At 65.2% G+C, this 95,786-nt stretch carries 94 protein-coding genes, 1 tRNA gene and 2 pseudogenes; 56 read left to right on the top strand and 41 right to left on the bottom strand.

Annotation, left to right across the window (positions count from 1 at the left end; genetic code table 11):
• Positions 1 to 91 precede the first annotated feature (91 nt).
• Complete coding sequence (locus ABIB95_RS41500) at positions 92 to 964, bottom strand: alpha/beta fold hydrolase (protein ID WP_354248445.1); 873 nt, start codon at positions 962 to 964, stop codon at positions 92 to 94.
• 484 nt (positions 965 to 1,448) lie between these two features.
• On the opposite strand from ABIB95_RS41500, the gene ABIB95_RS41495 reads away from it, so the two are divergent.
• Positions 1,449 to 1,712, top strand: coding sequence for a hypothetical protein (locus ABIB95_RS41495; RefSeq protein ID WP_085402592.1), 264 nt, complete (start codon positions 1,449 to 1,451; stop codon positions 1,710 to 1,712).
• 64 nt (positions 1,713 to 1,776) lie between these two features.
• Here the strand turns inward: ABIB95_RS41495 and ABIB95_RS41490 are convergent, their stop codons facing one another.
• The 4 genes from ABIB95_RS41490 to ABIB95_RS41475 form a co-directional block, all read right to left on the bottom strand.
• Positions 1,777 to 2,409 (bottom strand): LysE family translocator, encoded by a 633-nt coding sequence (locus tag ABIB95_RS41490; RefSeq protein WP_354248442.1) that lies wholly within the window; start codon positions 2,407 to 2,409, stop codon positions 1,777 to 1,779.
• Positions 2,410 to 2,453: 44 nt separating this feature from the next.
• Entirely contained in the window at positions 2,454 to 3,716 is a 1,263-nt protein-coding gene (fabF, locus tag ABIB95_RS41485) for a beta-ketoacyl-ACP synthase II (RefSeq protein WP_354248440.1), read from the bottom strand.
• A gap of 1 nt (position 3,717) precedes the next feature.
• Positions 3,718 to 4,233 carry a winged helix-turn-helix transcriptional regulator gene (locus ABIB95_RS41480; RefSeq protein WP_354248438.1) on the bottom strand — a complete coding sequence of 172 codons (516 nt, stop codon included), beginning with the start codon at positions 4,231 to 4,233 and terminating at the stop codon, positions 3,718 to 3,720.
• Positions 4,234 to 4,790: 557 nt separating this feature from the next.
• Complete coding sequence (locus tag ABIB95_RS41475) at positions 4,791 to 5,798, bottom strand: polyprenyl synthetase family protein (RefSeq protein ID WP_063986627.1); 1,008 nt, start codon at positions 5,796 to 5,798, stop codon at positions 4,791 to 4,793.
• Between the two features lie 133 nt (positions 5,799 to 5,931).
• Between ABIB95_RS41475 and ABIB95_RS41470 the strand changes: the two genes are divergently transcribed.
• The 6 genes from ABIB95_RS41470 to glyS all read left to right on the top strand — a co-directional run bounded on the left by ABIB95_RS41470 (position 5,932) and on the right by glyS (position 11,608).
• Entirely contained in the window at positions 5,932 to 6,159 is a 228-nt protein-coding gene (locus ABIB95_RS41470; protein WP_014497336.1) for a putative signal transducing protein, read from the top strand.
• Positions 6,152 to 6,982, top strand: coding sequence for a tRNA1(Val) (adenine(37)-N6)-methyltransferase (locus ABIB95_RS41465; RefSeq protein ID WP_354248436.1), 831 nt, complete (start codon positions 6,152 to 6,154; stop codon positions 6,980 to 6,982). The genes ABIB95_RS41470 and ABIB95_RS41465 overlap by 8 nt, the downstream gene beginning before the upstream one ends.
• Before the next feature lie 151 nt (positions 6,983 to 7,133).
• Positions 7,134 to 8,042 (top strand): S49 family peptidase, encoded by a 909-nt coding sequence (locus tag ABIB95_RS41460; protein WP_354248434.1) that lies wholly within the window; start codon positions 7,134 to 7,136, stop codon positions 8,040 to 8,042.
• Positions 8,043 to 8,146: 104 nt separating this feature from the next.
• Complete coding sequence (locus ABIB95_RS41455; protein ID WP_071916131.1) at positions 8,147 to 8,338, top strand: hypothetical protein; 192 nt, start codon at positions 8,147 to 8,149, stop codon at positions 8,336 to 8,338.
• A gap of 223 nt (positions 8,339 to 8,561) precedes the next feature.
• Positions 8,562 to 9,509 carry a glycine--tRNA ligase subunit alpha gene (locus ABIB95_RS41450; RefSeq protein ID WP_028153882.1) on the top strand — a complete coding sequence of 316 codons (948 nt, stop codon included), beginning with the start codon at positions 8,562 to 8,564 and terminating at the stop codon, positions 9,507 to 9,509.
• Positions 9,509 to 11,608: a glycine--tRNA ligase subunit beta gene (gene glyS / locus ABIB95_RS41445; protein WP_354248432.1), complete on the top strand. Its 2,100-nt coding sequence runs from the start codon at positions 9,509 to 9,511 to the stop codon at positions 11,606 to 11,608. The genes ABIB95_RS41450 and glyS overlap by 1 nt, the downstream gene beginning before the upstream one ends.
• 312 nt (positions 11,609 to 11,920) lie before the next feature.
• On the opposite strand, the gene ABIB95_RS41440 is transcribed toward glyS, so the two are convergent.
• A complete protein-coding gene (locus tag ABIB95_RS41440) occupies positions 11,921 to 12,274 on the bottom strand; it encodes a DUF1236 domain-containing protein (RefSeq protein WP_014497330.1) in 354 nt (117 codons plus the stop codon).
• A gap of 223 nt (positions 12,275 to 12,497) precedes the next feature.
• Between ABIB95_RS41440 and ABIB95_RS41435 the strand changes: the two genes are divergently transcribed.
• From ABIB95_RS41435 to ABIB95_RS41425, 3 genes are all read left to right on the top strand, one after another.
• Positions 12,498 to 12,653, top strand: a complete 156-nt coding sequence (locus ABIB95_RS41435; RefSeq protein ID WP_014497329.1) for a DUF3096 domain-containing protein — start codon at positions 12,498 to 12,500, stop codon at positions 12,651 to 12,653.
• A gap of 96 nt (positions 12,654 to 12,749) precedes the next feature.
• Positions 12,750 to 15,713, top strand: a complete 2,964-nt coding sequence (gene ppdK, locus ABIB95_RS41430; RefSeq protein WP_354248429.1) for a pyruvate, phosphate dikinase — start codon at positions 12,750 to 12,752, stop codon at positions 15,711 to 15,713.
• A 503-nt stretch (positions 15,714 to 16,216) separates the two neighbouring features.
• Positions 16,217 to 17,671, top strand: a complete 1,455-nt coding sequence (locus ABIB95_RS41425) for a cell wall hydrolase (protein ID WP_354248427.1) — start codon at positions 16,217 to 16,219, stop codon at positions 17,669 to 17,671.
• 161 nt (positions 17,672 to 17,832) lie between these two features.
• Here ABIB95_RS41425 and nadC read toward each other — a convergent pair whose 3' ends face one another.
• The 3 genes from nadC to nadA are packed head-to-tail and all read right to left on the bottom strand — an operon-like array spanning position 17,833 to position 21,446.
• Complete coding sequence (gene nadC / locus ABIB95_RS41420) at positions 17,833 to 18,711, bottom strand: carboxylating nicotinate-nucleotide diphosphorylase (protein WP_354248425.1); 879 nt, start codon at positions 18,709 to 18,711, stop codon at positions 17,833 to 17,835.
• 11 nt (positions 18,712 to 18,722) lie between these two features.
• Positions 18,723 to 20,330: an L-aspartate oxidase gene (locus ABIB95_RS41415; RefSeq protein WP_354248423.1), complete on the bottom strand. Its 1,608-nt coding sequence runs from the start codon at positions 20,328 to 20,330 to the stop codon at positions 18,723 to 18,725.
• A 9-nt stretch (positions 20,331 to 20,339) separates the two neighbouring features.
• Positions 20,340 to 21,446: a quinolinate synthase NadA gene (gene nadA, locus ABIB95_RS41410; RefSeq protein WP_354248421.1), complete on the bottom strand. Its 1,107-nt coding sequence runs from the start codon at positions 21,444 to 21,446 to the stop codon at positions 20,340 to 20,342.
• A 336-nt stretch (positions 21,447 to 21,782) separates the two neighbouring features.
• On the opposite strand from nadA, the gene ABIB95_RS41405 reads away from it, so the two are divergent.
• From ABIB95_RS41405 to ABIB95_RS41370, 8 genes are all read left to right on the top strand, one after another.
• Entirely contained in the window at positions 21,783 to 23,036 is a 1,254-nt protein-coding gene (locus ABIB95_RS41405) for an MFS transporter (protein ID WP_354248419.1), read from the top strand.
• Between the two features lie 41 nt (positions 23,037 to 23,077).
• Positions 23,078 to 24,064, top strand: coding sequence for an acrylyl-CoA reductase (NADPH) (gene acuI, locus ABIB95_RS41400; RefSeq protein WP_354248417.1), 987 nt, complete (start codon positions 23,078 to 23,080; stop codon positions 24,062 to 24,064).
• 112 nt (positions 24,065 to 24,176) lie between these two features.
• Entirely contained in the window at positions 24,177 to 24,776 is a 600-nt protein-coding gene (locus tag ABIB95_RS41395; protein ID WP_063985095.1) for a hypothetical protein, read from the top strand.
• A 154-nt stretch (positions 24,777 to 24,930) separates the two neighbouring features.
• Positions 24,931 to 25,164: a DUF6894 family protein gene (locus ABIB95_RS41390; protein WP_028152150.1), complete on the top strand. Its 234-nt coding sequence runs from the start codon at positions 24,931 to 24,933 to the stop codon at positions 25,162 to 25,164.
• Between the two features lie 224 nt (positions 25,165 to 25,388).
• Positions 25,389 to 27,131, top strand: coding sequence for a methyl-accepting chemotaxis protein (locus tag ABIB95_RS41385; RefSeq protein WP_354179064.1), 1,743 nt, complete (start codon positions 25,389 to 25,391; stop codon positions 27,129 to 27,131).
• Positions 27,132 to 27,310: 179 nt separating this feature from the next.
• Entirely contained in the window at positions 27,311 to 29,017 is a 1,707-nt protein-coding gene (locus ABIB95_RS41380) for a methyl-accepting chemotaxis protein (protein ID WP_354248415.1), read from the top strand.
• Positions 29,018 to 29,222: 205 nt separating this feature from the next.
• Positions 29,223 to 31,193: a methyl-accepting chemotaxis protein gene (locus ABIB95_RS41375; protein ID WP_354248413.1), complete on the top strand. Its 1,971-nt coding sequence runs from the start codon at positions 29,223 to 29,225 to the stop codon at positions 31,191 to 31,193.
• A 284-nt stretch (positions 31,194 to 31,477) separates the two neighbouring features.
• The gene (locus ABIB95_RS41370; protein ID WP_354248411.1) at positions 31,478 to 33,166 is read left to right on the top strand and encodes a methyl-accepting chemotaxis protein; all 1,689 of its coding nucleotides are present in this window, start codon (positions 31,478 to 31,480) and stop codon (positions 33,164 to 33,166) included.
• A 3-nt stretch (positions 33,167 to 33,169) separates the two neighbouring features.
• Here the strand turns inward: ABIB95_RS41370 and ABIB95_RS41365 are convergent, their stop codons facing one another.
• From ABIB95_RS41365 to ygfZ, 6 genes are all read right to left on the bottom strand, one after another.
• Positions 33,170 to 35,911 (bottom strand): DUF2339 domain-containing protein, encoded by a 2,742-nt coding sequence (locus tag ABIB95_RS41365; RefSeq protein ID WP_354248409.1) that lies wholly within the window; start codon positions 35,909 to 35,911, stop codon positions 33,170 to 33,172.
• 51 nt (positions 35,912 to 35,962) lie between these two features.
• Positions 35,963 to 36,931, bottom strand: coding sequence for an NUDIX hydrolase (locus tag ABIB95_RS41360; RefSeq protein WP_085402571.1), 969 nt, complete (start codon positions 36,929 to 36,931; stop codon positions 35,963 to 35,965).
• Positions 36,932 to 36,950: 19 nt separating this feature from the next.
• Positions 36,951 to 37,457, bottom strand: coding sequence for a tyrosine phosphatase family protein (locus tag ABIB95_RS41355; RefSeq protein WP_028152156.1), 507 nt, complete (start codon positions 37,455 to 37,457; stop codon positions 36,951 to 36,953).
• A 144-nt stretch (positions 37,458 to 37,601) separates the two neighbouring features.
• Positions 37,602 to 38,216 carry a YfbR-like 5'-deoxynucleotidase gene (locus tag ABIB95_RS41350; protein ID WP_354248407.1) on the bottom strand — a complete coding sequence of 205 codons (615 nt, stop codon included), beginning with the start codon at positions 38,214 to 38,216 and terminating at the stop codon, positions 37,602 to 37,604.
• On the bottom strand, positions 38,213 to 38,839 hold the full coding sequence (locus tag ABIB95_RS41345) for a DNA-3-methyladenine glycosylase I (protein ID WP_028152158.1): 627 nt from the start codon (positions 38,837 to 38,839) through the stop codon (positions 38,213 to 38,215). Before ABIB95_RS41345 ends, ABIB95_RS41350 begins: the two co-directional genes overlap by 4 nt.
• Positions 38,836 to 39,711: a CAF17-like 4Fe-4S cluster assembly/insertion protein YgfZ gene (gene ygfZ, locus ABIB95_RS41340; RefSeq protein ID WP_354248404.1), complete on the bottom strand. Its 876-nt coding sequence runs from the start codon at positions 39,709 to 39,711 to the stop codon at positions 38,836 to 38,838. The genes ABIB95_RS41345 and ygfZ overlap by 4 nt, the downstream gene beginning before the upstream one ends.
• Positions 39,712 to 39,812: 101 nt before the next feature.
• Here ygfZ and ABIB95_RS41335 point away from each other — a divergent pair, with 101 nt between their 5' ends.
• The 5 genes from ABIB95_RS41335 to ABIB95_RS41315 all read left to right on the top strand — a co-directional run bounded on the left by ABIB95_RS41335 (position 39,813) and on the right by ABIB95_RS41315 (position 44,043).
• On the top strand, positions 39,813 to 41,147 hold the full coding sequence (locus ABIB95_RS41335; protein WP_354248402.1) for a dihydroorotase: 1,335 nt from the start codon (positions 39,813 to 39,815) through the stop codon (positions 41,145 to 41,147).
• A 155-nt stretch (positions 41,148 to 41,302) separates the two neighbouring features.
• A complete protein-coding gene (locus ABIB95_RS41330) occupies positions 41,303 to 42,166 on the top strand; it encodes a sulfurtransferase (RefSeq protein ID WP_354248400.1) in 864 nt (287 codons plus the stop codon).
• 234 nt (positions 42,167 to 42,400) lie between these two features.
• Positions 42,401 to 43,090, top strand: a complete 690-nt coding sequence (locus ABIB95_RS41325; protein WP_354248447.1) for an RNA polymerase sigma factor — start codon at positions 42,401 to 42,403, stop codon at positions 43,088 to 43,090.
• 88 nt (positions 43,091 to 43,178) lie between these two features.
• Positions 43,179 to 43,712, top strand: a complete 534-nt coding sequence (locus ABIB95_RS41320; RefSeq protein ID WP_247314219.1) for a DUF4142 domain-containing protein — start codon at positions 43,179 to 43,181, stop codon at positions 43,710 to 43,712.
• Positions 43,713 to 43,722: 10 nt separating this feature from the next.
• Complete coding sequence (locus ABIB95_RS41315; protein ID WP_354248398.1) at positions 43,723 to 44,043, top strand: cupredoxin domain-containing protein; 321 nt, start codon at positions 43,723 to 43,725, stop codon at positions 44,041 to 44,043.
• A gap of 196 nt (positions 44,044 to 44,239) precedes the next feature.
• Here ABIB95_RS41315 and ABIB95_RS41310 read toward each other — a convergent pair whose 3' ends face one another.
• The 4 genes from ABIB95_RS41310 to ABIB95_RS41295 form a co-directional block, all read right to left on the bottom strand.
• Positions 44,240 to 44,506: a hypothetical protein gene (locus ABIB95_RS41310; RefSeq protein WP_014497305.1), complete on the bottom strand. Its 267-nt coding sequence runs from the start codon at positions 44,504 to 44,506 to the stop codon at positions 44,240 to 44,242.
• Positions 44,507 to 44,828: 322 nt separating this feature from the next.
• Positions 44,829 to 45,206: a TIGR02301 family protein gene (locus tag ABIB95_RS41305; protein ID WP_011085347.1), complete on the bottom strand. Its 378-nt coding sequence runs from the start codon at positions 45,204 to 45,206 to the stop codon at positions 44,829 to 44,831.
• Positions 45,207 to 45,253: 47 nt separating this feature from the next.
• Positions 45,254 to 45,688, bottom strand: a complete 435-nt coding sequence (locus tag ABIB95_RS41300; protein WP_354248396.1) for an NUDIX hydrolase — start codon at positions 45,686 to 45,688, stop codon at positions 45,254 to 45,256.
• Between the two features lie 30 nt (positions 45,689 to 45,718).
• Positions 45,719 to 46,219 carry a hypothetical protein gene (locus ABIB95_RS41295; protein WP_028152167.1) on the bottom strand — a complete coding sequence of 167 codons (501 nt, stop codon included), beginning with the start codon at positions 46,217 to 46,219 and terminating at the stop codon, positions 45,719 to 45,721.
• A gap of 63 nt (positions 46,220 to 46,282) precedes the next feature.
• Between ABIB95_RS41295 and ABIB95_RS41290 the strand changes: the two genes are divergently transcribed.
• The gene (locus ABIB95_RS41290) at positions 46,283 to 47,047 is read left to right on the top strand and encodes an SOS response-associated peptidase (RefSeq protein WP_354248394.1); all 765 of its coding nucleotides are present in this window, start codon (positions 46,283 to 46,285) and stop codon (positions 47,045 to 47,047) included.
• A 108-nt stretch (positions 47,048 to 47,155) separates the two neighbouring features.
• On the opposite strand, the gene ABIB95_RS41285 is transcribed toward ABIB95_RS41290, so the two are convergent.
• The 6 genes from ABIB95_RS41285 to ABIB95_RS41260 form a co-directional block, all read right to left on the bottom strand.
• A complete protein-coding gene (locus tag ABIB95_RS41285; protein ID WP_354248392.1) occupies positions 47,156 to 48,349 on the bottom strand; it encodes a CaiB/BaiF CoA transferase family protein in 1,194 nt (397 codons plus the stop codon).
• Positions 48,350 to 48,385: 36 nt separating this feature from the next.
• A complete protein-coding gene (locus ABIB95_RS41280) occupies positions 48,386 to 49,315 on the bottom strand; it encodes a glycine reductase (RefSeq protein ID WP_354248390.1) in 930 nt (309 codons plus the stop codon).
• A gap of 280 nt (positions 49,316 to 49,595) precedes the next feature.
• Positions 49,596 to 50,177 carry an NUDIX hydrolase gene (locus tag ABIB95_RS41275; RefSeq protein ID WP_354248388.1) on the bottom strand — a complete coding sequence of 194 codons (582 nt, stop codon included), beginning with the start codon at positions 50,175 to 50,177 and terminating at the stop codon, positions 49,596 to 49,598.
• A gap of 13 nt (positions 50,178 to 50,190) precedes the next feature.
• Positions 50,191 to 50,631 carry a GNAT family acetyltransferase gene (locus ABIB95_RS41270; protein ID WP_354248386.1) on the bottom strand — a complete coding sequence of 147 codons (441 nt, stop codon included), beginning with the start codon at positions 50,629 to 50,631 and terminating at the stop codon, positions 50,191 to 50,193.
• Positions 50,628 to 52,055 carry an FAD-binding oxidoreductase gene (locus ABIB95_RS41265; protein ID WP_354248384.1) on the bottom strand — a complete coding sequence of 476 codons (1,428 nt, stop codon included), beginning with the start codon at positions 52,053 to 52,055 and terminating at the stop codon, positions 50,628 to 50,630. The genes ABIB95_RS41270 and ABIB95_RS41265 overlap by 4 nt, the downstream gene beginning before the upstream one ends.
• 76 nt (positions 52,056 to 52,131) lie before the next feature.
• Positions 52,132 to 53,121 (bottom strand): L-threonylcarbamoyladenylate synthase, encoded by a 990-nt coding sequence (locus ABIB95_RS41260; protein ID WP_354248382.1) that lies wholly within the window; start codon positions 53,119 to 53,121, stop codon positions 52,132 to 52,134.
• A gap of 68 nt (positions 53,122 to 53,189) precedes the next feature.
• Between ABIB95_RS41260 and ABIB95_RS41255 the strand changes: the two genes are divergently transcribed.
• A tRNA-Pro gene (locus tag ABIB95_RS41255) sits at positions 53,190 to 53,266 on the top strand.
• A 185-nt stretch (positions 53,267 to 53,451) separates the two neighbouring features.
• Here ABIB95_RS41255 and ABIB95_RS41250 read toward each other — a convergent pair.
• The 3 genes from ABIB95_RS41250 to ABIB95_RS41240 form a co-directional block, all read right to left on the bottom strand.
• Positions 53,452 to 53,778, bottom strand: coding sequence for a hypothetical protein (locus ABIB95_RS41250; protein ID WP_063984990.1), 327 nt, complete (start codon positions 53,776 to 53,778; stop codon positions 53,452 to 53,454).
• Between the two features lie 202 nt (positions 53,779 to 53,980).
• Entirely contained in the window at positions 53,981 to 54,205 is a 225-nt protein-coding gene (locus tag ABIB95_RS41245; protein ID WP_208073521.1) for a hypothetical protein, read from the bottom strand.
• A 211-nt stretch (positions 54,206 to 54,416) separates the two neighbouring features.
• Complete coding sequence (locus ABIB95_RS41240; protein ID WP_502917520.1) at positions 54,417 to 54,596, bottom strand: hypothetical protein; 180 nt, start codon at positions 54,594 to 54,596, stop codon at positions 54,417 to 54,419.
• A 1,425-nt stretch (positions 54,597 to 56,021) separates the two neighbouring features.
• Here ABIB95_RS41240 and ABIB95_RS41235 point away from each other — a divergent pair.
• The 4 genes from ABIB95_RS41235 (at position 56,022) to ABIB95_RS41220 (ending at position 58,787) form a co-directional block, all read left to right on the top strand.
• On the top strand, positions 56,022 to 56,642 hold the full coding sequence (locus ABIB95_RS41235) for a TetR/AcrR family transcriptional regulator (protein WP_502917925.1): 621 nt from the start codon (positions 56,022 to 56,024) through the stop codon (positions 56,640 to 56,642).
• A 51-nt stretch (positions 56,643 to 56,693) separates the two neighbouring features.
• The gene (locus ABIB95_RS41230) at positions 56,694 to 57,887 is read left to right on the top strand and encodes an MFS transporter (protein ID WP_354248377.1); all 1,194 of its coding nucleotides are present in this window, start codon (positions 56,694 to 56,696) and stop codon (positions 57,885 to 57,887) included.
• Between the two features lie 140 nt (positions 57,888 to 58,027).
• Positions 58,028 to 58,447 carry a hypothetical protein gene (locus tag ABIB95_RS41225; RefSeq protein ID WP_028148257.1) on the top strand — a complete coding sequence of 140 codons (420 nt, stop codon included), beginning with the start codon at positions 58,028 to 58,030 and terminating at the stop codon, positions 58,445 to 58,447.
• A gap of 139 nt (positions 58,448 to 58,586) precedes the next feature.
• Positions 58,587 to 58,787 carry a hypothetical protein gene (locus tag ABIB95_RS41220; RefSeq protein ID WP_014497279.1) on the top strand — a complete coding sequence of 67 codons (201 nt, stop codon included), beginning with the start codon at positions 58,587 to 58,589 and terminating at the stop codon, positions 58,785 to 58,787.
• 83 nt (positions 58,788 to 58,870) lie between these two features.
• On the opposite strand, the gene ABIB95_RS41215 is transcribed toward ABIB95_RS41220, so the two are convergent.
• Both ABIB95_RS41215 and ABIB95_RS41210 read right to left on the bottom strand, forming a co-directional pair.
• Positions 58,871 to 61,261: a TonB-dependent receptor gene (locus ABIB95_RS41215; RefSeq protein WP_354248374.1), complete on the bottom strand. Its 2,391-nt coding sequence runs from the start codon at positions 61,259 to 61,261 to the stop codon at positions 58,871 to 58,873.
• A 386-nt stretch (positions 61,262 to 61,647) separates the two neighbouring features.
• The gene (locus tag ABIB95_RS41210) at positions 61,648 to 62,625 is read right to left on the bottom strand and encodes a LysR family transcriptional regulator (RefSeq protein ID WP_354248372.1); all 978 of its coding nucleotides are present in this window, start codon (positions 62,623 to 62,625) and stop codon (positions 61,648 to 61,650) included.
• 119 nt (positions 62,626 to 62,744) lie between these two features.
• On the opposite strand from ABIB95_RS41210, the gene ABIB95_RS41205 reads away from it, so the two are divergent.
• The 9 genes from ABIB95_RS41205 (at position 62,745) to ABIB95_RS41165 (ending at position 72,091) form a co-directional block, all read left to right on the top strand.
• Positions 62,745 to 63,782: a class 1 fructose-bisphosphatase gene (locus ABIB95_RS41205; protein WP_247314189.1), complete on the top strand. Its 1,038-nt coding sequence runs from the start codon at positions 62,745 to 62,747 to the stop codon at positions 63,780 to 63,782.
• A 12-nt stretch (positions 63,783 to 63,794) separates the two neighbouring features.
• Positions 63,795 to 64,670: a phosphoribulokinase gene (locus tag ABIB95_RS41200; protein WP_354248370.1), complete on the top strand. Its 876-nt coding sequence runs from the start codon at positions 63,795 to 63,797 to the stop codon at positions 64,668 to 64,670.
• A 16-nt stretch (positions 64,671 to 64,686) separates the two neighbouring features.
• Positions 64,687 to 66,708, top strand: coding sequence for a transketolase (gene tkt, locus ABIB95_RS41195; protein WP_354248368.1), 2,022 nt, complete (start codon positions 64,687 to 64,689; stop codon positions 66,706 to 66,708).
• 14 nt (positions 66,709 to 66,722) lie between these two features.
• On the top strand, positions 66,723 to 67,808 hold the full coding sequence (gene fba / locus ABIB95_RS41190; RefSeq protein WP_354248366.1) for a class II fructose-bisphosphate aldolase: 1,086 nt from the start codon (positions 66,723 to 66,725) through the stop codon (positions 67,806 to 67,808).
• A gap of 31 nt (positions 67,809 to 67,839) precedes the next feature.
• Positions 67,840 to 69,300 (top strand): form I ribulose bisphosphate carboxylase large subunit, encoded by a 1,461-nt coding sequence (locus ABIB95_RS41185; RefSeq protein WP_063984962.1) that lies wholly within the window; start codon positions 67,840 to 67,842, stop codon positions 69,298 to 69,300.
• Positions 69,301 to 69,311: 11 nt separating this feature from the next.
• Positions 69,312 to 69,719 (top strand): ribulose bisphosphate carboxylase small subunit, encoded by a 408-nt coding sequence (locus ABIB95_RS41180; protein WP_063984961.1) that lies wholly within the window; start codon positions 69,312 to 69,314, stop codon positions 69,717 to 69,719.
• 98 nt (positions 69,720 to 69,817) lie between these two features.
• Positions 69,818 to 70,753: a CbbX protein gene (cbbX, locus tag ABIB95_RS41175; protein ID WP_063984960.1), complete on the top strand. Its 936-nt coding sequence runs from the start codon at positions 69,818 to 69,820 to the stop codon at positions 70,751 to 70,753.
• Entirely contained in the window at positions 70,750 to 71,487 is a 738-nt protein-coding gene (gene rpe, locus ABIB95_RS41170) for a ribulose-phosphate 3-epimerase (protein WP_354248364.1), read from the top strand. Before cbbX ends, rpe begins: the two co-directional genes overlap by 4 nt.
• Before the next feature lie 391 nt (positions 71,488 to 71,878).
• Positions 71,879 to 72,091 carry a hypothetical protein gene (locus ABIB95_RS41165; protein WP_028148245.1) on the top strand — a complete coding sequence of 71 codons (213 nt, stop codon included), beginning with the start codon at positions 71,879 to 71,881 and terminating at the stop codon, positions 72,089 to 72,091.
• 31 nt (positions 72,092 to 72,122) lie between these two features.
• Here ABIB95_RS41165 and ABIB95_RS41160 read toward each other — a convergent pair whose 3' ends face one another.
• Positions 72,123 to 72,959: a universal stress protein gene (locus ABIB95_RS41160; RefSeq protein ID WP_354248362.1), complete on the bottom strand. Its 837-nt coding sequence runs from the start codon at positions 72,957 to 72,959 to the stop codon at positions 72,123 to 72,125.
• Positions 72,960 to 73,153: 194 nt separating this feature from the next.
• On the opposite strand from ABIB95_RS41160, the gene ABIB95_RS41155 reads away from it, so the two are divergent.
• Positions 73,154 to 74,689: a Do family serine endopeptidase gene (locus tag ABIB95_RS41155; RefSeq protein ID WP_354248360.1), complete on the top strand. Its 1,536-nt coding sequence runs from the start codon at positions 73,154 to 73,156 to the stop codon at positions 74,687 to 74,689.
• Between the two features lie 271 nt (positions 74,690 to 74,960).
• Complete coding sequence (locus ABIB95_RS41150; RefSeq protein WP_028148242.1) at positions 74,961 to 75,323, top strand: hypothetical protein; 363 nt, start codon at positions 74,961 to 74,963, stop codon at positions 75,321 to 75,323.
• Positions 75,324 to 75,335: 12 nt separating this feature from the next.
• Here the strand turns inward: ABIB95_RS41150 and ABIB95_RS41145 are convergent, their stop codons facing one another.
• Both ABIB95_RS41145 and ABIB95_RS41140 read right to left on the bottom strand, forming a co-directional pair.
• Positions 75,336 to 75,635 carry a DUF6496 domain-containing protein gene (locus ABIB95_RS41145; protein WP_085401315.1) on the bottom strand — a complete coding sequence of 100 codons (300 nt, stop codon included), beginning with the start codon at positions 75,633 to 75,635 and terminating at the stop codon, positions 75,336 to 75,338.
• 71 nt (positions 75,636 to 75,706) lie between these two features.
• Complete coding sequence (locus tag ABIB95_RS41140) at positions 75,707 to 75,901, bottom strand: DUF3072 domain-containing protein (protein WP_028148240.1); 195 nt, start codon at positions 75,899 to 75,901, stop codon at positions 75,707 to 75,709.
• Between the two features lie 115 nt (positions 75,902 to 76,016).
• Here ABIB95_RS41140 and ABIB95_RS41135 point away from each other — a divergent pair, with 115 nt between their 5' ends.
• Both ABIB95_RS41135 and ABIB95_RS41130 read left to right on the top strand, forming a co-directional pair.
• Positions 76,017 to 76,238 carry a hypothetical protein gene (locus ABIB95_RS41135; protein WP_038958668.1) on the top strand — a complete coding sequence of 74 codons (222 nt, stop codon included), beginning with the start codon at positions 76,017 to 76,019 and terminating at the stop codon, positions 76,236 to 76,238.
• 18 nt (positions 76,239 to 76,256) lie between these two features.
• Positions 76,257 to 76,442: a hypothetical protein gene (locus ABIB95_RS41130; RefSeq protein WP_085401314.1), complete on the top strand. Its 186-nt coding sequence runs from the start codon at positions 76,257 to 76,259 to the stop codon at positions 76,440 to 76,442.
• A 98-nt stretch (positions 76,443 to 76,540) separates the two neighbouring features.
• Here ABIB95_RS41130 and ABIB95_RS41125 read toward each other — a convergent pair whose 3' ends face one another.
• Both ABIB95_RS41125 and ABIB95_RS41120 read right to left on the bottom strand, forming a co-directional pair.
• Positions 76,541 to 76,786: a hypothetical protein gene (locus ABIB95_RS41125; protein ID WP_063984953.1), complete on the bottom strand. Its 246-nt coding sequence runs from the start codon at positions 76,784 to 76,786 to the stop codon at positions 76,541 to 76,543.
• A gap of 96 nt (positions 76,787 to 76,882) precedes the next feature.
• Positions 76,883 to 77,140 (bottom strand): hypothetical protein, encoded by a 258-nt coding sequence (locus tag ABIB95_RS41120; protein ID WP_085401313.1) that lies wholly within the window; start codon positions 77,138 to 77,140, stop codon positions 76,883 to 76,885.
• A gap of 140 nt (positions 77,141 to 77,280) precedes the next feature.
• Here ABIB95_RS41120 and ABIB95_RS41115 point away from each other — a divergent pair, with 140 nt between their 5' ends.
• Positions 77,281 to 77,502, top strand: coding sequence for a hypothetical protein (locus ABIB95_RS41115; protein WP_354248356.1), 222 nt, complete (start codon positions 77,281 to 77,283; stop codon positions 77,500 to 77,502).
• Positions 77,503 to 77,590: 88 nt separating this feature from the next.
• On the opposite strand, the gene ABIB95_RS41110 is transcribed toward ABIB95_RS41115, so the two are convergent.
• From ABIB95_RS41110 to ABIB95_RS41100, 3 genes are all read right to left on the bottom strand, one after another.
• The gene (locus ABIB95_RS41110; protein ID WP_354248354.1) at positions 77,591 to 79,081 is read right to left on the bottom strand and encodes an HWE histidine kinase domain-containing protein; all 1,491 of its coding nucleotides are present in this window, start codon (positions 79,079 to 79,081) and stop codon (positions 77,591 to 77,593) included.
• A gap of 14 nt (positions 79,082 to 79,095) precedes the next feature.
• Positions 79,096 to 85,389: a HAMP domain-containing protein gene (locus ABIB95_RS41105; protein ID WP_166350483.1), complete on the bottom strand. Its 6,294-nt coding sequence runs from the start codon at positions 85,387 to 85,389 to the stop codon at positions 79,096 to 79,098.
• Between the two features lie 367 nt (positions 85,390 to 85,756).
• Positions 85,757 to 86,269 (bottom strand): DUF4142 domain-containing protein, encoded by a 513-nt coding sequence (locus ABIB95_RS41100; RefSeq protein ID WP_354248352.1) that lies wholly within the window; start codon positions 86,267 to 86,269, stop codon positions 85,757 to 85,759.
• 95 nt (positions 86,270 to 86,364) lie between these two features.
• Here ABIB95_RS41100 and ABIB95_RS41095 point away from each other — a divergent pair, with 95 nt between their 5' ends.
• From ABIB95_RS41095 to ABIB95_RS41085, 3 genes are all read left to right on the top strand, one after another.
• On the top strand, positions 86,365 to 86,559 hold the full coding sequence (locus ABIB95_RS41095; protein WP_063984949.1) for a hypothetical protein: 195 nt from the start codon (positions 86,365 to 86,367) through the stop codon (positions 86,557 to 86,559).
• A 117-nt stretch (positions 86,560 to 86,676) separates the two neighbouring features.
• Positions 86,677 to 86,808: a hypothetical protein gene (locus tag ABIB95_RS41090; protein ID WP_256376429.1), complete on the top strand. Its 132-nt coding sequence runs from the start codon at positions 86,677 to 86,679 to the stop codon at positions 86,806 to 86,808.
• Between the two features lie 81 nt (positions 86,809 to 86,889).
• Positions 86,890 to 87,096, top strand: coding sequence for a hypothetical protein (locus ABIB95_RS41085; RefSeq protein ID WP_063984948.1), 207 nt, complete (start codon positions 86,890 to 86,892; stop codon positions 87,094 to 87,096).
• Positions 87,097 to 87,229: 133 nt separating this feature from the next.
• Here ABIB95_RS41085 and ABIB95_RS41080 read toward each other — a convergent pair whose 3' ends face one another.
• On the bottom strand, positions 87,230 to 87,490 hold the full coding sequence (locus tag ABIB95_RS41080; protein WP_028148230.1) for a hypothetical protein: 261 nt from the start codon (positions 87,488 to 87,490) through the stop codon (positions 87,230 to 87,232).
• Positions 87,491 to 87,667: 177 nt separating this feature from the next.
• Here ABIB95_RS41080 and ABIB95_RS41075 point away from each other — a divergent pair, with 177 nt between their 5' ends.
• The 3 genes from ABIB95_RS41075 (at position 87,668) to ABIB95_RS41065 (ending at position 88,554) form a co-directional block, all read left to right on the top strand.
• The gene (locus ABIB95_RS41075) at positions 87,668 to 87,826 is read left to right on the top strand and encodes a hypothetical protein (protein ID WP_166087455.1); all 159 of its coding nucleotides are present in this window, start codon (positions 87,668 to 87,670) and stop codon (positions 87,824 to 87,826) included.
• On the top strand, positions 87,810 to 88,001 hold the full coding sequence (locus ABIB95_RS41070; protein WP_354248349.1) for a hypothetical protein: 192 nt from the start codon (positions 87,810 to 87,812) through the stop codon (positions 87,999 to 88,001). The genes ABIB95_RS41075 and ABIB95_RS41070 overlap by 17 nt, the downstream gene beginning before the upstream one ends.
• Positions 88,002 to 88,179: 178 nt before the next feature.
• Positions 88,180 to 88,554 (top strand): PRC-barrel domain-containing protein, encoded by a 375-nt coding sequence (locus ABIB95_RS41065; RefSeq protein WP_354248347.1) that lies wholly within the window; start codon positions 88,180 to 88,182, stop codon positions 88,552 to 88,554.
• A 94-nt stretch (positions 88,555 to 88,648) separates the two neighbouring features.
• Here the strand turns inward: ABIB95_RS41065 and ABIB95_RS41060 are convergent, their stop codons facing one another.
• Positions 88,649 to 89,113 carry a winged helix-turn-helix transcriptional regulator gene (locus tag ABIB95_RS41060; protein WP_166350493.1) on the bottom strand — a complete coding sequence of 155 codons (465 nt, stop codon included), beginning with the start codon at positions 89,111 to 89,113 and terminating at the stop codon, positions 88,649 to 88,651.
• Between the two features lie 165 nt (positions 89,114 to 89,278).
• Here ABIB95_RS41060 and ABIB95_RS41055 point away from each other — a divergent pair, with 165 nt between their 5' ends.
• The 7 genes and pseudogenes from ABIB95_RS41055 (at position 89,279) to ABIB95_RS41025 (ending at position 95,485) form a co-directional block, all read left to right on the top strand.
• A complete protein-coding gene (locus ABIB95_RS41055) occupies positions 89,279 to 90,016 on the top strand; it encodes an SDR family oxidoreductase (protein ID WP_354248345.1) in 738 nt (245 codons plus the stop codon).
• A gap of 62 nt (positions 90,017 to 90,078) precedes the next feature.
• Positions 90,079 to 91,080, top strand: coding sequence for an NAD(P)H-dependent flavin oxidoreductase (locus ABIB95_RS41050; protein WP_085401306.1), 1,002 nt, complete (start codon positions 90,079 to 90,081; stop codon positions 91,078 to 91,080).
• 109 nt (positions 91,081 to 91,189) lie between these two features.
• Positions 91,190 to 91,609 (top strand): hypothetical protein, encoded by a 420-nt coding sequence (locus ABIB95_RS41045; RefSeq protein WP_354248342.1) that lies wholly within the window; start codon positions 91,190 to 91,192, stop codon positions 91,607 to 91,609.
• A 118-nt stretch (positions 91,610 to 91,727) separates the two neighbouring features.
• Positions 91,728 to 93,302 (top strand): alkaline phosphatase D family protein, encoded by a 1,575-nt coding sequence (locus tag ABIB95_RS41040; protein WP_354248340.1) that lies wholly within the window; start codon positions 91,728 to 91,730, stop codon positions 93,300 to 93,302.
• Positions 93,303 to 93,607: 305 nt separating this feature from the next.
• On the top strand, positions 93,608 to 94,426 hold the full coding sequence (locus ABIB95_RS41035) for an aldo/keto reductase (RefSeq protein WP_354248338.1): 819 nt from the start codon (positions 93,608 to 93,610) through the stop codon (positions 94,424 to 94,426).
• A 100-nt stretch (positions 94,427 to 94,526) separates the two neighbouring features.
• A pseudogene (locus ABIB95_RS41030) lies at positions 94,527 to 95,285 on the top strand (IS5 family transposase); the annotation flags it as partial.
• The gene (locus ABIB95_RS41025) at positions 95,189 to 95,485 is read left to right on the top strand and encodes a transposase (RefSeq protein ID WP_354248336.1); all 297 of its coding nucleotides are present in this window, start codon (positions 95,189 to 95,191) and stop codon (positions 95,483 to 95,485) included. The pseudogene ABIB95_RS41030 and the gene ABIB95_RS41025, both read left to right, overlap by 97 nt.
• Before the next feature lie 166 nt (positions 95,486 to 95,651).
• Here the strand turns inward: ABIB95_RS41025 and ABIB95_RS41020 are convergent.
• Positions 95,652 to 95,786: pseudogene (locus ABIB95_RS41020) on the bottom strand (IS110 family transposase); the annotation flags it as partial.

Raw genomic sequence — 95,786 nt, 5'->3', positions numbered from 1 at the left:
GACCCAGGCGTCCAAACCAACCTCCCGTCCCCGCAAACTCGCTCCCCGCTCACAATCGGATCGCTACACGCCCGGCTGTGAGATATCCGGGCTAGCCGCCGTCTTCGGTCAGCCCAAGAAACCGCCGGATCTCACCCAGCACCTCTTGCGGCTTGTCATGCTGCAGCCAGTGCCCCGCGCCGGCGATGGTCTCGATGCGTGCCTGCGGGAAATAGCGCTCCAGGCCTGCGGCCCTGGCACCCGCCAGAAAGCTTTCTCCGGCATTCAGCAGCAGCGTCGGACTTGTGATGCGCGACCACAGCGCGACGTGATCGTCCGGCCAGAGCCGGTGCGGCGCAGAGGCGCGCTGGTAGGGATCGAACTTCCAGCTATAGGTGCCGTCCTCATTCCGCCGCGAGCCGTGCGTTGCAAGATGCAGCGCGAGGTCGCGGGCGAGGCGCTTGTTGTGAAGCACCATCTGCGCGGCCGCGTCTTCGAGGGTCGAATAGCGGCGCGGCGTGCGGTCGTGCAGCCTGTCGAGCTGGCTGACCCATTTGCTGATGCGCTCATGCGTCGGCGCTTTGGGGGTGTCCGGCAACATGGTGACGCCGTCGAGGACGACGAGCTTCGTGACCAGCTCGGGGAACGACCCTGAAAAGATCAGGCTCACCATGCCGCCCATGGAATGACCGATGAGAGTCACTTGAGGCGCTGCGATGCTTCGAATGAGCTGGGCGAGATCGTAGACATACTCGGTCAGCGCGTAGCTGCCGCCCTTGGTCCAGTCAGAATCGCCATGACCGCGCAGATCGGGCGCGAGCACGTGAAAATGCGGCTGAAGCGAGCGGGCGATGGCGTCCCAGCTCCGGCAATGATCGCGGCCGCCATGGACCAGGATGGCGACGGGCGCGCCGTCATTGCCCCAATCGGCATAGTGCAGCCGCAGGCCGTGTGACTCGTAAGTGCGACTTTGCGGGGCGAGCATCGGGCGCCGATCCTTCGAAAATGCCGGACGAGATTACAGCACGACTGGAGTAGCCTGCTGCCGGCCATTCCACAAGCAAGCCGCAGGTCACGGGCGCTTCGGCGGCGAGCTCGTGCCGGCTAGGCGGCGCATGGCGCGTCGGCGCTGCCGGGTCTTGCGCATCTTCGCGTCGTGACAGCGACGCGCGGTGCGCGACAACGACCTTGTCAGGAGGCGGTAACGCGACCAGGACATCATCCTCATCGAACTCTCCATCGCAACAACCATGGGTGAGTCGCGCGCGATGGGTCGTTCGAATTCCACGCGTTACATCTTGGTCATTACCGGTCGGAAAGTCTTTCGGGCCGATGGCGACAATGTCGCGCGCACGCCGTCATCGCGAGCGGATCGCCTCATCGAAATCGTTCATCGGTATTAAACCTGCGTAAGGCGCCGAACGCAGGACGCACTCGTCGCCTCCAACGGATGTTAGGAGGTGAACATCATGAAACTTGTATCTGCGTTTGTCGGCCTTGCCGCGCTTGGCGGGGTCACGCTGTCGAGCGGGGCTGCGTCAGCAGCACCGATCGAGGTGCCGACCGGCTATGTTTGCAATGAATGGGGCCATTGCTGGCAACGCCACTACCATGGAGGCTACTACCATCCGCACTACTGGGGTGGTTACGGCTGGCACCATCATTGGGGTGACGGCTGGCGCTGGCATCATTGGGCTCGCTGGCACCGCTGGCATCATTGGCACCACTGGTGAAATCTGAGAAAGGGGCTTCGGCCCCTTTCTTTTTTCGGTGGATGCCCGTCGGGAATGACGCGAGCTAGCTCTGCACCGGCCGCCGCGCCAGCGCCAGCGAGAGGCCAAGGCCGGCGATGAAGACGCCCGAGCCCTGCGTGAGCCGCCGCATCAGATGCGGCCTGCCAATCAGCTGCGTGCGCGTTGCAGTTGCCATCAGCACCACGACGACATCGGCGAGCGTGTTCAGGATCACCGAGATCGCGCCGAGCACGATGAATTGCAGCGTGGGGCTCGATCCCGCGGGATCGAGGAACTGCGGAATGAAGGCGAGGAAGAATGCGGCGGTCTTCGGGTTCAGCGCCTCGACCAGCACGCCGTCGCGGAACGCGCGCCTGTCGCCGACGGGCTCGCTCTCCAGCGAGAGCGCGCGGCCGGCGCTGCGGAAGGTCTTGATGCCGAGCCAAACCAGATAGAGCGCGCCGATGAATTTTACGACGGCAAACAGCTCCGCACTGGCAAGGATGATCGCGGAGATGCCGAGGCTGCCCGCGACGACATGAACCAGCCCGCCGAGCGCCGTGCCCGCAGTTGACGCAAAGCCGCTGGCGCGCCCCTCCGACAAGGTCCGCGCCGCGACGTAGAAGATGCCGGGGCCGGGAACGGCGGCAATGAGACACGCTGCGGCCAGGAACAGCCAGAAATTCGTTTCGATCATCCCGTTTTGGTAACGAAGCGGGCTGCGATTGCAAGGCCTCTTGTTCAGCCCATGCGGCGGAAGATCACGCTGGCATTCACCCCGCCGAAGCCAAATCCGTTGGAGATGGCGTTGAGCATCGGCATTGGCCGCGCGCTGCCTGCGACGATGTCGATGCCATCAGCGCCGGGATCTGCGTTTTCGAAATTGCGCGTCGGCGGCGCGACCTGGTCGCGCAAGGCGAGGACGGTGAAGATCGCCTCGAGGCCGCCGGCGGCGCCGAGCAGATGGCCGGTCGCCGATTTGGTCGCGCTGACCGCGATGCCGCGGTTGCGACCGAACAGCGCGGCGATCGCGCCGAGCTCGCTCTCGTCGCCGGCGGGCGTCGACGTCGCATGCGCGTTCAGATGCTGCAAATCCGCGGGCGCAAGCTTCGCCTGGCGCAGCGCGATCTCCATGGCACGGCGGGCGCCGTCGCCGTCGGGCGGGCCCGACGTCATGTGATAGGCGTCCGCCGTCGTGCCGTAGCCCACGATCTCCGCAATCGGGGAGGCGCCGCGCGCCAGTGCATGCTCCAGCTCCTCGATCACCAGGATGCCCGCGCCTTCGCCCATGACAAAGCCGTCGCGATCGCGATCGAACGGGCGCGAGGCGCGCGCGGGCTCGCCGTTGAATCCGCTCGACAGCGCGCGGGCCGCGGCAAAGCCACCGATGCTGACGATATCGATGCAGGCTTCCGCGCCGCCGCAGATCGCGACATCGGCTTCGCCTGCGCGGATCATGCGCGCGGCATCGCCGATCGCCTGGACGCCGGCGGCACAGGCCGTGACCGGTGTGCCCAGCGCTCCCTTGTAGCCGTATTTGATCGAGACGTGGCCGGCGGCGAGATTGGCGAGAAACGAGGGGATGGTGAAGGGCGAGAGCCGGCGCGCGCCGCGCTGCTCGGTGATGCGCACCGCCTCCGCCATTGCCGGGAAGCCGCCGACGCCGGAGGCGATGATCGTCGCGGTGCGTTCCTGTGCGCTCGCGTCCTGCGGCGCCCATTTGGCCTGCGCGACCGCCTCTGCGGTCGCGAGCAGCGCGAACAGGATGAAGCGGTCCATCTTGCGCTGGTCTTTTGGCGCGGCGGCTTGCGCGGGGTCGAAGCCGCCTTCGGCATCGTCGGCCTTGTCGGGCACGAGACCGGCAATGCGCGCGGGCAGTGCCTGCGACCATTCCGGCAGAGGGCGCAGCCCGCTCTGGCCGGCGAGCAGCCGGCGCCAGGAGAGTTCAACACCGCAGCCGAGCGGCGACACCGCCCCCATTCCCGTCACGACGATACGACGCATGTCAGTCTCCAGCCGGCGCAACGGCCGGGTTCATGGCTTTGAGCGAGCCGAGCCGCTTGCGCATCCCGCGGCTGGCGCGGGGACCCGGGACGACGACCGCATTGGCGAGGGTGATCGGACGCATGTCGGCGCCATCGACCACGATCGGATCGAACGGGCGAGCGTCACTCCGATTCGCCAGCACGATGGATTCGCCCTTGGGCGCGAGATGCCTGTTGCCCCAGGCCAGCAGCGCCACGACCACAGGGAAGAAATCCCGCGCCTTCTCCGTCAGCACATATTCGTACCGCGGCGGCCGTTCATGATAGCGGCGGCGGACGAACATGCCGCTCTCGGTGAGATGGGCCAGGCGCCGCGACAGGATGTTCGGCGCGATTCCGAGACTTTGCGAAAACTCGTCGAATTTCGTCGCGCCCTGGAAGGCATCCCGCAAGATCAGGATGCTCCACCATTCGCCGACCGTCTCAACGGCGCGGCCGACAGGGCATTCCAGGATGGAGGGGGATTTGGGCTGCATGGCGGGAACGTAGGAGAGTGGCTTGCAAAATGCAAGTTACTGGGCGGGCCGAAGCAGGTGTGGACGAGTGTTTGGCGAGAGCGCCGTGGTCGGGTTACTGGTGGGATGTGCGGCAGGGACCTGCGCAAATGCTCTCGTGCCCCGGACGCAGCGTAGCGCCTCTTGGTGGTGCGCTGCAGAGCCGGGGTCCAATTTGCTGATCGCTGCGTGTCGCGTGGGTCCCGGCTCTGCGCAGCAGCGTTTCACGCTGCAGCGCGTCCGGGACAAGAGAGGGAATGCGCCGCTGCCTGGCTCTCCGTCATTGCGAGCGCAGCGAAGCAATTCAGAGTCTTGCCGTGGTGACGGACTGGATTGCTTCGCTGCGCTCGCAATGACGATGTTGATGCAGCGTGCGCATATCGATCACCGTCACCCTGAGGCGCCGGAGCGTAGCGGAGGCCTCGAAGGGCGGCGGCCCGGCTGCATCCGGGCCGTTCATCCTTCGAGGCTCGCTACGCGAGCGCCTCAGGATGACGGGGGTAATAGCGGTGCGGAAGCGGAGCGCTAAGCCGTTTCGCTCAGTGCGACCGGGCCAGACAGAACGCGACCACCTGCTCCAGCGCGCTCTTCATCGGCGAGGACGGGAATAGCGCCAGCGCGTCGACGGCCATGGCGCCGTAGTGCTGGGCGCGGCTGAGCGTGTCCTCGAGCGCGCGATGCTTGTTCATCAGGCCCAGGGCGTGGTCGAGGTCGGTGTCGCCGATCTCGCCGCGCTCCAGCGCGCGGATCCAGAAGGCGCGCTCGGTGTCGTTGCCGCGGCGGAAGGCGAGCACGACCGGCAGCGTGATCTTGCCCTCGCGGAAATCGTCGCCGGTGTTCTTGCCGAGCTTGGCGCTCTTGCCGCCATAGTCGAGTACGTCGTCGACGAGCTGGAAGGCGATGCCGAGATTCATGCCGACCGAGCGGCACGCGGTCTGTTCCGCCTTCGGGCGGTTGGCAATGACGGGGCCGACCTCGCAGGCGGCGGCAAACAGCTCGGCGGTCTTGCCGCGGATCACGGCGAGATATTCGTCCTCGGTGGTCGCGGTGTTCTTGGCGGCGGCAAGCTGCATCACCTCGCCCTCGGCGATGGTGGCGGCGGCCGCGGAGAGGATGTCGAGCGCGCGGAGCGAGCCGACCTCGACCATCATGCGGAACGCCTGTCCCAGCAGGAAGTCGCCGACCAGCACGCTCGCCTCATTGCCCCAGAGCATGCGCGCCGACAGCTTGCCGCGGCGCATCTCGCTCTCGTCGACGACGTCGTCGTGAAGGAGCGTTGCGGTATGCATGAATTCGACGGAGGCAGCGAGCTTGATGTGGCCGTCGCCGGTGTAGCCGGCGAGGTTGGCCATGGCGAGCGTCAGCATCGGGCGCAGGCGCTTGCCGCCGGAGGAGATGAGGTGGTTGGCGACCTCCGGGATCATGGTGACCTCGGAGCCGGTCCGCGACAGGATCGTGGCGTTGACGCGCTCCATGTCACCAGCGACAAGGGCAACCAGCTGTTCGATCGACGCGCCGGGAGTTTCGAAAGGTACGATGACGGCCACGCCGGTCTCCAATATTTGCCCCGGAGGGGCTATTCTGATGCAAATACAATAGAAACTGGCAGCGGATGCGGCAAGTGCCGCGGAACCATTGACATTTGCCGCTTTAGCCCCTTTCAGGCAGGAGACCTGCGTTTTGCGTGAACTGGTTCGGACCAACGACATGGTGCTGGTGTCGGCGATCGGCGCGCTGCTCGACGGCGCCAACATCCATCATCTGGTGCTGGACCAGAACATGAGCATTATCGAGGGCTCGCTGGGTATCCTGCCACGGCGGATCCTGGTCCATGAGGATGACGCCCAGGAGGCCAGGGAGCTCCTCACCGAGGCCGGCCTCAGCCATGAACTTCGCGGCGATGATTGACGTCGTCACAGACTTCACCGAGGACGCCTTTCTCGGCGGGCAATTGCGCTTGAAGCAGAAGCGGTCCGGCCACCGCGCCGGGCATGACGCCATCCTGCTCGCGGCGGCGACGGAAGCGCGGGCGGGCGACCGCGTCGTCGATCTCGGTGCCGGCATCGGCACCGCCGGGCTGGCGCTTGGCCGGCGCGTCGCGGGAATCAGCCTCAGCCTGGTCGAGATCGATCCGGAACTGGCGGAACTCGCGCGCGCCAATGCGGCGGCGAATGCGATCGCCGCCGAGACGATCGTGCTCGACGTTACGGCCGACGCACAGGCGTTTGCGGCTAATGGCCTCGCGCCCGACAGCGTCGACGTGGTGCTGATGAACCCGCCCTTCAACGATCCCGCGCGCCATCGCGGTTCGCCCGATCAGGCGCGCCGCACCGCGCATGTTGCGAGGGAGGAGACGCTGAATGCATGGGTGCATGCGGCGCGGCGCATCCTCCGATCGGACGGCGCGCTGACCCTGATCTGGCGCGCCGATGGGATCGCGGAGGTCTTGACTGCGCTGTCACGCGGCTTCGGCAGCCTGTCGATCCTGCCGGTTCACGGCGAGGCGGGACGGCCCGCGATCCGCGTGCTGGTGCGCGCCGTCAAAGGTGGCCGGGCCCCGACGCGACTGCTGCCGGGCCTCATGCTCAACGACGAGTCAGGCGTGCCTAAAAATCAGGTGACGGAGATTCTGGAGGGGAGGGCGCTCTTGCCGCTGGCGGAGCCGCGACGACTTACTGCGGAAGCGATTCCGACTGCTGCTCTTGCGGGGTCGTCAGACGAATCGCCATGAACAGCGCACCGACCAGCAGCAACAGCAGATAGATTTTCATGGTGTTCTCCGCTGCCTCATTGCAGCTTCCCAACGGGGAATCTGCAAAACACGTTCCGGGCACTTCCAATGACAGTCGCGTGATAAGAAATGGTTAATCAGAGGTAACGGCATGGCCGAACAATTGAACGATCGTGAGGGTTCCGGCCTGGCCGACAAGCTCATGCAATATGTGCCGGCGCGCTTCCGTCCCGGCACGGCGGTGGTGCCGGTGGTGCGGCTGTCCGGTGTGATCGGTGCGGTGACGCCGCTGCGTCCGGGCATGACGCTTGCGGGCGTCGCGCGGGTGCTGGAGCGGGCGTTTTCGTACCGGAACGCCAAGGCGGTGGCGCTGGTGATCAATTCGCCCGGCGGCTCGCCGGTGCAGTCGCGCCAGATCTATCTGCGCATCAAGCAGCTCGCGGCGGAGAAGAAGCTGCCCGTGCTGGTGTTCGTCGAGGACGTCGCGGCGTCCGGCGGCTACATGATCGCCTGCGCCGGCGACGAGATCATCTGCGATCCGTCCTCCATCCTCGGCTCGATCGGCGTGGTCGGCGGCAGTTTCGGTTTCCAGGAGGCAATCAGGCGGCTCGGCATCGAGCGGCGGCTCTACACGGCCGGCGCGCACAAGGCGATGCTCGATCCGTTCCTCCCGGAAAACCCCGACGACGTGGCGCGGCTGAAGGCGCTCCAGCGCGAGATCCACCAGATCTTCATCGCGCTGGTGAAGGAGAGCCGCGGCGCGCGGCTGAAGGGCGCCGACGACACCCTGTTCACCGGCGAATACTGGGCCGGCGAGAGTTCGATCGCGCTGGGGCTTGCCGACGGCATCGGCGATCTCCGCTCAACTCTTCGTGCCCGCTATGGCGAGAAGGTTCTCACCCCTGTGATTGCGCAGCCGACCGGTCTGCTCTCGGGCCTTTTGGGGCGGAAATCGCCCGGTGCGGGCCAGCTTTCGGCCATGGAATCAATGGCCGGCCTGCCGGACGAGTTGATCTCGGCGGTCGAGACGCGGGCGATTTGGGCGAAATTCGGGTTCTAGGCGACACCCTCCCGCGCCATTTGGTCCGAGCCGAGCCAATTGCGGCGCGGCCCGGTCTGCGCAAGAATGTCTGTGGGGGCTGAGCACTAGACAAGGATCGACCGATGCCGCCGTTTGTCGCTTTCGCGGGCGTCCTGGGCGGGCTTGCCGTGGTCCGCTGGGCCTACAAGACCGCTGTCCGGATCAACCATGAGCTGGAGGAGATGCGCCTGTCGCGCGTCGCTGAAGCCGCCCATGCCGGGGATATTCAGAAGCTGAAACGTGACCCCGTGACCGGAGCGTATCGGCCCGGCTAGGCCGCGCTGCCGTAGGGTGGGCAAAGGCGCTCTTGCGCCGTGCCCACCATTCCTTTTGCAATTGTGGTGACGATGGTGGGCACGCTTCGCTTTGCCCACCCTACCGCACCGTCTCAGGACGAAGGCGATCGGCCCGAATCCGCCCCCTTTGCCTTGATTCCCATCCCCGCCGTCGATACGGTCCCGCGCGATTCAAAACCCCCCGCGAGAGCCTGATCTGACGATGGACGCCTCATTGCCCGCCCATATGCGCCCGGAACGCTCGTTCCAGGGCTTTATCCTCGCGCTCCAGCGGTTCTGGGCCGAGCAGGGCTGCGTGATCCTGCAGCCCTACGACATGGAGATGGGCGCGGGCACCTTCCATCCGGCGACCACGCTGCGCGCGCTTGGGCCAAAGCCCTGGAACGCCGCCTATGTGCAGCCCTCGCGTCGGCCCAAGGACGGCCGCTACGGTGAGAATCCGAACCGGATGCAGCACTACTACCAGTTCCAGGTGATCATGAAGCCGTCGCCGCCGAACCTTCAGGAGCTGTACCTGAAGTCGCTCGCCGCGATCGGCATCGATTCCGCCGTGCACGACATCCGCTTCGTTGAGGACGATTGGGAAAGCCCGACACTGGGCGCCTGGGGCCTCGGGTGGGAATGCTGGTGCGACGGCATGGAAGTCAGCCAGTTCACCTATTTCCAACAGGTCGCCGGCTTCGAATGCGCGCCTGTTGCCGGCGAGCTCACCTACGGGCTCGAGCGCCTCGCGATGTATGTGCAGGGCGTCGACCGCGTCTACGACCTCAACTTCAACGGCCGCGAGGGCGACGCCAAGGTGACCTATGGCGACGTGTTCCTGCAGGCCGAGCGTGAATATTCGAAGCACAATTTCGAAGTCGCCGACACCGCGATGCTGTTCGAGCAGTTCAAGATGGCGGAAGCCGCGTGCCGGAAGTACCTCGACGCCGGCTGGCAAAAAAACTCAGAGTCCGGCAAGCGCGAGGCGCACCTGATGGCGCTGCCGGCCTACGATCAGTGCATCAAGGCGAGCCACGTCTTCAACCTGCTCGATGCGCGCGGCGTGATCTCCGTGACCGAGCGGCAGAGCTACATTCTTCGCGTGCGCGAGCTGGCCAAGGCCTGCGGCGAGGCCTGGATCCATACTGAAGCGGGCGGAGCGGCCTGATGCCCGATCTTTTGCTTGAACTGTTCTCGGAAGAAATCCCCGCGCGCATGCAGGCCAAGGCGGCCGACGATCTGCGCCGCATGGTCACCGACAAGCTGGTCGCCGAGGGCCTCGTCTACGAGGGTGCGAAAGCGTTCGCGACGCCGCGTCGCCTTGCGCTCACCGTGCACGGCATCCCCGCGCGCCAGCCCGATCTGAAGACCGAACGCCGCGGTCCAAAAATGGGCGCGCCCGATGCGGCCGTGCAGGGTTTTCTGAAAGCGACAGGTCTAAACTCGCTCGACGAAGCCAAGATCCAGCGCGACCCGAAGGGCGACTTCTACATCGCGCTGATCGAGAAACCCGGCCGCGACGCGATCGACGTGCTCGCCGAGATTCTGCCTGTCATCATCCGCACCTTCCCTTGGCCGAAATCGATGCGCTGGGGCGCGCGCTCAGGCAAGCCCGGCTCGCTGAGCTGGGTGCGTCCGCTGCACGCGATCACAGCGACCTTCGGGCCCGAGACGGAAGAGCCCGATGTCGTCAAATTCTCAGTCGACGGCATAGAGACCGGCCAGACCACCTACGGCCATCGCTTCATGGCGCCGGCGGCGATCAACGTGCGCCGCTTCGAGGATTATGAGGCGAAGCTGAAGGCTGCAAAAGTCATCCTCGATCCGCAGGCGCGGAAGGACATCATCTTCGCCGACGCCAAGGAGCTGACGTTCGCGCAAGGGTTTGAGCTGGTCGAGGATCAGGTGCTGCTGGACGAGGTGTCGGGCCTCGTCGAATGGCCCGTCGTCATGATGGGATCGTTCGAGCCGGAATATCTCGCGATCCCGGAAGAGGTGATCCGTGCCACCATCCGCAACAACCAGAAGTGCTTCGTCGTCAGGGATTCCAAGACGGGCAAGCTGACCAACAAGTTCGTCCTCACCGCCAATATCGAGGCGGCCGACGGCGGCAAGACTATCGTATCAGGCAACGAGCGCGTGATCCGCCCGCGCCTGTCGGATGCGAAGTTCTTCTATGAGACCGATCTCAAGACGAAGCTTGAAGACCGCCTGCCGAAGTTCGAGCAGATCGTGTTCCACGAGAAGCTCGGAACTCAGGCCGCGCGGATCAAGCGCATCGAACGTCTCGCCGCCGAAATCGCGCCTTTGGTCGGTGCCGATGTCGCCAAGGCCAAGCGCGCCGCGCATCTCGCCAAGGCCGATTTGCTGACCGAAGTCGTCGGCGAATTCCCGGAGGTGCAGGGTCTGATGGGCAAGTACTACGCGCTGGCGCAGGGCGAGGATACCTCGGTCGCCGCCGCGTGCGAGGAGCACTACAAGCCGCAAGGCCCGACCGATCGCGTGCCGACCGATCCGGTCAGCGTCGCGGTCGCGCTCGCCGACAAGCTCGATACGCTCGTCGGCTTCTGGGCGATCGACGAGAAGCCGACCGGCAGCAAGGACCCGTATGCGCTGCGGCGTGCGGCGCTCGGTGTGATCAGGCTGATCGCTGAGAACAACCTGCGTCTGTCGCTCATGAAGGTGGCGGCATCTGCACTCGCGGGCCTGTCGGTGAAGTCGGCCGACGCGGAGAAGCTTCCAAGCGATCTCCTCGCCTTCTTCGCCGACCGCCTGAAGGTCCAGCTGCGCGAGCAGGGCGCGCGTCACGATCTCGTCGACGCCGTGTTTGCGCTCGGCGGCCAGGACGATCTCCTGATGATCGTCCGCCGCGTCGAGGCGCTCGGAAAGTTCCTCGAGAGCGATGACGGCAAGAACCTGCTCGCCGGCATCAAACGCGCCAGCAACATCCTCGGCATCGAGGAGAAGAAGGACAAGCGCGCGTTCGACGGTGCACCCGATGCTGCGCTCTATGGCCTCGCTGAGGAGAAGGCGCTGGCGAAGGCGATCGGCGAGGTGCAGGCGGAAGCAAGCGCCGCCGTCGCCAGGGAAGACTTTGCCGCCGCGATGAGCGCGATGGCAAAGCTGCGTCCGCCGGTCGATGCGTTCTTCGAGAAGGTGCGCGTCAACGACGACGATCCGAAGGTGCGTGAGAACAGGCTGAAGCTGCTCAACGAGATCCGCAGCGCCACGCGTGCGGTCGCGGATTTCTCGAAGATCCAGGATTGAGGCTCTCGTGCCCCGGACGCAGCGCAGCGCTTCTTCAGCGGTGCGCTGCAGAGCCGGGGCCCATGTTAGCCTCACAAAGATTCTGGGTCCCGGCTCTGCGCCGCATCGCTGCGCGCTGCGTCGCGTCTGGGACACGAGAGCACACAAAAAAGCCCCGCCCGGCGGGGGGAGAACCGGGCGGGGCCTGATGTCCGTACTACGCGATGCGCGCCAGCCTGATTGAAGTGACACGCCGGACATCGAGTTGATCGGAAGCGTTTTCAAGCGAAGTGGATACCGGTTCGCGTGAAGAAAACGCGTTCAGACGAGAATCTAATCCATCACCTCGACGATGCGCCGCGAGCGCGGCTCGACCAGCACGGTTGCGCCGTTCACGACGGTGTAGCGGTAGGTGGTGGCGCCGAAACGTTGCGGCACGTCATAATAAGTGACGCCGCTTTCAGGTAAGGTGGCGCCGACCACCACGCGATCCGGGACACGGAAGGCCGGCACACGTTGCTCGACGACATATTCGCGGAATGCCGGCCTCTGTTCGACCGCAATCGTCGGGCCGCTGTCGACGACGACAGGCGCGCGGCCAACGGTGAGACCGGATTGCGCAGACGCTGCGATCGGCGAGCCGAGCGCGGCGCCAAGCGCAGCGAGGGCGAGAATCCTGTTCCGCATGGGCAACTCCTTCGAACTGATTTCAGCCGGCGCTACTGGCGCGACCGGTTGCCAATGCATGTCCCCTTCGCAATGTTCCGGGAAAAGCCCTGCCGCATCAGCGGCAATTTCGGGCAGTTTTCGCGAAGCCGGGAACCTGTTCGCGCCTTGTGCGTCTCTACCCGCGGAACCCGGTCCGGTATGATCCAGCCGCGATTCGCCTCACGTCACGGAAAGACAATTCATGCACATCACCGTCGCCCACATCTCGCCGCTTCTGTCGCTGCTTGCGGGCGTGCTCATCCTGATCATGCCGCGCCTTCTCAACCTGATCGTCGCGATCTTTCTCATCATAAATGGTGCGATCGGGCTCGGATTGTTGAAGTGGCTCCATCTCTAGGCCTTCATTTTCCGGAACTCTTCGACTTGCGCGGGCCTGCCCAAAGTGGTGTAAGGCGCGCGATTTCCCTTTCCTCTCGCAGGTTGTGTGCAAGCTATGGCCAAAGCCGCCTCGAAGCCCAATAAAACTCCAGCGAAAACGCCAGCGAAATCAAAGTCCTCCGCCACGGCGAAAGCCGCGCCGGCGGCTCGCAAGGCGCTCGCCAAGAGCACCTTGAAGAGCGCCCCGAAGCCGGTCGCCAAGACGGTTGCCAAGGCGGCTGTAAAGCCGGCTGCGAAGCCCGCGGCTAAGGCTGCGACCAAGGCGGCTGCGCCGAAGGTTGCCGTGAGGCCCGCCCCCAAGAAGGCCGCGCCCGCTAAGGCGGCGCCAGCCGCGGCCAAGGCCGGCAAATGGGTGTTCACGTTCGGCGACGGCAAGGCCGAGGGCCGGACGGAGATGCGCGACCTGCTTGGCGGCAAGGGCGCCAACCTCGCCGAGATGGCCAATCTCGGCCTTCCCGTGCCTCCCGGCTTCACCCTCCCGACCTCGGTCTGCACCTACTTCTACGCACACGACAAATCCTATCCGAAGGAATTGCAGTCGCAGGTTGAGAAGGCGCTCGACCATGTCGGCAAGTTGACCGGCAAGGTGTTCGGCGACGTCAAAAACCCGCTGCTCGTCTCCGTGCGCTCCGGCGCGCGTGCCTCGATGCCGGGCATGATGGACACCGTGCTCAACCTCGGCCTCAACGACGAGACCGTGGAAGCGCTGTCGGAACTGTCGGGCGACCGTCGCTTCGCCTATGACAGCTATCGCCGCTTCATCACCATGTATTCGGACGTGGTGCTCGGCTTCGAGCATCATCACTTCGAGGAAATCCTCGACACCTTCAAGGACAGCCAGGGCTATACGCTCGACACGGACCTCAGCGCCGAGGACTGGGTCGGACTGGTCGGCAAGTACAAGGACGCGGTCGCGCGCGAGACCGGCAAGGATTTCCCGCAGGATCCGCACGACCAGCTCTGGGGCGCGATCGGCGCGGTGTTCTCATCCTGGATGAACGCGCGCGCGGTGACCTATCGCAGGCTGCACGACATTCCGGAATCCTGGGGCACCGCGGTCAACGTGCAGGCCATGGTGTTCGGCAACATGGGCGAGACGTCGGCGACCGGCGTCGCCTTCACCCGCAACCCCTCGACCGGCGAGAGCAAGCTTTACGGCGAGTTCCTGATCAACGCGCAAGGCGAGGACGTGGTGGCGGGCATCCGCACGCCACAGGACATCACCGAGGAAGCGCGCAAGGAATCCGGTTCCGACAAGGCGTCTATGGAAGCGGCGATGCCGGAAGCCTTCAAGGAGCTGACGCGGATCTACACGCTGCTCGAGAAGCACTACCGCGACATGCAGGACATGGAGTTCACGGTCGAGCAGGGCAAGCTGTGGATGCTCCAGACCCGCGGCGGCAAGCGCACCGCCAAGGCGGCGTTGCGCATCGCGGTCGAGCTCGCCAATGAAGGGCTGATCTCGAAGAAGGAAGCGGTGACGCGGATCGATCCCGCCTCGCTCGACCAGCTGCTGCATCCGACCATCGATCCCGACGCCAAGCGCGACGTGATCGCGACCGGCCTGCCGGCCTCGCCCGGTGCGGCCTCCGGCGAGATCGTGTTCTCCTCGGACGAGGCGGCCAAGCTCCAGGCCGACGGGCGCAAGGTGATCCTGGTCCGCATCGAGACCAGCCCGGAAGACATCCACGGCATGCACGCCGCCGAAGGCATCCTGACCACCCGCGGCGGCATGACCTCGCACGCGGCGGTGGTCGCGCGCGGCATGGGCAAGCCCTGCGTCTCCGGCTGCGGCACCATCCGCGTCGATTACGGCCGCGGCACCATGAGCATCGGCTCCCGCACCTTCAAGACCGGCGACGTCATCACCATCGACGGCTCGCTCGGCCAGGTGCTCGCCGGCCGCATGCCGATGATCGAGCCGGAGCTGTCCGGCGAGTTCGGCACGCTGATGAAATGGGCCGACCAGGTCCGCAAGATCGGCGTGCGCGTCAACGGTGACACGCCGGAGGACGCGCGCACCGCGATCAAGTTCGGCGCGGAAGGCATCGGCCTCTGCCGCACCGAGCACATGTTCTTCGAGGAGACGCGCATCCGCACGGTTCGCGAGATGATTCTCTCCGAGGACGAGCAGTCGCGCCGCGCCGCGCTGGCCAAGCTGCTGCCGATGCAGCGCGCCGACTTCGTCGAGCTGTTCGAGATCATGAAGGGCCTGCCCGTCACGATCCGACTTCTTGATCCTCCCCTCCATGAATTCCTGCCGCACACCCATGCCGAGGTCGAGGAAGTGGCGCGCGCCATGAACACCGACCCGCGGCGCCTGGCCGACCGTGCGCGCGAGCTCTCGGAGTTCAATCCGATGCTCGGTTTCCGCGGCTGCCGCATCGCGATCGCCTATCCGGAGATCGCCGAGATGCAGGCGCGTGCGATCTTCGAGGCCGCAGTCGAGGCCGAGAAGCGCACCGGCAAGGCCGTCGGCCTCGAGGTGATGGTGCCGCTGATTGCCACCAAGGCGGAGCTCGACCTCGTCAAGGCGCGCATCGATGCCACCGCGAAAGCCGTGATGCGCGACACCAACACCAAGATCGGCTACCAGGTCGGCACCATGATCGAGCTGCCGCGCGCCTGCCTGCTCGCGGCCGAGATCGCGGAGAGCGCGGAGTTCTTCTCGTTCGGCACCAACGACCTCACGCAGACCACCTACGGCATCAGCCGCGACGATGCCGCGAGCTTCCTCGGGACCTACGTGTCCAAGGGCATCCTCCCGGTCGATCCCTTCGTCGCGCTCGACCAGGAAGGCGTCGGTGAGCTCGTCAAGATCGGCGTCGCGCGCGGCCGCAAGACGCGCCCGCAGCTCAAGGTCGGCATCTGCGGCGAGCACGGCGGCGATCCCGCCTCCGTCGCCTTCTGCCACGATATCGGCCTCGACTACGTCTCCTGCTCGCCCTACCGCGTGCCAATCGCCCGCCTCGCGGCGGCGCAAGCCGCGCTCGGCAAGGCGGTCGCGAGCCAGGCGTAAGCGCGGCGTTGAAGTGTTGAATGCGAAGAGGCGGGGCTAGGCCCCGCCTCTTTCATTTGAGGCGACACTCCACCCACACTTCATTGCGAGCGCCCCACACTCACTGGATCGCTTGACCGGGCGATCCAGTATTCCGAGACAACAGTGATTGAATCGAGAAGCCGCGGCGTACTGGATGCCCCGGTCAAGCCGGGGCATGACAGCGGTGTTTGCGGGACGTGGTTCCCGTAAGCGATGGAACCGCACCCGCGTCCCGTAATGAGACGCACGCGCAAGAGTTCCTTCACCATTCGCGTTGACCGAATGTTTACCGCTTTACGAGAGGCGGCGTTTACCAACGTGCATCATTGCCCGTGAAAACACCTGCAATCGCTTGAGTGTGCCGCACGCGCAACGCCGATTAACGCCCCGGCAACCTAAATTGGATACTGACGATAAAGATCGAATTGTACGGACGTACTGCGGTTCGATTTTTTTGGCGTAAGCGTAGCGTGAGCGTGTCGATGTCAGTGTTGCGTAACCATCCGAAGGGCGCGCGGTTCGCGTCCTTCGGAATCGGTCTCTGCATCTTCGCATTGATGCCGAGAGAGACCGGTTATCAGGATATCGCGTCGTTGCTGGCGCGTCAGCCCGGCGTCGCCGAGCGCTGGCAGAAGCAGGTATTTTCCGCCGCGTCCTCGATCCAGCTCGCCACCTACAGCTTCTCCCGTCCGATCGGCACTTCGCTTCCGCAGAGCGCGATGGTTCGCCTCGCGAGTCTCGATGGTCGCGACGTCACCGGCGCGATCAGCCGCAATCCGGCGCTTCAGGCGCCACCGCGCTACCAGGCCGCCGATTTTCCCAAGGTCGATCGCTCCATGAAGGGGGATCGCCTCGCAAGCGTCACACCCACGCAGGCTCCCGAGACGACCGCACCATCGGCAACGCCGGCACAGCAAGATCCCGCGACGTCGAACAGCTCGGTGTTCGGCGCCAAGACCGTCGCGTTGCCGCAAATCATGTCGCCGGAGTCCGCCGCGGCGCTCGATCCCGAGCTTCAGGAAGCGCTGCGCGCGCCGCCGCTGCCGCAATATGCCAATCCGCCACAGGCCAGTGACGCAGCGCGCGCGTTCGCGGTCCAGCCGCTCGAGGCGTTGAAGCAGGCGACCCTTCCGGACGCAGCGCCGCGCGATCCCTTCCGCGTCAAGACCTCGAACCTGTTTTTCGGCAGCTCCTCGCTCGGCGGCAATCTCGAGAGCATCGAGAGCTGGCAACCCGGCGCCGAGCCGCTAATCGTGATGCCCGATCCTGATATGAAGGTGACGGCCGCGCTGTCGCCGCCGTCGGCCGAGATCGCCAGGGACATCGAAAGCGGCGAGAGCGTCGCGCCGAAGGGCGAGGTCAACGCCGACAACCAGCGCGCCAGATCGCCGGCGGAGCGGCTCGCGCTCGACGACAAGTCGCGCGCAAAGGCCGAGAAGTGTCTCGCCGAGGCCGTCTATTTCGAATCGCGCGGCGAGGCCGTGCGCGGCCAGATGGCGGTTGCGCAAGTCGTGATGAACCGCGTCTTCTCCGGCAAATATCCGGACACCGTGTGCGGCGCGGTCTATCAGAACAAGCACCGCCATTTGGCGTGCCAGTTCACCTTCGCCTGCGACAACAATGCCGACGTCATCCGCGAGCCCGAGATGTGGGAGCGCGCGAAAAAGATCTCGAAGGCGATGCTCGACGGCCAGATATGGCTGCCCGAAGTGGGCAAGTCCACGCACTACCACGCCTACTGGGTGCGTCCGTCCTGGGTCGCCGAGATGAAGAAGATGTACAAGACCGGCGTCCACACCTTCTATCGCCCGCGCGCCTGGGGCGACGGCAGCGAAGAACCGAGCTGGGGCACCCCGGCCCAGACCGCCGCGCTCTCTGCCGAGCTCGCCCAGGAAGCCAAGAGCTCCGCCGAGATGGGTGTGAGCGAGCGAAGGTAGTCTTTCTTAATTCTCGGTGCTTGCGGCCCATCCTTCGAGACGCCCGCCGTGGGCGGGCTCCTCAGGATGAGGTCTTGCTCCGCGGCGAAATCTTGGACCCTCATGGTGAGGAGCGCCGCTTGCGGCGCGTCTCGAACCACGAGGCCGAGATGGTTCGCCGCTCACGCCTCGATATCCAGCGCGCAGTCGAAGTTCGGCGCCGAATGCGTCAGCGCGCCGGATGAGACGTAGTCGACGCCGGTCGCCGCGATGGCCGCGATCGAGTCCAGCGTGACGCCGCCGGATGCCTCCAGCTGGAGACGCCCCTCGTTAAGCCGCACCGCCTCGCGCAGCGTCGCGAGGTCCATGTTGTCGAGCAGCACGGCATCGGCGAGCCCGGTGCCGAGCACCTCGCGCAATTGCGCGAGCGTATCGACCTCGATCTCGATCTTGACGAGATGACCGGCATGGGCGCGGGCGCGCTCCAGAACCGGGCGGATGCCACCGGCGACCGCGATGTGGTTGTCCTTGATCAGGATCGCATCGTCGAGCCCGAAGCGGTGGTTGAAGCCGCCGCCGCAGCGCACGGCGTATTTCTCCAGCGCGCGCAATCCCGGCGTGGTCTTGCGCGTGCAGCAGATGCGCATTGTCGTGCCTTCGGTCCGCGCGACGTAGTCGGCCGTGAGCGTCGCGACGCCCGACAGCCGGCCGACGAAATTCAGCGCGGTCCGCTCCGCCGTGAGGATGGCGCGCGCCGGGCCCGTGATCGTCAGCACGTGCTGGCCGCGGGCAACCCGTGCGGCATCGCGGACCTGCGCGCGCACCTCGATATCGGGCGAGAGCTTTTGCAGCGTCGCCAGCGCCAGCGGAAGGCCGGCGATCACGCCGGACTGCCGCGCGACCAGGATAGCCTGCGCCTTGGTCGCTTCCGGAATCGTTGCGAGCGAGGTGATGTCGCCGGCGCGGCCGAGATCCTCGTCGAGCGCGCGATGCACGGCCTCGTCGATTGCAAGCGGCGACAGGAAGGCGTCGGGATAGAGCAGTGACGTCGGGGTGATCATGGGGAACTCCATCAGGCGATCATCGGTCGGGCGGTGCGTGGCAGCGGACGCTCGCTCAGGCTCTCGGCGATCTCACGTGCCTCCGTGAGCGTCGTCATCGTTCTCCGTGCCAGCGTGGGGACATCCGCCGGATGGTCGGAGCGGAAATGCGCGCCGCGGCTCTCGCGCCGCCTCCAGGCTGACGCAGCGACGAGCAGGGCTGACGCCGCCATGTTGCGGAGAGCGATGCTTGCGGGGCCGCGTTCGACTGCGGCGAAGTTGCGCACGGCCTCCGCAAGCCCATCACTGTTGCGGATCACGCCGACATGCGCGGTCATCATCGTTCGCAACCGCTTCACGTCGGCAGCGTCCGGCATGCCGCCACGCGCCGTCACCAACGCATCGGGAAGGCGGGCAGGCGAGGGGATCGCGCGGCCGGCGATGTCGTCGGCGATGCGGGCGGCGTAGACCACCGCCTCCAGGAGCGAATTCGAGGCGAGCCGGTTGGCGCCATGCGCGCCGGTGGACGACACTTCGCCGCCGGCCCAAAGCCCGTCGATCGAGCTGCGGCCGCGCTCATCCACCGCGATGCCGCCCATGTGGTAATGCGCCGCCGGCGCGATCGGGATGGCCTGCGTGGCGGGATCGATGCCGGCCGCGATGCAGCTTGCATGAACGGTCGGAAATTTGTCGGCGAAGCGCGTGCCGAGCGCCTGCCGGGCATCGAGGAAGGCACCGCGCCCGGCCGCGATCTCGGCGAACACGCCGCGCGCCACGATGTCGCGCGGCGCGAGCTCTGCGAGCGGATGGAGCGCCGTCATGAAACGTTCGCCATCGCCGTTGATCAGCGTCGCCCCTTCGCCGCGCAGCGCTTCGGTTGCGAGCGGCGCCGGATCGCGGCCGACCATGATGGCGGTCGGATGGAACTGCACGAACTCGGGATCGGCGATCACGGCGCCGGCACGCGCGGCGATCGCAAGGCCCGAGCCGCTGGCTTCTAGCGGGTTGGTGGTGACGGCATAGAGGTGGCCGAGGCCACCGGTCGCCAGCACCACCGCGCGGGAGGCCAGCAGGAGCGGACGTGCAGCGGGATTGCCGGCCTCGCGCAATTGAAGACCGGCGACCGCGCCGTCCTCGGTCAACAGCGCTTCGGCGACGAGACCTTCGATCAGTCGGATCGATGGCGTGCGGCGTACAGCCTCGCTCAGCGCCGCGATGATCGCGGCTCCGGCCCCGTCGCCGCGCACATGCACGATGCGCCGCGCCGAATGCGCGGCCTCGCGGCCGACAGCGAGCTTGCCTTCGAGGTCGCGGTCGAACGGCACGCCATAGGCGAGTAGGTCATGAATGCGCGGTGCTGCCTCGCGCGCGATGCCGAGTGCGACTGCTTCATCGACAAGACCGCCGCCGACGGCGATGGTATCAGCGGCGTGCGCCTCCGGCGTATCGCCTTCGGCCACGGCCGCAGCGATGCCGCCCTGCGCCCATGCGGACGACGCGCCCTGTCCGAGCGGGGCGGCCGAGATCAGCGTTACCGGCCGCGGCGCGAGCTTCAGTGCGCAAAAGAGTCCGGCGAGGCCACCGCCGACGATGACGACGTCATCGGTGCTGCGGGTGAGGTTGTGAATGTTGTCTTGCATGCTTCACTCTCAATTCTTCAGATTGATCATCCGCTCGACCGAGCGCCGCGCGCGTTCCGCGAGCGCGGGATCGATCGTGACTTGCTCGCCAAGCGTGAGCAGGCTGTCCAGAATGTTGGCGAGCGTGATGCGCTTCATGTGCGGGCAGAGATTGCAGGGGCGGAGCATTTCGACATCAGGCAGCTCGGCGCGGACATTGTCGGCCATCGAGCATTCCGTGATCATGACGAGCCGCCGCGGCCGCCGCTCGCGCACCCAGTTGATCATGTGCGCGGTCGAGCCGGTGAAGTCGGCTTCCGCCAGCACATCAGGCGGACATTCGGGATGCGCGATGATCTGCACCGACGGGTCGGCCTCGCGATAGGCGCGCAGCTCCTCGCCGGTAAAGCGTTCGTGCACCTCGCAGGCACCCTTCCAGGCGATGATCTTCACGTCGGTCTTCGAGGCGACATACGTTGCAAGGTAGCGATCGGGCAGGAAGATCACGGTCGGTGCGTTCAGGCTCTCGACCACTTGCACCGCGTTCGACGAGGTGCAGCAGATGTCGACCTCCGCCTTCACCTCTGCGGAGGTGTTGACATAGGCGACGACCGGTACGCCCGGAAATTTTTCGCGGAGCAGGCGAACGTCCGCGCCCGTGATGCTGTCCGCGAGCGAGCAGCCGGCGCGGCTATCCGGGATCAGCACCGTCTTGTCCGGATTGAGCAGCTTCGACGTCTCCGCCATGAAGTGCACGCCGCATTGCACGATGATGTCGGCCTTCACCTTGGTCGCTTCGACCGCGAGCTGCAGCGAGTCGCCGCCGATGTCGGCGACGCAATGAAAGATCTCCGGCGCCTGATAGTTGTGCGCGAGGATGACCGCGCCGCAGGCCTGCTTCAGCTCGTTGATCGCCTTGATCGTCGGCGCCATCAGCGGCCACTCGATCGGGGGGATCACGTGCTTCACGCGCTCATAGAGCGGCGCAGTGGCCCGCTCGACGTCCGCAGTCCATTCCAGTGAGGGCTTCGGCAGCGCGGGGCCGGTTCGCGCTGGTATGGCGCGAGGAGGGGCGGGGACTTGGCCCTGCGGCCGGTTGGCAAAGTCGTCGGGGCCGTAAATTCCAGTGATGGGCATCGAAGCCTCCCGTGAATGCTAATTATGCTCCATGTGAGTATATATAGGGCCTGAGAAATCCGGCCGAGAGGCCGGTGGGGTTTCGCCAGAGCTTACATATACTCAATCTGAGTAAATCAAAGATAACACGCGCCCGAGCGGGCCGCTAGCCCCAGCCGCACACATTCCCGTCAAATCGCGCTGGGCGCGTCGGGGAAGGCGCGATGAAACGCAATGCTCCGGCGGCAGCCCTTCGTGGAACGCAATCACTTTTGACTTGGGATCTTCATGCATCTGCATTAAACGCGTGACTCGCGGTTGCCTATTCCGGATCCGCCAGCGACTGATGAGGAACCCATGTCCACTCAAGCGGGCGAGCTCGGTCCGGTCTCGCGTTCGTCCACCTGGCGTACCCCGGCCATCATCATTCTCTGCGGCTGCGCCATCGGCATGCTCGGCTTCGGCCCGCGCTCGGCGCTCGGCTTCTTCGTGCAGCCGATGAGCCACGAATTCGCCTGGGGCCGCGACGTGTTCGGCCTCGCGATCGCTTTCCAGAATTTGCTGTGGGGATTGGGCCAGCCCCTTGCCGGCGCCGTCGCCGATCGCTTCGGCCTGTTCCGGGTGATGTGCGTCGGCGCGCTGCTCTACGCCGGCGGCCTGCTGCTGATGCGCTATTCCTCGACGCCGCTGTCGCTGAATCTCGGCGCGGGCGTGATGGTGGGATTCGGTCTCGCCGGCTGCTCGTTCAACCTGGTGCTGTCGGCCTTCACCAAGCTGTTGCCGGCCGAGAAGCGCGGGCTCGCGCTCGGTGCCGGCACTGCGGCAGGCTCGTTCGGGCAATTCCTGTTCGCGCCCATTGGTGTGGCGCTGATCGACAATTTCGGCTGGCAGCAGGCGCTCACCGTGTTCGGCTTCCTGATGCTGCTGATCATCCCGCTGTCGCTGGCGCTCTCGACGCCGCCGGTCGCGACCACGGCCAATGCGGCGCCAGCGGATGAGCAGACCTTCACGAAAGCGCTGGCCGAAGCCTTCGGCCATCGCTCCTATGTGCTGCTGGTGCTCGGCTTCTTCACCTGCGGCTTCCAGCTCGCCTTCATTACCGTGCATCTGCCGGCGTTTCTGGTCGATCGCGGCATCTCGACGCAAACCGGCGGCTGGGTGATCGCGGCGATCGGCCTGTTCAACATCATGGGATCGCTGAGCGTCGGCTATCTCCAGAACTCGCTGCCGAAGCGCTACATCCTCTCCGCGATCTATTTCACGCGCGCGCTTGCGACGCTCGCCTTCATCTCGTTCCCGATCACGCCGTTCTCGGCGATCGCATTCGGTGCGGTCTCCGGTCTTACCTGGCTGTCGACGGTGCCGCCGACCTCGGCGCTGGTGGCGCTGATGTTCGGCACGCGCTGGCTCGCCACGCTCTATGGCTTCGCCTTTGTCAGTCATCAGGTCGGCGGCTTCCTCGGCGTCTGGCTCGGCGGCATCGTGTTCGAAAAGTTCGGTTCCTATACGCCGATCTGGTGGCTCTCGATCCTGTTCGGTGTGCTCTCCGCGCTGATCAATCTTCCGATCGTCGAGAAACCGGTTCAGCGAGCGGTTGCGCAGCCTGCCTGATCGGCTAAACATCCCCTGAAACAAGTCTAGGGAGTTCAGTCGTGGCCACATTCAAGGCGATCCGGATCGACAAGGCGGACAAGGGCACCACCGCCGCACTCACGCAGTTCGACGACGGCGAACTGATGGACGGTGATGTCACGGTCCGCGTGGAATGGTCGACGCTGAACTACAAGGACGGCCTCGCGCTCACCGGCAAGGCGCCGGTGGTGCGTCGCTTCCCGATGATCGCCGGCATCGATTTCGCCGGCACGGTTGAAACCTCCGCCCATCCGCAATGGAAGGCAGGCGACAAGGTCGTCTGCACCGGCTGGGGCATGGGCGAGACCCATCTCGGTGCCTATGCCGAGAAGGCGCGGGTCAAGGGCGACTGGCTGGTCGCCTTGCCGCAGGGCCTGTCGGCGCGTGACGCCATGGCGATCGGCACCGCCGGCTTCACCGCGATGCTGTCGGTGCTGGCGCTGGAGAAGCACGGCCTGTCGCCGAAGAGCGGCCCTGTGGTGGTGACGGGCGCGGCGGGCGGCGTCGGCTCGGTCGCCACCGCCGTGCTCTCGAAGCTCGGTTATCACGTCATCGCCTCGACCGGCCGCGCCTCGGAAGCCGACTATTTGAAAGAGATCGGTGCGGCCGAGATCATCGACCGCAATGAATTGTCGGCGGCGGCCAAGCCCCTCGCCAAGGAGCGCTGGGCGGGCGGCGTCGACAGCGTCGGCTCGACCACGCTCGCGAATCTCCTGTCGATGACCAAGTATGGCGGCGCGATCGCGGCGTGCGGTCTGGCGGCCGGCATGGACCTGCCGTCTTCTGTCGCACCCTTCATTTTGCGCGGGGTGTGCCTTCTCGGCATCGATTCCGTGATGTGCCCGATCGAGCCGCGGAAAGCCGCCTGGCAGCGTCTGGCCTCGGATCTGGATCGGACAAAACTATCTGAAATTACTCATGAAATTCCGCTCGAAGAAGTTTCGGAATGGGGCGCGAAAATCCTCGCCGGTCAGGTCCGCGGCCGCATCGTGGTAAAAATTGTCTAACGGCGTTCAGACTTTACCAACCAAGCTGCTTCAATGTTGCCTTGGTTAGTATGGTAAGCAGCGGGTAAAGAGATAAGGCATCGCCCGCGCTGGGGTTGGTTCGGAGTTGAGCATGCTTGCGCGTATTGTGTTGGGGGCTGTCACGGCGGCAGCGACGTTTGCGCCGGCCATTGCAGGAAGCATGAACGCCGACGAGGCGCGCCGCTTCGTTGCCGGTAAGGTGTTCGCCTTCACCTGTTTCGACGGTACCCGCGGCGCAGGCCGCATCCTGGACGACCTCGGCGCCGCCGGCGCGGTGCAGTTCTCGGGCGCAGGCCCGGTGAAGCATCTCCGCCTGCCCGGCAACACGCTCCAGATCCGCGGGCAGAACGTCTGCGCCTCGATCAAGGGCATTCCGTTCGAGCCCTGCTTCAACCTGGAAAAGACCGACGATCGCAGCTTCCGCGGCTCGGTGTCGGGCATGGGCTTCGCCTATTGCGACTTCCACCATCAGGGCGGCAATCAGATGCTGATGGCCCGCGCCGTAGCGCGTCCGCGTTCGCTGCGCTCTTCGGAGCGCACCGGTTCGGTCGCTGCGTCCAACACTGAAGTCGCCGCGCGCGTCGAGACGCCGCGTGTCGAGAGCAGCCGGCTCGAGCCGGTGAAGTCCGAAGCCAAATCGGAGCCCGCCAGGAACGACGCTCCGCTGGAATTGCGCCGCTCGACCCAGTGAGCCGGCTGCGCGGAGCCGCCCGCGCATTTTGTCGTTGAAAATATTCATCGGTCACCAAGCCGCCGCGCCGTAGTCATACGGACGGCGGCTTTCATGCCTTGGTAGCGACTCGCGTCCCAGTTTGCGCAGGGCCGGGGGGTGCAAGGGTTCTACGATGTCGCTGTATTTCTTTCGCATCAGCACCGGTCGTTATTCCGGCGCCGCCGACCAGCCGTACGAGTTCGAGGATCGCGCCGCCGCCTGGGCCGAGATGAGCGAGGTCTGCGCCAACCTGCTCGGCAGCATCGCGCGCAACCTGAAGCCGAATGCGAAGTGGAGCATGGAGCTGCTCGACGAGAACAAGAAGCCGGTCTTCCGCGTCAGCCTGGTCGGTGAGACCGTCTGCTGATGACCGCGAACGGGCAACCGTTAACGGACGCCAGCGCGTGCAAATCCGCGAGTTCCATTTCATTGCACGTGAAAAGTGCGCAACTGCAGTAGTTTAAGCACGATTTCAGTATTTCTACCCAGGCTGCCGCGGCCACCCTTAACGTTAATGAGTAACCTCGCGGTTAGCCTTCCCGGACTGTTCACGCGCGTCGGCGCGGCAATGCGTATCCGGGGATTATGTCGATGATGTTCATTCAGAACCTGCGAATTGGCACCAAGCTCGCTGTGACCTCGGCACTCACCATCGCGCTCGTCGCGCTGATGATCGTCCTCCAAATGAACGGCGACGCTGCGGTTCAGAAGCTCAGCAATGGGGCATCGGGGCAGCAGTCGATCGCGCAAAGCGCCGCGGAAGCCAAAGCGTCGGTCCGCGGGATGCAGATCGGCATTCGTGACATCCTGAGCTCCACGTCGCCGGCCGAGTTGCAGAAGGCCGTCACCTATTTCAACGATCGGCAGACCGCGGCCCTGAAATTCGCGGACGAGATGGCGAAGCTGTCGCGCTCGCCGGAGAATCACAAGCGGATCGACCGCCTGGTCGTGTTGGTCGGCAATTTCAGCAAGGGGCAACAGCAGATCGAAGCGATCCGCAAGCAGGAGCTCGCCCTGAGCGCGAAGAAGGACGGCGAGGCGGCAGCACCGCTCGCAAAGCTCGTGGCCGAGGTCGACCGCATCCGCAAGGAGATGCTGGCGCCGATCAACGAAGAGATATCGGAGCTGACCAACGAGATCATCAACTTTGCCAAGCAGAAGAGTTCCGAAGCCCGCGCCGAAGCCGAAGCTGAGGCCGCGTCCGTCGCGCGGACCTCGTTCGTCGCCGGCGTGCTGGTCGCGCTGGTTCTGATCGGGGCGTGCATCTTCTCCGTCTTCAGCATTGCGCGGCCCATGCGCGCATTGACGGCGGCGATGGAGAAGCTCGCCGGCGGCGATTTCTCCGTGGTGCTGCCGGGCCTCGGCCGCAAGGACGAGGTCGGCGAAGTCGCCGGTGCCGTCGAGAAATTCAAGATCGTGTCCGAACAGAAGGCGCGAGAGGACGCGGAAGCCAAGTCGCGGCAGGATCAGCTCGCGGCCGAGCAGCGCAAGTCCGAGATGCGCAGGCTCGCCGACAGCTTCGAAGGCGCCGTCGGCGAGATCGTCGGTACGGTGTCGTCGGCTTCCACGGAGCTTGAAGCATCCGCCACCACGCTCACCTCGACCGCGGAGCGCACGCAGCAGCTCACCACCGTGGTCGCGGCGGCCTCCGAAGAGGCCTCCACCAACGTGCAGTCGGTGGCGTCGGCAACGGAGGAGCTGTCGTCGTCGATCACCGAGATCAGCCGGCAAGTGCAGGAATCCGCGCGTGTAGCGAGCGAAGCCGTCGGCCAGGCCCGCACCACGACCGACCGTGTCAGCGAGCTGTCGAAGGCGGCGACGCGGATCGGCGACGTCGTGGAGCTGATCAACACCATTGCCGGCCAGACCAACCTGCTGGCGCTCAACGCCACGATCGAGGCCGCGCGCGCCGGCGAAGCGGGCCGCGGTTTTGCCGTGGTCGCCTCCGAAGTCAAGGCGCTCGCCGAGCAGACCGCGAAGGCGACCGGCGAGATCGGCCAGCAGATCGCCAGCATTCAGGCCGCGACCGAGCATTCGGTCGGCGCCATCAGGGACATCAGCGACACCATCGAGAAGCTGTCGGAGATCTCCTCGGCGATCGCCGCTGCGGTCGAAGAGCAGGGCGCCGCGACGCAGGAAATCTCCCGCAACGTGCAGCAGGCGGCGGAAGGCACCCATCAAGTGTCGTCCAACATCACCGACGTGCAGCGCGGCGCAAGCGAGACCGGCTCGGCGTCCTCGCAGGTGTTGGCGGCGGCGCAGTCGCTGTCCGGCGACAGCAATCGCCTCAAGCTCGAAGTCGGCAAGTTCCTGGGTACCGTTCGCGCGGCCTGACCAAAACCGCAGGGAGAGCCTTGCTCCCTGCGCAACTCTCGGAATGCAAGAGCGGCGTCGATCGCGGTGAAAGCTCCGTGTTTCTACGGCAAACGTGGTTAAGGGAAGCGGAATGGTTTTGGACGAAGTTCATGGGAATTCAGCCGCTTGAGCGGCAACGTCCATGAAGGGTTCCAGTCATGCATTTTCTCGGCCGCTTCCGCATCCTGAGCAAGATCCTCGGGATCGTCCTCCTGCTGTGCGGGATCGGTGCCGCGATCGCCTGGATTGGCGTCTCCGCCCTCAGCGATCTCAGCGAAAAGGCCGACGTGATGTCGACCGCGGCCAAGCGGGCCTTGCTCGCCGCGCGCGCCAACCAGAACGTCATCGCGCTGAACCGCGCTGAATTCCGCAGTGCGCTCGATCCGCGTGACGACAATCGCCTCGCCGCGCGTGATGTCATCAACGCCCAGCTCAAGCAGTATCAGGAGCGTTTCGACGAGGTCAGCCAGACCCCGGACGAGAAGGCCAAGACGCTGCTCCCGGGCGTGCGCGAGGCGTTCTCGGCCTACAAGAGCCAGATGGACACGACGCTCGCGGCCGTCGATGCCGAGAAGTCGGCGAAGCTCAGCGACAGCGCAGACAAGCTGCGCGACATCGCGATGAAGAGCAGGGCCGCTGCGGAGAACCTTCAAGGCAAGATCCGCGAACTCGCCGATCGGCTGAATATGCGCGTCGAGGAGAAGAGCAAGGAAGCGCGCGAGCAGTATGAATCGACGTCACGCTTCCTGATCATCCTCGCAGGCCTCGGTGTCATCATCGGCGGCGCGTTGGGCTTCATCATCGGTCAGTACGGCATCGCGCGGCCGATCCGCATGATCGTCGGTGTGCTCCAGGAGCTTGCCGCCGGCCGCTATCAGGTCGAGATCGCCGGCCTTGATCGCAAGGACGAGGTCGGCGAAGTCGCCAAGACCGCGGAAGTGTTCCGGGAGAACGGCCTTGCCAAGATCCGGATGGAAGCCGAGCAGAAGGAGATGGAGCAGCGCAGCGCGGCGCAGCGTCGCCAGGACATGCTCCGGCTTGCCGACCAGTTTGAAACCGCCGTCGGCGAGGTGATCGAGACCGTGAGCTCGGCCTCGACCGAGCTCGAGGCTTCCGCGACGACGCTGACCTCGACCGCGGAGCACGCGCAGCAGCTTGCGACCGTGGTCGCTTCGGCCTCTGAGGAAGCCTCCACCAACGTGCAGTCGGTGGCCTCGGCGACCGAGGAGCTGTCGTCCTCGATCACCGAGATCAGCCGCCAGGTGCAGGAATCCGCGCGCGTGGCGAGCGAAGCGGTCGGCCAGGCCCGCACCACGACCGAACGTGTCAGCGAACTGTCGAAGGCGGCAACGCGGATCGGCGACGTCGTCGAGCTGATCAACACCATCGCCGGCCAGACCAACCTGCTGGCGCTCAACGCCACGATCGAGGCTGCGCGTGCAGGTGAAGCTGGCCGTGGCTTCGCCGTCGTCGCTTCCGAAGTGAAGGCGCTTGCCGAGCAGACCGCGAAGGCGACCGGCGAGATCGGCCAGCAGATTTCCGGCATCCAGTCTGCTACCCAGGAGTCGGTCGGCGCCATCAAGGACATCAGCGACACCATCGAACGGCTGTCGGAGATCTCTTCGGCGATCGCGGCGGCGGTGGAGGAGCAGGGCGCGGCGACGCAGGAAATCTCCCGAAACGTGCAGCAGGCGGCGGAAGGCACCCATCAAGTGTCGTCCAACATCACCGACGTCCAGCGCGGCGCGAGCGAGACCGGCTCGGCGTCGTCGCAGGTGCTTTCGGCTGCGCAGTCGCTGTCCGGCGACAGCAACCGCCTCAAGCTCGAGGTCGGCAAGTTCCTCACCACCGTGCGCGCCGCCTGAGGGCGGCCGTCCTCACCCCATCATCCGCCGATTGCAACCGCCGCGCGAGGACGCGTGGCGGTTCGCATGCGTCCGCAGCCGATGCCGCGGTGAGAAGGTCTGCACGGTTAACCTTCCGGAAAACCGATGCAGTCATGATCTCGCAATATTCGGGTGCCGAGTCGCCCTCCCTGTATTGCGTATCGAACGTATCGGAGCACATTCAATGAGCGGCCTTTCCATTCGCCTCACCCACAAGGTCATGGCGATCGGACTCTTCGGCCTTGTCGGTCTCGTCGTCTTCGGCGCGATCTACGAGATCGGCAGCCTCTCTCAGGACGCCTCCCGCACCGTTGCCAACCGCGCCCGCGCGATCGCTGACCTCAACAAGCAGCTCACGATCGAGATGCTGGAGGCGCGCCGCAACGAGAAGAATTTTCAGCAGCGCCGCAACGAAAGCTACGCCAAGGCCCATGCCGAGCTGATGGGACCGATCAACCGCGATTTCGACGAGGTCGAGCGGTTGATGGCGGCCGGCGGCATGAGCGCGCTGTCCGACAAGACCAGGCAGGCACATGACGGCTTCAAACGCTATGCCGAGGATTTCAAGGCGCTCGTCGTGGCCGAGACCAGACTCGGGCTGAACGAGACGCTTGGCCTGTCCGGCTCGCTCCGCGCCGCCGTGCACGACATCGAGGTGAAGCTCAAGGAGATCGACGATCCCAGGACGACGAGCTGGATGCTGATGATGCGCCGGCACGAGAAGGACTTCATGCTGCGGCGCGACCCCAAATACATTGCCGAGGTGAAGAAGGCCGCGGTCGAATTCTCCAAGGCGATCGAGGTGGTCGCAGTCCCGACGGCGGTGATGAACGACATCACGGCCAAGCTCCAGAAGTACCAGTCCGAGTTCGCGGCCTGGGCCGAGACCGCGCAGCAGAGCGCTGCGCTGGACGCGAGCATGATGAAGACATTCCGCGAGCTCGAACCCTCCATGGTCGAGGTGCGAACCGCCGTCGACGCCATGTACAAGCAGGCGGACGCCGCGGAGGCCGCAACGCGCGATGCCGTGCGCATGTGGATGATGATCGCCTTCGCGCTCACCGTCGTCGTGCTCGCCGTGGTCGGCTTCGTCCTCGGGCGCTCGATCTCGAAGGCGCTGTCCGGCATGATCGGCGCGATGACACGGCTGGCGCGCGGCGAGCTCTCGATTGCCGTCCCCGGCGTCGGGCGCAAGGACGAGATCGGCGAGATGGCCGGCGCGGTCGAGGTGTTCAGGACCAACATGGCGGAGGCAGAGCGGCTGCGTGCGGAGCAGGCCGAGGCTGACGCGCGCGGGCGCGAACGGCGCAAGGCGGACATGCAGCGCCTCGCCGACGGGTTTGAAGGCGCAGTCGGCGAGATCATCGACACGGTGTCGTCGGCGGCAACCGAGCTCGAGGCGTCCTCCAACACGCTGACGCAGGCCGCCGAGCGAGGCAACGGGCTCGCCACGGCGGTGGCGGCGGCCTCGGAGGAGGCGTCCGCGAACGTGCAGTCGGTGTCGTCCGCGAGCGAGGAGATGACCACATCGATCTCGGAGATCAGCCGCCAGGTGCAGGAATCGGCCCGCGTCGCCGACGTCGCGGTGGAGCAGGCCCAGCGCACCAACGCGCGCGTCGCCGAGCTGACCAAGGCGGCAGGGCGCATCGGCGACGTGGTCGAGCTGATCAACACCATCGCCAGCCAGACCAATCTGCTGGCGCTGAATGCCACGATCGAGGCGGCACGTGCGGGCGAGGCCGGCAAGGGCTTCGCGGTGGTCGCGACCGAAGTGAAGGCGCTCGCTGAGCAGACCGCGAAGGCCACCGGCGAGATCAGCCAGCACATCGGCGCGATCCAGACCGCGACGCAGGATTCGGTCGGCGCGATCAAGGAGATCGGCGACACCATCGCGCGGATGTCGGAAATTTCCTCGGCCATCGCCGCAGCGGTGGAGGAGCAGGGCGCCGCGACGCAGGAGATCTCCCGCAACATCCAGCATGCCGCGCACGGCACCTCGGAAGTCTCCGCCAATATCGGCAACGTCCAGCGCGGCGCAGGCGAGACCGGGGCCGCCTCTGCGCAGGTTCATTCGGCAGCACAATCGCTGTCTCAGGAGAGCAACCGGCTGAAGAGCGAGGTCGCGCGCTTCCTGGAGTCGGTGCGGGCGGCGTGAGGTCGTCAGTTGCTCTGTTCGAGCCGTACATCGCGGTGCGCCGGTGTGGCGTCGCGCGATGTCTGCTGCACTGCAACCAATAATTGCGGAACATATAACGGCGGCGACAGCGAATTCCGTAGTTTCACGTAGGTTCCTGTTAACGCCTGTTTGCAACTATGAGCGCAATCTTACGGGATAAAAATCAGCCAGCATTGTTGAACTGACTTCCGCCCTGTCGTCCGTCGTGACGATGGCGGCGCAGGTGATTTGCGCGTTGCTAGGTCTCATCGGGATTTGCTGTGATGTCGAAGTTGTCGATCGTGTTCAAGCTTCTGACCGTTTTGTCGGTCCTCGTGCTGTCGCTCGCCGGCGTCGGCGTGATGGCGATCGGCACCATGCAGAGTATCAATTCCCACACCGTCGAGATCGCGGAGAGCTGGCTGCCGAGCGTGCGTGCGCTCGGCTCGCTTCGCGCCGACATCAATGAGTTGCGCGTCGCGCTGCGTCTGCACCTGATGCAGGACACCGCCGAGGGCAAGGAAGCCGCCGAGAAGCGCCTCGCCTCGCTGCAGGCGCGCATCGACCAGACCCGCAAGGTCTACGAGCCTCTGATCACCTCCGCCGAGGAGCGCTCGCTCTATGAGCAGTGGAGCAAGGCGTGGGCCGAGTACCTGAACGGGGTGCAGGACGTCATGGTGCTGTCGCGCAAGGGCGTCGGTCGCTTCCCGACCGATGCCAACGAGCTGTTGCAGACCAAGGTCGCGAAGATGGCCCAGGCCGCCGACCCGCTGCTCCAGAAGGGTATCGAGATGAACAACCGGGGCGCCGAGCTGGAGACGAAGCAGGCGGCCGACAGCTACGCCACGATCTTCCGCGTGCTGGTCGGCATCATCGTGTTCTCGGTCGTGATCGCGATCGGCGCCGCCTATTATCTCGTGCGTGACGTTTCTCGTGGGATTGCCTCGATCATCCATCCGATGCAGTCGCTTGGTGAAGGTGATCTCTCCGCCGAAGTGCCGCATCGCGGCGAGAAGACCGAGATCGGCTCGATGGCGGATGCGCTCCAGATCTTCAAGGAGGCGTTGATCGCCAAGAAGGCCGCCGACGAAGTCGCTGCTGCCGACGCCGAGGCCAAGATCGAACGCGGCCGCCGCGTCGACGCCATCACCCGCAAGTTCGAGGCCATGATCGGCGAGGTCGTCGGCACCGTGTCGTCGGCCTCGACCGAGCTCGAGGCCTCCGCGACCACGCTGAGCAGCACCGCGCAGCGCGGGCAGGAGCTTGCGACCGTGGTCGCCGCGGCGTCCGAGGAAGCCTCCACCAACGTCCAGGCGGTTGCGTCCGCATCGGAGGAGCTGTCGTCCTCCATCACCGAGATCAGCCGCCGCGTGCAGGATTCGGCGCGGATGGCCGCGGAGGCCGTCGAGCAGGCGACGCGGACCAACGACCGCGTCAACGCGCTGTCGCAGGCGGCATCGCGTATCGGCGACGTGGTCGAGCTCATCAACACCATCGCCGGTCAGACCAACCTGCTGGCGCTCAACGCCACCATCGAGGCTGCGCGTGCCGGTGAAGCCGGCCGCGGCTTCGCGGTCGTCGCCTCCGAGGTCAAGGCGCTGGCCGAGCAGACCGCGAAAGCGACCGGCGAGATCGGGGCGCAGGTCTCCGGGATCCAGTCCGCGACGCAGGAATCCGTCAGCGCCATCCAGGAGATCGGCGGCACCATCGAGCGGCTGTCCGAGGTGGCGGCGGCCATCGCAGCCGCCGTCGAGGAACAGGGCGCGGCCACGCAGGAGATCTCGCGCAACGTGCAGCAGGCTTCGGTCGGCACGCAGGAGGTCTCGATGAACATCACGGACGTTCAGCGCGGTGCGATCGAGACCGGCTCGGCGTCGACGGAGGTGCTGTCGGCGGCGAAATCGCTGGCGACCGACAGCACGCGGCTCAAAGTCGAGGTCGCGCAGTTCCTGGAGTCGGTCCGCGCGGCTTGATCCTCAAGTGCTCGCCTGCGGAGCCGGCGGCGGTGCTATCTGCCGCCGGAACAGGATGCGCTGGTAGAGCCAGCCGATCGCGACCAGCACGATGCCGAGGCACATGAACGACAGCGCGCGGTAGACGCCTGTCAGCGTCGACATGTCGATCACGAAGGCCTTCAGGATCGTCAGCGCGATCACCGCGGCCGACGCCAGCCGTGCCCGCTCGGAGTTGGCGAGAATGCCGACGCCGAGCAGCACCACGCCGAAGCCGAGCCAGCCGATCGAATAGGTGTATTGCTCCGCGCCCGTGGTGGCGCCGTAGAGCAGGACCGGGCCGTGATAGAAGCGGCGGATCTCCAGCGTCAAATAGGTGAGCGCGAACACCAGCGCAGCGCCGGCAATCGTGTTCGCATAGGCGACGGGGCGATGCCCTGCCACCGCATAGGACAGCAGCAGCATCAGTACCGCCGGGAGAGCGTAGCCGAGCAGCAGCAGGTTGAAGACGAGACCGCCGACATCGACGCTGGAGAGCAGCCACGGATTCTCCAGGATCAGCAGGCCGAATACGCTGATGAGCCCGGCGATCGCGGTGAGCGCGACCGCGCCGACATTGTGAACGATGCTGTGGCTCCTCAGCCGCAGCCGCTCCAGCCCGATCGCCATGGCGAGCGCGACGCAGACTTGCAGTCCAAATTCGAGCAGCGAGGGCGGCGACGTCATGCGGCCGCTAGTGGCAAGATGGCGGATCTCCATGAAGGCGAGCAGTGCGGTGAACAGGATCGCGGCGGCCTCCACGATGCGCAGCGGCGGATCGTCACCGCGGCGGCGCAGGAAGATGCTCGCGCCCCAGAACGAGGCCGCCGGCAGGCCGTAGCCCCACAACAGCCAGTTGAAGATCGGCGTGGTGCCGACGGCATCGCCGACGATGCGCGGATCATAGCCGATGCGCGCGGTCACGATCGCGGCAAAGATGGCGGCGAGCCGGCGCAGGACCGGGATCGGCCGCTGCAGCGAGATCCAGGCCGTGCCGAGCGACATCAGCGCCAGCGCGATGGTGAGCCAGCCCTTTTCGAGGGCGAAGGTCAGCGCCAGCGCCAGCGCGCCGAGCGTGCCGGTCGCGAACAGCGCGACGGAGGTCGCAGTGCCCGGCCGATCTTCGCGGCGCGCCAGTGCTTCGGTCGCAGCGCCAAAGGCGGCGGCGAGCAGCACCGCGAGGATCGCGAAGGGGATCGAGCGGTCGAGATGGGCGATGCGCGCGTAGAGCGCAACGAGGATCGCGATCGGCGTCGCAACGGCTGCCGCCGACCACACCACCGGAATGATCGTCGAGTTCGAGCGGCCCTGCGCGAGGAAGCCCGCGATGCCGAAGCCGGCAGCGAAGATGGCGGCCATCACCAGATGCAGCGTTACCGAGCTGTCGGTCGCGACCGGTCCAACGCCGGGCATCGGGCCGCCCGGCAGCACCAGCATGTCGGGATTGGCGCGCACCGCCCATTCGGCGAACACGATGAAGACGGTCGCTGCGGCCGCGCCCAGCGCGCCCGTTGCCGCCGGCGCGCGCCAGGCGACGAGCAGCGTCGCACCAACGAGCAGCGTGAAGACGATCAGTGCAAGGTCCGCATGCGCGCTCGACAGCACGATCAGCATCGCGCCGAACAGATAGGCACCGAGCGAGCTCGACGACACCGGCTCGATCTCCCCGTCCTCGATGGTCGGGCCGAACATGAAGCCGCAGACCACGAGAAGGGCGGCGAGCACGAAGCCCGCGATCGCATGGAAGGCGTGCGGCGCGACCTGCAGCTCGCTGGTATCGAGCCCCGGGAAGATCCAGAGCACGGCGAAGGCGATGGTGGTCACCGCGAGCCAGCGCCACAGCCGGATGCGCGCGAGGCCGAAGCTCGCGGCGGTGACGATCGCAAGATAAATATAGAGCGCCCAATAATCCGGCTTGCCGCTGGAGACGAGGATTGGCGTCACGAACGCGCCGACCACGCCGAGGCCCGCGAGTGCGGGCCCATGCAACAGTGCCGCGGCGAGCGTGCCCATCGCGACGATGCCGAGCAGCACGAAAGCGGTGGCGGGCACGAGGAAGCCATAGAGCGCATAGGCCGCGTAGATGGTCGCGAACGCCACGGCCGTTCCGGCCGCGGTGAGGATCGCGGGGATGTTGGCGATCGGCAGCGCCGCGATGTTGGAGATGCTCTCCTTGCGCCGCGACCATTCGCCGGCGCCCAGCAGCGCGGCTGCGAACAGTCCGCCGAGGAACACGCGCACGCCGGGGCCGACGAGACCTGCCTCGATCGAATAGCGCACCATGAAGAAGCCGCCGAGCGCGAGCGCGAGGCCGCCGATCCAGACCACCCAGCGCGTGCCGAGCCGTTCCTCGAAGCCGGGCGCCGGCGCGGGCAAAGGCGGCGGTGCGTAGGCCTCGGTGCTCGCCGCAAGCGGCGGCGGTGCATCGGCTTCGGTGCTCGCCGCGAGCGGCGGCGGTGAAACCTCTTCGGTGACCAGCGGAGGCGCTGCTGCCTCGGCTTCGGGCGCGAGCGGCGGCGGCTCGGCGGCCGTCGTGGCGGGCGCCTCGGCCTGCACCTGCGTGGGCATCAGCGGCGGCGGCTGCACCTGCCGCTGCGCGTAAAACATCTCTTCGAGCGAGGCCAGCCGGCGGCGCAGCTCGGCCGCCTGGCTGGAGGCCTTGATCGCGATCAGGACAGCGATGATTGCAATGATCAGCGCAAAGACGTCAAACGGGCCGTCGAACATGAAGCCTCCAGGCAACCGGCGGGCAGGGGCCGGTCACGCAAATCCTAGGATCTAGCGCCGGGAGCGTACGCGCAAGCCCGGCGCGGGTCGTTCCTGGAGCACGTCGCGGCGGAAGCGGTAGAGCGCCGCCGGCCGTCCGCCGGTCTGTGTCGACATCACCCCGGTCGGTTCGACCAGGGCTTCGGTTTCGACCAGGCGGCGGAAATTTTGCTTGTGCAGGTGCCGGCCGGAGATCGCCTCCACCGTGTACTGCAGTTCAGTGAGTGTGAACTCCGCGGTCAAAAGTTCAAACACCACAGGACGATACTTCAGTTTTGCACGCAGCCGCGCGATCGCTGTCGCGAGAATCCGGCGGTGATCGAATCGCATGGAGGTGCCGAGCGCGGGAAGCTCCTTGCGCGCCAATGCCGCAGGACGGCCGTCGCGCCGCGCCTCCTCGATCAGCCCGGCCTCGTACAAGAGCTCGTAGCGGTCGAGCACGCGCTCCTCGTCCCAGGGCGCGCCGTCGAGACCGAAATAGAACCGCACGCGATCCCGGCGCGGCAGCGCGCGTGTGGTCTCTGGCGTCTCCTCCTCGGCCCATAGCGTCAGCGCCGGGATGATGTCACGGGCGATGATCGCGGGCGGCTCCTCGCGCCAGTCTTCCCAGGGGAGGAAGCGATACCACGGTTCGAAGCTCGCGCCGGTCGCTGCGAGCTCGCCGCCCACCGCGCGCGTCAGCGCGAGATAGCCGATCGACACCATATGCGCACCGGTGTCGCCGGCCTCGGCGTGACGGCCACGATCGCCGAACGTGTAGAGCTGTTCGACATAGCCGAGCCGCAAGCCCGCCTGCGCCTCGACCCAGGCGCGCAGGCCGATCTCGAACGTGCGATGGCTCGGCGCATCGAACGGCCCGAACGGCAGGCCCGCCAGCCCATCACTGCTGTGCGCGGTGAGGATCAGCGGCTCATGATCCTCGATCGCGACGATCGCCGCGGTCAGGCCGATCTCGATCGGCGTCAGCTGCGTGTCGCTCATGCGGCTGATGTCGCAGTTGTCATTCGAGCTCGATCACGAAGGGGCGGCCTTCCACCATCATGGCGCCCGGGCCCATCTCGTCGAGCGCGCGCAGCATGCGGCCGTTGCGCCCAAGCGCGCGGTCGGCAAGGCCGACGATGCGGCGGTTCGGCGAGGCGATCGGCGAGGCCGCGCGGATCTTCTTGGCGATCTCGATCTCGTCGCGATCCGGATTGAGGGCGCAGACGGCCGCGAATGCGCTCGCGGTGGAGCGGCTGATGCCGGCATAGCAATGCACCACCAGCGGTGCGCTGCGGTCCCAGCCGCGCACGAAATTCAGCACCTGGTCGATATGAGCTTCGGATGGTGCGGTGAAGCCGTCCATCTCCTCGGTGATGTCGTCCATCGACACTTTGAGATGGTTGGCCGGCAGCACCGACACCGGACGTGCCACCTGCTCGACATTGGCCATGACGGTCAGCACATGGCTGGCCCTGGTGAGGCGGACGGTTTCGGGAAGGGCGGCGAGGGAACAGACGTGGATCATGGCGGACCTTTTTGCCGCTGATTATAGCGAGCGCTCGTAGGGTGGGCAAAGGCGCATCGCGCCGTGCCCACCGTTTCGCACCGCGCACACCGCGGCTAGTTTGGTGGGTACGCTTCGCTTTGCCCACCCTACGAAGGGATGATGCTACGCGAACACCGCGTTGAACCGCTCCAGAAACTGCTTCTCGGCCCGCGCCGCGGTCCAGGGCGTGAGGTAGTCGCGCCGGACGCTGTCGGAGAGGCCGGGGTCCCTGCCGAACAGGCGCTTCGCCTCGCTTTCGCTGAAGCCGGCAAGCTCGGTTGCCTCCAGATAGGCCGCACCGCGATCGGCGGCCTTGATGGCTTGCGTGATCTCCTCGGGCAGCGCCGGCGGCAGGCCGAAGCGGATGTGGATGGCGCCGAGCAGGCGCTTCTCGACCGCCTTGTAGTGGCCGTCGAGCACGGCCTTGAACGGCGAGATCATGTCGCCGATCACGTATTCGGGCGCATCGTGCAGCAGGGCGGCGAGCCGCATGCGCTCGTCGACGCGCGGCATCTCGTGCCGCATCACGGTCTCCACCAGAAGCGTGTGCTGCGCGACCGAGAAGATGTGCGCGCCGGTGGTCTGCCCGTTCCAGCGCGCCACGCGCGCCAGCCCATGCACGATGTCGGCGATCTCGACATCGAGCGGAGAGGGATCGAGCAGATCGAGCCGGCGGCCCGACAGCATGCGCTGCCAGGCGCGGGATGCCACGTCGCGTGCCGCTTTCTTCGCGGTCATTTGGCCTTGAGGCGCGGCTTGCGCTGCGTCTTGCCGCAGCTCGCGTGACAATGGCAGTCGACGAGATGGTCGTTGACCATGCCGGTCGCCTCCATGAAGGCGTAGACGATGGTCGGGCCGACGAATTTGAAACCGCGCGAGGACAGTTCCTTGGAGATCTGCATCGACAGCGGCGTCGAGGCCGGCACGCTCGCAGTGGTCTTGAAATTGTTGACCTTGGGCCGTCCGTCCATGAAGTCCCACAACAGCTTCGAGAAGCCCGGGCCCTTCTCCATGATGTCGAGATACGATTTCGCGCTCAGGATCGCGCCGTCGATCTTGGCGCGGTTGCGCACGATGCCGGCATCGTTCATCAGCGCGTGCACCTTCTTGTCGTTGTAGCGCGCGATCTTCTCCGGCTGAAAATCATCGAAGGCTTTGCGGAAATTGTCGCGCTTGCGCAGGATCGTGATCCAGGAGAGGCCGGCCTGGAAGCCGTCGAGGATCAGCTTTTCATACAGCGCACGGTCGTCATATTCCGGCACGCCCCATTCGGTGTCGTGATAGGCGACATAGAGCGGGTCTTCGCCGGGCCAGGGGCAGCGGGTCTTTCCGTCGGGATGCAGGCGGGGGGCTCGGCTCATGCGATGGGCTGCTTCAGGGGAATGCGGACGACGTCGGGTTCGGCGAGCCTCACGGCGAGGCCGCCGGCGGTGAGCGGCTGGCCGGCATCGAGCGCGTCCGCAACGCGGTCGATACGCACCAGCGCGATGCCTTTGCCTTGCGCGGACGAGCCCATCGTGCCGACCGGCTTGTCACCGGCCATAACACTGACGCCGGCCTCCGGCGAGAGGTCATCGAGCAGCACCTTGACGCTGCGGGTGCGCGCGGTGCCGCGATGCTGCATGCGCGAGACGACCTCCTGGCCGACATAGCAGCCCTTGTCGAAATCGACGCCGGCAAGGCGGTCCATGTTGGTCTCGTGCGGGAATGCATCGCTGTACATGAAATCGAGTCCGCCGCGCGGCACGCCGAGCGCGATACGATGCGCCTCGTATTCGGCGGCATCGACCAGCTCGGCGCCGATGAGGTCGGACAGCTTCTGCTTGAGGTCTTCGGGGATCAGGATGCGAGTGCCGAGCGCATCATTGCGCGGATCGGCGAATGCAAGGTCCGGCTGCGCCGCAGGCTGGCCGTCCCAGGCCGCGAGCACACCGAGATCGAGGTTTTCCACCGTGATCTTGGCGCGCAGCTTGTAGAATTTCAGCTTGGTGGCGAGGCCCCCGGCCAGCGCCTTCGGACAGTCGATCAGGAACCCGCCGCCATGGCCTGCGGGCACCTCGGTGATCAGGAAATCCACGATGATCTTGCCCTGCGGCGTCAGCAGCGCACCGAATCGCCCCAGGCCCGGCTTCAGCCTGTCGAGATCGGTCGTGATCAGGCCGTTGAGGAAGTTGCGCGCGTCCTCGCCCGCGACCTTGACCACGCTCCGGTCGGGAAGAAACGCTGATTTCATGTGAAAATCTCTTGCGACATGTTGCTCCGGAACGTAAGCCCGCAAGGCATAAACGACAAGACCTCAAGCCCCGCGCTTGGGGATGAGAGAGGCCTTCAGCCATGACCCAGCGCTTCGATGTGATCCTCAAAGGCGGCACCGTCGTCAACCAGGACGGCGAGGGTGTTCGCGATATCGGCATCACCAACGGCCGCATCGCGGAGCTGGGCCCGCTGTCGCAGGCCTCTGCCGCTGAAATGATCGACTGCAAGGGCCTCCACATCCTGCCCGGCGTGATGGACACCCAGGTGCATTTCCGCGAACCCGGGCTGGAGCAGAAGGAAGACCTCGAGACAGGGTCGCGCAGCGCCGTGATGGGCGGCGTCACCGCCGTGTTCGAGATGCCGAACACGGCGCCGTTGACCGTGACGGAGGCTACCTTCACCGACAAGGTGAAGCGTGCCCATCATCGCATGCACTGCGATTTCGCCTTCTTCATCGGCGGCACCCGCGAGAACGTGCAGGATCTGCCGGTGCTGGAGCGCGCGCCCGGCTGTGCGGGCGTCAAGGTGTTCATCGGCTCGTCGACTGGCGCGCTGCTGGTGGAGGACGACGAGAGCCTGCGCCGCATCTTCCAGGTGATCCGCCGCCGCGCCGCCTTCCACGCCGAAGACGAATACCGCCTCAACGACCGCAAGTCGCTGCGCATCGAGGGCGATCCGCGTTCGCATCCGGTCTGGCGCGACGAGACCGCGGCGCTGATGGCGACGCAGCGATTGGTCAAGCTCGCGCACGAGACCGGCAAGCGCATCCACGTGCTGCACATATCGACCAAGGAAGAGATCGAGTTCCTGCGCGACCACAAGGATGTCGCGTCCTGCGAGGCGACGCCGCATCATCTCACGCTGGTCGCACCCGAATGCTACGAGCGGCTCGGCACGCTGGCGCAGATGAACCCGCCGGTGCGCGGGGCCGATCATCGCGCCGGCATCTGGCGCGGCATCGAGCAGGGCATCATCGACGTGCTCGGCTCCGACCATGCCCCGCATACGCTGGAAGAGAAGTCGAAGACCTATCCAGCATCGCCCTCCGGCATGACCGGGGTGCAAACGCTGGTGCCGCTCATGCTCGACCACGTCAACGCCGGCCGCCTGTCGCTGGCGCGCTTCGTCGATCTCACCAGCGCCGGCCCCGCGCGTCTCTACAACATGGCCTGCAAGGGCCGCATTGCCGCAGGCTACGACGCCGACTTCACAGTCGTCGATCTCAAGCGCAGCGAAACCATCACCAACAAATGGGTGGCCTCGAAGGCCGGCTGGACCCCTTACGACGGCGTTCGCGTGACGGGCTGGCCCGTCGGCACCTTCATCCGCGGCCGCCGCGTGATGTGGCAGGGCGAGATCGTGACACCGTCGCAGGGCGAGCCGGTGCGGTTTCTGGAGACGCTGAAGCAGTAAGGTGATGTGTGGGGACGTACAGTGCCTCCCCACCCGTCATTGCGAGCGCAGCGAAGCAATCCAGAATCCTTCCGCGGGTGGCAGTCTGGATTGCTTCGCTGCGCTCGCAATGACGACGGGAGAGAGCTACAATCCCTCGACAGGGAGAGTAGTCCATGACCCAACCCCTCATCACCACCGAGCAACTCGCAGCCCACCTCGGCGATTCCAATCTTCGCCTCTACGACTGCACGACCTACAACGAGCCTGTCCCGCCCGGCAGCGACGTGCCTTATCGCGCAGTCCCCGGTGACAAGACTTTCGCCGCGGGCCACATCCCCGGCGCGGACTTTCTCGACCTGCAGGGCGAGTTCTCCGACAGCTCCGCACAACAGTTCTTCATGATGCCGGATGTGGCCCAGCTCGAGGCCGCGTTCGGCCGCCACGGCCTCGACGCATCCAAGACCATCGTGCTCTACAGCATCGGCACCATGATGTGGTCGACGCGATTCTGGTGGATGCTGCGCTCGCTCGGTGTCGATGCACAGGTGCTCGACGGCGGGTTTGACAAATGGAAGGACGAGGGGCGGCCGGTCGAGACGGGCGCGCCGAAGGACTATCCCGCCACCACCTTCAAGGCCGTGCCGCGCGCGGGCTTCTTCGTCGACAAGACCACCGTGAAGGCGCGGATCGGCGATCCCTCGACCGTGATCGTCAACGCGCTCGGGCCGCAATTTCATCAAGGCCTCGAGCCGAGCCGCTACGGCCGGCCCGGCCGCGTGCCCGGCAGCGTCAACGTGCCCGCGGCCACGCTCGCCCAGGCCGACAAGACACTGACGACGCTTGCCGATGCCGAAGCGAAATTCGCGGCCCAGGGCGTTACGCGCGACAGGAATGTGATCTGCTATTGCGGCGGCGGCATCTCGGCGACGATCGACCTGCTCATGCTGACACAGCTCGGCTACGACAAGCTGACGCTGTACGATGCCTCCATGGGCGAATGGGCGAGGGATCCGGCACTGCCGATCGAGACGGACTAGCTCTTACCCTCCCCTGGAGGGGGAGGGTCGCTTCGCATGGAGCGAAAGCGCAATGCGAAGCGGGGTGGGGTGATCCCTCCACTCGGGCACCGCCTCAAAGGTATAGACTGTCACCCCACCCCGCTCGCGCTGCGCGCGATCGACCCTCCCCCTCTAGGGGAGGGTAAGAAAGTCGGGAACCTTTATCGCAGGCCTGCATCCAATGTCCGGAACGAATGGAAACAGGTGACCACCATGCAGCGGACCGCAGCCGGCCTGTCCGCCGGCGCCAGAGCATCGGAAGCCGAACTGGTCGACCGCGCGCGGGGCCGTGACGAGGCCGCGCTGCGCGAGATCATGCAGGCCAACAACCGCAGGCTCTACCGTCTTGCGCGCGGTATCCTGCGCAGCGACAGCGAAGCCGAGGACGTGGTGCAGGAAACCTATGTCCGGGCCTTTACCCATCTGGACGACTTTCGCGGCGAGTCCGGGCTGTCGACCTGGCTGTCGCGCATCGCCATCAACGAGGCGCTTGGCCGGGCGCGAAGCCGCAAGCCGCATGTCGAGCTCAGCGCGCTGCCGGAAGAGGCGCTCGACGCGCAGATCATAAAATTTCCCTTTTCTCCCGCAGGCGATCCGGAAAGGACCATGGCCCAACGTGAAATCCAGCGCGTCGTCGAACGCGCAATCGACGAACTGCCGGATGTCTTCCGCATGGTCTTCGTTGCGCGCGTCATGGAGGGGATGAACATCGAGGAGACCGCCGATCTGCTCGGCGTCAAGCCCGAGACCGTGAAGACGCGGCTGCACCGTGCGCGCACCATGCTGCGCGAGAACGTCGAGAAAGAGATCGGTCCGGTTATGATGGATGCGTTCCCGTTCGCCGGGTGGCGCTGTGAGCGGCTGACCGTATCGGTGCTGAAGCGGCTCGGCAGCGGCGGCTGAAGTTTTTCGGGAACGTTTGCGCGAAAATCCCATCCAACGCCTGTGAAGCAACGCCGGCAAACCGTCCGGCAGCACAGGAGTTTCAGACATGTTCACCCGATGGAGCACGGCGATCGCCGCGGCAATTCTGTTGTCGAGCCCGGCGCTGCTGCAAGGCGCGAGCGCAGCCGACAAGCCCACCGATCCGCAGATCGCTCACATCGCCTACACCGCGGGCGTGATCGACATCAACGCGGCCAAGCAGGCGCAGAAAAAGGCCAAGAACAAGGACGTCAAGGCGTTTGCCGAGGACATGCTGCGCGACCACGAGGCGGTCAACAAGCAGGCGCTGGCGCTGGTCAAGAAGCTGAACGTTACGCCTGAAGACAACGATACCAGCAAGGCGCTGTCGAAGCAGGCGAGCGACAAGCTGGCGGAGCTCGACAAGCTGAGCGGCGCGGCCTTCGACAAGGCCTATGTCGCGAACGAGGTCGCCTACCACAAGGCGGTCAACGGCGCGCTGGAAACCCAGCTCATCCCGTCCGCCGGCAATGCCGAGCTCAAGAGCCTGTTGCAGACCGGCCTGAAGATTTTTCAGGGCCATCAGCAGCACGCCGAGCATGTCGCGGCCGAGCTGAAATAGGGGGTGTGGCATGAAGCCGGGACACCTCGCTTCGATCGCGCTTGCGGTCGTCTTGCTGTCGATCGTCGTCCCGGCGCGCGCCGCGACCATTCAGATCATAATGGACAATCTCGTGGTCTCACCGGCCGAAACGTCCGCGAAGGTCGGTGATACCATCGAATGGATCAACAAGGACGTGTTCGCGCACACCGCCACGGCGAAGAACGGCGATTTCGACGTGATGCTGCCACCGAAGAAGTCGGCAACGTTTGTTCTGAAGAAGGCGGGAACAGTCGATTATTACTGCCGCTATCATCCCAACATGAAAGCGACGCTCAAGGTCGCGCCGTGAGGGAGGAGGGAGTGCATTCCCGATCGTAGTGGGAATATCTCCCGGCCATCGCGAGACTAATGCTTGTCCGGGGGAGGCGGCTTCCGTGCGATAAACGCAGCAGACTTCGCGAACCTGTTCGCCAGATCCCGTTCGCCAAGTCATTCATCCGTAGACTGGCCCCGCCCGTGTGGCGGGGTCATTTTTCGCAAGCAGCTTACTGCCTTGCGAGAGTGACCGAGAATTCGCCGTTGCGGATGCGGCCCGGAAAGCCCTCGACGAATTTCGCCACCGCATCCTCGCCGTAGGTGCCGACGAGCTCGGCGAATGCCGCAAACAGGCTCGCCTGCGCCAGGCAGTCGCCGTCGACGCCATCATGGCGCGCTTCGGCCCAGGCCTCGTTGAGATAGCTCAGCGCGGCCTGTTTCTGCTCGTGATCGGGCAGCGGCGCGCGGGCGGGGGCGTAGGACACTGAATGGCTCATGAAACTCGATCAGGGCTGGGGCGCGATCCACGGCGATGCGCTGTACGAAAGGTGTAGCACGCGTATTAACGCCCGCTAGGCCACATCTTTAGGAACGGTTAACGGCTGTGAACAAAGTCGATGACAGGGTTCCAGATGCGCGTTCGACAGCCAAACCCTCATGGTGAGGAGGCGCGTTAGCGCCTGGCGGACGATGCTTCGCATCGCCGCGAGAACCATGCAGCGCCCCGCTGCGGCAGCCGGGCCTTTCATCCTTCGAGACGCCACTTTGGTGGGCTCCTCAGGATGAGGGATTTTCGGTTCGGGATGAGGCTGACAGGAATCAGTTCGCGTAACGCGCCGTGAGATCCCGCGAGATCTTCGAGCCTTCCTCGATATAGCGCCGGATCGCCACCGTCGCGGCCGGCGTGCAGCTCCGGTAGGTCTGCTGGAAGCCGTTATAGCCGCGGTTGAAGCCGGCGATCATGCGGGTGCGGCGCTCGCCCGAGGGGGTTTCGGCATCGATCAGCGCCTGCATCTCGCTGCGCCATTTGTTGCCCTCGTTGGACCCGCAGATGCCGCGCAGGTAATGCAGCCCGCCGAGGATCTCCGCCAGCCGCTGCAAATCGGCGTCAAACGGCGCCGCCACGTCCTGGGCCCTCGTGGGCACGGAGGCGCAGGCGAGAATCAGGGCAAAAATGGCCAGAAATCGCGTGGACATCGACGGGGTGTATGCCCCCTCGGGGCGGAGGACGCAAGACGGGGCAGTCAGGGCCCGATCAGCCGGGCGGCCGACAGGATGACCTCCTCCAGCCCCCCGGTCAGCTTGAGGTCGCCGAGGCTCGCCAGGGCGTCGGGGGCGATCCAGCGGTAATCGTCGAGCTCCTCGTTGAGAGCCGGCTCCTTGGCCACCCAGCGGGCGGCAAAGGACATGATCAGGTAGTGGCCGGCGCCGGGGGCGGCCGGCAGCACCTCGCGCCAGCCGGCGAGGCCGATGATCTCGATGGCGAGCCCGGTCTCCTCGTCGACCTCGCGCGCCAGCGCCTGGTGCAGCGATTCGCCGAACTCGACCCGGCCGCCGGGCAGCGAATAGAACCCCTTGGCGGGCGAGCGCGCGCGGCGGGTCAGAAGTACCTTGCCGTCGCGGAAGATGGCGGCGCTGACCGCGATCTGGGGGTGGGTGGGCTGGATGACCGCAGACATATCTTCAACAACCCTTCAACAGCCCTTGGCTCAATTCGCCATGATGGTGTCGACGTCGGCTTCCGCGCCGCCATTGATGATGCCGCCGCAGGCCGCGATCAGCGGCTTGACCCAGAGCGTGGCCTGCTCGGCGAGGCGGACGCGGGTCGTGTCCTTCTCGACCTCGCGCATGGCCGAGCCGACCGCTGTCAGGATCGAGGTCATGGTATCAGTGATGTGGTCGAACTGGGCGCGCACGTTCGGATCGGCCTTCTCATAGGCTTCGATGGCCAGATCCCGTGCCTTGAAATTCGACGCCGTGAAATGCTCGGCATAGGACAGCGGCGACCAGGTCAAAAAATCTTCGGCGCATTCCGGCATGTCCGGGACCATTTCCAGCAGCATCACGGCTTCATTGAAATGGTTGAGATAGTCGGTGGCAAGCCCGGTTCGCGGGTTGATGTTGGCCACGCGCAGCCGCTCGGCCCAGGCGGCGGCCTCGGGGCCCGTCTGTACATGCGTCCGCGCGGGTTGGGAGGCCTTTGAGCTCATCTGCCGCAGTGTTAGCGTTCGGGGTTAAAACGACCTGAACGGACCCTATATAGATAGCCAAGGATGTGTGGACGCTTCGTCATAACTTCGGCCCCCGCGGCTTTGCGGCAACTGTTCGGCTACATTGAGCAGCCGAATTTCCCGCCACGGTACAACGTCGCGCCGACACAACCGATTCCGGTCGTGCTGCTCGATAACGGCGCGCGCCATTTCCGCTTGATGCGCTGGGGATTGTTGCCGAGCTGGGTCAAGGATCCCAAGGGATTTACGCTCCTGATCAACGCGCGCTCCGAGACGGTGCTGGAAAAGCCCGCCTTCAAGAACGCGATTCGGAGGCGCCGTGGCCTGATCCCGGCCGATGGCTATTATGAATGGAAGACGGAGAGCGGCCGCAAGCAGCCCTTCTTCATCCACCGCGCCGATGGCGAGCCGCTCGGCTTTGCTGCGGTATTCGAGACCTGGGTCGGGCCGAACGGTGAGGAGCTCGACACCGTCGCGATCGTCACGGCGGCGGCGGGCGAGGATCTCGCCGCCCTGCACGACCGCGTGCCCGTCACCATCAGCCCGCGCGATTTCGAGCGCTGGCTCGACAGCCGCGGCGACGATGTCGACGCGGTGTTGCCGCTGATGTCCACCCCGCGCATCGGTGAATTCGCCTGGCACCCGGTCTCCACCCGCGTCAACCGCGTCGCCAATGACGACGATCAGCTCGTGTTGCCGATCAGCGCGGAGGAGATGGAGGCGGAAGCTGAGGCGGCGAAACCGAAGAAGGCGGCCCGGAAGGTTGCTGCTAGCTCGTCAGATGACGGGCAGGGGTCGTTGTTTTAGGCGGCGGTGCCGTAGGGTGGGCAAAGCGAAGCGTGCCCACCATCGTGTTTCAAGCAAGTGGATAGATGGTGGGCACGGCGCGTTGCGCTTTTGCCCACCCTACGCAATCTACACGATCTCTTTGGCTCTGAGCGCCGCGATCTCCGCCGCATCGAACCCCAGCTCGCCCAGCACCGCATCCGTATCCGCACCCAATTCCGGCGCCATCCGGTCCAGCCGGCCGCCGCCATGGCCGAGCTTGAAGCCGCTGCCGGCAAAGCGCAGGCGGCCGTAGGGCGTATCCAGCTCCTGGATCGCGCCGCGGGCCTTGATTTGCGGATGATCGATGACCTCCTCGACCTTCCAGATGCTGGCGCAGGGCGCGCCGGCATCTTCCAGGATTGTCTCCCACTCGCGCGCAGGCCTGGCCGCCAGCGCCGCCTCGATGATGGCGCGCAATGCGCTCTCGTTCTCGTTGCGCGCGAACCAGTCGGCGAAGCGCGGGTCTGACAGCGTATCCTCGCGGCCGAGCGCGCTCATCAGCGCGCGATACTGCTTCTCGTTGTTGACGGCGAGCAGGATGTGGCCGTCGCCGCATCTGAACAGGTTCGCCGTGGTCCTGCGGCTGACGGCTTGGTTGCCCGACAGCTGCTGGCGATGGCCGGCGACCGACCAGTCCGCGATCTGCCCCGAGAGAAACGCCATCGTCGCCTCCAGCATCGAGACATCAATGAGCTGTCCCTTGCCGGTGCGGTCGCGCTGATACAGCGCGCTCGACACGCCAAAGGCAGCCGTGGCGCCCGAGAGCACGTCGCACACCGCAAAGCCCGCGCGCGTCGGCCCCGTCTCGGGGTGGCCGGTGATTGCCATGATGCCCGACAGCGCCTGCATCTTGCCGTCATAGCCGGGCCGCAGGCGGTCCGGGCCGGTCTGGCCGAAGCCGGACACGGCGCAATAGATCAGTTTTGGATTGATCGCGGAGAGCGCCTCATAGCCAATCCCGAGCTTGTCCATCACGCCGGGGCGAAAGTTCTCCATGACGACGTCGACTTGCGTCACGAGCTTCTTCACGATCGCGATCGCATCGGGCTTTTGCAAATCGAGCGTCAGGCTGCGCTTGTTGCCGTTGATGGCCTGGAACGCCGGCGCGAGTCCGCGCTCGGCCCATTCGCGGCTGAGCGGCGTGCGGCGCATGTCCTCGCCCTCGCGCCGCTCGACCTTGATCACGTCTGCCCCCAGAAGCGCGAGCTGGTAGCTCGCATAGGGGCCGGCCAGCACCTGCGTGAAGTCCAGGATCTTCACGCCCTCGAACGGTCGCGTCACGTCGCTCTCCCCTTTGTTTGTTGTTGTCGGAGGACGTCAGGCGGCGCGGTTGCCGCGCGCGATCTCCTTCTGCTTGTCGAATTCGGCGCGGCGGCGCGCCAGCTCTTCAGGCGAGAGCTGTGCGACGTTGTTGTAGTCGAGCTTCCAGGAGGCGTCCTCGCTCCAGCGCAACGGCGACTGCATCGTGGTCTGCGGACCGCTCGCGCTTTCCAGCAGCGTTAGCGCGAGCTCCAGCGTCTGCGCCTGCGAGGCGACGTCGTGCGGCTTGCCGGCCGAATTGCCGAGCGGGAAGTCCGAGAACAAAAAGCGCGGCACGGCGGTATGCTCGATGATGTCCTTGGCACAGCCCATCACCACGGTCGGAATGCCGTTGGTCTCGAGATGCCGCGCCACCAGCGCCGTGGTCTGGTGGCAGACCGGGCAGTTCGGCACCAGCACGGCGACATCGACCTTGTCAGCGAGGCAGCGCGCCAGGATTTCCGGCGCGTCGGTGTCGAGCGTGACGCGATGGCTCCGATTGGTCGGCGCGCCGAAGAAACGCTGGCTCACCTCGCCGATGCGGCCTGCGGCAGAGGCCTTCAAAAGCTGCGGCAGCGGAAACCAGGTGCCGTTGTCGGTCGCCGTGGTGTGCTTGCGGTCGTAGCCGATGTGCGAGATGCGCAGATCGTGCTGCTTCGAGGTGTCGCCGTCATAGACCTGGTAGAATTTGGCGCCGCCATTGTACGCCGCGCCCGGCCCCTGATCGCCCTTGGTGGGATCGTAAGGTGCGGCCGTGGTGATGATCGTCACGCGCGATTGCGACAGCGGTTTCTTCAGCGGCTGGAACGGCGCCTGGGTGTAATGCGCCCAGCGATACGGCGTGGCGTAGCCGATCGCGGTGTAATAATCGCGCGTGCGCTGCATATAGGGGACGGGAGAGTCATAGTCGGGCGCAAAGCCGAATTCGTCGTCGCGCGAAGCGGACATGGGGCGCGTCTCCTGGTTCTTGGTTGGGACCAGACTAGAGATAGTTTTGGGGTAGCTCAACCGGGGCGGGGCGGCGCAGGGCAGAATTGCAGGCTTAGTGGAGCCGATTGCGCTGTCTTCCCCTCTCCCCTTGTGGGAGAGGGTGGCTCGCCGCGGAGCGGCGAGCCGGGTGAGGGGTATCTCTCCGCGAGTCCGCTCTTTCTGAATTTGCGGACGCGTACCCCTCATCCGGCGCTTCGCGCCACCTTCTCCCACAGGGGGAGAAGGAAGAAAGCGTAACTCACCTGAAAATATGCAGCGCCGCGTATTGCAGCAGCATGATCGCCTTGGCGTCGATGATGCGGCCGTCCGCGATCATCGCCAAGGCCTCGTCGATCGAGAGCTCCAGCACCTCGATGTCCTCGCCTTCGTGCTCAAGGCCGCCGCCGTCGCTGACCCGCATCTCCGGCTCGTACTCGGCGACGAAGAAATGCAGCTTCTCGGTGATGGCGCCGGGGCTCATGAACGCCTCGAATACCTTGTGGACGTGGTGCAGGCGATAGCCGGTCTCCTCCTCGGCCTCGGCGCGGATACGCACCTCGGGGGAGGCATCGTCCAGCACGCCGGCGGCCGCTTCGATCAGGAGATCGTCGTAGCCGCGGATAAAGGCCGGCAGGCGGAACTGGCGTACCAGGATCACCGTACGCCGTGCGCGATTATACGGAAGCACGGCGGCGGCGTTGTCGCGCTCATAGGTTTCCCGGTGCTGCGTCTGCCACTCGCCATTGGCGCGCCGGTACTCGAACGTCGTGGTCTTCAGCGTGGTCCAGCCGTCCGAGAGCACGCGGACGTCCTTGAGGCGGACGCGGTCGGAAATGGTCATTGCTGTTTTCCAGCTACGTTGTGGAAGCGCGGCCGTCGAGCCACTTCTGGAACATCACCGAGGTCGATTCCTCGAAACCCAGCGACTGGTAGAACGCATTGGCTTGCGCGTTCTCGCGGCGGACCAGCAGCTGCAGCTTCAAAATGCCGGCCTGGCGCAGCCAGTCCTCGGCCGCGGCCATGATGACGCGGCCATAGCCGCGTTTGCGGATGTCAGGATCGACCGCGACGTAATAGACCCAGCCGCGATGGCCGTCATGGCCGACCATGGCGGTGGCGACGATCGCGCCGCTGTCGCGGCCGATCAGCACCGTCGAATTGTCACGCCGCCGCGCCAGCGCGATGTCGGCATGCGGATCGTTCCAAGGGCGCGTCAGGCCGCAGCGCTGCCACAGCGCGACGACGGGCTCGACATCGGCGTCGGTGATCGCATCGATCGTAAGTGAGACGCTCACAGCACCTTCCCCGGATTCATGATGCCGAGCGGATCGAGCATCGCCTTGATCGACCGCATCAGCTCGATCGCGGTCTTGTCCTTCACCTCCGGCAGTTCGTCGCGCTTGAGCACGCCGATGCCGTGCTCGGCCGAGATCGAGCCGCCCATGCGCAGCACGATCTCGAACACGACCGCATTCATCTCGTGCCAGCGCGCCAGGTAATCCGCGGTGTTGGCGCCGATGGGCTCGCTGACGTTGTAGTGCAGATTGCCGTCGCCGAGATGGCCGAACGGCACCGGCCGTGCGCCGGGGATCAGTTTCACGACGGCGGCATTGGCTTCGTCGATGAAGGCGGGCACGGCGGCGACCGGCACGGAGATGTCATGCTTGATCGAGCCGCCCTCCGGCTTCTGCGCCGACGACATCTCCTCGCGCAGCTTCCAGAAGCCGTTGCGCTGGGTGAGGTTGGCCGCGATCACGGCGTCGTCGACGATCTCGTCTTCCATGGCGCGCGTCAGGATCGTCTCCAGCGGCGTGCGGGCATCGTCGCCGGGGGAGGACAATTCCATCAGCACGTACCAGGGATGTTTTGCTTCGAGCGGATCGCGCACGTCGATGCCGTGGCGGACCGAGAAGTCGACCGCCATCTCCGACAGCAGCTCGAAACTCGTCAGCGCATTCGCGGCTTCGCCTTGCGCGATGGTCAGCAGCTTCAGCGCCGCCGCCGGCGATTTCAGCCCGACGAACGCGGTCTCGATCGCCCGCGGCTTCGGAAACAGCTTGAGCGTAGCCGCGGTAATGATGCCAAGCGTGCCTTCCGCGCCGATGAAGAGGTTGTGCAGATTGTAGCCGGTGTTGTCCTTCTTCAGCTTCGACAACACGTTGAGCACGCGACCGTCGGCGAGCACCACCTCGAGCCCCAGCGCCATCTCGCGCGCGACGCCATAGGCGAGCGCGGCGGTGCCGCCGGCATTGGTCGAGAGATTGCCGCCGATGGTGCAGCTGCCTTCCGCGCCGAGCGAGAGCGGAAACAGCCGGCCCACGTCGGCCGCCTTCTGCTGCGCGACCTGGAGCACGACGCCGGCCTCGCAGGTCATGGTGTTGGACGCGGTGTCGACCTCGCGGATCTTGTCGAGCCGGCGCAGCGACACCACCACTTCGCCGTTGTGGGGCGTCTGGCCGCCGACGAGCCCGGTGTTGCCGCCCTGCGGGACCAGCGCGATTCTGTGCGCCGAGGCGAGCTTGCAGATGTCAGAGACTTCCGCCGTCGAGCCCGGGCGCAGCACCAGCGGCGAGCGGCCGTGAAACAGGTTGCGCTCCTCGGTGACGTAAGCCTCGATGTCGGCCGCGTCGGTGATGGCATGGCGGTCGCCGACGATCTTGCGGAATTGTTCGATCAGCTCGGGCGCAAGCGGCGGGGTGGCAGATTTATTGACGTTCATGCTCTTGTCTCTTCTTCGCTCTTATCTCTTGCGCATGATCTTATGAAAACCGCTGCACACTTTTCCGGATCATGCGCTATCGGGCGACCGCGGCCCGGCGCAGCCGGTCGTTGATGGCCTCGCCAAGTCCTTCTTCCGGCACCGCCATCACCGCGATCGCTCGCGGGCTCTTCGCATCGAGGGCGCGAAGATAGCCGAACAGATTGGTGGCGGCTTCATCGAGATCAGCCGCGGGCGACAAATTCATGACGGCGGCGGCGGCCTCGAGGCCCGGCAGGCGGGCAGGTCCGAACGCCAGCAGCGCTTCACCCGCTGCCACATCGCGCGCATTGAGCCGCACGCTGGCGCGTGGCGCGTAGTGCGAGGCCAGCATGCCCGGCGCCAGCGGCTGGCTGTCGTCGCTCTCGGCCTCGGCAGGCGGCCGCGCCAGCGGCGCGCCGAGCACGGCCTCGATCCGCTCGCGCGACAGCCCGCCGGGGCGGAGCAGCATCGGGGCGTCGAAACAGCCGACGATGGTCGATTCGACGCCGACCGCGACCGGTCCGCCGTCCACGATCAGGTCGATCCGCCCGGCAAGGTCGCTTTCGACATGGGCTGCCAGTGTCGGCGAGACATGGCCGGAGATGTTGGCCGACGGCGCCACCACGGCCCCGCCGAAGGCGTGCAGGATCGCCTCCGCCACCGGATGGGCGGGAATGCGGATTGCGACCGTGTCGAGCCCGGCGGTGGCCAACTCGGCCACCGGACAGTCGACCGTCTTCGGCACCACCAGCGTCAGCGGCCCCGGCCAGAACGCTTCCGCAAGCCTCAACGCACGCGCGTCGAAACGGCCGATCCGGCGCGCGGCGGCGAGATCGGCGACATGGGCGATCAGCGGATTGAAGGCCGGCCGCCCCTTGGCGGCGTAAAGATGGGCGATCGCGGTGGCATTGGCGGCGTCCGCACCGAGCCCGTAGACCGTCTCGGTCGGAAACGCGACCAGCCCGCCGGCGGCCAAAATCCGGGCGGCAGCTTCCGCGCCGGCCTGGCCGGCCGGTAAAATCAGCGTTTCAAGACCCGTTTTCACAGGGACAAAATTCCTCATGCCGGCCGCTTGCGGTGCGTCAAACCCGACGCTATAAGCCGCCTTCTTGTCGGAGTGTGGCTCAGCCCGGTAGAGCACTGCGTTCGGGACGCAGGGGTCGCAGGTTCGAATCCTGCCACTCCGACCATTCTTCCAAAAGTCGACGTTTTCCAGAGGCTTGGCGGACCGGCCGCCAGCGCCTCGGGAGCGCCTTTTTGCAACGATTTTCGGGGCGGGTCCACGGCCGATTTGGCCGGACAGGGGCGTCTGCCGCGGCGGCATGGCTCTACATTCGCCGGCCGATGGTCCGATGCTGGACAGTAGGTCAGTAGACTACCGCCGCGCCACCAGCACGCCCACCAGGAACGCCACCATCAGTGCCGGCAGTGGCGCCTCGCGCACCATGCCGCGAACGATGTCCGGCCAGTGCTGCTCCGGGACGAGGCTTGGAGACCTGACTTCAGCCATCGGTGTCATGCCCCAGTCCGAGGCAAGTTCGGCGATCTCGCTCGAGGCCAAACGCACGTCGTCGCGGACACGGAAGATGGCGGCGTCGGATCGCTCGCGCGGCGCCAGCGCCATCAGCGTCGCGACAGCAGTGCGCAACGTCATCTCACCAAAACCTTGCAGCCTCACCGACTCCTCGGGATCGGATGTCATGCAAAATCCCTCACAGCGCGAAGTGGTGCGCGATGGTGAATGCCGCCGTCGCGCACAGGACCAGCGTGGACACCGCGCCGGCCACCCCGCGCGCGAGATGGGCTCGCGTCAGGTGCCTGGTCATGATTTTGCTCCATGCTCTGCATGGCAATGGCGGCGAGGAAGGTTGGTTCCTCGCGCGTCGCTCGAATCGCCCGACGCTCTACTTCCGCAAGAGCTCGCTCAAGGCCGCCGTCGCCTCGGCGCAGCGGATGTCGTCGATCTCGCGCGACAGGCTGAGCGCGCCGGATCTCAGTTCTTCGAGCCTCCAGCTCTCCGGATGCTGGCTTTCGAGCTGACCGAGACGCTTGTTGAGGTCATCCAGTCTCGATTGGAGCTGCCCGATGCTGGCGGCCCCATTCACTTTCCAAACGCGCTGTGCACGCATCGTAGTTCCCCTGCTAGTCTCACGGCGTTGTGAGCGGGGTTCGTGGCTGGAATGGGAGTTTCTTTTGTCCGGCTTCAGACGGTGGGGAACCGTTGCAAAAGGGCAACGCGGGTTCCTGCGCGTTGACCGGCGCGGACAGGGCTATCGCCCATCGCCCGCGCCCTTCTGTAGATGCCGTCGCGTTGCCTGGTCGGGCCCGGCACGATCCGCGTCAGGCGGCGCTCGGCCACCCGGTTGATCGCTTTTCGATGCGGCTTTCCAGGATCGCGATGCTCACCTGGAGATTGTCGCGCCGGGCTCTCAGGTTCTGCGCGAGCATCGGGTAGGCGAGATTGTTTGGATCGGAGATTCCGGCCCTCCGCTCTTCCTCCTGAATGTCGGCGTCGAGCATTTGCGTGCGCCAACGCAGATCGGAGATCAGGACGTGGAGCTGTGTCGGGATGGTCGCTTCGAAACGGGACGTCGATTGCATAGGATCGCCTCACTATGAAACAGACCCACTGCGGGTCTGAGGGATTGGCGGACGAGCAGCAAGGAGAGTGCCAGCGCGCCGGCTGAGGGCGAAGGCCTGCCGGGCGGCCGAAGGGGTGACACTCTCCCCTTCGTCATTCCGAGGCGATGCGCAGCATTGAGCCCGGAATCCATCGGGCCGCAGTTGCGCTGCGACATGGAATCTCAGATGCGCAATTGCGCATCATAGCCCGCCGCTTCGCCGCGCTCCGGAATGACGGTGGCATGCCCGGGTGTTTCGCTTTGCTGTCAACCTACCCGTGCCAAAATATTCCACTTTACCGAAATTCGGAAATGGCGTATGTGTTGCCCATCCCGGCTCATCAAGAGGGGCGATCTTGTGTCGTCACGTGTCGCGAGCCGGGCTTGCGGTGGACGCGGCAGCGTCGGGCGCGAGAGGTTAAAGGCAGGGCGGATTGCTCTCCGTGAGCCCAGAACTTCGTGCCGGATGAGCGGCGCTGTCAGGTTCGTCTCGTCTGTAAGTTTCCGGCTCCGTCGACAGGGCTGGAAAAACTGCGGCGACATGGCGGGCCGTGCGTACGGCAAAACCGTGTGGTCCTGACCGTCGTCGCTACGGTCAAGTGCTTTGCGGATGCGGCAGTCGCGTCAACCGGCGCGGCGTCGGCGACTTTCGCAAGGACGAGGGAGGCCAGAAGGAACTCGGCTCCCGGGAGAGCACGGCATAAGCCGTCCGACCACTGCGCAGGGAAGGCCGAGTGATTGGCACCACCTGTATGCTGCTGTGCGGTTTCCTTGCGCACCATCTTCGCGCAGCGGACCCCGGGTGCGAGGTCAGCACCCGGCCTTCCCTGCGCCCTCTTGGCTTCGAGGGTGGAACGTCAAAGCAAAGCTCGGGCGAATTGGGCCGCGAGGATGCGAAGACGTGTCTGCGACCAGGCACTCGCTGTCGTCGCCCGGCTTGACCGGGCGATCCAGTATTCCAGAGACGGCTGTGATTGAGCCGAGAGGCCGCGGCGCACTGGATTCCCCCGCTTGCCGCCTACGCTAAAGCTTCGGCGGCCCTGGACCTCAGCCCCGGCGAACCCTTGGCGTAGCCGGGTCGCCGGGAATGACAGTGGTATTTGGAGGACGACGCCGATGCCCCCTTGCTCCGTCATTGCGAGCGCAGCGAAGCAATCCAGAGCCTTTCCGCGGAGGGATTCTGGATTGCTTCCGCCTTCGCTGAAGCTTCGGCGGACAAGTCGCTGCGCTCGCAATGACGATGGGGAGAGAGCGTGCCCTCCATCCACCCCCATTCACAGCTCCGTGCCTTGATTCGGGAACAATCATTCCCTATTATCCCGCAATGCAAAAAGCCGCGCGCCGTCCCCAGCCTGCTGCCCGTCCACCCGGACGCCCCCGGGAATTTGACATGGACACTGCGCTCGACCGCGCCGTACGCGTATTTTGCGAGCGGGGTTATCATGCCACCTCGATCGGCGACCTGACCGCCGCCATGCGGCTTGCCACCGGCAGCGTCTACAAGGCGTTTCGCGACAAGCAGGCCGTGTTCCTGGCCGCTTTCGAGCGCTATGCCACCGTGCGCCGGGAGCAGACCCGCAGCGCGGCCGCGCGCGGCGCCAACGGTCGCGAGCGACTGCGCCATATGTTGCTGTCCTATGTCGAGCACTCCCAGGGCATCGAGGGCCGTCGCGGCTGCATCGTGGTCGGCGGTGCGGTCGAGCTCGCCGCGCTCGATCCGGACGTCCGCGCCCGCGTCAACGCCCAGCTCGAGACCAACGAGACCTTCATCGCCGGCCTCATTCGCGAGGGCCAGGCCGATGGCTCGATTCCCGCCCATGTTGCGATCGACGACACCGCGCGGCTGATGATCTGCATCACGCAGGGAATGCGCGTCGTCGGCAAGGCGCGCCTGCCGCTCGACGGCGAGCGCCTGGTCGGCGTCGCGATGAAACTGCTCGACTGAATTTGTGCCCTATTAGGGAATGATCATTCCCGATATCTGGAGTCTGTTGGAATGACGATGAATGCCACGATCGAGACCGCACCCGGGCCGGATGCGGTGTCGCAACGACTGACCTTCGTGCTTGCCGCGGCCTGTGGCATGGTCGCCGCCAACATCTACTACGCCCAGCCGCTGATCGCCCCGATCAGCGCCGCGCTCGGCCTCTCGCATGCGGCGGCCGGGCTGATCGTCACCATGACGCAGATCGGCTACGGCGTGGGGCTTCTCTTCATCGTGCCGCTCGGCGACCTCGTCGAGAACCGCGCGCTGATCTGCTCCGTCATCACGCTCGGCGCGGCTTCGCTGCTGGCCGCCGCGTTCGCCACCCACGCGCTGCCGTTCCTGATCGCCGCGCTGTTCATCGGCCTCGGCTCGGTCGCCGTGCAGATCATCATTCCCTATGCGGCACACCTTGCGCCGGAAGCCATTCGCGGCCGCGTCGTCGGCAATGTCTCGACCGGATTGATGCTGGGCATCATGCTGGCGCGACCGGTGTCGAGCTTCGTCACGGCAGCGCTGTCATGGCACGCGGTGTTCTTCGTCTCCGCCGCGCTGATGATCGTGCTCGCGGCGGTACTGTGGACGACGCTGCCGAAGCGCAAGCCGGTCGCGCGCATGCATTACGGCACGCTGCTGCTGTCGATGCCGCATCTGGCCCGGACCACGCCGCTGCTCCGGCGCCGCGCGCTCTATCAGGCGAGCCTGTTCGGCGCCTTCACCCTGTTCTGGACGGTGGCGCCACTCCAGCTCGCCAGCGAATTCGGCTTCTCCCAGCGCGGCATCGCACTGTTCGCGCTCGCCGGCGTGGCCGGCGTGTTCGCCGCCCCGATCGCGGGGCGGCTCGCCGATCGCGGCCATAGCCGCATCGCGACGCTGGTCGCCACGCTGCTGGCGGCCGCCGGCTTCCTGGTGACCTATATCGGCGCGGCCGGCTCGATGCTGAATCTCGCCTGCCTGGTCGTGGCCGCGATCGCCATCGATATCGGTGTCCAGGGGAACGTCGTGCTCGGCTTCCGCGCCATCTTCGTGCTCGGGCATGAGCACCGCAGCCGCCTCAACGGCCTCTATATGGCGACGTTCTTCGCCGCCGGCGCTGCCGGCTCTGCGGTCGGCGCCTGGGCCTTCGCGCAAGGCGGCTGGGCGCTGGCGTCGGCCATTGGCCTTGCTCTGCCCGTCGCGGGCCTGCTCTATGCGGCGACAGAGTAGCGGTACGATCGTGCCCGCGGCCGTTTACCAAGCCCGGGATACGCAGCCCAGCACCGTGCGATTTCCGTCTCGCGGTTTCCCTGCGGCTGTAGTACTTTGGTCGCAAGCGAGCCCGGTTAACGGGCGGCAGGGGGAGGCTGATGAGGCGTGCGGGACTGGTTGGCGTACCGCGGGTACGGCCATGGTCGTGGCAGGCGTTTCTGCTCGGATTCATCGTCGTCGCCGTGTCGGCCGCGCTTCAAGGCGTCTGCGTCGCGCTCGGCGCGAAGCTCTATTTCGCGGCGTTCCTGCCCAGCCTGTTCGTGCTCGGGATCGTCGCGGGCGCGCCGGCGGCGGTGTTCGCCGCGCTGCTCACCGTTCCGCTGGTGTGGTGGGCGTTCATCCCGCCGTTCTTCCAGTTCATGCCGCTCTCCAGCGCGGGCGCGGATTCCATCAACCTGTTCTGCCTGCTCGCGGTGCTCTTGATCGGCCTTGCCGATCTCTGCCGCGAGACGATGGCAATGATCAGCCGCGGCGGGCTGAAGCCCTCGGGCGAGAGCACGGCAACGAATTCGCAATAAATGCGCTTCGCGCGGAAGCGGCGCGTTGCGCCGGCGCAACAGTCCGGCAACCATCCGCGAGCTTGGTGCGCGCCGCTAACTTTTCGAAAAAGATTTGGCCGCAATTTCTCCCCCGGGAATGACGAGGGAGTTTTTGAACATGAACGGTCACGCCATCTTTGAGAACGTGCGCCGCTATCGCGGCATCGCATCGCTCTATCGCCAGACCGCTGCATTCCGCCCGGGCCAGAGCTGGTCGCTTCTGGAGCAGGCGAGCGAGTGGGAAGCGCGGGCGCTGTCGGAGCTGGAAGCCTATTTCGCCGCGCGCGCGGATTACGCCGCCGTCCAGCGCGCTGCCTGATCGTTAACCATCACAGGTATTCGTATCGATGACGAACGGCGTGAACGACACGCGATGGGACGCAGACGTTCGCGCCATAGCCGTCAGAACCGGTAGCTCGCCTGAACCCTCACCGTGCGGCCCTGGCCGGGCGAGATGTTGTTGTTGCCGTCGGCGGACGCCCAATAGCCGCGGTTGAAGATATTCTCGACCGTGAGCTGCGCCCGCCAGTTGGCATCGATCGTGGCGTAGACGCCGGCATCGAAGCGCACGAAGCTCGGTAATCTCACCGTGTCATCCGACGATGCAAAGGAATCGCCGAAATAGATGATGCCGAGCGCGGCCGCCCACATCGGCGTGAACTGGTACTTGTTCCACCAGGCGAACTGATTGTACGGCACGAGCTGCACGCGATTGCCCGGCACCACGGTCGCCGATGTCGCGCTGGTGATCTTCGCATCGGTATAGGCGTAACCGAGCGTGGACTGCCATTGCTCGGTGACGTAGCCGACGAGGCTCGCCTCGAAGCCGCGCGTCAGCGTGCTGCCGGAGGGCAGGAAGAAGCCGGGATTGTTGCCGTCGGCGATCGGCTGGTTGGTGCGGTTAAGATTGTAGATCGCGGTCGAGAACAGCAGCCTCGGATTGATGTTCCACTTCATGCCGACTTCGGTGTTCTCGAACTTCTGCGGCTGGAGGATCAGCGTGCCGTCGTTGAGCGAGGAGAACTGGTCGCCGGAGGCTGGCAAATAGGAGATGCTGTAGGCGGTGTAGACCGACATCGTCTCCATAGGCTTGAGGAGCACGGCCGCTTGCGGCGAGACCAGATTGTCGGTGCGATTGCGGTTGAGGTTGGTGTTCATGTCCAGCGCCGACATCTCGAAGCGGTCGAACCGCGTGCCCACGATGAGCTGGAGCGCGCGCGAGAACTCGATGGTGTCGCGCAGGTAACCGGACTCGACGTTCAGCGCATATTTGCTGTTCGAATCCGGTGTCGTGACGCCATCGGTGTTGGTGCCGGTGAAGTGGTGGACGAAGTTGACCGGCCCGAAATAGGTCGGCGCGAACGGGTTCTGCACGATGGTATTGGTGCCGTTCGGGAAGACGCCGGTGTTGCGGATATCGACACCGGTCTGGCGGCCGAACTCGGTGCCGAAGCCCACCGTGTGCGCGATCGGGCCGGTCCAGCCCTTGTAGGTGAAGTCGGTCTGGTTGAAGACGTTGTCGCGGTTGGTCGTGTGCTGATAGGCGCCAAGGTTGACCGCGGTGTCGGCTGCGTTGACGGCACCGGCGAGCGGCCCGCCGGTGGGATAGACATTCTGGTAGAACTTCTGGTAGTCGGCCGCCATCGTGCCGTTGCGCACCGACAGTCCGTTCTGGAAGTCGTGCTCGATGATCGCCATGCCGGTCTGCACCGTGGCTTGCGCGGTATTGAGGCTGGGGCTGCCGAAGAACGTCTGGAGATTGCCGTTCGGCGCGAACGGCGTCGTCGGATTGAAGCGCGTGACGCCGCCGGGAAGGCCCTGCGAGGGATTGCCGCGATCGGCGGTGCGGCCGTCGTGGTAATATTCGTAGGACAGCTTGATCTTGGTGAAGTCGTCGGGCTTCAGCGTAACGGTCGGGTTGATGCCGTAGCGTTCGAGATGGTTGAAGTCGCGGAACGCATCGCTGCCCTCGTAGAACACGTTCAGCCGGGCTGCCACGTTGTCGTTGACGGCTTGGCCCGCGTCGAGCGTGACGCGCCGGTCGCCCCACGAGCCCGTCTGCCCCGTCGCCTGGTAGATGCGGGTGCCATCGGCCTCCTTGAGGGTGCGGTTGAGCACGCCGCCGCCGGCGCCGCGGCCGAAGGTCAGGGCGCTCGGGCCCTTCAGCACCTCGATGCTTTGCGCGTTGTACAGGTCGCGGAAATATTGCACGTCGTCACGAAAGCCGTTGACGAAGAAGTTGGCGCTGGAATCGACGCCGCGGATGACGAGCTCGTCGCGATTGCCTTCGCCCTGGTGGACGGCGACGCTCGGGACGTAGCGCGTGACATCGGTCAAGCCCTGATAACTCTGGTCGCGGATCTGCTGCTGGGTGATGACGGAAAGCGATTGCGGGATGTTGACGATCGGCGTGTTCGACTTGGTGGCGACGGAGGTGCTGTTGGCGAAATAGCCGACGGTGCCGGTGCGCGCGTCCTGCGATGGCATGAAGGGCTGTGGCGCGGCGGTCGTCTCCGGCCGCCGTGCCGTTTGCGTCCGGCGGCTCCGCGTGCCGCTCGACCGGCGTACGGCCGAAGCGGGATTGGTACGGCGCTGTGCTTCCGGCGCGGTCACGGTGACGGATGGAATCGTCACGCCTTGTGCGGGCGTGGATTGCGCAAAGGCCTGCGGACTTGCGAAGAACGCAGCTGACGTCATCAGCGCGGTCAACACGCCTCCGATACCCGAAAAATTGCGCTTGGACATGTAGCTTGCGGCAGACAAAAGCTCTCCCGCGGCGGCGATGTGGCTCATCGCGCCCTCCCTGACTCTTTCAAAACTCGCCCGGATTCCCCATTGCACGGCCGGATGCGGGGCAAGGAGCATCCGTGCACGCGAAGTCACTGTGTGCATGAACAAAGTGACCGTGCGGCCATTCCGCGCAGGATGATTTGAATCGTTCGAAACTTGTCGGGTTCCAGGCGGTCACATGTTTCGGCGCGCCGGCAGGATCCGTGGCGACTACGGAGTTATCTCGGCGCCCGCGTGTGCTAGCACCAGACCGATCGAGATCTCCTACGTCGGCCGGGACCAGCGATGACCACCTTCAACCGTGTCTTCACGACGGAGCGTCTGCTCCAGATCATCGTCATTCTGGCGGCAACAGTTGCGATGAAGCTGATGGGCTGAATATCGGTGGGCTATTGCCCGCCGAACTCGGGCACGTCGGGCAAATAGTTCGAGCCCTCGGAGCCCAGGAAATCGAACATCGCCTGCGCCGGTGGCAGCAGCACCTTGTCGCTGCGGCGGATCACGTACCATTGCCGGACGATCGGAAGGCCCGCGACATCGAGCACGATGAGGCGGCCTTCGGCGAGCTCATGCGCCACCGTGTGGGCCGAGATGAACGCGATGCCGAGCCCGGCGATGACGGCCTGCTTGATGGTCTCGTTGCTGCTCATCTCCATGCCGATGATCGGCTCGAGATCCGATCTCTGGAACATGCCTTCCATCAGCGTGCGGGTCCCTGACCCGAGCTCGCGGGTGAGGAAGGTCTCGTGCACGAGGTCGGTCAGGTTGAGGCCGGAATCCTTCCCAAGCCAGTGTCCCTTGCGCGCGACGATGATGTGCGGATTGCGCCCGAGCTGACGCACGTCGACGCTGACGTCGGCCGGAGGCCGACCCATCACGGCGAAATCGAGATCGTAGCCGTGCATGGCCTCGCGGATCTCCTCGCGATTGCCGATCGTGAGCTTGATCTCGATCTTCGGATGCCGCTTCGAGAACGCCGCGATCGCATGCGGCACGAAGTATTTCGCGGTCGAGACCGCGCCGAGATGCACCGTGCCGCCGGTCCGTCCAGCGAGCAGATCGAGCGCGCCCTGGCAGTCCATGATCGCGGCCTCGACGCGTTCGGCGAGCGCCAGCACCTCCTTGCCTGCCTCCGTCAGCAGCATGCCGTCGCCGGTCCGCTGCACCAGCGGCAGGCCGGCGAGGTCCTGAAGCTGCCGGAGCTGCTGGGTGACGGCTGGCTGGGTCAGGCCGAGCTGGCTCGAGGCCGCGGTGACGCTGCCCTTCGCCGAGAGCGCCGCAAGCGAGCGGAGCTGCCGGATCGTCAGATGCCGAAGCTGGGCCGCCGCGTGGCCGGGGCCATTATAAGAAAATTCTTTGGCGCTCATTATGAATAGAAATTTTCCTTATTAAGCCGCCCCTGTCAATCTCCTCGTGTTGGGACTGACCGCACCGACCTCCAGCGGGGAGGGAACTGGATGCGGCGCCCGCAAGGGGATGGACGCAGATGACCGGGCAACTCAGGTTGGACGACCACCTTCAACGGTATTCCGAGACGGCGCCGCATGCGCTGGCCGTGGCAGCCGCAGTCGACGCCATCGCGGCGGCGGCGATCGAGATCGCCGACCTCATCGCCACCGGCGATTTCGCGGACGCATCGGGCCTGACCACCGGCCGCAACAGCGACGGCGATCTCCAGCGCGATCTCGACCTCCAGGCCGATGCGATCCTGCGCCGCTGTCTCAGCAGGCTGCCAATCGCGGCGCTGGCGTCGGAGGAGATGCGCGAGCCGCAAATCGGCGACCGCGAGGCAAAAATCTGCGTCGCGATCGATCCGCTCGACGGCTCCTCCAACATCGACATCAACATGACCGTCGGCACGATCTTCTCGATTCTGCCCGCCCCGGATGACCTGGCTCTCGCCTTCCATCAGCGCGGCTCGGCGCAGCTTGCTGCGGGGTTCGTCACCTACGGGCCGCAGACCTCACTGGTGCTCACGCTCGGCGACGGCGTCGACATCTTCACGCTCGACCGCAGGGCGGGCTGCTTCCGCCTCGCGCGCAGCGCCGTGCAGATCTCCGAGACGTGCGAAGAATTCGCGATCAATGCGTCGAACCGCCGCCACTGGGATACGCCGGTCCGCGCCTTCGTCGACGAATGTCTTGCCGGCGTAGAAGGGCCTGCCAACCACAATTTCAACATGCGCTGGATCGGTTCGCTGGTTGCGGAGGCCTACCGAATACTCACCCGCGGCGGCGTGTTCCTCTATCCCTCGGACGCGCGCCCCGGCTATGGCGACGGCCGCCTGCGCCTCACCTACGAGGCGCACCCGATGGCCATGATCATCGAACAGGCCGGCGGCTCCGCCACGACCGGGCGCGAGCGCATCCTCGAGCTATCGGCGCAGAGCCTGCACCAGCGCGTGCCGCTGATCATGGGCTCGAGCAACGAGGTGCAGCGCGTCGAGGAACTGCATTGCGATCCGCTGCTGGTCGCCAGCATCTCCGCACCGCTGTTCGCGCGGCGCGGCTTCTTCCGGCTGTGAGCGAGGCGACCCATGTCCAGGAAGCATCCGATCATCTCCATCACCGGCTCCTCCGGCGCCGGCACCACCTCGGTCAAGAAGACGTTCGAACAGATCTTCTTCCGCGAGAAGGTCAACGCCGTCTACATCGAGGGCGACGCCTTCCATCGCTTTGATCGTGCCGAGATGCGCACGCAGATGGCGAAGGAGGCCGAACGCGGCAACAGGCATTTCAGCCATTTCAGCCCCGAGACCAACCTGTTCGAGGAGCTGGAGCGTGCCTTCCGCGACTATGGCGAGACCGGCACCGCGACGACGCGGCACTATGTCCATGATGCCGAGGAGTCCGCACTGCACGGTACGGCGCCCGGGACCTTTACCGAATGGGAGCGGCTGCCGGAAAACTCGGACCTGCTGTTCTACGAGGGCCTGCACGGCGCCGTCGTCACCGACAAGGTCAGTGTCGCGCGCTATGCCGATCTCAAGATCGGCGTCGTGCCGGTCATCAATCTCGAATGGATCCAGAAGCTGCACCGCGACCGCAGCGCCCGCGGCTATTCGACGGAGGCCGTCACCGACACCATCCTGCGGCGGATGCCCGACTACATCCACTACATCTGCCCGCAATTCACCGAGACCGACATCAACTTCCAGCGCGTGCCGACGGTGGACACCTCAAATCCGTTCATCGCTCGCTGGATCCCGACGCCGGACGAATCGATGGTCGTGATCCGCTTCAAGAATCCGCGCGGCATCGACTTCCCCTATCTGCTGTCGATGCTTCCCCACAGCTGGATGTCCCGCGCGAACTCCATCGTGTGTCCCGGCGCGAAGCTCGATCTGGCGATGCAGCTGATCCTGACGCCGCTGATCATGCAGCTGATCGAGCGCAAGCGAAATCTGAAGTGAACAGGGAGAGAATCCGATGAACATCTCCGTCCACGCCGAAGCCGACATCACGGCAGTCACACACGGCGATCTCGCCAACGCCGTCCGCTTCCTTGCGGTCGACGCGATCGAGACCTCGCAGTCCGGCCATCCCGGCCTGCCCATGGGCATGGCCGATGTCGCGACCGTGCTGTTCTCGCGGTTCCTCAAGTTCGACTCCGCACACCCCAACTGGCCGGATCGCGACCGCTTCGTGCTGTCGGCGGGGCACGGTTCGATGCTGCTCTATGCGCTGCTGCATCTCACCGGCGGCGACGTCAGCCTCGACGACATCAAGGCGTTCCGGCAGTGGGGCTCGAAGACGCCGGGCCATCCGGAATACGGCCACACGCCGGGTGTCGAGACCACGACCGGGCCGCTGGGGCAGGGGATCGCGACCGCGGTCGGCATGGCGCTCGCCGAGCGCATGGCCAATGCACGGCACGGCGACGGCCTGGTCGATCACTTCACCTATGTGATCGCGGGCGACGGCTGCCTGATGGAAGGCATCAGCCAGGAGGCGATCTCGCTCGCCGGTCATCTCCAGCTCAGCCGGCTGATCGTGCTGTTCGACGACAACGGCATCTCCATCGACGGGCCGACGTCGCTGGCGACTTCCGATGATCAGCTCGCGCGCTTCGCGGCGTCCGGCTGGTCGGTCCGCCGTGTCGACGGCCACGACCCCGAAGCGGTTGCGCAGGCGATTGCCGAAGAGCGTGAGAGCACAAAGCCGTCGCTGATCGCCTGCCGCACCATCATCGGCTATGGCGCGCCGGACCGTCAGGGCACCGAGAAGGCGCATGGCGCGCCGCTCGGCACCGAGCAGACGGCGGCGGCGCGGCGGACGCTCGGGTGGGACTATCAGCCTTTCGTGGTCCCGATCCCGATCCTCAAGGCATGGCGGATGATCGGACAGCGCGGGCAGGTCGAGCGTCTTGCCTGGCTCGACCGCTACGAATGCGCGACGGCTGCGCAGCGCGAGCTCTTCATCGAGGGCAAGGCCGTTGCCCTGCCGGAGGCCTATGCCCAGGCTTCGGCGAAATTGCGCGAGCGTTTTGCCAGCGAGCGCCCGAAGCTGGCGACGCGGCAAGCCTCCCAACAGGTGCTCGACGGCATCGCCGGGACAATTCCCGGATTGGTCGGCGGCTCGGCGGACCTGACGCATTCGAACCTCACTCATGCCAAAGCGCAGACTCCGGTGGCGCGTGGTGCGTTCGCCGGCGGCTACATCCACTACGGAATTCGCGAGCACGGCATGGCCGCCGCGATGAATGGCCTTGCGTTGCATGGCGGATTCATCCCCTATGGCGGCACCTTTCTCGCCTTCTCCGACTACAGCCGGCCGGCGATCCGTCTTGCGGCCCTGATGCGGCTGCGTGTCATCCATGTGATGACCCACGACTCCATCGGTCTTGGCGAGGACGGTCCCACGCATCAGCCCGTCGAGCATCTCGCGGCGCTGCGCGTCATCCCGAATCTTCTGGTGTTCCGCCCCGCCGACGCGGTCGAGACGCTGGAAGCCTGGGACTGCGCGCTCGAGGCGGAAGATCGCCCCTCCGTGCTGTGTCTGTCGCGTCAGGCGCTGCCGACATTCCGCAGCGACGTGCGCGGCAGGAACCGTGTCGCGCGCGGCGCCTACCTCATCGTCTCGCCGGACGGCGGTCGCGACGTCACGTTGATGGCGACCGGCTCCGAAGTCTCGATCGCGCTGGAAGCCGCCCGCCTGCTCGCGACGGAACATATCCGCGCCGCCGTGGTCTCCGCGCCCTGCTTCGCGCTGTTCGAGGAACAGCCGGAGGACTACCGCGCCTGTGTGCTCGGCACCGCCCCGCGCGTCGGCATCGAGGCCGCCGTAGTCGGCGATTGGCATCGCTGGATCGGCACTGACGGCGAGTTCGTCGGCATGCGGGGCTTCGGCGCCTCTGCGCCGGCGCCCGTGCTCTACCGCGAATTCGGCATCACGCCACAAAGCATTGCCGAAGCCGCCCGGCGGGCGATCACCCGCGCCGGCAAGCCATAACAGGAGGAATCTTCGTGGCCCGTATCACCCTTCGTCAGCTGCTCGATCACGCCGCCAACCACGGCTACGCGGTGCCGGCGTTCAACATCAACAACATGGAGCAGGGTATTGCGATCATGCAGGCCGCGGCCGAGGTCGATGCGCCCGTGATCATCCAGGCCTCGCGCGGCGCACGCAGCTATGCCGGCGATCTCATGCTCTCGCACATGATCGACGCGCTGGAGCGGACCTATCCGGACATTCCGCTCTGCATGCACCAGGACCACGGCAATGACGAGGCGACCTGCGCCTCCGCCATCGCCCACGGCTTCACCTCGGTCATGATGGACGGCTCGCTCAAGGCCGACGCCAAGACCGCCGCCGATTACGACTACAATGTCGACATCACCCGCCGCGTCGTCGATCTCGCGCATTGGGTGGGCGCCTCCGTCGAAGGCGAGCTCGGCGTGCTCGGCTCGCTCGAGCATGGCGGCGGCGAGCAGGAGGACGGCCACGGCGTCGAGGGCAAGGTCAGCCACGACCAGCTCCTCACCGATCCCGACCAAGCCGTCGACTTCGTCCGCGCCACCAAGGTCGATGCGCTCGCGATCGCGATGGGCACGTCCCACGGCGCCTACAAGTTCAGCCGCCAGCCTGATGGCGACATCCTGGCGATGCGGGTGGTCGAGGAGATTCACCGCCGCCTGCCGAATACGCATCTCGTGATGCACGGCTCCTCCTCGGTGCCGCAGCCGCTCCAGGACATGTTCAATCAGTTCGGCGGCGAGATGCCGCAGACCTGGGGCGTGCCGGTGGAGGAGATCGTCCGCGGCATCAAGAGCGGTGTGCGAAAGGTCAACATCGACACCGACTGTCGCCTCGCGATGACAGCGGTGTTCCGCAAGGTCGCCGCGCAAACGCGCTCCGAGTTCGATCCGCGCAAATTCCTCAAGCCTGCGATGGATGCGATGCGCGAGCTCTGCCGCGATCGCTTCGAGCAGTTCGGCACCGCGGGCCACGCCAGCAAGATCAAGGTTATTCCCTTGAGCGAGATGGCGCGGCGCTATCGCGCCGGCGAGCTCGACCCGCGCATCGGCGCCCGCGAACCGGTCGCCGCCTAATCATTCAGAGAGAGAAGAGCAGGAGAGAGCCATGAATGCACACGCAGGAACCGTCCGGGGCAAAGAGCGCTATCGATCGGGCACGATGGAATACGCGCGCATGGGCTATTGGGAGCCCGACTACACGCCGAAGGACACCGATGTCATCGCGCTGTTCCGCGTGACGCCGCAGGAGGGCGTGGACCCCATCGAGGCGTCAGCGGCGGTTGCCGGCGAATCCTCGACCGCGACCTGGACGGTGGTGTGGACCGATCGCCTGACCGCTGCGGAGAAGTATCGCGCAAAGTGCTACCGTGTCGATCCGGTGCCCGGCACGCCGGGCTCGTACTTCGCCTACATCGCCTATGACCTCGACCTGTTCGAGCCCGGCTCGATCGCCAACCTGTCGGCCTCGATCATCGGTAACGTGTTCGGCTTCAAGCCGCTGAAGGCGCTGCGCCTGGAGGACATGCGCTTCCCGGTCGCCTATGTGAAGACGTTCCAGGGGCCGGCGACCGGCATCGTGGTCGAGCGTGAGCGGCTCGACAAGTTCGGCCGGCCGCTGCTGGGCGCGACGGTGAAGCCCAAGCTCGGCTTGTCCGGGCGCAACTATGGCCGCGTGGTCTACGAGGCGCTCAAGGGCGGGCTCGACTTCACCAAGGACGACGAGAACATCAACTCGCAGCCCTTCATGCATTGGCGTGACCGCTTCCTCTATTGCATGGAGGCCGTGAATCGCGCGCAGGCGGCGTCCGGCGAGGTGAAGGGCACGTACCTAAACATCACCGCGGGGACGATGGAGGACATGTACGAGCGCGCAGAGTTCGCGAAAGAGCTCGGGTCGTGCATCGTCATGATCGATCTCGTGATCGGCTACACCGCGATCCAGTCGATGGCGAAATGGGCACGGCGCAACGACATGATCCTGCATCTGCATCGCGCCGGTCACTCGACCTATACGCGGCAGAAGAGCCACGGTGTGTCGTTCCGCGTCATCGCGAAGTGGATGCGGCTCGCCGGTGTCGACCACATCCACGCCGGCACGGTGGTCGGCAAGCTCGAGGGCGATCCCAATACCACGCGCGGCTATTACGACGTCTGCCGCGAAGACTTCAACCCGACAAAGCTTGAGCATGGCCTGTTCTTCGACCAGTCCTGGGCGAGCCTGAACAAGATGATGCCGGTTGCCTCCGGCGGCATCCATGCCGGCCAGATGCACCAGCTGCTCGATCTCCTTGGCGAGGACGTCGTGCTGCAATTCGGCGGCGGCACCATCGGCCATCCCATGGGCATTGCGGCTGGCGCGATCGCCAACCGCGTGGCGCTCGAAGCGATGATCCTCGCCCGCAACGAGGGGCGCGACTACGTCCATGAGGGGCCGGAGATCCTGGCCAGGGCGGCCGAGACCTGCACGCCGCTGAAGGCTGCGCTCGAGGTCTGGAAGGACGTCAGCTTCAACTATCAATCCACCGACACGCCGGACTTCGTGCCGACCGCGCTGGAAACCGTTTGAGGAGTTCTGACATGAAACTGACCCAAGGCTGCTTCTCGTTCCTGCCTGATCTGACCGACGACCAGATCACGAAGCAGGTGCAATATTGCCTCGCCAATGGCTGGGCGGTGAATATCGAGTTCACCGACGATCCGCATCCCCGCAACACCTATTGGGAGATGTGGGGCCTGCCGATGTTCGACCTCCAGGACGCCGCCGGCGTGATGATGGAGCTCGCCGAGTGCCGCAGGGTCTACGGCGACCGCTACATCCGCATCAGTGGATTCGACTCCAGCCATGGCTGGGAATCGGTGCGGATCTCGTTCCTCGTCAACCGCCCGCCGCAGGAAGCCGAGTTCGACCTGGTGCGGCAGGAGGTGGGCGGACGTGCGATCCGCTACACCACCGTGCGCCGGCCGGCCGCGCACGCGTCGACCTAGTTACTCCTCTCCGCGCGGAGCACTCCCTGCTCCGTTTCCTTGGCGGACCACTGCTTCGCCGCTCCCCCCGCGGCGAAGCTCTTTTCTTCGAGGTGCCGATGCTTGATGTCCCTCATGCGACGACCGCTGAAACCAGCGAGACCAGTTTCGATCTCCGCAAGGAGGCCGAGGCGGCCGGGATCACCGACACGCTGCAACAGCTCGAGCAGGAGCTGATCGGCCTCCGGCCGGTCAAGAACCGCGTGCGCCAGATCGCGTCACTGCTGCTGATCGAGCGCATCCGCCAGCGTGCGGGACTGGCATCGTCACCACCGACGCTGCACATGTCGTTCACCGGTAATCCAGGCACGGGCAAGACCACGGTGGCGCTGCGCATGGCAAAGATCCTGCACGGTCTCGGTTTCGTGCGGCGCGGGCAGGTGATCTCGGTGACGCGCGACGATCTCGTCGGCCAGTATATCGGCCATACCGCGCCGAAGACGAAGGAGATCTTGAAGAAGGCGATGGGCGGCGTGTTGTTCATCGACGAGGCCTATTATCTGCACCGGCCCGACAACGAGCGCGATTACGGCCAGGAGGCGATCGAGATCCTGCTCCAGGTGATGGAGAACCAGCGCGAGGACCTCGTCGTGATCCTCGCCGGCTATGGCGAGCGGATGACGAGCTTCTTCGCCTCCAACCCGGGCTTCCGTTCCCGCATCGCCCATCACATCGACTTCCCGGACTATGCGGAAGCCGAGCTTCTCGTCATCGCCGAGCTGATGCTGAAGGAGCGTGGATACCGCTTCTCGGCCGCCGCGCGCGGGGCCTTCGAAAAATACATCGCGCTGCGCCGGACCCAGCCCTTCTTCTCCAATGCGCGCTCGATCCGCAACGCGGTCGATCGCATTCGCCTGCGGCAGGCCGATCGCCTCGTGTCCGATCTCGACCGCATGCTCGATGTCGCCGATCTCGAGACGATCGATCCGACGGATGTCCTTGCGAGCCGCGTTTTCAGCGGTGGTGCGGACGCGCAGAGGAGTGCGAAGCCATGACGAGAGAAATCCTCATCGCGCCTTCGATCCTGGCCGCCGATTTCGCGCGCCTCGGCGAGGAGATCAGGGCTATTGATGCTGCCGGCGCCGACTGGATCCACTGCGACGTCATGGACGGACACTTCGTGCCGAACATCAGCTTTGGCGCCGACGTCATCAAGGCGATCCGGCCGGCGACGGCGAAGATCTTTGACGTGCATCTGATGATCGCACCGACTGATCCCTATCTGGAGGCGTTCGCAAAGGCAGGCGCCGACGTCATCACGGTCCATGCCGAAGCCGGCCCGCATCTGGACCGCTCGCTCCAGGCCATCCGCGCGCTCGGCAAGAAGGCTGGTGTCAGCCTGTGTCCGGCTACACCGGAAGCCGCGATCGAATACGTGCTTGATCGTCTCGACCTCGTGCTGGTGATGACGGTCAATCCCGGCTTCGGCGGCCAGTCCTTCCTCGACTCCCAGATCGAGAAGATCAGGCGCATTCGAAGCATGATCGGCGACCGGCCGATCCGGCTCGAGGTCGATGGCGGCATCACGCGCGACAATGCCGCCGCCGTGGCTGCCGCGGGCGCCGACACCCTCGTGGCAGGATCGGCCGTGTTCCGCGGCAAGAGCAGCGCCGATTATGCGGGCAACATCGCCGCCATCCGCCATGCTGCGGAAGCCGGCAGGGTTCCGAACCTGCAACATGGTTCGGCGCAGACGATCCGGGCCGGCGAGGCCGCGCTCACCCGGTAGAATACGGCATACAGGCGTGGCAGAGCCGGCGTCGCACTTGTTGTGCCATGGCGTGCCATTCCGTCCGAGGTTCTACAGGGCATGCCGCACAGCGCAGCGGGCCTTCCTCGCGCGAGAGTTCTGCGCAGAAATGCAGGGCAATCTCATCGGGTGGCCGGAATCGATCGAACGGTATCTTGATCTGATCGGCATCTCCGTCGCGCGCCAGCGCTACGCCTGGCCAATGAGTTCCACGTGGAGTCCTCCGATAGGAACCAATGGGGCCTGCGCGTTTCCCAGACGTTAACCCAGGTTGCGCAGGGCGCCTCGCACGCAGTAAATGTTTTGCATAACCGCCATCGGCCTGACGTAAATCAGGGCAATAAGCTCAGTGAATGCGAGGGAGGGTCTCATGGAGAACGTACGTCGCTACCGGGCGCTGGCGTCTCTCTGTCGTCAGCAGGCGGCCTATCGGCCGCTCCAGAACTGGCAACTCCTTGGCCAAGCCGAACATTTCGAATATCTCGCCGAGATTGCGCTGAAGGCGCACTTCGACGCGTGCAATGCGCAACCCGAGGACGACGCCATCGCCACCGCGCCATTTGAGACCCCCGCCGCGGCGTGAGCGCGTCGGTCCGTTGCGGATCATCTCTCGATCAATGCGACATCAGCGTCGGGACCGTCATGGCTTCCAGCATGGCGCGGGTGACGCCGCCGAGGAAACGTTCCTGCAATCGTGAGTGGCCGTAGCCGCCCATGACCAAGAGATCGAGGCTCTCGTCGGCGGCCAGCGACAGGATGGTCGGCTGGATGTCGGCGCGTGCCGCCGACAGGCTGACCGTGCGGGTCGATAATCCGCGCCGGCCGAGGTGTCTTGCCAGACGGCTTGCCGAGACCTCGTCGGGAACCGCGTCGGCTTCGTTGATCGTGATGATCACGATCTCCTCGGCGCGGGCCAGGAAGGGAGCGGCGTCGCGCATCGCGCGGGCGGAGAGGCGGCTGCCATCCCAGCAGATGCCGATCCGGTTCGCCCTGAATGACCCACGAAAGGTGTAGGGCAGGAACAGCACCGGTCCGCCCGCCTGGAACAGGATCTCGCCGGGCATATCATTGTCGAATGAGCCTTGCGCCGGATCGGGCTGCAGCACGATGCTGAGATCGTGGAGCCGCGCCATCTCGCCGAGCGAGCCGGCTGCGTCCGCCGGGATTGCGCCGAGCGGGTGACAGGTGCAGGAGATGCCGGCGTTCGTGGCTTCGCTCCGAAATATCGCCAACGCGGCCTCGGCACGCTCCACCGCGCGCTCGCGCTCCATCTCGAACACGGCCGCTACGGCGGCACCGCCATCCAGGACATAGGCAGTGCTGCTCGCGACGTACCCGACGGCGACCGCGTCGACGTGTGCGTTGAGTCTCGCCGCGAGCGAGATCGAGCCGTCGATCACCGCGCTCATCGGGCGCTCGGTCGGGATGTGGACAAGAATGTCTTTGTACATGGCGCGCCTCCGGTGGACATCATCCAGTGGCCGCAGTCTATCACGGCGCAGGTGGCCTGCGTTGAGCCGCATCAAATGTGCAGCCCTGATTTTCGCGGCACCTTTGCCAAGATTTAATCGGACGGACGGGACGCCGTAAGGTGACGATGTCCATGTTGGGTGCAAGGCGACTTACCCAACATGGACATTTTGACATGAACGATCGCGTCAATTCCGACACCACCACGTCCCGCAAGATCTTGAAGCCGCGCCGGCTTGCGCTGCTGGGCACCGTGGCCGCGCTTGGCGTGGCCGTGCTCGCTGCCTCTCCCGCCTCTTCGCAGTTCGGTCTGAATTCCTTCATCGGGCCGGCCCAGGCGGCGGAAGCCGCCGCGACGCCGCCGGGCTTCGGCGATCTCGTCAGCAAGGTCAAACCCGCCGTCATCTCGGTGCGGGTCAAGATCGACCAGGACAACGACAAGAGCGCGATGCTGCAACAGAACCGGATGGATTCGGACGAGGATTCGCCGTTCGACCAGTTTTCGCGGCAGTTCGGCTTCCGCGGCCCGGGTGGCATGAACGGCATGCCGCGCCAGCGCCACCAGATGATCACGGGCGAAGGTTCCGGCTTCTTCATCTCCGCCGACGGCTATGCCGTGACCAACAACCACGTCGTCGATCATGCCGAGTCGGTGCAGGTGACCATGGACGACGGCACGAGCTACACCGCGAAGGTGGTCGGCACCGATCCGAAGACCGATCTCGCGCTGATCAAGGTCGATGGCAAGAGGGACTTCCCGTTTGTTAAATTCTCCGACCAGAAGCCGCGGATCGGTGACTGGGTGGTCGCGGTCGGCAATCCCTTCGGCCTCGGCGGCACCGTGACCGCCGGCATCGTCTCGGCCAACGGTCGCGACATCGGCAACGGTCCCTATGACGACTTCATCCAGATCGACGCGCCGATCAACAAGGGCAATTCCGGCGGTCCGGCCTTCGACATGAACGGCAACGTGATCGGCGTGAACACCGCGATCTTCTCGCCCTCCGGCGGTTCGGTCGGTATCGGCTTCGACATTCCGGCTTCGACCGCGAAGCTCGTCGTCGCGCAGCTGAAGGACAAGGGCTCGGTCACCCGCGGCTGGCTCGGCGTGCAGGTGCAGCCGGTGAGCGCCGAGATCGCCGACAGCCTCGGCCTCAAGGAGGCGCGCGGCGCGATCGTGGACAATCCGCAGGACGGCAGCCCCGCGGCGAAGGCCGGCATCGAGGCGGGCGACGTCATTACCGCCGTCAACGGTACCGCGATCAAGGACTCCCGCGATCTCGCCCGCACCATTGCCACCCTGGCGCCGGGCACCTCCGTGAAGCTCGACGTCTTCCACAAAGGCGCGAGCAAGACGGTGACACTCGCCCTCGGCGAGTTGCCGAACGAGCGGCAGGCCAAGGCCGGCGAGGGCAGGGCGCAGCCGAACACCGGCACGCCGCGCCTCGGTCTCAGCCTGGCGCCGGCCGGCGACGTCCAGGGCGCGGGCCAAAAGGGCGTGGTCGTGACCGAGGTCGATCCGCAGGGACCCGCCGCGCAGCGCGGCATCCAGACCGGCGACGTCATTCTCAATGTCGGCGGCAAGGCCGTTGCCAATGTCGGTGACGTCCGCTCCGAGCTGGCGCAGGCCAAATCATCCGGCAAGAACAGCGTGCTGTTGCAGGTGAAGAGCCAGGAAGCGACGCGGTTCGTCGCGGTGCCGCTGGCCTAAGCCTCGCGCTTCCCGCGGCAAACTCAAAAGGCGGCCTGCGGGCCGCCTTTTTCGTGCGCGTCTGGAAGATTCCCACAGGTGCCGATAACATTCTCGTTAACGGCAGCGTTGATGACGGGTTCGTCCGAAAAAGCCGCGTTCGCTCGTCACAGTTCGGAATCACGTGTTGGGCTTTGGCGTCAATGAAGACGCCCAGGCGAATTGCAGGAGTGGAACTTCGAACGCCCGGCCTTCTTGTGGAACCGGTGGTTCGCATTTGATCGGTGCCGACATGGATCGATTGAAGCTCTCGCTGAGGTGTGCGCTGCTTGTGGCGCCGCTTGTCCTGACGACCGGAAGCGCCCTGGGGCGCGACGATGGCCGCTACGCCAACTCGCCCCTGAAACCCTGGTTCGACAGCTTGCGCAGCCATCTTGGGCCCTGCTGCTCGGATGCAGATGGCTTTGCTGTATCCGACCCCGATTGGGAATCGCACGATGGGCACTATCGCGTGCGGCTCGACGGGCAGTGGGTGGATGTGCCTGATGAGGCCGTCATCACCGAGCCAAACCGGGCTGGCCACACCATGGTATGGCCGGTGAAGACTGCGTTCGGGATTTCGATCCGCTGCTTCATGCCGGGCAGCATGATCTGACGCGGGTGGGCGTTACCGCTTGCTGGATTTGCGCTTCGAGGTCTTCTTCGTTGTCTTGGTCGTCTTCCTGGCCGTCTTCTTGGCTGTCTTCTTCTTGGACGTTTTCCGCTTCGACGCCTTCTTCGGGACTTTCTTGCCCTTCGCGCGCGCTTCCGACAGGCCGATTGCGATCGCCTGCTTGCGACTCTTCACGCGTCCGCCACGACCGCCGGGGCCGCTTTTCGCGGTGCCCTTCTTATAACCGCGCATCTCGCGCTCGACATCACTGCTGGCGCTGCGTGAGTAGCGGCGTTTCTTTGCCTTGCGTGCCATCAACTCTCTCCCTTGGCCCGGGAAAGAACCGCATCACTGACCCTACGTTCCAAATGCGCTGGCCGCGTTCCTCAGAAGGAGTTCGCCAACTCGATCTCGTCTTCCAGCGCTCGAATGCGGCGCGCAGCCTCAGTGGAGGACAGAGCCCGATCGTATTGAGTGGGCTGATAGGCTTCCTCGCTCAGACGCTTTAGCCTCAGCCCCTGCGCTCTCGTCATCTGCTCCGTGAGGAAAACCCTGGCGTCGTATTTACCCTGAACCTGCATCTGGCCTCTCCGTTCTCAAATCGTCACTTGACTATATGTTCTTATTTTGTTCTAACAAGCCATGGACAACAGAATTAATGAAATTCGACGCAAAATCAGCGCCTTGAGGCTCGAGATGGCCGACATCGAGGTGTCTGTGCGCGACCTCGTCGATCGCGACCGCGACTGCACAGAAAAGGCCCTGGCGCAGATGGATCTGCGCCGGAAAATCAACCTGCTGATCGGCGAATGGAAGGCGGCCGGTGGCGGCGATGTCTTGCCTGACGTCCGCGAGCGGGTCCGCCTTCGTCCTGCAACGACATCCGGTAGTCCGCTGCGCGTGATCGCGCGCCGCTGAGAATTTTGGGAGCGTGCGGTGGAAGAAGACCCGGACACGTACCGGATTCTAAAACTGCGCGCCGAAATTCTCGAACTCGGCTCCGCCATCCGGCAATTGCAGCGCGAGGGTCTCGACGATGCCGCAGCGCAGCTCCTGATCGCACGCAAACGTGCACGGCTGGAGCATCTCGTGAAGGCGAATGCCACGGGACGGCCGCTTTAGCGATGCGACGCTAGAAGGATTCCCAATCTAGCTCCAAACTCCAGCTCCAAAGCGAAAGGCCCCGCGTCGCCGCGAGGCCTTTGATTGTCGGCCGGAGCTCACTTGGTGTTGCTCATGCCGCCCTTGTTGTTCGTCATGGTGCCGCCTTGGTCGGAGCCGGGGCCAGAACCACCTTGACCGGAGGGATCAGCGCCCTTGGAGGACTTGGTGTTGGCACCCGTGGTCTGCGACGAGGACATAGCGGATCCATGCTTGGCCTTATGCGACTTGGCCTGCACGGCGAACGGAGCGGCGGCGAGGCCGGTTGCCAACATCACGGTAAGAGCGAGCTTGGTGGTTTTCATGCGCGGGAACTCCCTGAGTTGAATTGACGCAGGCAGCCAACCGCCATTTGCTGCAGGAGTTCCGAACGAAATCGCCCGGTGCGCGTCACGCGCGCTTCAAAATTCCTTGTCCTCGGCGAGGATGAACACGAGGCCCGTGAGCGTTGCGCCGATCGCGAACGTCGTCACCAGTGTGATGATGAAGACCATGCCGGCCGAATGTCCGCCGTGGTTCAACAAATTTGCGACGGCCGGATTGAACAGGACGAGGGCGAGACCGAAGACAAGGCCGAGGGCTGCGCCCATCATCGCATGCGTCATCAGCTTGATGACGCCGGTCGGAGAGATGAGGCTCGGCGACTTTTTCCCGCGCATGGAACCGCCTCGCGGTGTGGCATAAAACGCATGCGACGATTGCGGGTTCCATTGTCATGACGATTTTGTCATTCCCCGCTTCATCCGATGTTCATGGCGGTCTTGCGAGGATGAATGCCATCAACACGGGAACATTCGATATGGGTAAGGTCGTCTTTCTCTATCGCTCGCTGGCCTATCGCAACGCGGCTGCGGACATGCTGCGCAAGGCGCGCAAGCTGCCGCGCGGCGCCGAACGGAGCGCAGCCCGCCGTTACGCGCGGGCGCTGCGCGAGCTTTCGCAAACGGAAGCCTGGCTGGAAGGACGTGTCGCTGACGAACCGCAGGCGATGCAGCGCGTGAGGGTCGCCGCGGCGCGCTAGATCATGATCGGTTCTGAGTGAATCAGGGCCGAAGCTCCAGATTCTTGTCCTTACGCGCGAACCGGAGCCCACTTCGCTCGCAGACGCTCTAGCCTGAGGCCCGCTGAAGGGGTTCGGACGGAGCCGCGTCGAACTTGCTCGCGGCCGGCGGCGCTACGGTCTTCCGCGTCAGCGGCACCTCGAGGCGGCACAACAGGCCTTCGGCACGCCAGTTGAATTCCGCCTGTCCGCCGAGTTGCGATTCCACACTGGCAAGCAGGCTCCGCGTGCCGAAGCCACGGGATTTCGGCGTCCTCACCAGCGGACCGCCGGTTTCGTCCCACGTTAGTGTGAGGTGGTCGTCCTCGACTTGCCAGCCGATCGCGAGCCGCCCCGACCGCGTCGAGAGCGCGCCATATTTCGCCGAGTTGGTGAAGAGCTCGTGCAGTGCCAGCGCCAGCGTCTGCGCTGTCGCCGGCGCCAGCTGAACTTCCGGACCGGCCAGCTTGATCTGGCCGCCGAGCGAGTAGGGCGCGAGCTCCTCGTCGATCAGCCTCGAGAGTTCGGCGCCCTGCCAGCTCGACAGCGACAGGATCGTGTGCACGCGCGCCAGCGCGTTGATGCGCCCCTCGACGGCGTTGACGTAAGCCTTGACCTCGTCGGCGCGGGTGAGGCGCACGATCGATTGCGCCAGCGCCAGCGCGTTCTTGGCGCGATGATCCACCTCGCGCGCCAGTAGGTTTTGTCTCTCTTCCGCGCGTTTGCGCTCGGTGATGTCCACGGTGACGCCGCTCACGCGCACCACGCGGCCGCCATGGTCCACCGTCGCGGCCGCCGTGCCGACGCACCAGCGCACCTCGCCATCGGGCCGGCTGACGCGAAACTCGCCTTCATAGGCGTGCGCGCCGGTATTGAACGCGGCAATCGCCTGGCCGAACTGGTCGACGTCATCAGGGTGCAGCAGCGCCTGGATGTTGGCCGAGGTGACATTGAAGGTCTCCGGCGTCACGCCGAAGATGCGGTACTGGCCTTCGTCCCACATCCAGTCGCCGTTGACCCAGTCCCAGTCCCACGATCCCATCTTGCCGGCGGCGATCGCCATGCTGCGCCGCTCTTCGCTCTCGCGCAGCTTTGCGGTGGAATTCTCCAGCTCGGCCGTGCGTGCGCGAACGCGGTCCTCGAGCTCCCGGTTCAGCCGTTCGAGCTCGCGCGTCTTGCGGTAGAGTTCGGCAAACACCTTGATCTTGGCGCGCAGCACCTCCGGCACCACAGGCACCGGCACGTAATCGACCGCGCCCATCTCGTAGCCGCGCAACCGGTCGATGTCGCTCACCTGGATCGCGGAGATGAAGATCATCGCGGTCTTCTGGAAGCGCGGATGCTCCCGGATCATCGCGGCCAGCTCGAATCCGTCGAGCTCGGGCATGCAGACGTCGACCAGGATCACCGCGATCTCGGTCTTGAGCAGCACCTCCAGCGCCTCGCGGCCCGATGATGCGATCACGAGGTTCTCGCCGAGTTCCTTCAGGATCACCTCGTAGGCGAGCAGCTTGGCCGGCTGGTCGTCGACGAGGAGGATGTTGACCTTTTCGTGGTCCATTCGCGGATCCAAACTCAGCGGTGCAGCCACATGCGGATTGCAAGCAGCAATTGATCGGTGTTGACGGGTTTGGCGAGGTAGTCGGACGCACCGGCTTCCAGGCATTTCTCACGGTCGCCCTTCATCGCCTTGGCTGTCAGCGCGATGATCGGAAGGCGGGCGAAGGCCGGATTTTCGCGAATGACGCCGATGGTCTGATAGCCATCCATCTGCGGCATCATGATGTCCATCAGCACGATGGCGATCTCCGGATTGGATTCGACCAGCGTCACCGCCTCGCGGCCGGTCGTGGCCGTCAGCACCTTCATGCCCCGCCGTTCCAAGACGCTCGACAGCGCGAAGATGTTGCGGGCGTCGTCGTCGACGAGCAGGGCGGTCTTGCCGATCAGGTCTTCGTCGGAACTGTTCAGCTTCTCCAGCATGCGCTGCTTCTCGACCGGCAGTTCCGTGATCACGCGATGCAGGAACAAGGCGGTCTCGTCGAGTAGGCGCTCCGGCGATTCCACGCCCTTGACCACGATGCTGCGCGCCATGGTGTGGAGTTCCGCATCTTCCTCCGCCGAGAGCTCGCGGCCGGTGAAGACCACCACCGGAACGTTCGACAGGCTCTCGTCGTTGCGGATCTGGTCCAGCACCTCGAAGCCGCTCATGTCGGGCAGCCGCAGGTCGAGCACCACGCAATCGCAGGGCGCCTCGCGCAGAGTTGAGAGCGCGCCTGCGCCGGTATCCGTCGTCACGATCTCGATGTCGTCGTGATGCAGCAGCTCGCGGATCGAGAGCTGCTCGGCCTCGTTGTCCTCGACGATCAGGAGCCGCTTGCGCCGCGGCCGTGCATATTCCTTGATCTGCGTCAGCGCGGCTGAGACGCCCTCGGTCGTGGTCGGCTTGTTGACGAAGGAGAAGGCGCCGCGGGCCAGCGCATGTTGCCGGTCCTCGTCGAGCGTGATGATCTGCACGGGGATGTGGCGGGTCAGCGGATTGTGCTTGAGCTGGCTCAGCACCGTCCAGCCCAGCATATCAGGCAGGAACACGTCGAGCGAAACGGCCCGCGGCTGGTACTGCTTCGCAAGCTCCAGCGCCTCCGCGCCGCGCGCGGCGACCAGAACCTTGAAGCCCTTGTCGCGGGCGAGATCGACCAGCACGCGCGCATAATGCGGATCGTCCTCGACGATGAGCAGGATGGTGTCACCGGGCTCGAGATTGAGCCGGTCGTCGGCAATCTGCTCGATGACGCGCTGCTGTTCGGGTGCAGCCGCTTGCAACGCCGGCGGCTGACTGTACTGCTGCGGCGCGGGCGCACGCGGCGCGAGCGTCGGGCCGGAATATTTCAGCGGCAGATAGAGCGTGAAGGACGAGCCCTTGCCGGGCGCGCTGCGCAGATGGATCTCGCCGCCGAGCAGGCTCGCGAGCTCGCGGCTGATCGCAAGTCCGAGACCGGTGCCGCCGTATTTGCGGCTGGTGCCGGCGTCCGCCTGCTGGAACGCCTCGAAGATCAGCTTCTGCTTCTCCAGGGGAATGCCGATGCCGGTGTCCGTCACTTCGAATGCGATCACCGCCGGCGCAGAGTTCAGCACCGGGTGATCCGTGCCCCAGCCGCCGACCGCGGCGACGACCTTCAGGCGCACCTCGCCTTCGGCGGTGAACTTGAAGGCGTTGGAAAGCAGGTTCTTGAGAACCTGCTGCAGGCGCTTGGAGTCGGTGACGATGCTGCGGGCCAGGTTCGGGTCGACGTCGATCTTGAACGACAGGTTGCGGTTTTCCGCCTCGTGCCGGAACGGCCGCCCGACGGTCTCGAGCAGGTTCGCAGTCAGAATCTCCTCGGCGTCGACCGTCACCGTGCCGGATTCGATCTTGGAGAGATCCAGGATGTCGCTGATGAGGTTGAGCAGGTCGGTGCCGGCGCCATGGATGGTGCGGGCGAACTCGACCTGCTTGGCCGAGAGGTTGCCATCCGGATTGTCGGTGAGCTGCTGTCCCAGGATCAGGATCGAGTTCAGCGGCGTGCGCAGCTCGTGGCTCATATTGGCGAGGAATTCGGACTTGTACTTCGAGGTTAGCGCGAGTTCGGTCGCCTTTTCCTCCAGTGCGCGGCGGGCCTGCTCGATTTCCTGGTTCTTGCGCTCGACCTCGACGTTGCGCTCGGCGAGCTGCTGCGCCTTCTGCTCGAGCTGGTCGTTGGTCTGCTGCAATTCGCGCTGCTGGGTCTGAAGCTCGCCGGCGAGCTGCTGCGACTGCTTGAGCAGGCCTTCGGTCTGCATCGTCGCCTCGATCGAGTTGAGCACGATGCCGATCGAGTCGGTAAGCTGCTCGAGGAATGTCATCTGCGAGGTCGTGAACGAGGTCAGCGAGGCGAGCTCGATCACCGCCTTGACCTGGCCTTCGAACAACACCGGCAGCACGACGAGGTTCTTTGGCGCGACGCGGAACAGCGCCGAGTTGATCGGCACTACGTCGGGTGGAATATCGGCGATGACGCGTGGCCGTCTGTCGAGGGCGCATTGGCCGATCAGGCCGTCGCCGAGCGGGAGCACGCGCTGATAGGGATAGACGCCGTCGCCGGCATAGGAGGCGAGCAGCAGGAGCCGCGGACTATCCTCGTTCTCGACCTGGTAGATCACGCCGGTATGGGCGTTCACCAGGGGCGACAATTCGGTCAGCAGGAGCCGGCCGACGGTGGTGAGATCGCGCTGGCCCTGGAGCATGTTGGTGAATTTAGCGAGGTTGGTCTTCAGCCAGTCTTGCTCGGTGTTCACGTCCGTCGTGAGACGGAGGTTCGTGATCATGGTGTTGATGTTGTCTTTCAGCTCGGCGACTTCGCCGCGGGCGTCGACCTGGATCGACCGCGTCAGGTCGCCCTTGGTCACGGCGGTCGCGACTTCCGCGATCGCGCGCACCTGCGAGGTGAGGTTGGCCGCGAGCAGGTTGACGTTGCCGGTGAGGTCCTTCCAGGTGCCGGCGGCACCGGGCACGTCGGCCTGGCCGCCGAGCCGTCCCTCGACGCCGACCTCGCGCGCAACCGACGTCACCTGGTCGGCGAAGGTCGCGAGCGTCTCGGTCATGTTGTTGATGGTGTCGGCGAGCGCCGCGACCTCGCCCTTGGATTTCACGGTGAGATTTTGTTTCAAATCACCGTTCGCAACCGCGGTCACCACCTTGACGATGCCGCGGACCTGCTCGGTCAGGTTCGCCGCCATGAAGTTGACGGTGTCGGTGAGGTCCTTCCAGGTGCCGGCCACACCGGGCACCTGGGCCTGGCCGCCGAGTTCGCCTTCAGTGCCGACTTCACGCGCGACGCGGGTGACTTCGCCGGCAAACGCGTTGAGCTGGTCCACCATGGTGTTGATGGTGTTCTTCAGCTCGAGGATTTCGCCCTTCACGTCCACGGTGATCTTGCGGGACAAGTCGCCGCGCGCCACCGCGGTGGTGACCTCGGCGATGTTGCGGACCTGCGTCGTGAGGTTCGCGGCCAGCAAATTGACGTTGTCGGTGAGATCCTTCCAGGTGCCGCCGACGCCGGGCACGACGGCCTGACCGCCGAGCCGGCCCTCGGTGCCGACCTCGCGCGCCACGCGGGTCACTTCGGCGGCGAAGGAGCGGAGCTGCTCCACCATCGTGTTCAGGGTGTCCTTGAGCAGCAGGATCTCGCCGCGCACGTCCACCGTGATCTTCTTCGACAGGTCGCCGCCGGCGATCGCGGTCGCGACCTCGGCGATGTTGCGGACCTGGGCCGTCAGGTTGGAGGCCATGAAGTTGACGTTGTCGGTGAGGTCCTTCCAGGTGCCGGCGACGCCGGACACCTCGGCCTGTCCGCCGAGCTTGCCTTCGGTGCCGACCTCGCGCGCCACGCGCGTGACCTCGCCGGCGAAGGCGTTGAGCTGGTCCACCATCGTATTGATGGTGTTCTTGAGCTCGAGGATTTCGCCCTTCACGTCCACGGTGATCTTGCGGGACAAGTCGCCGCGCGCCACGGCGGTGGTCACTTCGGCGATGTTGCGGACCTGGGCGGTGAGGTTGCCCGCCATCGAGTTCACGCTGTCGGTCAAATCCTTCCAGGTGCCGGCGACGCCGGGCACGTTGGCCTGGCCGCCGAGGCGGCCTTCGGTGCCGACCTCGCGCGCCACGCGCGTCACCTCGCCCGCGAAGCGGTTGAGCTGGTCGACCATCGTGTTCAGGGTGTCCTTGAGCTGAAGGATCTCGCCGCGGACGTCCACCGTGATCTTGCGTGACAGATCACCGCCGGCGATGGCGGTCGCGACCTCGGCGATGTTACGAACCTGCGCGGTGAGGTTGCCCGCCATCGAGTTCACGGAGTCGGTCAAGTCCTTCCAGGTGCCGGCAACGCCGGGCACGTCGGCCTGGCCGCCGAGCTTGCCGTCGGTGCCGACCTCGCGCGCCACGCGCGTGACTTCGCCGGCGAAGGCGTTGAGCTGGTCTACCATGGTGTTGAGCGTTTCCTTCAACTGAAGGATTTCGCCCGACACGTTCACGGTGATCTTCTTGGACAGGTCGCCCTTGGCGACCGCTGTCGCGACTTCGGCGATATTACGGACTTGGCCGGTCAGGTTCGAGGCCATGGAGTTGACGGAGTCGGTCAAGTCTTTCCAGGTGCCGCCGACGCCGCGCACGACGGCCTGACCACCGAGCTTGCCCTCGGTGCCGACCTCGCGCGCGACGCGCGTGACTTCGCCGGCGAAGGCGTTGAGCTGGTCCACCATGGTGTTGATGGTGTCCTTCAGCTCCAGAATTTCGCCGCGCGTGTCCACGGTGATCTTCTTCGACAAGTCGCCGCCGGCGACTGCCGTCGTCACCTCCGCGATATTACGGACCTGCGCGGTCAGGTTCGACGCCATCGAGTTGACGCTTTCCGTCAGGTCCTTCCAGGTGCCGGCGACGCCGAGCACGTTGGCCTGGCCGCCGAGCCGTCCCTCGGTGCCGACTTCGCGCGCCACGCGCGTGACTTCGCCGGCGAAGGCATTGAGCTGGTCCACGCAGGTGTTGAGCGTTTCCTTCAGCTGAAGGATCTCGCCCGAGACGTTCACCGTGATCTTCTTCGACAGGTCGCCGCCTGCGATCGCGGTCGCGACGTCGGCGATGTTGCGGACCTGCGCGGTCAGGTTCGACGCCATGAAGTTGACGTTGTCGGTGAGGTCCTTCCAGGTGCCGGCCACGCCGGGCACCTGGGCCTGGCCGCCGAGCTTGCCCTCGGTGCCGACCTCGCGCGCCACGCGCGTCACTTCGGAGGCGAAAGAGTTGAGCTGGTCCACCATGGTGTTGATGGTGTCCTTCAGCTCCAGGATCTCGCCGCGCACGTCCACCGTGATCTTGCGCGACAGGTCGCCGCGCGCCACGGCGGTGGTCACGTTGGCGATGTTGCGGACCTGGGCGGTAAGGTTGCCGCACATCGCATTGACGGAGTCGGTGAGGTCCTTCCAGGTGCCGGCGACGCCGGGCACGATCGCCTGGCCGCCGAGCTTGCCGTCGGTGCCGACCTCGCGCGCCACGCGCGTCACTTCGGAGGCGAAGGAGCGCAGCTGGTCCACCATCGTGTTGATGGCTTCCTTGAGCTGAAGGATCTCGCCGCGGACGTCGACGGTGATCTTCTTGGACAAGTCGCCGTTGGCGACCGCGATCGTGACCTCGGCGATGTTGCGAACCTGGTTGGTCAGGTTGTTCGCCATCGAGTTGACGCTCTCGGTCAGATCCTTCCAGACGCCGGTCACTTCCGGCACCTGGGCCTGGCCGCCGAGCTTGCCTTCGGTGCCGACCTCGCGCGCCACGCGCGTCACCTCGGAGGTGAACACGCCGAGCTGCTTGATCATGGTGTTGACGATGGTCGCCGACTGCAGGAATTCGCCGCGCAGCGGGCGGCCGTCGACGTCCAGCTTGACGGTCTGGAGCAGGTCGCCTTGCGCCACCGCCGCGACCGCGCGCGTCACTTCGCGCGTCGGCCACAGGAGGTCGTCGATCAGCGTGTTGACGGAACCTTCCATGTCGGCCCAGGAGCCGCTGGCGAGGCCGAACTTCACGCGCTGGCGGGTCTTGCCCTCGCGCCCCACGACCTGACCGACCAGCTCGAGCTGCTGCGCCATGCGCTGGTTGGCGGCGATGATTTCATTAAAAGTGTCGGCGATCTTGCCGTCGATGCCGAGATAGTCCCCGCTCATCCGCACCGAAAAATCGCCGCTGCGCATGGCCTGCAAGGCGAGCAGCAATTCCGGCCGCGAATCCGGGTCCGACATACCGTTGGTTTTTGGCTTTGGGACGCGACGACCGGAGCGTGATGCAGTTCCGGGATCGAGGTCGCTCATACTGATTCCCCCGCGGCGTCGGCCGAATCCAAGGCGTGACGCAGTTGTCAAAATAGAGCGTCAGCCAAATTCGAAATCAAGCGCCAACGTTGCAGCGCTTGGAATTGGAACCTGCCGTGCTCAGCCCGGCCAAAATAACGGTGAGGAGTGACGATGGTTCCATCCCGTTCAGGAAAAAGCCGGCCGGCCGCTGCACCAGAGCTCCGAACCGTCCTAGGAGAGGGGGCTGGCGCGCCCAGCGGGCGCGGGGCTGTGACTGGCGACCCCGCCGCAAGCTCCGCCACGTCACGCGCTGATTCGCTGACCACGGGGACCGCGACCAGCGGCCGGAGAGCCAGCAGCATCATCCGGAAGACAAATAGGGCTGCTATTTGTCCGCCATGGTGCGCTCCGCATCTTTCACCTGCGTGCGCAGCATCGGCAATTGCTCGCGCGCGAAGGCGGCGAGGGCAGGATTGTCGGGCGCTTTCAGATAGCGCTCGAGCAGGTTGATGGCGGATTCGTATTCGGGGATTTGCGCGGCATAGAAGCTTCTGACGTAAGTTGGTCCATCCGCATTTTCGGGCTCGACGAGGCTTGCGCTCACTGACGTCGTCTTGCCGGCGTGCGGCTCGGCACCGATCGCGTCCTGAATCTGCTTCAGGGTCTTGTCGCGCTTGCCTGCCTCCTCGGCGCGCAGGGCCGCGAGATTCTTCACCTCCGCATTGCCTTTCAGGTCGGTGCTTTCCAGCAGGCTCTGCTGGAAACGGCTGAAGGCGTAGAGGCCGGTGATGACATCGGTTGCGGTCGGCACGCGGTCGCCGGCCGTTCGCTCACCCATATTGTCGGCGAACGCCGAGGTGCTGATCAAAGCCAGGATGATCGCGACGAGAATCCTCATGCATCTCCAATGACCGTTGGCGTGCGAAGTTCCCCCGGCGTTACGATCCGGTAAGGGCGATTGCGGAGCGAGAGTTCCGTTCCCACATCTTCTGTATGAAACAGTCTGACATCTTCAGGGATAACGCCGACAACTGCCTTCAGCTCGCCGAGCGCGCGGAAGGGCAGCCCACCCACAAACGCTATTTGCGTATGGCGGATGCCTGGACGGCATTGGCGAACGAGCAGGACTGGCTGGACGGTGAAATCCCGCCCGTAAAGGTCCGCGTCCTACGAACGCAGGATGCGTGAGCGTTCTCATTCTCGTCAATCTGCGTGTGAGACCGCTCACGGAATGCAAGCAACCAATCCAGGATCATCCACGAACGGTCGATCGCGTTGATTTTGATTCCAGAAGGAGGTTTTGCGATGGCTCCACGTCTGGCTCTTCTCTCGCTCATTCTCGCCTTTGGCGTCTCGGTCGCGTTCGCGACAGTGACGACGGTGCGGCAGGTGCATCTGGAGAATGCATCGGCGGCAATCCACGCCACGCATAGTTAGCGCTGCGGGCCTCGCGCGCTGGAACATTCGTTGTGCCGGCGCGTAAGCGCTTCAGGACATCTGGAGAGGCGAGAGGACATCATGGCGCATTCCGACCACGGCATCGTCAAGGACAAGCGGGCGGAAGATCAACCGCGCGACAAGCAGCGCGCGCAAACCGTGCACAAGACGGATTCGAAGGGCTCGCCGTCGCGCGAAGCGACGCGCGATCCCAAGCTCAACGACAACACCAAGACACCGGGCTCCGGCGTGATGCCGGACGATTCCGGCGACGCGCCGACCGGCTAGTTCTCGCGAGGAACGAATCCCTTCGCGACGAGTCGACGGATTGCTTCCGGCTGTCATGCCCCCGGTGCGCCGGAAGCAATCTCCAAGGACGGCCCTGGCACCCCACTGTGCCGGGGTCGTTTTTGCTAGAGACTCAATCCTCGGTGTCGCCCTCGGGCTTCGCCGGCGCGTGTCCTTCGGGACCGCGACCAAAGACACCAAACTCGCTTGATTTGATGCCTGCCGACGGGTCGATGCTCGTCTCGATGCCCGCGGCTGCGAGCCCGAACTTGAGAAGCTCTCGGACCGCCGCAGCGCGCGTCGGCATGCGGTGCTTGAATCGGAAATCATCGACGGCGGCCAGCTCTTCCGGTGAGAGCATGACCTGGAGGCGCTCGGCGCGAAGGTCATTCATGGTCGATCACGCAAAGTGAGTAAGTTGAGTAGTTTGCTCAACGAACGAGTTTGGCGCGAGTTCCACAAGAGTCGGAAAAATCGCCAGATGAGTAGAAATAATCAGTAAAATCAATAAGTTATTATTGAAACAACTCTGGCGGTGGCGCATTCTTTCAGAAGAGAGGGAGAACAGGCCATGGCGGAGGAAGTCAGGTTACCCCGCAAGCTTTCCGAAGAGCCCGAGCCGCCCAAACCGGTGCGTCCGAGCCATCAGAAGGTCATCGAGCAAGTCGAGCGCTGGGCCAACAGCTCGGGGCTGCAACCACCGAGGACGGAAGATGCGAAGACGATCTGAGCCCCACACGTTCGAACAACGTCTCAAGGCAGAGCAGCTGCGGCTCGAGCACGAACTGTCGGGTTTGCCGGATGGACAGCAGCGCGATTCTGTTGTGGCGCGCATCGATCAGCTTCAGACCGCCGCCGCGATGCATGATTTCCTGATGCTACGGGAGGCTGCCGCCGCTCGCTGATCGCTCCTGGCTTCCGTGCTCCGTGCGGCGAGAGGTGATGCGAAGCTTCCGCCTCTCGGTTTGGCGGGTATTTGAAACTCAGAGAACCGCTTGTTCCTGACGCGACCACTGAAGCATGCGCCGGAACGTTCGCTCGCCGACCCGGTTGGTTCACACGTTGGCTGAGTGGAGAATTGCGATGCTGATGCAAGACGAGTTGGACCGCAGCGAGATGGGCAGGTTGATCGGCAGCGACAAGGTCGAGGGAACATCGGTCTATGGCGCCAATCGCAACAAGATCGGTTCGATCGAACGCGTGATGATCGACAAGGTCAGCGGCGAGGTCTCCTACGTCGTGCTCGCCTTCGGCGGTTTCCTGGGCCTCGGCAACGACCACTATCCGCTGCCCTGGCAGTCGCTGAAATACGATACGGAGCTCGGCGGCTATGTCACCGGGATTACCGCCAAGACGCTCGAAGGCGCGCCGAAATACGACGAACGCAGCGATTGGAACTGGGGTGACGACGCGGCAGTCCGCGGCATCAACTCGTATTACGGCGTTCCCTTCGCGTAGGCTCCCATGGAAAGCGATCCGATGAGCAAGGAACGGCCCGCCGACTGGATGCCCCGGTCAAGCCGGGGCACAACACCTTTTGCTTGGCGTCACTCTACCCCACCGCCTCCTTCCGCCCCGGCCCCGCATGCACATGCACCTGTTTCGCATGCAGCGGCTCACCGCATTCCGAGCAGACCATCACGGGGTCGAACTCCTTGCCGCAAGTCTTGTGCTGGTGCAGCAGCGGGCGGCCGCGCTCGTCGCCCATGTGGGTGTCGCCCCAATGCACCATCGCCATGATGATCGGGTAGAGGTCGAGGCCCTTCTGCGTCAGGATGTATTCGTAGCGCTTGGGCGCCTCGGAATAGGGGACGCGGCGCAGGATGCCGAACCGCACCAGCTTCTTCAGTCGCTCCGAGAGCAGGTGCCGCGTGATCTGGAGCGAGGACTGAAATCCCTCGAACCGGCGCACGCGTAAAAAACATTCGCGCAGGATCAGCAGGGTCCAGCGGTCGCCGACCACGGCGACAGTGCGGGAGAGCGAGCAGGGCTCTTCATCCAGCGTGTCCCACTTCATGTAGCGATCTCCGGCAAAGGGTAGTAAGTCAGAAAAAGGAACTGACTTGAATGATCAGCGCTATTTCTGCTGAAGAGTATCATTCACCCCTGTAGTTTGACAGTTCTATTTTAGAACTATAGCCTCCGGCCCAATCACATACCGTTCTCACCGGAGGAGGTGACCTTGCCCAAGCGAAACGCGACAGCCGCCGTGATCGGGGCCGGCGATTTCATCGGCTCCGAGATCGCCAAGAAATTTGCCGCGGAAGGCTTCACGGTCTTTGCCGGGCGCCGCAACGGCGACAAGCTGGCGCCGCTGGTGAAGGACATCGAGGCCGCCGGCGGCGAGATTCACGCGCGCTCGCTCGATGCACGCAAAGAGGAGGAGGTCATCTCCTTCCTCAATGACGCCGACCAGCACGCGCCGCTCGAAGTCTGCATCTTCAACGTCGGCGCCAACGTCAATTTCCCGATCCTCGACACTACCGAGCGCGTGTTCCGGAAGGTGTGGGAGATGGCCTGCTATTCCGGCTTCCTCGCCGGCCGGGAAGCGGCACGGCTGATGCTGCCGCGTGGTGGCGGCAACATCTTCTTCACCGGCGCGACGGCGAGCCTGCGCGGCGGCAGCGGCTTTGCTGCCTTTGCCAGCGCAAAATTCGGACTGCGCGCGGTGGCGCAGGCGATGGCGCGCGAGCTCGGGCCGAACAACATCCACGTCGCCCATCTCATCATCGATTCCGGCGTCGACACCGAGTGGGTGCGGCAGCGCCGGCTCGAAGCGCTCGGGGCGAATGCGCTTGATAATCCCGATCTTCTGATGCCGCCGTCATCTGTCGCGGATGCCTATTGGCAGCTCTATCAGCAGCCGAAGAGCGCCTGGACCTTCGAGATGGAGATCCGTCCCTTCGGAGAGAAATGGTGACCGCGGAGCAAGACTGCGGATAGACTGATCCCAATAGAAACTGAAATCCGGGAGGCCCCTACGTGAAGACCGCGATCACCGAACTGTTCGGCATCGAGCACCCGATCATCCAGGGTGGCATGCATTTCGTCGGCTTTGCCGAGTTAGCCGCTGCGGTCTCCAACGCCGGCGGGCTTGGCATCATCACGGGTCTCACGCAGAAGACACCGGAATTGCTCGCGAAGGAAATCGCGCGCTGCCGCGACATGACGGACAAGCCGTTCGGCGTGAACCTCACCTTCCTGCCGACCTTCGCGGCGCCGCCTTATCCGGAATACATCGCGGCCATTGTCGAAGGCGGCATCAAGGCGGTGGAGACGGCGGGGCGCAGCCCGGAGCAATACATGCCTGCGCTGAAGGCCGCCGGCATCAAGGTGATCCACAAATGTACGTCCGTGCGCCACTCCCTGAAGGCCGAGCGCATCGGCTGCGACGCCGTCAGCGTCGACGGCTTTGAGTGCGGCGGTCATCCCGGCGAAGACGACATTCCCAACATGATCCTGCTGCCGCGCGCGGCGGAGGAATTGAAGATCCCGTTCGTCGCCTCCGGCGGCATGGCCGACGGGCGCAGCCTCGTCGCGGCGCTGTCGCTGGGCGCGGCCGGCATGAACATGGGCACGCGCTTCATCGCCACCAGGGAAGCACCGGTGCATCAGAACGTGAAGAACGCGCTTGTTGCGGCAACCGAGCTCGACACCCGCCTGATCATGCGTGCTCTGCGCAACACCGAGCGCGTGCTGAAGAACGCCAACGTCGATCGTCTGCTCGAGATCGAGCGCGAGAAGGGCGCCAAGCTGAGCATCGACGATATCCACGACCAGGTCGCGGGCGTCTATCCGAAGATCATGCTGGACGGCCAGATGGACGCGGGTGCCTGGAGCTGCGGCATGGTCGCAGGGCTGATCCACGACATCCCCTCCTGCAAGGAGCTCGTCGATCGCATCATGGATGAGGCGGAAGAGATCATCCGCAGCCGCCTGATGGGGTTCCTGGACGGGACGGGTGCGGCGCGAAAGGTCGCCTGACACCGCCAAACTTCTTAACCACGGCGGCACTTGGCCGCTGGAATTGCGCGTGACGCCTCCTAAATAGGAGTAAATTACCCCTTGAAATAAGCAATTTCAGGAGGCGTCCGTGGTCCTGAAGAGCGTTCCATTTGCAGTTGCCGTTGCCCTCGTGCTCGCATGGGGCGGCATTGCGCGCGCTGACGACTACAAGCCTGACGAATATCTCGGTCTCGATCTCTCCAAGGCGGTGCTGTCTCCGAAGCGGCTCGGGCCCGAGACGCAGTTCGCCCCGGTTGCGTTGGAGGCGAAGGGAGGCAACGAGGCGCAGGCGCGGGCCGAACCCATCGACGTGCCGAAGAAAGTTGCCGCCCGGCGCGTGCACGTGGCCGAACCGAAGGTTGCTCATGCCAAGAGCGTCCAGCCACGCGGCGCAGCGCGCACCAAGCTTGCACATCGTCACGGCAATCCGCTGGACGCGCAGGCGATGGACACCCGCATCCAGACCTGGCCGTGCCGCACCGGCGGCATTTGCGACTGGAAGCGCTAGCCGGGTCTGTCGCGTCATCCCCACGTCGCAAAACCGTAGGCGTGGAGTCAAGAAACCATCAGGATAGGAGTCAAGGAGCGCAGGCACCTTCCGTCGCGATTCGACGAAGGTTTCCTGAATGGCAACGCTCCGCGCCTCGCGCGCATGGACCCGGCGGCAGTTCCTGGTCCGCTCGACTTCAAGCCTCGCCGTTGCCGCGCTCGGCACACTCGCAAAGCCATCCATCAGCCGCGCCGCCGATCGCCCGCAGATCGCGGGTGGCATTCAGTCCGGCGATGTCTCGGATGGCTCCGCCGTGATCTGGGCGCGCGCCGACCGGCCCGCGCGGATGCAGGTGGAATGCGCGACCGTCGAGAGTTTCAAGACGATCATAGCGTCAGCTTCGCGCGACGCGCTGCCCGATGCCGACTTCACCGCAAAACTGCTGCTGAACGATCTGCCGTCCGGGCAGGACATCTTCTATCGCGTGCGTTTCGACGACATCGCCACCGGCATTGCCGGCGAAAGCCGCGTCGGCCATTTCCGCACCGCGCCGGCCGCGGGGCAGTCGATCTCGTTCGTGTGGTCGGGCGACGTCGCGGGGCAGGGCTGGGGCATCGACATCTCGCGCGGCGGCTATCGCAGCTATCGCACCATGCTCGACAATCACCCGGACTTCTTCATCCACTCCGGCGATCACATCTACGCGGACTGCACGATTCCCTCCGAGCAGAAGCTGCCGAACGGCGAGACCTGGCGCAATCTGGTGACCGAGGACAAAGCCGAGGCCGCGCACACGCTGGCGCAATTCCGCGGCAACTACAAATACAACCATCTCGACGAGCATTTTCGCGCGTTCCATGCGGAGGTGCCGATGTTCGCACAGTGGGACGACCACGAGGTCACCAACGATTGGTCGCCGACCGGCAGCTATGACGACGCCGGATATGAGGACGACGGCACGCCGCGCCTGGTCTCGCGCGCCCGCCGTGCCTTCTTCGATTTCATGCCGATCCGCGACGTCGGCACGCGACAGGGGCGGGTCTATCGCAAGATCGCTTACGGTCCGCTGCTCGACGTCTTCATGATCGACATGCGCAGCGATCGTGACGACAGCTGGAACAAGGGCGAGGACCATCGCGGCTGGATTCTCGGTGCCGAGCAACTCGCATGGCTGAAGCGGGAGCTCGCCGCGTCGCGCGCGACCTGGAAGGTGATCGCGGCCGACCTGCCGATCGGCCTCGTCAGTCTCGATGCCGTCGCGCTCGGCAATGGAGCGCCCGATCGGCGTGAGCACGAAATCGCCGATCTCCTCAGCTCCATCAAGCGCGCCGGCATCCGCAACATCGTCTGGCTCACCGCCGACATGCACTACACCGCCGCGCATTATTACGATCCGAACAGGGCGCAATTCCAGGATTTTGAGCCGTTCTGGGAGTTCGTCTCCGGACCCCTCCATGCCGGCACCTGGGGGCCGGGCGAGCTCGACAATACGTTTGGCCCGGTCGCGATGTACCAGAACGGCTGCAGCGAGGCGCAGGGGGAGAATCTCGCGCCGTGCTTCGGCCTGCAGTTCTTCGGCAGGGTCGATATCGACGGTGCGAGCGGCGTGATGACCGTGACCCTGAAAGACGTCGACAACCGCGACCTCTGGTCGGTCGACATCGTGCCGCAGCCGCAGGCGCGCCCGGCCGTGGTCGCGCAGCATTCGTGAGTGGGCAACTCTCTCCGTCGTCATGGCCGGGCTTGACCCGGCCATCCACGCCTTGCTGCTCGGCCCTGAGAACGTCGATGCCCGGGCATAGGCGAGCGGAAGCGACGCCGTCCTTCGGACGGCTATGCCCGGGCATGACGATGGGGGATGGATCGCGCATCCCAGCACTAACCCGATCTTGATTGGCCGCCTCGCGTCTCCTGCGCTATAGTCTCCATTCCCGCCACCTCTTTTCCATCACCGAAGAGTCTGCCCTTGCGGCCCCACCGCGTGTTCGGCGGCTGAAATACGTCAGGAGTTGACCCATGGATCATCTGAAGACACAGGGCATCAGCATGCCCAAGCTCGGCCTCGGCACCTTCCGCATGCAGGGCGATGCCTGCCGCGCGGCGGTCGAGAGCGCGCTGTCGATCGGCTATCGCCACATCGACACCGCCGAGATGTACGCCAATGAAGAGCCGATCGGTGCTGCGCTCGCCGCGGCCCGGCTGCCGCGCGGCGAGCTTCATGTCACGACCAAGGTCTGGCACGAGAATCTCAGCCCCGATGCGATCCGCCGCGCCTTCGACGCCAGCCTGACCAAGCTCCGGCTCGACCACGTCGATCTCTACCTCGTGCACTGGCCCTCGAAATCCGCGAACTGGGGGGCGGTATTCGAAACCCTGATGAAGCTGAAGGAGGAGGGGCGAACGCGGGCGATCGGCGTTGCCAATTTCACCACGGCGCTGCTCAAGATCGCGGTCGAGGACATCAAGGCCCCGATCGCCTGCAACCAGATCGAATATCACGCCATGCTCGATCAATCGAAGGTGCTGGCCTATCTCAACGCCAGATCGATCCCGCTGGTCGCCTATTGCCCGCTCGCGCAAGGACGCATCGCGTCAGATCCGGCGCTGGCCGAGATCGGCGCGAAGCACAACGCGACTGCCGCGCAGGTCGCGCTGAAATGGCTGCTCGACCAGAACGGTGTCGCTGCGATCCCGAAGGCCTCGCGCCCGGAAAGCCAGCAGGCCAATCTCGATGCGCTGAAGATCACGCTCGACGATGCCGACCGCAAGAAGATCGCGGCGTTGCCCAAGGACGGGCGTTGCGTCAATCCAGGCTTTGCGCCGGTGTGGGATTAAAACTCGACGCTGAACGCACCGCCCTTACCCTCTCCCCTTGCGGGCCTGTTGCGTAATTCGTCAATTGTGATTCCCTAGGGCAAAGCCTTGGAGGGTAGCGATGGCGGTCAAGCGGACGGGACAGCCGAGCTTTGTGGAAGCGCTGATGCCGAAGGGGGCTGGCGCCAATGCGGCGCTGGATCGGCTGGCTGGCCTGGTCAAGTGGTACCGCTTCGAGAAGCTGATCGGCCATTTGCGGGATGAAGGGAGCCCCGGTCGACCAGGCTATCCGGTGCTGGTGCTGTTTCGTGCTGTGCTGTTGCAGTCGCTGTATGGTCTTTCGGAGCGCGAACTCGAGGAAGCGCTGGGCGACCGGTTGTCGTTCAAGCGCTTCGTCGGTTTGAGCCTTGAGGATGCGACGCCCGACCATACGGTCCTGAACCGCTTCCGGAACCAGCTCGTTGAACAAGGCCTGCTGGAGAAACTGTTTGGCGAATTGGATCGTCAGCTTGAGAATGCTGGCGTGATCCTCAAGCGCGGCACGATGCTGGATGCGACCTTGATCCAGGCAGTCTCGGCTCCGCCCAAGGAGGATCGCCCCTCAAACGACCCTGATGCCCGGTTTGCCAAACGGCAGGGCAAAAGCGGCTCGACCTTCGGCTACAAGGCCCATGTCGGTGTCGACGAAGGATCCGGCTTGATCCGCGCGGTACTGACCACACCGGCCAACATCAACGACACGACACCTGCGGACGCTTTGATCCGGGGCGATGAAGCTGCGGTGTGGGCCGATGCGGCTTACGACACCCATGCCCGACGGGCCCGGCTGAAGGCGGAGGGCAAGAAACCCCGCATCGCTCGTCGACCCAACAGACATCACCCGGAACTGCCGCCCAGGCTCAAACGCTACAACCTCCTCATCGCGCGCCGACGAGCCAGGTCGAGACCACCTTCGCTACTCTCAAACGCCGCATGCGGCTGACCTGCATCCGCTACGTCGGTCTGATCAAGGCGACCGGGCAAGTCGTGCTCGCCTCGATCGCCTTCAACATGAGGCGGTGGGCCACGATCGCCGCGTGAGCCGCCCTCCGAGGGCGACAACTACAGATCTTGGTAGGCAATTGCCGGGACCAGGGCATTCGCACCTGACGTCTTCAGCCTCAAGAGCCGATAACGCAACAGGCCCCTTGCGGGAGAGGGTGGCTCGCCGCGTAGCGGCGAGACGGGTGAGCGACTGTGTTCGCTGTCAAGCGGGTTGCCATGGTGTTTTCGTCCTGATCATGACATTGAGGATGGTCAGCAGCTTGCGGGCGACGGCGATCAGGGCAACGAGCTTCGGCTTTCCATTGGCCACGAGGCGCTCAAAGAAGGCCTTGAGGAC

This window comes from Bradyrhizobium sp. LA2.1 (assembly GCF_040547725.1).
In the GTDB taxonomy this organism is placed as follows: domain Bacteria; phylum Pseudomonadota; class Alphaproteobacteria; order Rhizobiales; family Xanthobacteraceae; genus Bradyrhizobium; species Bradyrhizobium barranii.
This window is presented reverse-complemented; position numbering and strand designations above follow the sequence as displayed.

Excerpts from the sequence above, each read along its gene's own strand:
- ABIB95_RS41265 (WP_354248384.1), bottom strand. The coding sequence starts at position 52,055 with ATGAACGTCAATAAATCTGCCACCCCGCCGCTTGCGCCCGAGCTGATC.
- ABIB95_RS41425 (WP_354248427.1), top strand. The coding sequence starts at position 16,217 with ATGTCAGTGTTGCGTAACCATCCGAAGGGCGCGCGGTTCGCGTCCTTC.
- ABIB95_RS41295 (WP_028152167.1), bottom strand. The coding sequence starts at position 46,219 with ATGAGCTCAAAGGCCTCCCAACCCGCGCGGACGCATGTACAGACGGGC.
- ABIB95_RS41220 (WP_014497279.1), top strand. The coding sequence starts at position 58,587 with ATGAACGGTCACGCCATCTTTGAGAACGTGCGCCGCTATCGCGGCATC.
- ygfZ (WP_354248404.1), bottom strand. The coding sequence starts at position 39,711 with ATGAAATCAGCGTTTCTTCCCGACCGGAGCGTGGTCAAGGTCGCGGGC.
- ABIB95_RS41185 (WP_063984962.1), top strand. The coding sequence starts at position 67,840 with ATGAATGCACACGCAGGAACCGTCCGGGGCAAAGAGCGCTATCGATCG.
- ABIB95_RS41405 (WP_354248419.1), top strand. The coding sequence starts at position 21,783 with ATGTCCACTCAAGCGGGCGAGCTCGGTCCGGTCTCGCGTTCGTCCACC.
- ABIB95_RS41395 (WP_063985095.1), top strand. The coding sequence starts at position 24,177 with ATGCTTGCGCGTATTGTGTTGGGGGCTGTCACGGCGGCAGCGACGTTT.
- ABIB95_RS41305 (WP_011085347.1), bottom strand. The coding sequence starts at position 45,206 with ATGTCCACGCGATTTCTGGCCATTTTTGCCCTGATTCTCGCCTGCGCC.
- ABIB95_RS41110 (WP_354248354.1), bottom strand. The coding sequence starts at position 79,081 with ATGGACCACGAAAAGGTCAACATCCTCCTCGTCGACGACCAGCCGGCC.
- ABIB95_RS41040 (WP_354248340.1), top strand. The coding sequence starts at position 91,728 with ATGGCAACGCTCCGCGCCTCGCGCGCATGGACCCGGCGGCAGTTCCTG.
- ABIB95_RS41275 (WP_354248388.1), bottom strand. The coding sequence starts at position 50,177 with ATGACCATTTCCGACCGCGTCCGCCTCAAGGACGTCCGCGTGCTCTCG.
- ABIB95_RS41370 (WP_354248411.1), top strand. The coding sequence starts at position 31,478 with ATGTCGAAGTTGTCGATCGTGTTCAAGCTTCTGACCGTTTTGTCGGTC.
- ABIB95_RS41060 (WP_166350493.1), bottom strand. The coding sequence starts at position 89,113 with ATGAAGTGGGACACGCTGGATGAAGAGCCCTGCTCGCTCTCCCGCACT.
- ABIB95_RS41115 (WP_354248356.1), top strand. The coding sequence starts at position 77,281 with ATGGGTAAGGTCGTCTTTCTCTATCGCTCGCTGGCCTATCGCAACGCG.
- ABIB95_RS41105 (WP_166350483.1), bottom strand. The coding sequence starts at position 85,389 with ATGAGCGACCTCGATCCCGGAACTGCATCACGCTCCGGTCGTCGCGTC.
- ABIB95_RS41245 (WP_208073521.1), bottom strand. The coding sequence starts at position 54,205 with ATGCGTGCACAGCGCGTTTGGAAAGTGAATGGGGCCGCCAGCATCGGG.
- ABIB95_RS41225 (WP_028148257.1), top strand. The coding sequence starts at position 58,028 with ATGAGGCGTGCGGGACTGGTTGGCGTACCGCGGGTACGGCCATGGTCG.
- nadA (WP_354248421.1), bottom strand. The coding sequence starts at position 21,446 with ATGCCCATCACTGGAATTTACGGCCCCGACGACTTTGCCAACCGGCCG.
- ABIB95_RS41205 (WP_247314189.1), top strand. The coding sequence starts at position 62,745 with ATGACCGGGCAACTCAGGTTGGACGACCACCTTCAACGGTATTCCGAG.
- ABIB95_RS41325 (WP_354248447.1), top strand. The coding sequence starts at position 42,401 with ATGCAGCGGACCGCAGCCGGCCTGTCCGCCGGCGCCAGAGCATCGGAA.
- ABIB95_RS41280 (WP_354248390.1), bottom strand. The coding sequence starts at position 49,315 with ATGTCCGCTTCGCGCGACGACGAATTCGGCTTTGCGCCCGACTATGAC.
- ABIB95_RS41355 (WP_028152156.1), bottom strand. The coding sequence starts at position 37,457 with ATGATCCACGTCTGTTCCCTCGCCGCCCTTCCCGAAACCGTCCGCCTC.
- tkt (WP_354248368.1), top strand. The coding sequence starts at position 64,687 with ATGAACATCTCCGTCCACGCCGAAGCCGACATCACGGCAGTCACACAC.
- ABIB95_RS41240 (WP_502917520.1), bottom strand. The coding sequence starts at position 54,596 with ATGCTCGACGCCGACATTCAGGAGGAAGAGCGGAGGGCCGGAATCTCC.
- ABIB95_RS41085 (WP_063984948.1), top strand. The coding sequence starts at position 86,890 with ATGGCGCATTCCGACCACGGCATCGTCAAGGACAAGCGGGCGGAAGAT.
- ABIB95_RS41320 (WP_247314219.1), top strand. The coding sequence starts at position 43,179 with ATGTTCACCCGATGGAGCACGGCGATCGCCGCGGCAATTCTGTTGTCG.
- ABIB95_RS41145 (WP_085401315.1), bottom strand. The coding sequence starts at position 75,635 with ATGGCACGCAAGGCAAAGAAACGCCGCTACTCACGCAGCGCCAGCAGT.
- ABIB95_RS41460 (WP_354248434.1), top strand. The coding sequence starts at position 7,134 with ATGGCCGAACAATTGAACGATCGTGAGGGTTCCGGCCTGGCCGACAAG.
- ABIB95_RS41215 (WP_354248374.1), bottom strand. The coding sequence starts at position 61,261 with ATGAGCCACATCGCCGCCGCGGGAGAGCTTTTGTCTGCCGCAAGCTAC.
- ABIB95_RS41390 (WP_028152150.1), top strand. The coding sequence starts at position 24,931 with ATGTCGCTGTATTTCTTTCGCATCAGCACCGGTCGTTATTCCGGCGCC.
- ABIB95_RS41345 (WP_028152158.1), bottom strand. The coding sequence starts at position 38,839 with ATGAGCCGAGCCCCCCGCCTGCATCCCGACGGAAAGACCCGCTGCCCC.
- ABIB95_RS41230 (WP_354248377.1), top strand. The coding sequence starts at position 56,694 with ATGACGATGAATGCCACGATCGAGACCGCACCCGGGCCGGATGCGGTG.
- ABIB95_RS41150 (WP_028148242.1), top strand. The coding sequence starts at position 74,961 with ATGGATCGATTGAAGCTCTCGCTGAGGTGTGCGCTGCTTGTGGCGCCG.
- ABIB95_RS41495 (WP_085402592.1), top strand. The coding sequence starts at position 1,449 with ATGAAACTTGTATCTGCGTTTGTCGGCCTTGCCGCGCTTGGCGGGGTC.
- ABIB95_RS41365 (WP_354248409.1), bottom strand. The coding sequence starts at position 35,911 with ATGTTCGACGGCCCGTTTGACGTCTTTGCGCTGATCATTGCAATCATC.
- ABIB95_RS41360 (WP_085402571.1), bottom strand. The coding sequence starts at position 36,931 with ATGAGCGACACGCAGCTGACGCCGATCGAGATCGGCCTGACCGCGGCG.
- ABIB95_RS41450 (WP_028153882.1), top strand. The coding sequence starts at position 8,562 with ATGGACGCCTCATTGCCCGCCCATATGCGCCCGGAACGCTCGTTCCAG.
- ABIB95_RS41155 (WP_354248360.1), top strand. The coding sequence starts at position 73,154 with ATGAACGATCGCGTCAATTCCGACACCACCACGTCCCGCAAGATCTTG.
- ABIB95_RS41375 (WP_354248413.1), top strand. The coding sequence starts at position 29,223 with ATGAGCGGCCTTTCCATTCGCCTCACCCACAAGGTCATGGCGATCGGA.
- ABIB95_RS41385 (WP_354179064.1), top strand. The coding sequence starts at position 25,389 with ATGATGTTCATTCAGAACCTGCGAATTGGCACCAAGCTCGCTGTGACC.
- fabF (WP_354248440.1), bottom strand. The coding sequence starts at position 3,716 with ATGCGTCGTATCGTCGTGACGGGAATGGGGGCGGTGTCGCCGCTCGGC.
- ABIB95_RS41200 (WP_354248370.1), top strand. The coding sequence starts at position 63,795 with ATGTCCAGGAAGCATCCGATCATCTCCATCACCGGCTCCTCCGGCGCC.
- ABIB95_RS41080 (WP_028148230.1), bottom strand. The coding sequence starts at position 87,490 with ATGAATGACCTTCGCGCCGAGCGCCTCCAGGTCATGCTCTCACCGGAA.
- ABIB95_RS41415 (WP_354248423.1), bottom strand. The coding sequence starts at position 20,330 with ATGCAAGACAACATTCACAACCTCACCCGCAGCACCGATGACGTCGTC.
- ABIB95_RS41380 (WP_354248415.1), top strand. The coding sequence starts at position 27,311 with ATGCATTTTCTCGGCCGCTTCCGCATCCTGAGCAAGATCCTCGGGATC.
- ABIB95_RS41140 (WP_028148240.1), bottom strand. The coding sequence starts at position 75,901 with ATGCAGGTTCAGGGTAAATACGACGCCAGGGTTTTCCTCACGGAGCAG.
- ABIB95_RS41455 (WP_071916131.1), top strand. The coding sequence starts at position 8,147 with ATGCCGCCGTTTGTCGCTTTCGCGGGCGTCCTGGGCGGGCTTGCCGTG.
- ABIB95_RS41300 (WP_354248396.1), bottom strand. The coding sequence starts at position 45,688 with ATGTCTGCGGTCATCCAGCCCACCCACCCCCAGATCGCGGTCAGCGCC.
- glyS (WP_354248432.1), top strand. The coding sequence starts at position 9,509 with ATGCCCGATCTTTTGCTTGAACTGTTCTCGGAAGAAATCCCCGCGCGC.
- ABIB95_RS41500 (WP_354248445.1), bottom strand. The coding sequence starts at position 964 with ATGCTCGCCCCGCAAAGTCGCACTTACGAGTCACACGGCCTGCGGCTG.
- ABIB95_RS41095 (WP_063984949.1), top strand. The coding sequence starts at position 86,365 with ATGAAACAGTCTGACATCTTCAGGGATAACGCCGACAACTGCCTTCAG.
- ABIB95_RS41335 (WP_354248402.1), top strand. The coding sequence starts at position 39,813 with ATGACCCAGCGCTTCGATGTGATCCTCAAAGGCGGCACCGTCGTCAAC.
- nadC (WP_354248425.1), bottom strand. The coding sequence starts at position 18,711 with ATGATCACCCCGACGTCACTGCTCTATCCCGACGCCTTCCTGTCGCCG.
- ABIB95_RS41435 (WP_014497329.1), top strand. The coding sequence starts at position 12,498 with ATGCACATCACCGTCGCCCACATCTCGCCGCTTCTGTCGCTGCTTGCG.
- ABIB95_RS41065 (WP_354248347.1), top strand. The coding sequence starts at position 88,180 with ATGCTGATGCAAGACGAGTTGGACCGCAGCGAGATGGGCAGGTTGATC.
- ABIB95_RS41310 (WP_014497305.1), bottom strand. The coding sequence starts at position 44,506 with ATGAGCCATTCAGTGTCCTACGCCCCCGCCCGCGCGCCGCTGCCCGAT.
- ABIB95_RS41125 (WP_063984953.1), bottom strand. The coding sequence starts at position 76,786 with ATGAAAACCACCAAGCTCGCTCTTACCGTGATGTTGGCAACCGGCCTC.
- ABIB95_RS41075 (WP_166087455.1), top strand. The coding sequence starts at position 87,668 with ATGGCGGAGGAAGTCAGGTTACCCCGCAAGCTTTCCGAAGAGCCCGAG.
- ABIB95_RS41480 (WP_354248438.1), bottom strand. The coding sequence starts at position 4,233 with ATGCAGCCCAAATCCCCCTCCATCCTGGAATGCCCTGTCGGCCGCGCC.
- ABIB95_RS41315 (WP_354248398.1), top strand. The coding sequence starts at position 43,723 with ATGAAGCCGGGACACCTCGCTTCGATCGCGCTTGCGGTCGTCTTGCTG.
- ABIB95_RS41070 (WP_354248349.1), top strand. The coding sequence starts at position 87,810 with ATGCGAAGACGATCTGAGCCCCACACGTTCGAACAACGTCTCAAGGCA.
- ABIB95_RS41160 (WP_354248362.1), bottom strand. The coding sequence starts at position 72,959 with ATGTACAAAGACATTCTTGTCCACATCCCGACCGAGCGCCCGATGAGC.
- ABIB95_RS41490 (WP_354248442.1), bottom strand. The coding sequence starts at position 2,409 with ATGATCGAAACGAATTTCTGGCTGTTCCTGGCCGCAGCGTGTCTCATT.
- rpe (WP_354248364.1), top strand. The coding sequence starts at position 70,750 with ATGACGAGAGAAATCCTCATCGCGCCTTCGATCCTGGCCGCCGATTTC.
- ABIB95_RS41250 (WP_063984990.1), bottom strand. The coding sequence starts at position 53,778 with ATGACATCCGATCCCGAGGAGTCGGTGAGGCTGCAAGGTTTTGGTGAG.
- ABIB95_RS41165 (WP_028148245.1), top strand. The coding sequence starts at position 71,879 with ATGGAGAACGTACGTCGCTACCGGGCGCTGGCGTCTCTCTGTCGTCAG.
- cbbX (WP_063984960.1), top strand. The coding sequence starts at position 69,818 with ATGCTTGATGTCCCTCATGCGACGACCGCTGAAACCAGCGAGACCAGT.
- ABIB95_RS41135 (WP_038958668.1), top strand. The coding sequence starts at position 76,017 with ATGGCCGACATCGAGGTGTCTGTGCGCGACCTCGTCGATCGCGACCGC.
- ABIB95_RS41100 (WP_354248352.1), bottom strand. The coding sequence starts at position 86,269 with ATGAGGATTCTCGTCGCGATCATCCTGGCTTTGATCAGCACCTCGGCG.
- ppdK (WP_354248429.1), top strand. The coding sequence starts at position 12,750 with ATGGCCAAAGCCGCCTCGAAGCCCAATAAAACTCCAGCGAAAACGCCA.
- ABIB95_RS41465 (WP_354248436.1), top strand. The coding sequence starts at position 6,152 with ATGATTGACGTCGTCACAGACTTCACCGAGGACGCCTTTCTCGGCGGG.
- ABIB95_RS41440 (WP_014497330.1), bottom strand. The coding sequence starts at position 12,274 with ATGCGGAACAGGATTCTCGCCCTCGCTGCGCTTGGCGCCGCGCTCGGC.
- ABIB95_RS41210 (WP_354248372.1), bottom strand. The coding sequence starts at position 62,625 with ATGAGCGCCAAAGAATTTTCTTATAATGGCCCCGGCCACGCGGCGGCC.
- ABIB95_RS41350 (WP_354248407.1), bottom strand. The coding sequence starts at position 38,216 with ATGACCGCGAAGAAAGCGGCACGCGACGTGGCATCCCGCGCCTGGCAG.
- ABIB95_RS41290 (WP_354248394.1), top strand. The coding sequence starts at position 46,283 with ATGTGTGGACGCTTCGTCATAACTTCGGCCCCCGCGGCTTTGCGGCAA.
- ABIB95_RS41090 (WP_256376429.1), top strand. The coding sequence starts at position 86,677 with ATGGCTCCACGTCTGGCTCTTCTCTCGCTCATTCTCGCCTTTGGCGTC.
- ABIB95_RS41180 (WP_063984961.1), top strand. The coding sequence starts at position 69,312 with ATGAAACTGACCCAAGGCTGCTTCTCGTTCCTGCCTGATCTGACCGAC.
- ABIB95_RS41330 (WP_354248400.1), top strand. The coding sequence starts at position 41,303 with ATGACCCAACCCCTCATCACCACCGAGCAACTCGCAGCCCACCTCGGC.
- ABIB95_RS41035 (WP_354248338.1), top strand. The coding sequence starts at position 93,608 with ATGGATCATCTGAAGACACAGGGCATCAGCATGCCCAAGCTCGGCCTC.
- ABIB95_RS41235 (WP_502917925.1), top strand. The coding sequence starts at position 56,022 with ATGCAAAAAGCCGCGCGCCGTCCCCAGCCTGCTGCCCGTCCACCCGGA.
- ABIB95_RS41120 (WP_085401313.1), bottom strand. The coding sequence starts at position 77,140 with ATGCGCGGGAAAAAGTCGCCGAGCCTCATCTCTCCGACCGGCGTCATC.